Source organism: Dyadobacter sp., assembly GCF_017744695.1.
Lineage (GTDB): Bacteria > Bacteroidota > Bacteroidia > Cytophagales > Spirosomataceae > Dyadobacter.
The window spans coordinates 173015-288357 of record NZ_JAGIAS010000010.1 but is presented as its reverse complement, the minus strand read 5'-3'; the positions used below and the strand labels follow the sequence as shown (position 1 = coordinate 288357).

Below are 115343 nucleotides of genomic sequence, written 5' to 3'. Positions count from 1 at the left end.
ACGCCCACAATGCAGGAGCCTCCGGCGACGGGTTATGGTGTAAAAGCAAAGCGCATTCCCGGCGAACCTGCGGCTCAGCGTCTTTCGACAATGTTTTGATATAAGGAATCACATCCAGATGCTTCGACTCAGAAGCCGCACGAAGGCCTGCGATACGGATATCCGCATTGGCATCTTTGGTCGCCAGATCGACAGTTTTCTTCGCGGTAAATGGCCATTTGCTGAGCAGCCACAGTGCACGCGCCCGCATACGAGCCTCCGCATTCTTATTGGCAAACAGTTTTTCCAGTGCCGGCGCCGCCTTGGCACCCATTCCATTTAATGTATTCCATGCATGATAGCGGATCGAAAGATTGGGACTTTGCAGCGCTTCGACCGCCCCGCCCACCGTCGTAAAATCCGACTTCGGAATGCGGTATGGCGTGTTTACGGGGGCAATCCGGTAAATGCGGCCCTTGCCCTGATCACCCGCCTGGTGCCCGCCTACGCCCGGATCGTACCAGTCGGCAACGAGCAGTGAACCGTCCGGCGCTACGCAAACATCCGATGGACGGAACCACTGGTCGCGCTTGCCGTCCACAATGTTTACAATTTTGGCCGAATAACCGGCACCCACCTTTTCAACGGGATAGGAACGAACCACATTATGCCCGGGCTCGCAGTGGATCATCTGGCCCCAGAATTCTTTGGGAAGCAATTTTCCCTCATAAACGACCATACCAGTCGGCGAACCCGAACCGGTTTGCAGCAGGTTGGGCACTACGCCCGGATCATTCAAATGCCAGTGACGATAAGGAATCGAGTCCTCCATATTGGTGCGGTTCGCGCGCCAGCCGGCGCCGGTCATTTCGTCGGTATAACCGTAGTTGCCGTATTGCATCACGTAGTTGATGCGTACACCTTTGTTACCGTCATCGTCGTTGTCCGACTGCCACATGGTACCGTAGCTATCCACCGCCACTTCAAAATTGTTACGGAAGTTATTCCCGAGTACTTCTATATTGGTAAAATCAGGATCGCAGCGGAAAACCATTCCTTGTCTCAACTTCGAAAAATCGATCGGTTTGCCGTCTTTTCCCACCACTGGATTGCCCTTGCCGTCGAGCAGGTGGGCGCCTTCATTTCCGAAATTGAAATATAGCTTACCGTCCGGCCCGAATACGAATGCGTGCATGCCGTGGTCGTGCTGGTCTCCGCCGATGCCTTCGAAAATGACTTCTTTCTTATCGGCTTTCAAATCGCCATCCTCATCGGTGAAGAGCCACACATACGGACTTTGAGAAACAATCACCTTGTTGCCCATTACCCAAATACCCAGCGGGGCATTGATTTCCGACCCCTGATAAAAGACTGTGGATTTATCGGACTTGCCATCGCCATTGGTATCTTCCAGCACCATAATGCGGTCGCCTTCATTTTTGGTGGGATTGCCGTTAATCGCCGGGCGATAGTTATACGCTTCACAAACCCAGACCCTCCCCAAATGGTCTACATCGATATTCGTCGGGTTCGTGATCGTCGGCTCCGACGTAAAAAGGGTTGCTTCCAGGCCATTTGCCGTCGTCAGACCTGCTACGGCGTATCTCGACGAACGCTTTTGGGCATCCGTCAGATCTTTGTAAAGCGTGTCGGCCGAAGCGGCGTCAATCGTACTAGGGTTCGAACGCTGATAAGAGGCGACCATCAGACCGGCCAGCAAACAACCGGCTGGAAAGAGGATAAGCGATTTTTTGAAGTTCATAGGTAAATCGAGCGCTTTTCAGCCTTGAATCAGAAAGCGTTAGCCTGACCAAAACCTAAACGTGTCATTTTTACAATAATAATTTTAATTACGTGTATAAGGGACCACCTACTTATATTTACTATCATGAAAACGACTTTTTTTTCCTGCCTGGCGCTGTGCGTCGCTGCTGAGATTTCAGCACAAAATATCCTTCCTGCCGACGTGCAAATCAGGACGGCCGTCATGGCTGCACCGTCGGATAAGCAAGCGGGGGCAAAAGTGTACGGCTACGCGGCTGACGGCACATTTAAAATCCTGCGCGAGGGCAGCAACGACTTCGTTTGCCTGGCCGATGATCCTAAGAAAGAGGATATCAGCGTCTCATGCTACCTGGCCGATCTCGATCCATTCATGGAACGCGGGCGGGCTCTCGCGAAAGAGGGCAAAAATCAAAAGGAAATTTTCGACATCCGTGAAAAGGAAGTGAAGGAAGGGAAACTGAAAATGCCGAAGCAATCATCTACATTATACGTTCTATCCGGCTCCAAAGATAACTACGACGCCACCACGGGTGCTCTCAAAAATAGCTACCTGCGTTACGTGGTCTACATTCCGTTTGCAACTGCCGAAAGTACCGGCCTGCCGTTGAAACCGGACGTTCCCGGAATGCCCTGGATCATGGACCCGGGCACGCACCGGGCGCATATTATGATCAATCCGCCGAAACCTTGAAACCAGTCGGCAATGCGCCGTTTAATAACCGATTTTCAACAATTTTAAATTAATGAGGCAACAAATGTTGACTATGTCGATTTTACAATTTTACTTTGAAATACAAAGTACTTTTAAGTATCGACATTATGGAAGAATTTACCGTACATAATCCGTTAGAACCGGATCTATCCGGAACGACCGGGATGACAGAATCGGAAATTGCGCCCCGATTTGATTTCGACTACGGGGTTGGGTTGGGTTGCCTGCTATTCAGCTTCTCGATTTTCTATTACACAAGTTTGGGAGCTTTAATGAATGGCATCTTTGTCCTTCCATGGAGCCTGGCGGCGATCTATTCCGTCTGGCTCATGAATGCTGGCAAGCTACGCTGGTTCTGGAAAAAACAGCACCCGGAATACCTCCACCACCGTTTGCTGCTGGGCTATGTATGGCTGGTGAGTTGTTTTACATTGAACCGGAGTATGCCTGTATTTGATCCGTCGGCGCCGTGGCTGATGTTTGCCATTGTCATCGCTGGGGTTTCGGCCATCGCATTCACCTGGAATGAATATCTGCCGCGTTGGCTCCAATCCATTCTGTTCACACTGATGGGCTGCTCGGTCGTGATCTGGATCTACTATGCACTCTGCCTCATTCCCTATTATATCCTGAGTGTGCCGGCGCTGCTTCTTCTGGGGGTGTCGGTACACAGTTTTGTGCCATTGCTGCTCTCTATCACCTACCTGCGCGTGCTTGCTCTTTGGTGGCACGAGTTCAGACCGGCGATACTGACTGGCGTCATCATCCCAATCGCCATAACAGTTTACTTCTCTATGGCCTGGCGACGGATCAGCAATACGATTCGGCATCAGACCAATGCCATAGCCACACAACCAACCGATGACCTGCCCAACTGGGTCATGCTAGCCCGGCAAATAGAGGACAACTGGATTACCCGCAGGGTGTTAATGGGTCCAAAAGTATACCAGGTTGCCCATTCGGACGGCACCATCTTCTCCAGACGAAACACCACCGATATTGTCGTCAGGCATGACCCGCTCGTTCTGATTGCCTCCTTATTTACCCCGAAACTCGATTTAGCGGACGCAGAGCAGATCAATATCCTGAACGTGCTTTACGACACCCGGCATGAAACCCAGGAACGCCTATGGTCGGGGAGCGATTTACGCACGGCCAATGTGCTCACGCAGGCGCGCATTTACCCGCACATGCGGATCGCCTACACGGAAAAAACCATCAGCATAGCCAATCATTCCGGCTCACCGCGTTGGCAGGAAGAAGCACTATATACTTTCTTTCTCCCGGAAGGCTCGGTGGTAAGCGCCCTTTCATTGTGGATCGACGGTATAGAACAAAAAAGTCTGCTGACGTCGCAAAGCAAGGCCGATTCGTCCTATAAAACGATCGTCGGTGTGGAATCACGCGACCCTTCGGTGGTCCATTGGCAGGAAGGCAATATGGTAAAAGTGAAGGTATTCCCCTGTACGGCACGTGAAAACCGGAAATTTAAGCTCGGCATAACCACTCCTCTGAAAGCCGACGGGCCGCAGCTGACTTATGAAAACATCTCGTTTAAAGGTCCGGGAGCTGAAAAAGCTACCGAAACCATCCGGCTTGAATTTCCACAGGAATTGCAGGCCCCGCATCTTCCGTTCGAGCCAACCAATGCTTCTCCGGGCGTTATCATCCATGAGGGGGCCTACCAGTCGGCGTGGAAGGTAGGTTTCAAAATCACACCAGTCAGCCGGGAAAGTTTTGCATTTGACGGCAAAACCTACACAGTGGAGCCACGTCACAAAACACTTGAAAACTTTAAAGCCAAAGCCTTTTACCTCGACATCAACCAGGCGTGGAGTAAACGCGAACTCGATGCATTGTGGCCCGTTGTCAGAAAACGTCCGGTATTCGTAGCGAATGGGCGGCTGATCAGGCTTACAGAAGCGAATAAAGATGAGCAGTTCAAGGCATTATCCGCGTTCAATTTCTCCCTATTCCCGGTTCAATACATTCCCGACCCGGAAAATGCATTGCTGATCACCAAGTCAACGGCGGTATCGCCTACGCTTCACGATCTCGCAAATGCGCCATTTTCCAAAACGCTGAGCAGGCATGCGCCACAGGGCTTGCGTACCTTCCTAGTCGGTGACGGCGCATCTTCCTATATTAAATCATTGAATGAGCTGAGCATAGTCCGTGCCGAACAAACGGATTGGAAAGCATTACTGGAAATGATTCCACAAAACCAATTCCCCTCCGATCCCGAAGCAGACCCGTCGGTCGTCAGCATTGAAAGCGCAGATATCCAGATCCGTGAAAGCGAAGGCCCGGCTTCCGGACGCGCGCCCGACCATCTGCTCAGACTTTTTGCCTATAACCACATTATGAAGCAGCTAGGCGGCCGTTTTCTCAATCACTCGTTCCAAACCGATTCTGTTTTTAATGCCAAACTGATCCGGGAAGCTGAAATAGCACATATTGTAACACCCGTTTCCAGCATGGTAGTCCTTGAAAACCAGGAGGATTACGATCGATTCGACATTCGGAAAAGCAAGAACAGCCTTGAAAATGCGACCCTGAAAGTGGCAGGAGCCGTACCCGAACCGCACGAATGGCTGCTCATCGCCCTGTTTTCCCTGCTCATCGGCTACTTCACTTTTCGCCATTATGTTCAATGAAAAACATGCCGGGATAGCCTTAGTCATGGGCTATCTCGTTATCTCAACCCTCTTTTTCTTTCGTGGGTATGTCCACGGCGATGCTACACTCTGGATGGGCATTGTGCTGATCCCCTTACTTCTGCGGTGTTTTGGCATTGGTCAAAAGAGCTGGCGACTTGCACCGGTGGTGGCGTTGGCTGTTGGCATTTGCTGTCTTCGTCCGGAGCTTTCGTGGCGTTTCATTCTGCTGATAAGTGCACTGCTGTTCACTACCGAGACTATTTTCGGGCGATTGAATGCGGCAATCTTTATGGTATTGCTCATCGTATCCCCCATTTTCAAATACTTTTCCGAGGTTTTCACATTCCCGATCCGCCTGCAACTCTCCGCGGTTGCCGGGTCGATGCTGAAAATGGCAGGACTTCCGGTTGCCATCGAAGGAAACAACATTCTGCTTAACGGCTCAGAATTTTCCGTTGACCCTGCCTGTATAGGACTGCAAATGACAGGATTCGCATTGCTATCGGTTATTTTTCTGATGGCTCATTTCCGTATGCTGAACCAGAAATCGCTGCCGATACGGTATCAGACGATCCTGGTGGTGCTTGCCTTTGCGTTGAACATCCTCGGGAACCTCATGCGCATTGTTTCGCTGGTCGTGCTACGCATTACGCCGGACAATACCTTACACGATGTGATAGGTGTTGTATGCCTTGTCGCTTATGTAATTGCTCCGCTGATTCTCGTGGTCCGTTACGCACACCAGCGTTGGGGAGCTGCCCTCATCACAACGCAACCATCGGTTCTTCGTCACCCGCCACGTTTTTTGATAACCGGGCATATCATACTTCTCTCGGTATGCGCATTCTTTTGCTTTCAAAAACCGACCATTAATATCAGCTCACCGCAAAACACGCTTCCCCTATCCCTTCAAACATATCACGTAAAGAAACTTCAAAACGGCGTCACCCAGGCCAGAAACGGCCATGCGCTTATTTATATTAAACCAATCCCGGCATTTTACTCCTCGGAGCACAGCCCCCTTACCTGCTGGACGGGTTCGGGCTACCATTTAAGCCGCATTTCGAGCAAACACCTCGCCGGAGTCACTGTTTATACGGGCAGTCTTCGGAAAGAGAATGACGAATTGCATACTGCCTGGTGGTTCTCTGACGGACGGCATGTTACAATCAGCCAGTTCGACTGGCGCTGGAAGGTCCTCGCGGAGAAAAGCCATTTTCAACTCATCAATGTGACCGTGGAAGATCCGGCGCGCCTGGATGCTGAAGTAAAACGATGGCTGAAAGCGTTTTGAGGGTATATTGCCAACAAAGGCGTCTTTTCGATGAAAAGCAACGGGAAATCAATGAAAAAAACAGCACGTATCCTTACCGTTTTGAGCCTGCTCGCATTATCAGTTCCATCTATGGCGCAAACAGAAACCATTAATCTTTGGCCGGAAGGCAAAGTCCCCAATTTTAAAAAAAGTGATGTGGAGGAGAAATCGGTTACCGATGCGCAGGGAATCCTGCGGATCAGCGGCGTGACCGTCCCTACGATTGCGGCTTACATTGCGCCGAAGGAGAAAGCAACCGGGGCCGCAGTGATGATCTGCCCGGGCGGCGGATATGGCATCCTGGCGGCTTCGCATGAAGGCAGCGATTTTGCCAAATGGTTTAATGAACGCGGCATTTCTGCATTTGTACTCAAATATCGCCTGCCTAATGAAAAAGCCATGACGCACCAGCACGAAGTACCTCTGATGGACGCCATGCAAGGCATGAAACTGATCCGCCAGAATGCTGCCAAATGGGGCATCGATGTGAACAAAATCGGCGTTATGGGTTTCTCGGCAGGCGGCCACCTGGCCGCCACGCTCTCGACGCATCATAATATGGGTGAAAAGGCTTCCGCAGACGGCAAACCGAACTTCTCGATATTGATTTACCCGGTGATCTCGCTTACGCCCGCTCTCGCACACGGAGGTTCGCGCGATAACCTGCTCGGGCCTGAAAAATCGGACGAGCTGATTAAATATTACTCCAACGAATTGCAGGTTTCGGATCAGACACCGCCGGCATTCCTCGTTCATGCCATGGACGATACCGGTGTGCCGGTCGAGAACAGTATCGAATATTACCTCGCATTGAAAAAGAAAAAAATCCCGGCCGAAATGCATTTGTACCCGAAAGGCGGCCACGGCTACGGTATGCGGACGGAAGGTAAAGGATCATTGGCTAATTGGCCTGAAGCAATGGAAGGATGGCTTGAATCATCGGGCTATATGAAAAAATAAACGGTTACGGAGTGAATTTATCTCTTAGCTTTGACGAAAAATCAACGTTCGGAATAAGTTCACTCTATGACTGCCTTTCAACGCCTGGTGATCAGCAAAAGGTCACTGCTGTTTATCGTATTGGCCATTGCCGCCTTTGCTACGCTCCAATCGGTATTCTCCCACCCCAAAACTTTCGCGAATCAGCCGCAACTTTACACTACTTATAACAACTACGTCATTTTCAAGCAGTCCTTCTTCCATTTGATAGAGGGGAAAAACCTGTATCGGTGGCATGTCGACGAGCATTGGGACCTGTTCAAATACAGCCCGGCATTCGCACTCGTTTTTGGGATACTTGCCATTATGCCCACATTTGTAGGCCTGTTTTTCTGGAACCTGATCAATGTGGCGGTGCTGTTCTTTTCGGTTTATTTTCTTCCAAGAATCGATTTGCGGACAAAAGGACTGATGGTCTCTTTTATGCTGGTAGAACTCCTTACCGCCACGCAAAACGAACAAAGTAACGCCCTGATTGCCGGTTTGCTGCTGTTTGGATTCGGCTTTCTGGAAAGGGACAAGTACTGGATGGCATCACTATGCATCGTGTCCACGATCTTCATTAAACTCTTCGGGATTGTTGCGCTGGCATTGTACCTGCTCTATCCCAACAAGCTGAAACTGGCCTACACGACCGCCACGTGGGTTATTTTACTGACTATCCTTCCGATCGTCGCCGTCACGCCCGAACAATTTGTGGTTCTGTATAAAACCTGGTGGAAGCTCCTGGCCGCAGACCGCGACTTTTCCGACGGCCTCTCCGTAATAGGCTGGCTGAAAATATGGTTCTCGCTGGATGTGAATAAAACTTACGTCAATCTGGCCGGAATGGCATTGTTCTGCCTGCCGTTGCTAAAAATCAAATCGTACGGCAATTTTGTCTTCCGGGCATTGATGCTCGCTTCGGTGCTGGTGTGGGTAGTGATTTTCAACCACCGCGCCGAATCGCCGACATTTATCATTGCTATTGCAGGCGTGGCGGTGTGGTACTATATACAGGCGCCAACGCGGCTAAATTACGTGCTGCTTGTGCTGGCATTTATATTTACCACGTTGTCCCCAACCGATATATTTCCTCCCTTCATCCGCAACGAGTATTTCTGGCCTTATGTCGTGAAAGCGGTGCCTTGTATCCTTATCTGGGGAAAAATCATTTACGACCTGCTCTTTACGGAATTGCTTCCCCGCCCGACAGAAATGGAAACGGCGCAGTGAAGTTTTGAAACAAAAAGCGTTACAGGAACGCTGCGGCGGCATCCTGTAACGCATAAAAATGCAACATGAATTAGTTCACCCCTAAAAGTGTACGGTTCACTTCACGTACTTCTTTGGTAGACAGGTAAATGCTTTTAACGATCTTCTCGTTGTCATTGGAGATTTCAAGCGTGTAAACGCCATCACCCATTTCGTCGAACTTTATTTTCCGGCCGGTTTTCGTAATATACTTTGGCACAAATTCTTCGTGAAGCAGGTTTCCCTTGCTGTCCAGCAGACGAATCGCCACCTTTTCGCCTTTCTCTTTCTCCATCATCACATTCATCGACATCGTGTCTCGTACACGGTACATGCCTACGCGAAACTTTTCACAAGTGTTGTTTTTACATTCTGCTTTCGGCGAAACAATCGGATCGGCCTGCACTTGGGCAGCGACTGTAAATAATGCAAATGCAGCGGCAACGGCGGTTTTTAAGATGTTTGGCATGGCTCTTGAAGGTTAAACTGATTGGTAAACTGAATTTGATTTCGAACCAATGAGGTAACCGATCAGGCCATTGTTGCATACAAAGTTTGGACGGTAAAATAGGAGGTTGAGTGGTGCCGAAGGATCATTCGTACTCCGTTTGCGCATTCTCCCTTTCTGCCTGCGTTGTTTTTTGTATATTTGATTATGCCAAAATTCCGATATCATGTCAGTAACCTATCATATCAAGATCAAAAAAGACTACGCTGCATCCCTGATCGAGGAATTGCGGAAAGCCGACGCCATTGACCTGATTAAAGAAACGGACAGTGAGATAGTACCGGATTGGCATGTTGTGGAAGTGCAGCAGCGTATTAACAAATACAAAGATGCTCCTGAACTGTTGATCAATGAAGACGACGTCTTCAAAATGCTCGATGCAGAATAGTGGGAGTATACAAGCTAAAATTTACTCCCGAAGCTGTTGAAGATATTACCGAAGCAGCGGCTTACTATGAAGATCAGAAGCAAGGGCTGGGAAAGCGCTTCCGGTCTTTCGTAAAAGGTAAGTTAGTTCTGATCAAAGAATCTCCACTCATATACGAGTTAAGGTACGGTGATGTCAGGTTCGCCCCGGTCGATTTCTTTCCGTACAGTGTCCACTTCACAGTCGACAAATCTGAACGAATTATTCAGATCCATGCGGTATTATGTCAGTACCGCAATCCCGTCAAATTTTGGAAGGGTTTTGAAGATTAACCCCCAATCGCAATCATCTCCCGATTCTGCTCGTACTCCGACTTGGCTTTTTGTTCGGAGAAGCTGGTGTGGCCACCGTGAGCGAAGTGCTTTTTCTCAAAATGGGCGTAAATGAGCTGACGAACGTCGTCGCCTTTGCGCAGGGGGGTGAGCAGGTCAACCTCGGACGTATCAAAAAGGCAATTTTTAAGCTTGCCGTCGGCGGTGAGACGAATGCGGTTACAGCCTTCGCAGAAAGGGTGTGTTACCGTACCAATAATGCCGAAAGTGCCCGCACCGCCATTTACCTGAAATCGTCGCGCGGTGTCGTGCAACTCACCCGCGACGGGTTGAAACTCATACTCCTGACCAATCGCAGTCAACAAATCGGCATAGGAAACGATTTTGGACATATCCCATTGGTTCCCTTTGAAAGGCATGAATTCGATAAAGCGGACGTGAAGATTAGGCTCAGTGAGTGTCATCCGCACAAAATCATTGACTTCATCGTCGTTTGTCCCCCGCATCACCACCATATTCACTTTCACTACAAAGCCTTCATCGAGCAGCATGCGAATGTGGTCCAGCGTCTTGCCGAAATGATCGCGCTTGGTAATCGACCGGAATCGCTCTTCCCGGAGCGTATCCAGGCTGACATTCAAAGAGGCAACCCCTGCGGATTTCAATTCCGGGATAAACTGATCTATATAAACGGCATTCGTAGTCAGTGTTAGGGATGCGGGAAGTTTCCCGAGATCGGAAATGATTTCGCCGGCATCCTTGCGGACGAGTGGCTCACCACCGGTAAGCCTGATTTTTTCAACACCCATTTCCACAAACAGGCCGGCCAGATAAGAAATCTCATCTGCCTGCATCAGCCATTTGGAAGGCATAAACTGCATATCTTCCTGCGGCATACAATAGGTACAACGAAGATTGCACTTATCCGTCAGCGAAATGCGCAGATAAGTGTGCTTGCGACCAAATGTATCTACAATAGGCAATGCCATTGGTGTTTGCTAATCGTGTTTTTTCCCTTCTAAAACATTAAAAACATGTAAAACATGCGGAAACAGGGCATCAATATATTCAGTAACGCCCCCAGTGCTGCCTGGCATGGTAATCACCAGCATTTCCCCGATAACACCTGCCGCAGATCGCGACAACATCGAAGTAGGGACGCGTTCCTGGCCGTATTGACGCGCTGTTTCGGCAATGCCCGGGATTTCCCGGTCGAGCAGCTCCGAAACCGCCTCGGGCGTTACGTCGCGGGGCGACAACCCGGTACCGCCGGTAATGAGTACCATATCGTATCCTTCCGCTTGCAACGACCGCAATTTGCCTTGAATGCCCGGCTTGTCGTCTGGAATAATGCTGTAATCGCTTACTTCCAGCCGAAACGCTTTCAGTTTTTCGACGATTTTCTTGCCAGATTTATCCTCTCCAATACCTTTCGAAATACTATCCGAGCAGACCACCACCGCCGTTTTCAAGCCTTCCGGCGCGGCGTTCCGATCGCTTTTCCCTCCCTTTTTCTCTAACAACCGGATATTCCGTATTTCAACACCTTTGTCGATCGGTTTGAGCATGTCGTACATCGTCAACGCTACCACTGACGCCCCGTGCATGGCTTCTACCTCGACACCCGTTTTGTATATAGTTTTAACTGTCAATTCAATGACAATAGTCAAATCTTCTATCCTGTATTGAACACCCGTATACTCCACTGGAATAGGGTGGCAGTCAGGCAGCAAATCGGGCGTTTTCTTGACGGCCAGAAAACCAGCGGCCTTTGCCATTTCAAAAACATCACCTTTCGGTACAGTCCGGTTTTGAATCGCCTCCACGGTCTCCGGCTTGCTCACTTGTACGATAGCTTGTGCAGTGGCAATGCGAAGTGTGTTGGTTTTATGGGTAATGTCGACCATTTTAAATTTTGAATGAGTGAATGAGTGAATGAGTGAATGAGCAAAATCTATTCACTCATTCACTCATTGACTCATTCAAAATTACTAGGTATTCTGCTTCCAAACGTGCCCCTCACCCACCAGCTCTTTGCCGAAGATGGGCACATTGGCTTTAATTTCTTCTACAATAAATTCGGAAGCCTCGAATGCCGCTCTCCGATGCGGGGATGATACGAACACAAAGAGGCTGATCTCACCTGTCGGGACGAGGCCCAGGCTGTGGTAGATATGCATGCATGTCAGCTCGAACCGGGCAAAGGCAGCCTCCCGAATGTCGTGGAATGCCTGCTCGGCCATTTCTTCATAGGCCGTGTAGTCGATCCCTGTTACGGCACCGCCTTCCTTTTGATCCGCGCGGATCTGCCCGAGAAAGATCGCGTGGGCACCAATGCCGGTTTTGGATTGGTGGCTCGCTATCGACTTCGCAACAAAATCGGGGCTGATCGGCCCCTGAACAAATACCTTTTTAGGCTTATGTGCTTTTTCCATGTCTCCTGTTATCCTCCTGCAAACGGTGGAAGCAATGCGATTTCGGCCGGAGTTTCGATTAATACAAAATCCTCCGAAATCTTCTGATTGACCGCTATTTTGAATTTTTTATCGCGCATAGCCGGGTATTTGTCCAGCATCTGCGCACGGAACTGACCTACCGTCAGACCGCCGGCTGCATTCCAGACTTCGTCCGACAGCCCGGCAATTTCCGCCAGCATCCCGAAATATTTGACTTGAAAACTCATTCGTACCTGATATTCGTTCAACCCAATAACCCGCATCCGGCCCGTCGGGTTCAGAGCGGGAGCAAATGTACCTCCACCAATTCGCCTGCTTCGACCCGATTTTGCGCTACCGGTAAATAGATGATCGCATTCGCGATCGCAAACGAACCTATCACGAACGACTCCTGCCCGTCCAGCGAAACCACTTCCGCCCCTTCCACCCGCGCTTTCAGGAACTCGTCGCGCTCGCCATCAAAGCGGTAAGCATGCCGCAAGGGAAGCCTCACCGATCTGAGAAATGGCTCTTTGCTGCCCATTATTCTCTTCAACGCAGGCAATACATACTCATAATAGCAAACCAGCGACGAGGCCGGGTTTCCCGGCAATGCAAAAATCAGTTTTTCACCTTTCTTACCAAAAAGAAGCGGCTTCCCGGGCTTTTGCCGCACCTTGTAAAAGATCGTCTCGGCGCCCAACACCTCCAATGCTTTACCTACAAAATCGTAATCTCCTACCGAGATCCCCCCCGACGCCAAAATGACGTCACATTGTTCCAGCAATACGCATAAAGCGTCAACCGTAGCGTCCAGGTCATCGGAAGCATAGCTAATTGAAACATCCGTCATACCCGCCAGCGCCAGTGCTGCTTGCAGCATCGCCGAATTGGATTCATATATTTTGCCAGGCTCCAATGCTTCGCCTGCTTTCAGCAACTCGTCGCCAGTGACCAGCAAACCGATCCGAGGTTTGGAATGAACCGTCACTTCATTCACATTGATTCCCTTCAAAAAACCGACGGCGCCCGGTGATATGAGGGTTCCGGCGCGTAATGCGATTGCCCCCTGAGCGATCTGCTGCCCTGCCCGGCGAACATTTTTACCCTCCAAAACCGGAAATTCATGAATTTGTACGGAGCCGTTAGCCACTGACGTATTTTCCTGCATTACCACCGCGGTAGCGCCCTCGGGTACAGGCGCGCCCGTAAATATGCGTACGGCAGTGCCCGCGCTCACAACCGGTAGATCCGCCTGGCCGGCTTTCGACTCCCCCGCGAGGCACAGCGATTTACCCGCTTCGGTCACGTCGGAATGCACGATCGCGTACCCGTCCATCGACGACTGCCTGAATGGCGGAAGCGCTATCGGCGAAACCACATCTTCGGCAAGAAATCCTCCGACAGCTGCCGCTAACGGCATTGTTACCGCGGGCAGTGTTACGGTATTTGCTATAATTCGCCCTTTTGCCTCGTTGACTGTGACCATATTCCAAAAAATGCCATACGAAAAGTGCAAGTTAACACATTCGCGAACGCAAATGGCACAGGTCGAAAATGTCGTCGAAAAATCGATTTCGGCTTGCAATTGACGACATTTTCCACAATAATACCATTATCCCCACAAAATACTTGTTTGTAACCAGCTGACCATCAATGGGTAAAACTTATACTAAAAAGCCGTTCTCTTACTATAATTACATTTATTAAAAGAGTTTGCATTTGGTGCTAAGCGGTTTTTACCAATTAAAATTTCACGTTCGGTCTGGCTGGCGCAGTTTTTATTCAGGATCATTTGCCGGAAGCCAAATGTAGCGTTCTTATTTTTGTCCTAGAATTACTTTTAACAAACCCCTAAAAATCAGTTTTTTACCTCATATTGAAATTTTATTTATTCAATCGCGTTATCTTTGCACTTCGGCCCGGTGCCTGAAATGATGTTTCACGAAATACAAAATGCATGATTAGACTTATCTTTATGGCCTTCTCAATCGCAATATTCGGAAAGAGTCCGATGAGCGAGGTGGAGGTGGAAAAGAAGGAGCTGAAAGAAACAACCATTATTGATTCAGATCTTCTTGCTATTGACTTCTGTGGCGAAGCCGTTCCTTTATCAGAGCTTCGAATCGCCGAGCGATATCAAAACATGATCAGAAATTACGACAATCCCACTTTTCGTAAGCTGATGACCACAACCAAAAAGAGAATGCGGATCATTGAACCCATTCTCCAGAAGTACGGAGTACCAGCCGATTTTAAGTATATTCCTTTGATAGAGAGCGCTATGAAAGATGAGGTCACTTCTCATCGCGGCGCGGCCGGATACTGGCAATTGATGCCATCTACGGCAAAATCTCTCGGGCTGGTTGTAAACGAAACCAGGGACGACCGCAAACATTTGGTCAAATCGACCCACGCCGCAGGCAAGTACCTCCGCGACCTGTATAAACAGCTGGGTTCCTGGACATTGGTAGCTGCTGCTTACAACGCAGGCCCTACGCACATCCAAAACCGGATGGATTCGCAGAATAAAGATGATTTTTTCAAACTCCGCCTCAACTCGGAAACCGCGAGGTACCTCTATAAAATTCTCGCTGTAAAAGAATGGTTCTCCAACCCCGAAAGAAGCCGCGAATGGGGCAGCGGCGACGTAGTCGACCGCCTTTCCGCATTCAAGATCGAACAGAAAAAAGCCGCAGCACTGGCCAAGGCTGAAACGGGGTCGTAACCTCCACTATTTTATTTGAAAGTTCATGAGAAGAAAAGGATACATTATCCTTTTCTTTGTGTTATCATAGCATGGGCACTCTGCTGCCCTGCTTATCTTTCGTACCTCTTTAATACTCACTTTTGACATGACAAAAGCGGAAATGATCACTGACAAGGGCACAATGCTCATCGAATTCTACGATGAAGATGCTCCCAACACAGTGAAAAACTTTGTTGATCTCTCTAAAAAGGGCTTTTACGACGGTGTTATTTTCCACCGTGTAATCCCTGATTTCGTGATCCAGGGCGGCGACCCTACCGGCACCGGCCGTGGAGGTCCCGGCTACAAAATCGATTGCGAGCTCACAGGCGGTAACCAGTACCACGATCGCGGCGTGCTTTCGATGGCGCATGCAGGCCGCAACACAGGTGGCTCACAGTTCTTCATCTGCCACAGCCGCAATAACACTGCGCACTTGGACAGAAACCACACCTGCTTCGGCCGCGTGGTAGAAGGCATCGAAACGGTAGACGCGATCCGTCAGGGCGACAAGATCCAGAAGATCACGATCATCGAAGAAGCGTAAGAATCTCGATCGATTACCAACAAAAAGGGGCCGGAATCAACTTCCGGCCCCTTTTTGTTGGTATATGACGGCAATCTCACCAGAAATGGCCGTACAAGTAGGAAATAATCGCAATCACCACGATAGCACCGGTAACGAAAGTACGGTGCGGCATAAACATCGACGCATCGATGGCAAGGCCTTTTTTCTCGTCAGGCATCAAAATACCCAGGATGAACATCACCGCAACGCATATCAGGAACACAAGGCCCATACGATCGAGGAACGGCACCTGGGTCCAGTCGGCAAACGGGAAGTAATTGTTATGCATCGCGAGCGCGATCAGGAACCCGCCCACGATCGCGAACAATGCGCCCGCCGAGTTGGTCCGTTTCCAGAAGAAGCCCATGATGAACGACGCGAAAATACCCGGCGACAACAAACCCGTCATTTCCTGAATGAACTGGAAACCTCCTTTTTTATCGATACCCATGTAAGGCGACACGATAATGGCGAGAATCATCGAAATCACCACCACAGCACGACCAATGCGTACGAGCGTCTTTTCGTCGGCGTTCTTGCCAATGTAGTTTTTGAAAATATCCAGTGTAAAAATCGTCGAAATACTGTTTGCTTTACCGGCCAGGGACGCCACTACGGCGGCCGTCAGCGCGGCGAATGAGAGACCTTTCAAGCCTGTCGGAAGCAGGTTAAGCAGTACGGGGTATGCCTTATCAGCATTGATCACGCCGTCATCACCCAGCATTTCAGCCTGAAACATTCCCTTGCTGTACAGCGCGTAAGCCGCAATACCTGGCAATACCACGATCACCGGCATCAACAATTTCAGAAATGCCGCGAAAAGGATACCGTTACGGGCAGTCTTCAAATCCGCTCCCAATGCGCGCTGGGTAATGTATTGGTTACAACCCCAGTAGTTCAGGTTTACGATCCACATACCACCCAGCAATACAGCCAGACCCGGCAGCTGCATATAGAATGGGCTCGATTTAGGGAAAATCATATGGAAGTGATCGTCGTGATTTTCACGCATTACTTTGAAACCCTGCGCGATACCTTCCACGCCTGCATTGTCGGATACGAGGTTAATCGCCAGATAGGTAGTGGCCAAACCGCCGATTACCAGGAAAAACACCTGGATTACGTCGGTAAAACCGATCACCTTCATTCCACCGATTGTTATAATAATGGCAAAAACCGCCAGGGCGATCATACAAAACTGAAAATCAAGCCCCGAAATCCCCGAGACAGCCAACGCTCCCAGATACAGGATCGACGTGAGGTTCACGAGAATATACAATGCCAGCCAGAATACCGCCATGATCAAGCTCACCGATTGGTTATATCGCTGGCTGAGAAACTGGGGCATGGTGTAAATTTTGTTTTTGAGATAAATGGGCATAAAAAAAACGGCCACTATAATGAGTGTTGCCGCCGCCATCCATTCATAGGTCGAGATCCCGAGGCCCATCGAAAAACCGTTCCCCGACATCCCGATAAACTGCTCAGCCGAAATGTTCGAAGCGATCAACGACGCACCGATTGCCCACCAGGTGAGGGAGCCTTCCGCGAGGAAGAAGTCCTTTGTTGACTCAACTTTTGATTTTTTCCGCTGATAAATCCAATAACCGTAACCGGAGACTACAATGAAGTAAAAGAAGAAAACGACATAATCCAGGGTTTGTAATTGTTGCATTTCAAATAATAAAATAGATGAATGAATGAGATTGATCAGCTTAGATTGAAACGTACACTATTTTCCGAAAAAAGTACAAAATCTGAACGAGCATGCCAATATTCGATCCCGTTTTAAAAAGGAGCGCATAAATATAGCCTACAAGACCATATTCATAATGCTTTACTCTGATATTTTCTTCGAATCTTTAAAATGGTGAGGACTCATCGGCCCGTATGCCTCCTCGAAGGCAGCCCCCGTTTGCATCTTCGAAATAAAGCGTTGCAAACCAGCCTCCCGGCGAAGCAGCAGCCAATAAGACACCTCCATTCCGGCAGTCATATAGGCTGTCATAACATGCTTTTGGTCGCCACGAAAGAACTCTCGCATGGTCGAAATATCTTTGAGCAAGAGCAGGTCGCGGCCATTACGCGTATAGAAGCGCCACTCGTACCTATACGCGCGGTAACGATCACGCGGAGCAGTTTCGCTTACAAACCGGCGGTCGAGCATCAATGCCAGGCCTTCGTTGAACCACTGGGGAACGTCGTTGGTAGTGCGCCACCAGCCGATGCGTTTCAGCAGTTCGATATGGCTCATTTCGTGGGCAATCACATCGGTATTCATCCCCTGCGCATTCAGGATTACGTAAGAACTCCCCCACGGCGTTCCGATACTGCATCCCGCGCCCTCGGTGCTGCTGCAATATTTCTGGTATTGCTGAGGCGTCTGGCAGATGATGATCTTGGGATTGGATTTTTTGCCCTGGTAAAAGGAATCCACCCGCGCCTCGGCGAGCGCGATAGTGCTTTTGAGGATTTTGTATTTGTTTGATTTGATATCGGGACTAAAATAGACCTTTTTATCCGTCGACTTGAAATTGGATAATGCGATGAGTTCGCAGTAGAAGATTTGCGGGTAGAGAAAAAATAGGCTGCCCGCCAGGACGATTAATCCGGTCAGAAGGAATCTGATGAGTTTCCGGAGTGGGTTCAAAGTTTATATTTTTTGCCACGAAGACACGAATGTCTTCGTGCATATTCGTGTTCTTCGTGGCAAGATAAAATTAATGCTTAAAGTGACGAACCCCGGTAGTTACCATCGCAAGCCCGTTCGCATTGCAATAATCCACCGAATCCTTGTCACGGATAGAACCTCCCGGCTGAACCACGGCGGTAATGCCCGCCTGGTGGGCGATTTCGACGCAATCAGCAAATGGGAAGAACGCGTCTGAAGCCATTACCGCACCATTCAGGTCGAAACCGAATGATTTCGCTTTCTCGATCGCCTGGCGCAATGCATCCACGCGTGAAGTCTGTCCGGTACCGCTCGCCAGCAACTGGTTTTCCCTAGCCAATACAATGGTGTTCGATTTGGTATGCTTGCAAACCTTCAATGCAAATTCCAATGCTGAAACTTCGTCGGCAGTAGGAGCCTTGTCGGTAACGGTCGTAAACTGCGCCGCAACTTCGGTTGCAAGATCCTTATCCTGCACCAAAACCCCATTCAGGATAGTTTTGAACATGATCTGTGGCAACTCCACCGCATTGCGTTTCAACAGAATGCGGTTCTTTTTGGATTTCAAAAGTGCCAATGCCTCTTCATCATAAGCAGGCGCGATGAGGATTTCCATGAAAAGCTTATTTAGCTCCTCTGCCGTTGCCAGATCAACTTTTGTATTGGTAATCACAACACCACCAAACGCAGAAACCGGATCGCATGCCAATGCATTGTCATAGGCCTCTTTCGCAGTCGGTGCAGTAGCGATACCGCACGCATTCGTATGCTTGATGATCGCGAATGTAGGCGCTGCACCGGCGAACTCGTCGATCAGGCTCACGCACGCATCCACATCCACGAGGTTGTTATAAGAAAGTTCTTTTCCGTGTAGTTTATCAAAAATACCTTCCAGGTCACCGTAATAGGTCGCATTCTGATGCGGGTTTTCGCCGTAACGCAGCGTTTGCGAAGCCAGGTTGGTGAAATCGAAAAGTTCTTTATCAGTTATTTCTTTTCCGGATGTAAAGAAGCTGTTGATCGCGCCGTCGTAATGCGAAGAAACTCCGAATGCCAGACCCGCGTAGTAGCGACGATCTTCGATATCCGTAGCACCTGCTTTTGCATTCAACAACTCCACAACCTCCGCGTATTGGCTGCGAGAAGAGACGATCAATGTATCTTTGAAATTTTTCGCCGTTGCGCGGATCAGGGAAATGCCGCCAATGTCTATTTTCTCGATAATATCCTCCTCGCTCGCACCGGATGCCACTGTCTCCTCGAAAGGATAAAGATCCACCACCACCATGTCGATGGCAGGAATATTGTACTGCGCTGCCTGCGCTACATCACCCTCGTCGTCGCGACGGTACAAAATACCACCCATGATGGCAGGGTGAAGCGTTTTCACACGCCCGCCGAAAATCGAAGGATAACCGGTCAGCTCTTCGGCAGCGGTTACGGGAATGTTGAGATTTTCAATGAAAGTCTGAGTTCCTCCGGTGGAGTACAGCTTTACGCCGTTGTTGTGCAGGAGGCGGACCAAAGGCTCAAGACCGTCTTTGTAATAAACAGAAATAAGCGCGGATTGGATTTTTTTAGACATTGTGCAACGTTTGCTCTAAGATTACAAATGCGGGATTTTGCTTACATTCGGCATTTCGGCTTGTCCCATGTTGAAAAATAAACCGCAAAGATAGCCGAAAAATCAACGAAACCGGCAGCAGAACAGACGAAAATCAAAACGTTATCATTCTGAAACCAAGTTAAAAAAAGCCAATACCATGAACCTCGACCTGACCGGAAAAACAGCGCTGGTATGCGGAAGCACACAAGGCATCGGGCTCGCCGCCGCCGTTGAACTCGCATTGCTGGGTGCAAATGTGACCCTCGTGGCCCGAAATGAAGAAAAACTGTGTGAGGCGATCGAAGATCTGGACACCTCGCTCGGCCAGCTTCACCGGTACGTCGTAGCCGATTTCGCCGATCATGGAGCCGTAAAATCCGCCATCGAAAACTACCTCCGGCTCTGCCCGGACGTCCATATTCTCGTGAACAACACCGGCGGTCCCTCCGGCGGCCCGATCATCGAAGCAGAACCCGACCAATTCCTGAAGACCTTTCAGATGCATTTGATCAACAACCAGTTCCTGGCGCAGTCAGTGGTACCTTCGATGAAAAAGGAGGGCTTTGGTCGCATTATCAATATCATCAGCACTTCGGTCAAACAGCCGATCATCGGCCTCGGCGTTTCCAACACCATTCGCGGTGCGGTGGCGAGTTGGGCCAAAACGCTGTCACTCGAACTCGGGCAGTACGGCATTACCGTCAACAATGTCCTGCCCGGCTACACCGAAACGGCACGACTCCACGCCGTGCTCGAAATGCGGAGTAAAAATCAGGGCAAAACCAAAGAACAGGTTGCCGAAGAGCTGAAAGCTGGCATTCCTATCCGCCGATTCAGCGAAGCGAAAGAAGTGGCTGCCGCCGTGGCTTTTCTGGCCAGTCCGGCTGCGGGAAGCATCAGCGGTGTGAGCCTGGCTGTGGATGGCGGCAGAACAGAAAGCTTGTAATCGAATCAGGGAATAGTCTGTTAATTGATTTTAAACAGAACGGGCGGCGCATTATTGATCAGATTCACCAGATAATGCCCGCCTTGAATATTAATAGGGCTGATCTGCTTCACCTCTCCATCCAATGCAAAACCGCTTTGGTTGGCGCGCAGCACATCGAACTGCATATTTCCCTTGTTGATCAGGACATTGCCGGGGCAAGCGTCCAGGCTCCCGAGCTGCGGAATAAAGTGGCTGAAATTCCCGGCCACGATGATATCCGGCTTACCGTCATGATTCACGTCCTGGCTCTGGATCGCATTCAGGCACGAAAACTGTACCATGTAAGGCAGCGGCACCAGTTTAAACCGCCCTTTGCCGTCATTCACCGCAATGCCCGATTGCAGGTGGTTAACCGTCTTTTCCACTGCCGATTTCAGTAACTCCTCCGGGAACAAATCCTGGACAGTCAGCACCGCATATTCGGAATGCTTGATACTTTTCTTTTTCAGGAAAGGGAACTGCGTAGTCATTTCGCGTTTCAGCAACACAGGCAGGTCTTTCGAATCCACCGTTTTTGAAATGACTTTGTCTATCGTCCCATTTTTGTTGAAATCATTGATCCAGATTTTCAGCGGCGCATTCGCAGTCGCCTTCAAAGTAAAATTCTCTCCGGTATTCCCCAGCACAATGTCCTGGTCGCCGTCGCCATCCAGATCCTCCGCCTTCAACGATCCCCAAAAACCGGTAAAGCCTTCGAGTCCCGTTTCCGCTTGCGTGAATTTCCCCCCTGAAAACCGGAACGCCAATGGCGCCATCCAGTCGCCTACCACAAGCAGTTCCTTGTTCCCATCGCCGTCAATATCCGTCCAGCCGGCATCCCTCACCATTCCCGCCTTGCCCAACGCGGGTGCTATCGCCTGGGTCACGTCTTTAAAAATACCCTTCCCGTCATTTTCGTAAATGTAGCTCGCCGGTGTGGACCCGTATTCCCGTGGGACGCTCCTGCTGCCGACGAAGAGGTCGGGGTCGCCATCCCGATCATAGTCGTCGGCCACGATAACCGCAGTATTCATCGCATTGGGGGGGAGCGCCCGGTTATTCAGCGTAAAACCGCCCTTGCCGTCGTTCAGGTACAAACGCGTCGGTAAATCAGGGCTCTTTGGGAGACTTTCATTTCCTCCGCTGCCTACAACAAGATCAATATCACCATCGCCATCGGCATCGAAAAACAATGCAGCCGTATCCTCGAAACCAGCCTGATCGGAGAAAGCTGTTTGTGGTGATTTGATGAATTGTCCGCCTTTTTGCAAATACAATTGTCCCCCCTGCCCTTTGGCACCACCTATATAGATGTCGTCCTGACCATCTCCGTTGACATCACCGATGGCCGCTTTCGGCCCTTCCCGCGAAAGCATAACCGGGATGTTCCGCTCGTTATAAAAATCTTCGTATTTGTTTTCCTGATGCGGGTCGAAACCTTTGGCCGGAACGCGGGCCAGCATTAACACTGGTTTATCGGCAGGCGCAATATAAGTACTGGCGGCCTCACGGATTTTTAATGTCAGCAGCGTATCCGGTTTTACACTGTGCATGCTGGTCACTTTTCGGGAGGGCCAAAGCACCCGTACCGAGTCGATTTTCGCAATTTTCCCTAATCCGATCGTCACAGGATATTCCGTGCTCGACTGAAATCCGCGGGAAGGGTTCACCTGTTTGCTGAAAACCTGCCCATCCGCATAAATCTCCACCTTCGAACCGATTGCGTGCGTATTCATGCCGTCGCCTTTCAGGTCCAGCTTGATGTAATGATTTTTATCCTTAACTCCTTCCGATTTGTTCCTGTAAACAAAACAAGGCTCGTTGACATTATTCACAACCAGATCCAGATCTCCGTCGTTATCCAGGTCGGCATAAGCAGCCCCATTTGAAAAAGAGGCCTTCCCAAATCCGAATTCCTTCGCTTTTTCACTGAATTGCAGATTTCCCTCATTGTGGAAAAAGTTATTGGCGATCGGCGTCGAGGGCATGTGGTCGATGATATTCTGCATATTCTCCTTTTCCCCCGACATGACCATCCTTTGGGTTACCTCATTGGCAAAAAAATCGATGAAATCCTGATTCAGAATATCGTGATAAATGCCGTTGCAGACATAAATATCGGTTTTCGAATCGTTGTCGGCATCAAAAAGCAATGCGCCCCAACTCCAGTCGCTTGCCGCAACACCCGCGTAATTGGCGATCTCACTGAATGTCCCGTCCTGATTGTTAAACTGCAAGCTATTTTGCATGTACTGGTTGAAAAAACCCTTTTCCTTTTTCAGGTTGAACAGGTAATGGTTTTCAAAGGAAGTCGTGGTCTTGTAGCGGTACTCATCGCGTGGCAGCATATCCGTCACGAATATTTCCGGGAAGCCGTCGTTGTTAATATCGGCCATATCGGCACCCATTGATGCCAGACTGGTGTGCTTCCCCCGCTTTTCAAGCTCTTCCGAGAAGGTTCCGTCTTTTTGATTGATATAGAAGTAATCGTGCTCGTAAAAGTCATTACACACATACATGTCAGGATAGAGATCACCGTTGATGTCTCCTACCGTCACGCCGAGGCCGAAGCCGATCAGACTGCCGTAAATACCGGCTTCTTCGCTCACATCCGTAAATTTCCCGCCGTCATTACGCAGCAGCTTTGCGCCGCCGCCCTTCAGAAAGTCCTTCACCGGCCAATCTTTCGCCCGCAAATTGCGGTCATTGGCATAGTTGAGGGTATTTACCGGAATAAAACTGTTGTTGAGAATATAGGCGTCGAGGTCGCCGTCGAGGTCGTAATCGAAAAATGCAGCCTGGGTAGTGTAGCCGGTCTCATCCAAGCCATATTTTTTGGCCGATTCCGTGAAAGTCAGATCTCCGTTGTTAATATAAAGCGAATTACCCTGCTTGTTGACAAACTTCTGATAGCCCGCATTGCATACGTAAATATCCAGCAAGTTATCGCCATTCACGTCGACCATGACCACCCCGGTACTCCATCTATCCGGCTCGGCTACCCCTGCCGTGGCGGTAATATCTTCGAATTTCCAGTTGCCTTTGTTCAGATAAAGCTTGTTTTCACCCATGTTTGCGGTGAAATAGATGTCCGGCAAACCATCATTATTAATGTCGCCGACCGACACGCCACCGCCGTTGTAAAAGTTCCGGTAGTTGAATATGTTGACATCCTCCTTGTCTTCGACTTTATTGACGAAGTCAATGCCCGTTTCGGACGCGTCCATTTCTTCAAACAGGGCGTTCGCATTTTTTTCAGAATCACTACAAGAAAAGAAGGCGCAAAGGCAACCGAGCAAAATGAATGTCCGCGAAGCGATAAAACAGTTAATCGTCATTAGTTTAAACCCTTGGAATCAAACACTTCCCTTTCAGACGGAGGTGTAACCTCACAAAAAAGAAGCAAAGATGTCATTCTACCGGACATCTTTGCTAATCCGGCGATCAATAATTAAATATCTACCCGTTTTTGACACCAACCAAGGTTCCGGGCAATGCCCATCGGCAGCGGGCGATGTAACGGCTATTAACGGGCGTCCCGCACTTTACCGAACATTTTGCTGGACTTCCTTCCCGGTTGTGCGTAACTTTGAATCCTTATTTTTCCAGTTAATTGCATTTATGACATCCCTGTCTCCAGTATCAGATGCAGATCTGAGTTTGCTTGCACAACGCCTTGAGGGTGACCTCTTCTACGACAATACCATGCGGACGTTATATGCAACAGACGCGTCTGCCTATCGCGAAATGCCGCTTGCCGTCGCGATTCCCAAATCGATCGGCGATCTCAAAGCGCTCATCTCGTATGCCACGGAAAAGAAAGTTTCGCTGGTTCCCCGCACCGCAGGCACCTCGCTCGCGGGCCAGGTGGTAGGTAACGGCATAATAGTAGACGTTTCGAAAAATTTCAATAAAATCCTCGAAATAAACGCGGAAGAACGATGGGTACGTGTGCAGCCGGGCGTCGTGCGCGACGAGCTGAACATGGCCCTGAAACCTTACGGACTATATTTCGGCCCCGAAACTTCCACTGCCAACCGTGCGATGATCGGCGGGATGGTCGGGAATAATTCGTGCGGCTCCAACTCGATCGTATACGGAAGCACGCGGGAGCATTTGCTGGAAGTAAAGGCAATCCTGGCCGACGGCAGCGACGCAGAGTTCAAAAATGTGAGCAGGAACGAATTACAGTCACTTCTGACTAATGCCCGCCAGAAAAACGGCAGTGCATCGCTTCTGGATAAAATATACCTAAAAACGGACTCTATTCTGAACTCGCCCGAAAACCAGGCGGAGATCCGGAAAAACTTCCCGAAACCTTCGGTGGAGCGCCGTAATACGGGTTATGCGCTCGATATGCTCCTGAATATGGAGCCTTACACCACGGGCACTGGTACCGACAAGCCATTTAATATGTGCAGCCTGATCGCCGGATCGGAAGGTACGCTGTGTTTTCTGACGGAGATCAAGGTGAACCTGGTGCCGCTGCCGCCCAAAACCCAGGGCCTCGTATGCGTGCATTGCGATACGATCGACGAAGCACTCCGGGCAACGATCCTGACACTCAAATACGGTCCGCACGCGGTAGAACTTATCGACGAGTACGTCCTGGAATGTGCCGCTACGAATGTGGAGCAGCGGAAAAATGCATTCTTTGTCAAGAATAAACCCGACGGCAAGTTTCCTGCGATCCTGGTTGTGGACCTTTCCCGCGAAACGAAAGAGGAAGTCGAACAGCTGGCTGCCGATATGGAAAAGGAGTTCAGACAAGCAGGCATTGGTTTCCACTATCCGCTGCTTTTCGGAGACGATACCAAAAAGATATGGACGCTGCGGAAAGCCGGGCTGGGTTTGCTGGGTAATATCCCCGGTGATGAAAAAGCAGTTGCCGTAATCGAAGACACGGCGATCGACGTTTACGATCAGCCGGAATATATCCGCGAATTCAACGAGATCCTGAAAAAACACGGGATGTCGGCCGTGCATTATGCGCACGCAGGCTCGGGAGAGCTGCATTTGAGGCCGATTATCAACCTCAAAACCAGCGAAGGGCACCGCCAGTTCAGAATGATCGCGGAGGAAATTGCCGATCTGGTTAAAAAATACGACGGCTCGCTTTCCGGCGAGCACGGCGATGGCCGTCTGCGCGGGGAGTTTATCCCGAAAATGGTCGGCCAGCATAACTACCAGCTTTTCAAGGATATCAAAAAGGCGTGGGACCCAAATAACATTTTCAATCCGGGTAAAATTGTCGACACGGCGCCGATGGACACGTTCCTGCGTTACGAAGCCGACCAAAAAACGCCCGCATTCAAAACAAATTTCCGTTTTTACGACCAGGATATCCTGCAACATGCCGAGCAATGTAACGGCTCAGGCGACTGCCGGAAAACGCACCTGAGTGGTGGTACCATGTGCCCGAGCTTCATGGCTACGCGCAACGAAAAGGACACCACCCGCGCCCGTGCCAACATCCTGCGTGAAATGCTGACGCGTTCGCCCAAGGAAAACCGTTTCGACAACAAGGAGATCAAAGAAGTGTACGACCTCTGCCTCGCCTGCAAAGGCTGCAAGGGTGAATGTCCTTCTAATGTGGACGTTGCGAAACTGAAAATGGAGTTTTTGCAGCAATACCACGACGCCAACGGTATCCCGGTACGTTCATGGCTCATTGGTAATTTCTCCAAAATGACCGGCCTCGCCAGCTACGTTCCCTGGGCGTATAACCTGATTTTCAAGAATGCACCGCTCCGTAAAATCGCGAACACGGTAGTAGGCTTCCACCCCGAACGCACCATGCCGTTGCTGCACAGCACGACATTGAAAAAATGGTATGATCAGCGGAAAAACAGTGCCCCGAAATCAGAGCGGAAAGTGTACCTGTTCTGCGATGAGTTCACCAATTACAATGATGTAGAAATTGGCAAAACTGCCATTCTCGCGTTGGAAAAGTTGGGTTATGAGGTGATTATTCCAAACCATGGACCTTCGGGGCGACCGCAGCTGTCCAAAGGCTTGCTGAGAGATGCGAAGAAAATTGCAGAAGAGAATATTCGTCTGCTGAAAGATATTATCTCGCACGACACGCCACTGGTGGGCATTGAACCGTCGGCGATCCTCACATTCCGCGACGAATACCCCGATCTCGTCAGTGATGAATTGGTAGAAGACACCAAGAAAGTCGCGCAGAATGCATTGCAGTTCGACGAGTTCATTGCGCGCGAAATCGAGCTGAAAAACATTTCGAAAAACCAGTTCACAAAAGAAAAACGGCTCATCAAATTGCACGGACATTGTCAGCAAAAAGCCATTTCGAGCGTGATACCGACGAAAAAGATGCTTTCACTGCCCGAAAACTACACGGTACAACTCATTCCGTCGGGGTGCTGTGGTATGGCGGGTTCATTCGGGTATGAGAAAGAGCATTTCGATATTTCTATGCAAATAGGAGAACTCGTTCTCTTCCCGACCGTGCGCCAGCAGCCGGAGGAAGTGATCATCGCCGCTCCCGGTACCAGCTGCCGCCATCAGATCCACGACGGAACAGGCCGTAAGGCGCTGCACCCCGCAGAAATCCTTTGGAATGCATTGGTTTAAACACATTTGATTCAATATAGAAAATGGCCGGCAAACGAAATTTGCCGGCCATTGCTTTTAGTTGGAGATAAACGGCGCCTTATGCAGCCAGGTATCATCCGTAAGCTGATCTATCATAAAACCGGCGATATCCGCCGCGTCGATCTTGGCGCCCGGCGAATCTGTAGCACTCACCTTCACTTCTGCCCGGTTCCCATTGAATTCGATGTACGGCACCCGCACCATGATCCATTCCGCATTGCTTTCCGCCAGCACCGAATAGGATTTCTGGCGGTCGTTGTGAATGGCCGGAAAGGTCGCACGCATCCATTCCGTTGCCTTCGCCGTCTCCTCGCTCTTCCGGTCCGTCGGCGTATCGACATTCAATCCTGCCAATACCACGTACCGCACCGGCCGGTCACCAATCGCATTCAGAATATTGATACTGGCCTGGCTCGCTACCAGCGGCTCGTCCTGCCGCTGCCCCGCCGTGCTCAAAACGGCGTCGCACCCTTCCAGCAATGCACCGACAGCCTCCGGATTGAGGACATCGCCATGCACGATCTCGATCAAATCGCTCTGAATTGTAAACTGTTCGGGATGCCTGAGCAGCAATTTTAGCGAAAAACCTTTCTCAATAAGTTGACTGACAAGATACTGGCCTGTACGCCCTCCGCCGCCAATCACGGCTATTTTTTGGATTCTTTTCATTTCTCTCTGATAAAATTTTGGATGTAGTAAACTGTCCTGGTCGAAGATCCCGGGAGATTACAGAAGAGCTGCGCTCGATTCTGTGGAGATGGTATTTTATCAGGAGATTTTAATGAGGGTAAAGATAAGCCACCAGAGAGACAAATATGGGATGTTTGCAAAAAAGTTTATTCTACAAACAGTTACCAAATGGGAGTCCATACGTCAAAAGGTCGGAACCTAACTGATCTTACATATGAATCCGGAAATCTCAGAGAGACAGTTTATTGCTGAAATCAAAGAAAAAGTGCGCTCAGCACAGTACGAGGCATTGAAGACCGTCAATATCAAACTAATCCAACTATACTGGGAAATCGGTAAATCGATTGCTGAAAAACAAAGCGAAAGCTGGGGCAAATCAATCGTTGCTTCACTGTCGAAAGAACTGCAAGCAGAGTTCCCGAAATCGAGTGGTTTCTCGACGACAAACATTTGGTATATGGTACAGTTTTATACTGATTACCAGTCAGATATAAATCTCCAACCACTGGTTGGAGAAATTAGCTGGAGCAAGCATTTGGTCATATTATCCAAATGTAAACTGAGTCAGGAAAGGCAATTTTACATCCTCTCCACTAGCAAGTACAGCTGGTCGAAAAATACGCTGATCCACCAGATCGAAAACAAGGCATTTGAACGATATCTGCTCAATCAAACCAATTTTAACTATGCGTTGCCTGAACCAACGAGCAAGCAGGCTCTTTTAGCAGTCAAGGACAACTACACATTCGATTTTCTTGACCTCGCTGAACTGCATTCCGAATCAGAGTTGGAACAGCAACTCGTGAAAAACATCAGGAAATTTTTGCTGGAAATGGGAAACAACTACACTTTCGTAGGAAATCAATACCGAATCGAAGTCGGAGAAAGGGATTATTGGGTCGATCTGCTCCTCTACCATCGAAAACTACAATGCCTGATCGCAATTGACCTTAAAATTGGTGAGTTTGAACCCGAGCATAAGGGCAAAATGGAGTTCTATCTATCAGTGTTGAATGACAAGGTGCGGCTGCCCCACGAGAACGAGTCGATTGGAATTATCATTTGTAAAAACAAGGATAGGACTGTTGTTGAATATTCTTTGAAGAATACTGCATTGCCTATCGGTGTTGCCACCTACAACACCACCAACCAGTTGCCCAAGCAATATCGAAAACTATTGCCCAGCGAAGAAGAGATCACGGCCAAGCTTAGAGATTTTTACTAACAAAAGTGGGAAATTTAGCAAGCCTTAATTCCTCCCCCAATTCACATTCATCGTAGTCCCTATGCGAAATGCAGTACTCTTATACTTAAACCCTTCAAAATTGTTGACCACCTCCACGCGGAGCGGGAAGCGGATACCGATATCAAGCCCATAACCCAACTCGGTATAGTTGTTGGAATCCGGTGTAGCCAGGTAATGCAGCAGGAAATTCTCTTTCACGCCCGGGATACGAAACCAGGGGATCTGGGTAAGCAGGAACTGACGGAGTTCGGTGAGGACGTGGGCCTCGAAAAACTGTTGAGAAGTGCTGTATTTGTAATAGTCCAGCATGCGGAATGTGCCCACCGGGTCGCCGAACTGGAAGAAAAAGCGGTTGCCGGTGAAATGCTGGAAATCCGGGAATTGCAGGCTATCGCGGTTGAGGAAACTCCCGGCGGCGAGTTTGTAGCGCAAACGACTTCGGATGCCTATATCGAAACCATGCTGAATGCTGATCTGCACAAAGTCAAAATCGACGTCACTGCCAAACACCTTATGGATTCCCTTGCGGTAATTGACGGAAAGTTTGGGCGAATCATCGTCATAGTACGATGTTTTGCCACCGCGGGTGCGGTACTTTTGCCAGGGTTTGTAGGAAGCCGTAATACCGACGGTCAATGCCTGATGAGGACGCATTGGCGGAGGTAAGGTTTTCGCATCCGTCCCGGTCTCCACATTGTAGGGAACGTTGGAAGTATACTCCCGCCGTTTCCAGTCGATCCATCGATAGGGCGACGTTTTTTCGAGATTCGGCAATGCTGTACGGTCCGCGTATTCGACGCTCGCTCTTATGTCGAAATGCTCGTTTTCCCGACTGTTTTTGAAATCGACGCGCAGGAAATCCTTTTGGTATTCTTTGATAAAATTCTGTTCTAAAAACAGCGTCGTAAATGTATTCAGCAGCGGGTGCATCGGGTTTTCGCCATTAAACTGGGCAATACCCCTTCCACCGGAAACACTGAGCGTGTTGCGAGCCCAACTGTAATCGCCTACGCCGGTCAAGAGCAATTTGTTACGACCGAACGAATACCTTGTCAATCCTCCCAATGACCACTCCTGACTATTCCTGACAACCTCTGACTTCCCACCTGCGTCACCCGTATTTGCGCGCTTCCGCCCACCCGAATGCCGCAATTTCATTCCCGCTCCATTCAGGACCAACCCTTCTACCGTATTCACCTGCACACCCGGCAACGGTCCGATGTAATCCAGCCGGTAAGGGCTTTCTTTCCCTAGCCGGAAATTATGCCCGGTAAGCAAGTCCCCCAAACCGAATTTGCTCCCCTTCTTCGATTTAAGCGTATCAGACTTGCTCGTTTTCAAACTATCCCGCTGTTTTTCTGAGCCTGCATTCACAATCACCAGACTATCCAGCCGTGTATAACTCTTTACCTCAGCCACGGTTAGCGGTACAGTCCGCAGGGAATCCCAGAACGCCATACTCCGTTTGGTAGCCATCGAATCCACCTGCGTCGAATCCTCCCGGCTCATTTTCAGGTCTACATCCTCGCCCTTCTTCTCCTTTTCTTTACGTTCCTGCTTTTCGTATTCCTTCATCATTTTGCGCAGGTTTTTGGCCGAAAACTCTTTCTGCTTACTCACCACCTGCTCCATATTCTGCGCCTTGATCTCCCGTCCGGTCAGCCGCACCTTTTTTGCTTCCTCGGCATATTTCTTGTCGTCGATTACAACGATATCCGGCTTGAATGTGGGATTGATTTTCACATTCGTAAACGATTGCGAAATCACGAAATCGCCTTTCCCCTTAAAACCATAAATACCACCCTGTACATGAAACTGCTGGTTAACCGGCATCCAGACACCTTGGACAGGACTGTATACCTGTTTGATATCCAGCCGGAAACCGGTATTCACCGTCTGCAAATCCAGACTGTAAATACTCCATTCACCTTCAATGATCTGGATCGTGCCCCGGTACACGCCCTCGCCCCAGTTGCGCGGCGTTACCTTTATTTTATTGACTTCAATACCATTCTCTCTGAATGCCCCGACGTATTCGAATTTATAATACGCAAATGCACGCGGCGAGAGCGGCGAAACGGCTTTCACGACTTCCGGCTGATAGAAGCTGGCCAGCAGGTACATATTCGGGTCCGCCATGTTCTTATCCATGCTGCTCCGCGTAGCGATCACCCGCTGCTTGTACACGCTGGGTTGGCGAAACGTAACCTCAGAAACCGTCTCATTCAGCATCGGAACGCCCTTTTTGAAGTTCGCTTCCTTCTCCATTTCCTTCAATTCCTTTTTATAGAGGAATTCCATCGGCAGATCGGTTACCACTACGGAAGATTTGGAATACACTTTGGCCGTGTAACTATCCACTTGCAGGAAATGGTAACGGCTTTTGGCAATAGCGCTCCGCATAATGGTATACGCCGGGTCCTCGTCCCGGGCGCCAATACGGACTTCACCAAGGCTCAGCGCCTGCTCTTCCATGGTAAGGTCGAAGGTTTGCATTTTATCCTCCACCGTGAAGCCTTTCTGCCCGGTCTTGTAGCCCAGATACTGAAAGATTACCTCGTAATATCCCGGTTTCAGGTCAAGCTGATAACGGCCTTCTTCATTGGAAATCGTACTGACGCTCGTGCCCTTAACAATGATTGCGGCAAATGGCAGCGGTTCTCCTTTTTTGGTTTTAATAATGCCCCTCACCCCGCCGCCGGGCGCTTGCGCGAGGGCTGCAAGAGATGTTGCAATAATCAGACAAAACGTGAGCAGGTACTGTTTGAGCATACGGTTTTCAGCAAGTCGGATGAATGTCTTTGTTTCAGCTAGATGCTTTTAAAGATAATCCGGTTGCTTTGAAAAGAAAATCCGCTCATCACATAGTTACAAATCCGAAAACTCCCAGGCACTTTGGTAGGCATTCAAACCCTCGGCATAGGCGATGAAATTTTCATAAAAAGGCAATACAGAAAGCGTCGCGCTGTCGCCAATCACAACGAGTTTCTTACGTGCGCGGGTCATAGCCACGTTCATGCGCCGAATGTCCGCGAGGAAGCCGATCTGCCCTTCGGTATTGCTGCGGGTCATGCTGATGTACACCACATCCCGCTCCTGCCCCTGGAAGCTGTCAATGGTATTCACGGCTATTTTGTCGAGAAATGGTGTCAAATCCGCCGCGTGCGCAAGCTGGTCTTTGAGAATATTGATCTGCTCTTTGTAGGGAGAAATAATGGCAATACTGGGAAAATCCTCCAAGTTGGCATTGCGTTGCACAAATTCCACGGCCAGCTGCGACAAATGCCTGAACAGGAATGCGGCCTCTTCCGGGTTCGTCGAGCTGGTACCTTCCAGTTTTTCGTCAAAGCCACACCCGGCGGTGTCGATAAATGCCAGTGGCGCCTCGCCCGGAAACAGCACGTGGCCCGCTACCGACTCATGCGCTTTCAGCTTATTATGATAAAATACTTTGGAAGAATAACCCATAATCGCCTCGTTCATCCGGTACTGTTCTTCCAGCAACACCACGGATTCGGGGTGTAATGCCACGCATTTTTCGAGCAAAGTGGTGCTTAGCCCGCCTTTTGCAGCCTCGTCCGACTTGATGGTGGGAGGTAACTGCAAATGATCCCCGGCAAAAACCACTTTTTCCGCTTTCAGGATGGGTATCCAGCAGGCCGGTTCCAATGCCTGCCCAGCCTCGTCGATCACGACGGTCCGGTACTTCATATTCCGGACCGTGAAATGATTGGAACCAACGAGCGTCGCCGTCACTACCTGCGTTTTGGTGAGCAAATCATCAATGATGTATTGTTCCATATTCGCAACATCCTTCATAATTCGGTGCGCTTCATCGAACAATGCTTTCCGCTGGTCGCGCTCGGCTTTGCCGAAATGGCGCTTGTATTTATGCGCCATGTTTTTGAATTCGTTGGCCTGCTTTTTCAATGCCTTAATGTCCTTCACACTCGCATGCGACGACATTTTGCTATCCAAAGTCAGCCCCGACAGCCGCTCCGAAACACGTACCGGGTTTCCCACGCGAAGCACATTCAAACCTTCTTCGCTCAGCTTCTCGCTTAGCAAATCCACCGCGGTATTACTCGGCGCCACTACGAGGACAGGCCTGTTATCTTTTTTAACCAATGCTTTGATAGCCTGTACCAAAGTAGTCGTCTTACCCGTACCGGGAGGCCCGTGCACGATCGCGAGCTCCTGCGCGGAAAGGATATTCTGCACCGCGCGCTGCTGCGACGGATTCAACTTAGAAATGGTAACAGGGTAAATGTCTTTATCAAATGAAGGAGCCTTATCCCCTGTCAGAACCTTGATCAAATGCCCCTCTTTCTCCGACGAAGCGAGCGAATCCGCCGTTTTCAATGCGGATTGCATTTCATCGTAACTATTATCGTCAAAAAGGAGGTCAATCCCCAGCTTGCCGTCGCGCGACCATTCGGGCAGCTCGTCGGTACGCAGTGTGATTTTCAACCGGTTGCCCCCCTGATGGGAAATTACGCCTTCAACCCGGTCTTTTTTAGGCTCGTGGTTGCTGAACAGCACGGCAGGCATTCCAAACCGCAGCTGATGCGGCAAATCCTGGTGCGTGGTACGCTCCACTTCAACGGTGAGGTAATCGCCGCGGCTCATTTCCTGGCCCCGGATCGCAATCGGGTACCAGGCCAATCCGCTCGCTCGGCGTTCGGAAACGGAAGACCGTTCGATCAATCGCTGGTACGATTGCTTGTCTTCCTCCCTTTCTATTTTAAGTAATTCGAGTAGTCGCTTGAAGTAATCCATTCACAAATTAAATAAACCCGCCGCTTAATGCATCACGCCGGCATCCGCACCCTGCTGTACTTCTACTTTGTTGGTGATAAAGCGCCTGCCCACCACCAGTACAATCAGCGCCAGTGTAGCCGAACCGGCCATCGCTGCCACCATCGGAACGATCGAAGGCTCTTCGAACAGGCTGATAGCGATGGAAATCAACGTCCCGGCACCCATTTGAAACGCGCCCATGAGCGCCGACGCGCTACCCGCATTACGCGTGAACGGCGCGAGCGAAAGCGCGGCGGCGTTCGGATACGTGTAGCCTACACAGCAGAGAAAAAGGAACAAAAATACGAGTGTGGAAGTGAGCGTCAATGCACCGCTTAATGCCGCAGCCAGGAAGGTAATTCCAATGACCGCCTGGCAGATCAACGCTACATTGATAATCTGTTCGCTGGAAAATCGCCTCAGCATCAATGTATTAATCTGCCCCGAACCTATGAAACCAACCGAAAGAAAGGCAAAAATCCAGCCATAGACCTTTCCATCCACATGAAATACCTCCATAAAAACGATCGGTGAGCCCGAAACATAGGCAAACAGGCCCGCGAATGCGATGGCGCCGGTGATAGAATAGGTGTAAAACTGAGGTTCCCGGAACACTTCCAGGAAGTTCGTAATGATCGGCCTAGGTTTAAGCGAAAGCGTTTTGTCGGGCTTGTAGCTGTCGGGCAGCCACAATGCGGTGGCCGCAAAAATGGCAACACCCATGACAGTCAATATCATAAACACGGCATGCCAGCCAAATGCATCGGTAACATAGCCACCCACAGTCGGTGCGATCATCGGCGAAAAGCCCACGACCAGCAGCAACAGCGAAAACACCTTGGCGTTCTCGCTGACAGGAAAAAGGTCGCGCACCATCGCCACCGAAGCCACAGTTGCTGCGCAACTACCGACGGCCTGAATAATGCGCAAAATGATGAGTTGCTCGACGCTCGTAGCCACGGCACACCCGGCCGAAGCCAGAATATACACTGCCAAACCGATAAACAGCGGCTTCTTCCGGCCGAAACGATCGAGTAGCGGCCCGTAGAGCAGCTGCCCCAGCGATATTCCCACGAAGTACCCCGACAATGTCTGCGAAACTTTGGCAGCGGTGGTATTCAGGTCACGCGCAATAGCCGGAAACCCCGGCAGGTACATATCGATTGAAAAAGGGCCAAGCGCAGTCAGGCTCCCCAGAATGAGGATCAGAAAAAAGTAAGTCTTTTTGGACATGGAATTTTGTGGTGTGGGAGATTTCGGTGTTTGGGTAACACGGAACGGCGCGGGAGGGTTCGACGCGGGGGGGATTTTAGCGGGAGGAAATTTGACCATGGACCGCCGACGATGGACCATGGTGCGTGATGGGGTGGCATGGTCTATGGTCCATCGTCGGCGGTCGGCGGCTGAGCCGCTGCACAAAAAAGGCCCCGACATATGCCGGAGCCCTGCTTTTATTTTCATGGCAACAGACCGGAGATCATGCTGCAACCCAATTGAGCTTCTTCTGCACTTCCTTTTCGCTTTCACTTACCGTGTAGGGAACCTTGTTTTTAAGGTAAATGACGCAACCCTGCCCTTTCTTATTGGGGGTAATCTTCAAAACGTCTTCTCTGTGAATGATAATATTAATGAGCTTTTGCCCAAGCAATTTGAATGTACCTTTCTGTACCATGTCCTTTTCTGATGAAAAAAGTTAATGCTTATGCAATTCCACTAATCGAATTTCCCGATTTCAGGTAGAGCAGGAAATAATCCTTTGAAATAAGGAAATAGCCAAGGTCGGTCCGGTTACTCAATTGTAGAAAATCAGCCACTTCTCTCTGGGCTTCCGATTCAGATCTGGCACCTGTGACGGTAAGCACTGCGCCGGGTTTCAAACTTTTCGCTGGGTTGTTACCTAGTGTCGCTACCATAGTTATATCCGAATTAAGAGTTAGTCTTGTTGTGAAATTGTTTTCGGGGAGCACATATTAAAGAAACATGCCAGATTCCGGGAGCACAACTAACGTATAAGGATAATTTGGGGAGGCTTACGTAGTAACTTTCAAGGAATATAGAAATACAAACAGTTGATTACAAGCATTTTGTGAATTTTTACAAAAAATTTATACCCACTATCGAAATAGTCCCATTCAAAACCCGCCGGTTGTCCGTTTTTGAGGAAATGTTATCAATTTGATCGTGTATATCTAAAATCTCCCCAACACACCTCTTGCCCGGCTTCGGAGAGGCCACCTGTTTATAGAATCGTTGCGGGTCGCTAGTACCAGGCTCCATCGGAGCCCCCCACACATGCGACCACAACATTGCAAGCACAGAAGGAGGCTCCGATGGAGCCGAACAAATATATTAATCCAAATTTGCTATAAACTGGAAGTTTCACCGAAGCTCGCCACTGCTGTGTAGAAATGGTTTCGATGCTGCGAAGGCACGGATTTTGCTTACGCTTCATTATTCAACTACAAAGATTATGAGAGCAATATGGTCCGGGGCGATCGGGTTCGGCCTGGTGAATATCCCCGTCAAACTTTTCAGCGCCGTCCAGGCCAGCGAGCTCGATCTCGATATGCTCGACAAAAAAGACCACGCGAATATCCATTTCCAGCGCGTCAACGCCAATACGGGCCGCGAGGTGAAATGGGAGAACATCGTCCGGGGCTATAAAGTCGAAGACAATTATGTAGTGCTGGACGAATCGGATTTTGAAAAGGCTAGCCCCGAAAAATCCAAGATCATCGAAATCGCCGAGTTCGTAGAGGAAAAGGAGATCGATAGCATTTACTATGAAACCCCCTATTACCTCCAACCCGAAAAATCGGGCGCGAAACCCTACGCGTTGCTCCGCGACGCGCTGAAAAAAACCGGTAAATGCGGACTGGGCACGTACGTCCTGCGCAACCGCGAAAGCCTGGTGCTCATCAAACCCCAGGATAATTTGCTGATCCTCAACAAAATCCGCTTCGCCGAAGAAATCCGTGACACCGACGAGCTGAATATCCCAGATGTGAAGATCAAACCTGCCGAAATGAATATGGCCGTACAGCTCATCGAACAGCTCACGACCGAGTTCGACATCACGCGTTACAAGGACACCTACAATGAGAAGTTGCTCAAACTGATTATGGCCAAAGCCAAAGGCAAGAAACCGGTCGCTACCAAAATGAAGATCGTACATTCGAAAAGCCGCGATCTGATGGCCCAGTTGAAAGAAAGCCTGAGCGCACCTAAAAGGAAAGCATCATGAAAAAGAAAGCGGAGATCACCCACCCGGAGAAAATCTACTGGCCCGACGAGCGCATTACCAAGGGTGAGCTGATCGACTATTACCGGAATATTGCGCCGTATATTTTACCTTATATGAAAAACAGGCCGCTCTCATTACGACGACAGCCTAACGGTATAAAAGATGAGGGCTTTTTCCAGAAAGACGCCGGCGATTCCACACCCGAATGGATCAAAACCGTTGAAATACTGGCCGAATCGACTGGAAAAATGGTACATTATCACGTGGCCAACGATGTCGAAAGCCTGCTGTATATCGCCAATCTGGGCTGCATAGAAATGAATCCGTGGAACTCGACCATTAATAAGCTCGATAATCCCGATTACGTGGTGATGGACATCGACCCGTCGGACAAAAATACATTCGACGAGGTGATCGACGTCGCACTGACGATCAAGCAAATCCTCGATGAAATGCAGATAGAAGGCTTTTGCAAAACCTCCGGTGCCAGCGGAATGCACGTTTACATTCCATTCGGTAAGAAATACGATTACGACCAGGCGCGCGACTTTGCTGAAATGCTCGCCCATTTAGTTACCGAGCACCTGCCCGGCCTTACGACCCTCGAACGCTCGCTCTCGAAACGCAAGAAAAACCAGATTTACGTCGATTACCTGCAAAACCGCATCGGGCAGACGCTCGCCTGTGCGTACAGCGCCCGCCCGAAGCCAGGCGCGACGGTTTCGGCGCCGCTGGAATGGAGCGAGGTGCAGCACGGATTGAGCCCGAAGGATTTTACCATCAAAAACATCTTCGACCGGCTCGAACAAAAAGGCGACCTATTCAAAGGAGTGCTCGGCAAGGGCATCAATCTCCATAAAGTATTGCAAAAATTATCCGTGCCGGCACAGGATTAGGAGATGATTTGAAGGTGTGCTTATTTTAACCCTTCAAACCAAATCCAATACCATGCGCCTAATCCCTACTCAAAAAAACATTGGTACGGCATTGCTGATCGTACTGATGTTTGCCCCCCTGTTCTTCCTGAATGGCTGCTCATCGGAAAAGAAAGACGAAGACAGCGCCGATTCCACCAAAAAGCCTGTTGTGATCGGCTACGTGGGCGGCTTCCATGGCTTGCTCAACACGGGTAATATCGAAGCCAAAATGCTGACGCATATCAACTATGCATTCATCGATATCAAAGACGGCAAGGCGTTCCTGAGCAATGAGAAAACGGATACGACCAATTTCCGCCAGCTTAACCTGCTCAAAGCCGACAACCCGGAGCTGAAAATCCTGATTTCGATCGGCGGATGGGCCTGGAGCGAGCATTTTTCCGACGCCGTTTTGACCGATTCTTCGCGTAAGGTGTTTGCAAAAAGCAGCGTAGCTATCATCAAAAAATACAATCTCGACGGTGTGGATATCGACTGGGAATATCCCGGCCTGCCCGGCGAAGACGGCAACGTTTTCCGTCCCGAAGACAAACAGAACTACACCGAAATGTTCCACGCGATCCGCAATGAACTGGATTTGCTGGAAGAAGAAACAGGCAAGAAAAAACTGCTCACCACCGCCGTTGCGGGCTGGGTCGAATTCCTGAATGCGACGGAAATGGGCAAAGCCCAGCGTTACCTGGATTATGTGAACCTGATGACCTACGACCTGTTCCAGGGCGACACCGCCGTTCACCACGCCAGTTTATACCCTTCCAAGATTTACAAAACAGCGAAATCGGTGGATAATGCAGTAAAAGGCTTCCACGCTGCCGGTGTCCCGATGGAAAAACTCGTGGTAGGTCTTCCGTTCTACGGCCGTATGTTCACCGTCGCCAAACTCGAAAAAGGATTGGGACAGAAGCAGATCAAACAACAATACATCGATGGGTATTCCTATATCAAGGATAGCCTGATCAACAAAAAAGGCTACAAAGAATACCGCGACACTGTGGCGAAAGCGCCCTACCTGCTGAATGCCGAAACAGGCGACGTACTGAGCTATGACGACGAGGAGTCGGTAAGGGAAAAATGCAAGTACGTACTGGCCAACAAACTGGCGGGAGTGATGTTCTGGGAATATGATTCCGATCCCAAAAAATATTTGCTCAACGAGATTGACAAGTCGCTAAAATAGCGTCCAGCTGTTTACCTCGTGATAACCTTCGGTGAGCGCGCCTATCCGGAACCTGTTCACGTACTCGTGCGCGTGGCGCGTGGGTTCGGGTAGGCGATGCTTTAGCGTGCATTTAAGCGCAAGTGCGAGGCTGTCCTCGAGACTCATTTGATGGCCGGGTGAAATAAACACGGGCTTTACATTGTCCTTCGTCCTCACCGCATAGCCGATCACCTCGCCCTTGTCGGTTACCGGCATGTACTCACCTTTAAAATTGCCCGGCTCGTCGTATTTTCCGGCGAGCTTCTTCTTGGCACAACCCATGGTCACGGCGCCGGTAAGTACCCCGAAATGGGAAGCGATGCCCATGCGGCGTGCGTGCAGAATGCCGTTCCCGTCAAACATGACCACATCGGGCTTCACCGGAAGCTGTTCATAGGCTTTCAGAATGGATGGAATTTCCCGGAATGCGAGGTAACCGGGCACATAGGGAAATATGGTGCTGCTTTTTACCAGCGAACAGGAAACAGGGCGCAGTTCGGGGTAGCTGAGCACCACCAGCCCGGCGTAAACGGTTTCACTGTAAAGCGCAAGGGAAATATCAGCGCCCGCAATGGTTTTAATCTCTTTATGAAATGGCCTCAGATCCAAATGCGTTCGCAATTGCTGCTGAATGAGCGTTGCTTCGGCAATCGTCAGTTGGTCGTAGTTAAGCTCTGGCGTGATCACCATGCGGTTCAATGAGTCTGACATGATATTCCTGATTGTTTCCGAAAATGTATTTTCCCCGGGGTATTCAAAAAACCACGCCACCTTTTACTGGAATAGAACAATCCGCTATCGCGCCGACTTTTTGCTCACGCTAGTCAGCATCAGGTACCCCAGTACACCCGAAAGGATGGAACCGGTCAGGATCGAGAATTTCGCCTCCGACAGGATCAGGTGCTCGCCCGGAAACGACAGCAATGCGATAAACACCGACATCGTAAAACCGATGCCGCCCAGCATTCCCACACCGATAATGTGCGCCCAGCCCGCGCGACTCGGCATGCTGCTGATACCCAACTTCACCGTCAGCCACGAAAGCAAGCTGATACCCAATGGCTTGCCTACGACCAAACCAAGTATTATACCCAGCCCAAGTTGAGTGGTAAGCCCTTCCAGCATGCCTGGTTCGAAGGTAATGTTGGTATTGGCTAATGCAAAAACCGGCATGATCAGGTAGTTCACCGGCTTCACGAGCATATGTTCGAGTTTCTCGAGGGGCGACTCCTCAGCGTCGGGGGTGGTCGGGATGGCGAATGCCGTGAGCACGCCCGCGATGGTAGCGTGTACGCCCGAGTGATGCACAAAATACCAGATGAACGCACCCGGAATGAGGTATGCGGCCAGGTGCTTGATGCCCGCGCGGTTCATCACCATCAGCACCGCGAAAATCCCTCCCGCGTAAAGCAGGTAATTGTAATGCAGCTCCGAAGAATAGAAAATGGCGATCACCAGAATGGCCATCAGGTCGTCGACGATAGCAAGGGCCGCAAGGAAGATTTTGAGCGAAGGCGGTACTTTGTTACCCAACATCGTGATGATCGCGATGGCGAAGGCAATATCAGTCGCCATGGGAATGCCCCAGCCGGCAGCTGTGGTGGTTCCCTGGTTCAACAGAAAATAAATCGCCGCCGGAGCCAGCACCCCGCCTAATGCAGCGAAGATGGGTAACGCAGCCTTTTTAAACGAAGATAATTCACCCTCTACCAGCTCCCGCTTGATTTCCAGACCTACCAACAGGAAGAAAATGGCCATCAGCCCGTCGTTGATCCACAAAAGCGCGGGATAACGCAAATGGATGCTTTCGGTATGGAAACCCAATTCGGTATTGAGCAGATTTTCGAGCGCACCTGCAAGGGGCGAATTGGCGATCATAAGCGCGATGACCACGCAAATGATCAGTATTATGCCACCCAGCGACTCCGATTGAACAAATTCCTTGAAAGGTTTGAGGTTGATGATCTTAGCCATACCGGCAATATAGCAAATAGCACGAAAACGCAATCAGGCCACATATTGTACTTTTCAAATAAAAACCATCTCATTAACACGTTATACCATATTCGAATATTTCAAAACAAAAACAGGTCGCCAAAACCATTAAATCACTCATCACCAATAAAAACCATTCAAATAGCCGTTTGATCACTCATTGAATAAATATATAGCCATTCATAAAATCCCATTTATATTTGCATCATCAAATAAGACAAAGACAAGAAACAAAAATAAATAGAGCTATGAAAACTTTGATCACAACCCTCGTTAGCGTTATCGCATTGACCAGTTCAGTTGCATTTGCAAACGACAATAAATCAGCCAATACAATCAAAAATACGTTGCCGGCATCGACCCCAGTGGTAGAAACGCCAGCACCGCCGAAAGCGACAAAAGTGAACCCATATAATACACAGACGCCGGCTCAGAAAGCCGCCATCGTGGAGCTTAAAACGACTAAATAGGTTTAGTAAAAATTGAAAGGTGAAATTGAGATGTTAAAAAGGAGAGCATTTGCATCTCCTTTTTTTATGCCTTTTCCCCAAGGAAACTAGGCCGCAGCAAATGGCGTACTACTTTTTTGTGCCGACCGCCCGGTGCGGTACTTGTCGAAGAAGATATGGCTGGCCGCGAGCAACAACAGCCCGAGGCAGAATTGCAGGTAAGAGAATTGCATCAACACGCGCGACCAGCTCAGGTCTTTCATGAAAAACTCCTTGTAGAGCAACAGCCCCACGCTGCCCATATAGCCGATACTTTCGCAGATATACACGAAATACCCCGCATTGGCTTTGATGCGGAACAATGCGATCATACGTTCAAAAATGACTGTTTGCAGCACGGTGTAGGCCAAAAATAGCCCCAACCCTACCATCAGCATCCAGTAAAAGCCACTGATCGCGGACCTCTCAAACAGCAACGTACCAATGCCGATGAGAAGAATGCCGCCCAAAAGGATCATGTAAGCAAGCCTGAAACCGGCGGGATTATCTTTAACAAAAGCCAATGCGCCAATAATGACCAGCACCACGATACCCGTGATCATTTCGGTGGTGGTAAGTACGCCACTGGCCCAATGCGAATCAATTTCATTCCAGATTTCGATGGTAAAATTGTCGCGAAAATCGCGTACGACCACAAGTGTGGCATAGAAAATAACGAGGCACACGATCGGGAAACCGAATTGCCGCATCACCAGCCGCTTGTCTGCGCTCGTCATGGGCACACGCTCCGTACGCAAGGCGATATCCTCCGCCGTTGGTGTCGGGATCACCGAAAGCATCCATACGAACGCCAGGAACAGCGGCAGAAAAAGCAAGCCCATAAAAAACGGCATCCAGAACTCCGAGATGCCGGGAAATATGCCGTGTATTTCAATGTAAATCGTTTTAAGGACGCCCGATGCGATAACCACGCTGATATTGAGGCCCATCGAAAGCATTTCGGTAAATCGCCTTCCTTCCAGAAAGCTGAACACGACGCCCCACACCATCCCCAACGGCAGGCCGTTCATAAAAAGGAATACAAAATTGTAAGGATAAGGCACTAATCCGAAGAAAAGCAATGCCAGCTCCGCTACCAGGATGAGCCCGATCACCAGTTTGACACGTGCATTATGCTTTAATTCCGAAATCACTTTAATGCCCGCAAACTTCGACAGCGTGTAACCGGCCACTTGCGAAATGATCAGGATCGCCTTGTAGCTCACCTCGCCGAGTTCGAGCCCCTGGTAAAGCCCGGCATTAAACGGCTTGCGAAAAGCATACATGCAGAAATAGGCCCCGAATGAAGCGATGACAGCCCAGGCAATAAAAAACGTATTCGATCGCGAAAGTGCTTCTTTCAGGCGCATATGGTGAAATGTTGAGTTTTCTATACCAAAACCGAAGCCGTCTCAATGGCTTTTTCCAGAATCTGCAATGCTTCTGCCAGTTGCTCGCGGGTAATGATAAGCGGCGGCGAAAGCTGCACCACATTCCCTTGCGATACCTTGAAGCTCAAACCGTTTTTGAGGCATTCGTACATCACCGTTTCAGCTTCCTGAACGGCTTTCTCCTTCGTTTCGCGGTTTTTCACAAGCTCCACACCCCATAGTAGCCCAATCCCGCGCACCTCGCCGATGAGGGGATATTTGTTTTGCAGTCTTTCCAGCTCCACGCGCATGAACTCCGCATCGGCATTCACTTTGGTGAGGATGTCGTTTTGTTCGATAAAATCCAGCATGGCTAATGCAGCCACACTGCCCAACGGACTTTTTTCATGCGTAAAATGGCCCAGGGAAACACTCTGCGCCACATTATAGCTGTCCCGCGCAACGATCGCCGCCATCGGCATCACACCGCCGCCAAGCCCCTTGCCCAGACAGACGATATCCGGCTCGAAGCCGTAATGCTCGAAGGCAAACATTTTCCCCGTCCGCCCGAATGCGATGGGAATTTCATCCAGGATGAGGAGCACTTTATGCCTGGTACAAATCTCCCGTACGCGCTTCCAATAAGCCTGCGACGGGATCTGCACGTCGGTATTACGAATGGTTTCGATCACAAAAGCGCCGATATCACCTTCCTTTTCAATCACATATTCCAGGTAATCGGCATAAGGCACGTCGCCGTTTCCGACTGCCGCAAACGGCCCCCGGTAGGTCATTGGCGGCGGAATGCGCTCCACACCCGGCATCAGCGGCCCCATATCTTTCCGGAAATCCAGCTCGCCGCCCGCGGAAATAGCGTCCAGCGAAGCGCCATGAAACGAATCCCAAAGCGACACTACTTTATGCCTGCCCGTCACAATGCGGGCCAGCTTCAATGCCATACTGATCGCCGACGTGCCGCCGGGCGCAAAAAGCACTCGGTTGAGGTCGCCAGGCATGAGGTTACCAAGCTTTTTGGCGAGCTCAATGGCCGGCACATTGGTATACCTGCGGGGCGAAAACGGCAGGATATCCATTTGCTCTTTCAGCTTCTCGATCACGTAAGGGTGCCGATAACCAAGCTGATGGACATTGTTGCCATGAAAATCCATGTAGCGCTTGCCTTGCACGTCCGTCAGGTAAATGCCCTCACATGAGGCGAGCACATCCAGGCAAGGCGTAGAAAGCGACTGGTGCAGGAAATATTCCGCATCTTCATGCAGATAACCGGATGTTTCCGGGTCGCTGATGACCGCATACCAATCCTGACGCGCGGATGATAAATTGATGTCGCCTTCCGTTCGGTTGTGTACAGCTGCCATGTGCAGGGTTCAGGATTAAGTGCTTTAAGCCAATTTACGGCTTTTCGCCGAGCCAGAGGTTTTTAGGTTCGCCAAACCCATTGAAAACCGGTTTCACCGGGCGACCGATCCATGCGTAAGGCTGCTCTACGCCCAATGCAAACGCGATCGTCGAAGCGAGGTCATAGGTATAAACTTGCTGTTGTATGGAATACCCTTTCTTCACACCCGCACCATAAAATACGCCCGCTATCTCCGCTTCCTGCGGTGTGGCACCGCCGTGGCCTTTGCCAATTCCTCCGTGATCGGCCCAAAGGATTACCAGCGTCTTCTCGGCAATGCCGGCATCTTTGAGGCCCGCCAAAATTTGACCGATCAACGAATCCGCCTTCGCAACGGACTCATAGTACAGCTTCGAGCCATGCCCGTCGTGATGACCGGCGTGATCGACGTGGTCGAAATGCACGAAGCCGAGTACCGGCTTTTTGGTTTTGACATATTGAATAAAGTCAGCAGCCGTAGAGTCTTCGGTTGAGAAGTGCTTATCGTAATTCACCGCATTCTTTTGGAACAATCTCCCAAAACCGCCCCAATGATACACCGTGCCAATTTCTGCCTGGGGTTTTGCTCTGTGTAAAATGCTGAAAATAGTCGGGAAGCGACCGTCGGCCTCCTGTGTAATGGGCGGGAGCGTATGTTTGTTCAACTCCCAATCGTTGTTGATAATGCCATGCTGCTCCGGCCCGGCACCCATGATCATCGATGCCCAGTTCTGGCTGCTTGCAGAAGTGAGCACCGTCCGCACATTCCATTTCACAGCGCCACTCGCAACCATCCGGTCGATATTCGGCGTTTCGGCCATTTTGATACCGTCGGGGCTCAGCCCGTCGACGCCGATCACGATCACATGCTCGATACCCTTCGGTTTATCATCGGTAAGGGTTTGTCCGGGTCGCCTCTCGCCGGCCAGGGCCTCGCCAAGGGGCGAATGAAATGCAGTCAGTAACAGCGAAGCCGCCGCCAGCGCGCAGGAAATTTTTGCAAGCATATATCAGAATTTAGGATCTGTAAGTTCCACCAACTACTTCATCACAAAGCCCGAACGAAAGGGTCATACCGTTTCCACCGAGTCCATTGATGATCGTCACGCCGCTTTCAGGCTTTAAAACAATCTCAGTGGCCCCATTCGTCATCTTAGGATAGATCCCGTGCCAGCTCTGGAATACTTTCGGCGATTTGAACTGCGCGAATGTGCCCAGGTAATCGAGGATCATGGTATTGATAAACTCCCGGTCGAACGGATCGAATGTGAGCGCATATTCATGCGAATCACCTACCGTAATCTCGCCCAGGCCATTTTGCGACGCCATGACGTGAATGCCCCATTTGAGGTATTCGGCATATTCGTGTTCGTATCGTGCTTTCAGACCAGGCAACGACGCGGCCGCTTTGAATCCGTGGTAGTGAATAAAAGACAATCCTCCGCATAGCGCAGGCCCGATCCGCCAGTCGTCCGGCTGCGCTTCAAGGCGCATCATCTGCAACTTGCATTTGGTTAGCGGCGCTGCCGAAAACCGTTCGGGATAAAGTGTTTCAAAATCCTGGCCGCTGCAAACGAAGATCTCGTCCGCCGACCAGCTTTTCGAGCCCGAAAAAACAGCCGGATAGGTAACCTTTGAAATTGCGGTATTCCAGATGAATGTGACACCCAATGCGGCAGTGAGGTAACCCGGGATAGCCGCAATGGCTTCACGCGGATCGACGATCATTTCATCGGCCGAATACAGCGAGCCCAATAACCCCGCGGGATTCACTGCCGGCGATTTCGCCAGCGTTTGTGCTACATTCAGGAAGCTGACAGGGCGATAAGGACTCACTTCCACAAATTGCCGGATCACCTCCAGCTCATCCTGTTGGTAGGCCATATGCAGGCTTCCCGCCTCTTGCGACCAGCATTTCGCCCCTGCCAGCACCTCTTTCCAGATACTTTTGGCATGCAATGCCCTTTCATATAACACACCCTCCGGCTGACCGATCGGCCATACCATCCCGAAATTACGGATGGATGCCCCTACGGCTTGCGAAGAACGCTCGATAACCGTTACCTGATAACCTCTTGTGGCCAAAGCCCTTGCCGTCGCCAACCCTACTATTCCCGCCCCGATGACAATCGCAGATTTGCTCATGCTTTTCAATCTGATATGAATGTGAGTGAATTAACCCTTGACAGCCATTTCGTGGCTGGCTGAAATGATGCCCCGCACCTCGGCAATATCGTCGATGATATGCGTCGGTTTGTAAGGCAGCAGTTCCTCACGGGTAAATGCGCCGGTCGTAATCCCGATCACATACTTGCACCCCGCATTAATTCCTTCATTGATATCCACTTCGGTATCACCGACTTTGGCGATGCGATCAGCCGATCCGATCCCCAGCTCGGCCATGATCTTGCGGATCATGTCGGGATAAGGGCGTCCGTAAGGCACTTCATCGCTGGCCACGAGGCAGTCGATCTTATCCTCCCAGCCCAGCCGGCTTACGATTACATCTGCAATATCGCGGGAGAAACCGGTGTTCAATGCTATTTGGATACCCTCCTCACGCAGCGCATCGAAAGTTTCCTCCACATGCGGCAGCGGGGCAATTTCGGTGGTCGTTTGATAGAATTCGATCATCCCGTTCACAAAGTGCGTGTGAATGGCATCCACCAGCTCTTCCGTAATCTTCGATTTATCAGACTCGCGTACTTCGAGCATCATTTTAATGGCCAGCGGCTTCTCGTAACCCATCAGCGGGTTCACATTCTCGATCGCGATCTCATATCCCTGCGACCGCATAGCCTGCTGAAATGCAATCCCTACAAAATTCTTATCCTTGACAGTCGTACCTGCCATATCGAAAACTACCAGTTCTATCGACATCTCACTTGGTATAATTGGTGAACTAATACTAAACTTTTCGCAAGCAACGTCTGCTTCTCGGCTGAAAGACTTCCTAGGTTAAAATGTTAAGTAAAATTTAACCTAAATAACCTATCGACTCTAATCCTACGTTGATTTACAGCTGAAAAATATCGTATATTCTCGTAAACCACAAGAAAAAGTTAACTAATATTAAAAATCAAGCTTAACAAAACGTTGATCACCGCAAAACTAGTGCACATACCCCAGCCGAAGGTTAAGCAAATGTTAATTAATATTTAACAAAAAAGATTTCCTGAAAAGCCCCTACTGAGCCTCGTTGAAGAAGTAAATAACCAGCAATACCGCTTCGTCACAGTGATTGCATTTGAGGTTATGCAGCTCATTGGCATCGAAAAACATGGAATCCCCCTGGTTGAGGATATACTTATTTTTCCCCACGGTATATTCGACCGCACCTGAAAGCACATATTTAAATTCAAATGCATTGGTACGCACCATCGGCCGCTTCGCGTCCTTTTCGAGCCGAAGCAGTACGACGTCGATGTGGTTATCCTTGAATTGCTTGCTGAATATGCGCTGATAGAAGTACCCTTTCGCGTTTTCCTTCGTAAAAGGCTGATATTCCTCCTTCCGCCGGACCAGCACACTTTCGCCCGGTGTGGTGGAAATGATATCCTTGAAAAACACGTTCAGGTCGATATCCAATGCCTTGATTAACCCTAGCATCACCGGCAACGAAGGGATCGTCCGGCTGTTTTCGATCTGGGACACAAGGCTTTTCGTCACACCCGCCTCGTCGGCAATCTCCTGGAGGGTAACCCCTTTGCTTTTTCTGACTTCTTTTAACTTGTTGCTGATCTGAAAAAGAATGTCTTCCTGCATAGCGCTGAGCGTGGTAACGGGTTAAGTTCGTTGGATACGGGTACAAAGTAAATCTAATTTTGAACTAAAAATAGAAAATCTCCCGGTTGCGGCCTCCGGGAGATTTCAATACTATACGCAAAAATAATCCGTTGGTTACATGAGCAGGTCGGTAACCGGTCGATGACTGAGGTTTTCCTTTACATCTTTCAGTAGCGCTTCCATCGACAACAACGCCGCGCGATGCAGGTTCGGCCCGAAGCTCACACGCGCCACGCCCAGCCTTTGAAGCACATCCAGGTCCGGCGAACCGCTTTTGGCAATCACATTAACGGGCACTTTCAATGCATTCACCAGCGTTTTGAGCGTTTCTTCCCCCGTCGCGAAGATCGGGTAAATACCGTCGGCACCCGCCTCCACGTATGCGCGCCCCCGCTCGATCGCCAGCGCAAGCTTTTGTTCTTCCGGCAGTTCGGGATTGAGGAGAAAAATGTCCGTACGGGCATTGGTAAACAGCCGCGTATTTTCCCTTTCCGCCACCCGCCCGATCACTTTCAGCCTCTCCACCTGGTCGCCAACGGGCAGCAGCTCATGCGTACGCACATCGGAATCCTCGATATTCACACCTGCCACACCCGCTGCGATCAAACGACGGATATTCGACTTCAAAGTCTCGTTATCGGCAGCATAGCCCGTTTCGATATCCACCGTAACCGGCACATTCACCGCTTTTACGATTTGCGCCACAATGCCCAGCAGAAAATCGAATGGAATCCGCTCGCCGTCCTCATAGCCCTGGGCACGCGCAATAGCGGCACTGGCCGTCGCCACGGCCGGATAGCCCAGGCTCTCGAGCAACACCGCGCCCGCAGCGTCCCAAATATTAGGCAGGACGAGCATTTTACCGCTATGGTGCAGCTTTTTAAGCAAATCGGCTTTTTCCGACTGGCTGTTCATCTGAATAGGGCGACTGTTAAACATAGCTCTCCACCGCTGTGGCGGCCACCGTATTGACGGCCACCGCATTGACGGCCACCGCATTGACGGCCACCTGGTCGGTAATCATAATGCGATTCCAGGCGCTGATCGCCACCACGCCCATCACCACGGCCTTGGTATATTCCTCCCCAAGCAGTGCCACCGCCCGGTTGTACACCTCATCACTTACGCCACCCTGACTGATGAGCGTCACCTGCTCGGTGAGCGCCAGGATCGCCTTTTCTTCTTCCGTGTAGATATTCGCCTCGCGCCAGGCGCTCAACATATAAATACGTTGCTCGCTCACGCCCATTTCCCGGGCCTGCCGTGCGTGCATATCCAGGCAAAACCCACATCCGTTAATCTGCGAGGCGCGGATTTTGATCAGTTTATAATGCACTTTATCGAGACCCGTCGAGGCGACGTACTTTTCAAGCTCCCGCACAGCCGCGAAGGCCTTCGGGGTTAATTCACTGGTTGGTTTGCGGTGGGACATAGTTAATGGGTTAATGATTGAATGACTGAATGAGTGAATGAGTGAATAGCAGGATAAAATATTCACTCATTCACTCATTCAGTCATTCAAAATTAAAAACCTCCGGACCACCCATATGATCCACTATGAGATATTTCAAATAGTCCAATCTACCTCCTACGTCGTTTACTTCGAAATTAAAAAGCAATTAATTCGGGCTTCCCGGAAACTTTCAGCGTCGCTTCTGCTATTTGAATTTTATAATCCTATCCTATGAGCCATACCGAATCCATCCAGGAATTTTACCGTCGGGTACCGCAGGCGAATCCGTCGGAATTGCCGCTGAACAATGCCGGAATGGGGCATTTCAATGTATTCGAAAGAAATTCGTGCTATAAAAAGACGCCATACAGCCGCCGCGACTTTTATAAAGTATCGTTTATCATCGGTACCGGCCGCCTGCATTATGCCGACAAATGGATTGAGATAGACCGTCCCGCATTGCTTTTTTCGAACCCGATGGTACCCTATTCCTGGGAAGCCATTTCGGAGTCGCAGCTAGGGTGGTTCACTTTATTTACCGAAACTTTCGTCCATCCTACTGAGCGCAAGGACTTTTTACAGGATTCGCCGCTGTTCAAAATCGGGGCAAATCCGGTGTATTTTGTGAATGAGCAGCAGCAAAAAGAGCTATCTGTCATCTTCCAAAAGATGATGGCGGAAATCGAATCGGACTATCCGCACAAATATGGCATGCTCCGCAACTACCTGCACCTGGTCATCCATGAAGCCATGAAAATGCAGCCCGCCGAGACATTTGAGCGGCAGACCAACGCTTCGGCCAGGATCACTTCATTATTTATGGAACTTTTGGAAAGGCAATTCCCGATTGACACACCTGAAAATGCCTTGCGCCTGAAAACGGCCAATGATTATGCCCAGAGCCTTTCGGTGCATGCCAACCATTTGAACCGTTCGGTAAAGGAAATCACCGGAAAAACGACTACGGAGCATATTTCAGCGCGCATTACCAAGGAAGCACAGGCATTGCTCAATCATACCAACTGGAACGTATCGGAGATCGCTTACAGCCTCGGCTTCGAATACCCTGCTTATTTCAATATTTTCTTCAAAAAACAGACTGGCCTCACGCCCGGAAATGTACGCGCAAAGGCTGTGTGATTTTTATAAAGATCTGTTTGAAAACTATAAAGCGACGCCCGCCGCTCAAGAGTAGCTTTGTATCATCAGAATTGTCCTGAAAACTGCATTATCCACCCGGCCAGGCGCCCGCGCCAGAAGCCGATAACCAACAAACAAATGCAATACAGAAGCCTTGGAAAAACAGAAGAAAAATTATCCGCCATCGGATTGGGCTGCATGGGCATGAGCTTCGCCTACGGCCCCACCGACGACACCGAAAGCATTGCCACGCTGCACCGCGCCCTCGACCTGGGGATCAATTTCTGGGACACCGCCGACATGTACGCCGATGGCGAAAACGAAAAATTGATATCGCAAGTCCTGGTACCGAACCGCGACAAGATTTTCATAGCCACCAAATTCGGTTTTCGCTACGGTGAAAGAGCCGGCACACCCCGCAACTCGGCCGGTGCCTATTTCGATGGTTCGCCCGCGTGGATGAAGGTCGCTGTTGAAAACAGCCTGAAAAGGTTGAAAATCGACACCATTGACCTCTATTACGCCCACCGTATCGACCCGAACGTGCCCGTGGAAGAAATGGTTGGCGCCATGGCCGAGTTGGTAAAGGAAGGCAAAGTGCGGTACCTTGGCCTGAGCGAAGCTTCCGCGGCATCTATCCGCAAAGCCCACGCCGTACACCCGATCGCCGCATTGCAAAGCGAATATTCGGTCATTACCCGCGATGTGGAGGGGACGATCCTTGACACCGCTCGCGAACTGGGCATTTCACTGGTGCCTTACTCGCCATTGGCCAGGGGATTGGTCACCAACACATTGAACACCGAAACCCTGGCAGAAAGCGACTTCCGCCGCACGTTGCCGCGGTACCAGGGAGATGTTGCCGATAATAACGCCAGACTCGTAAGCGGCTTTGCCGAAATCGCAGCGAACAAGCAATGTACGCCCGCACAGCTCGCACTGGCGTGGGTACTCGCGCAAGGCGACGACATTATCCCGATCCCCGGCACCAAAAAACGCAAATACCTTGAAGAGAATGCCGGTGCACTCGAAGTAAGCCTTTCGGCAGAAGACCTGAAAACCATCGACGCCCTCATTGCCCGCTATCCCGACACCGGGGCGCGGTACAGTGAAGGCGCCATGAAAATGGTTAATCACTAAGCGCGGGAGTTCAACCCCGCGGTCAGATAGTTTTTAAGGAAGGATCATAAAATGTCCTCCAAAGCGCTACGGCTTCCCCGACCGTCTCCGGCGGGGAAGCCAGGTAGCTTTTAATTTTAGCCAGGTTCTCGGAGTGAACCTCTTTGGCTGAATATTTGACCAGATTCACCAGCAACTTATCGATCTCCGAGGTATCGTTGCGCCAGTTTTTGCTGTATTTCCCGAACCATTCTTCGTTCAGAAAAACCACTCCCGAGTACCTGTACACATCCGAAAACCCGAATGCATCGATCACGATCGGTTCGGTGGGCCACTCTGCATTCAATTCTTTGTCGCTATATCGCTCGCGACCATCGCCGAGGAGGGCGATAAACCTGTATGTTTTTACCATGGTGACTATTATTTCCGCTCAATATATTCCGCGGGATTTACTGCTACAAGTGATTGTTTAAAAATTGTTGCGCCCACTCCATGCCCCCTTTCGGGGATGATTGTGACAACAGGAATGTTAGCTAATTTTACGCCCATAACAAGGAATAGTTGTTCATGATCCGAATTTCCCAACTCCCGCTTATCCAGAACCCCGGACAGTTTTATGCCACGGAACATATTCTGCTCGTCGATGTACTCCTGGTAGGCGACGCGCCGCGACAAATGCGGGAATATATCAAAAACACCCACGGAGGATTTATTTACGATAAGAAGACCTACATCCCGATCACGCTCACGGGTACACCCGAAAGCCTGCTCGCCAACGCGGGCAAACCGATCGTTTTCAAATTCGACCGCGGCTTTGAAAATCACTACCACTTCGATGGTAACCTCAATGCGCTACTTTGGCATAAAAAGCTGTACAACATCTCATCGCTCATCGACCAGCCCTCCGTCCAGTTCGAACGGGAAGAAGATTTCATCATAGAACGTTACCTGACGGGCTACCGCGAGTACACCGAGCCCGAAACCGAGGAAAAATTACTATCCATTCCGGTGCAAAGCCCGGTCATTGGACTGAAAGCGATGAGGGGTTTGAAGCCGGTCAGGAAGGATTGATTTGCATCCCGAGAATACAATGCGGAGAATAGCCCCAATATTCCCCGCACATTTGCGGAGAATATTCACTATATTCACCGTAAATATGAACTATGCCTCGCTACATTCATCAACATTACAACTGGCCTTCCTTTACCTGGGACGATGCAGCGCTCCTTCCGGCATTGAGCCAGGTGCGATACCTTCAGGGCAAGATATCGGGTACAATGGAAGCCCTCGGCTTTTCGGCGCGCACTGACGCCGCGCTAAAAGCCTTGACGGAAGACGTGGTAAAGTCGTCGGAAATCGAAGGAGAAATACTGAACACTGACCAAGTCCGCTCTTCGATCGCCCGGCGCCTGGGATTGGAAATCGCTGGCCTGGTTCCCTCCGACAGAAATGTAGACGGAGTGGTCGAAATGGTACTGGATGCGACTCAAAACTACCATATGCCACTCTCGGACGAACGATTATTTGGCTGGCAATCGTCGCTGTTTCCCAGCGGAAGGAGCGGGATGTTCAAAATTCTTACAAACCAGTGGCGAGACAACGAGAAGGGCCCGATGCAGGTTGTCTCCGGAGCGATCGGAAGAGAAATCGTCCACTTCGAAGCGCCCGATGCCTCACGTCTTGAAACAGAAATGAAATTGTTCCTGGAATGGTTTAACCACAACCAGCCCCTGGATCCGGTCCTCAAATCCGGCATAGCGCATCTTTGGTTTGTCACGATACACCCTTTTGACGATGGAAACGGGCGCATTGCACGTGCAATAGCGGATATGCAGCTGGCAAGAGCTGATAGCAGCGCTCAGCGCTATTATAGCATGTCTTCGCAGATACGCAAACGGCGAAAAGAATACTACCACATTCTGGAAACCACTCAAAAAGGTGATTTGGACATTACAAACTGGCTCGAATGGTATTTATCATGCCTAAAAGATGCCGTCACAGCAACGGAGGAAACGCTCATAGCTATCCTCAAACGGGTAGATTTCTGGGACAAGCATGCATCCACTGCTTTGAACACAAGACAGAGAACTATGGTAAACCGGATGCAAGAAGCGTTCTTCGGTAGTCTGTCTTCTTCCAAATGGGCCAAAATGACAAAATGCTCACAGGACACGGCGACCAGGGATATCAACGATTTGATAGAAAAAGGGATACTCCAAAAATCCAATTCCGGCGGTCGGAGTACTCATTACGAATTGATTTGGTGACGCTATTTCCTTTCGATACATCAAATTCCCGCAAGCACCCTCTTTTTGATCGCTTTCCCCCAAAACTCACCCAGAACTGCGACGCCTTCTACATTGGGGTGCAGGTAAAACACGCCCTGCTGTCCGTTTTCGGGCTTGAAGAGTTTGAGGTAATGCTTTTTGAAGTATTTGAATGCTTTGGTATCCCCTTTAAAAACCCGCCCCGGCTCAGCGGTTTTGTATTCATCAATCAGCGCATCGAGCTCAGGTACGTAAGTTTGAAGCCGTTCCAGGCCTTCTGCCAGATATTTGGAACGGTTGTAGGTGTTGGTACTATACCAAATCGGATGGTGAATGATGACTTTGCTCCCCGGATACCGTTTCAGTAGTTCGGAAACGATCGTCTGCACATTCTTTTTGTAGTTTTCCTTTGAAACGGGCGATCCGTTAGGGCCTTGTATGGCACTATCATTGGTCCCCAGTTTCATCGAAAACAGCAATTGATGGTCCTTTTTGAGATACAAACTATCGGCCGCCGTAGTGGCCAGCGTGAAATATTTGCCTGTTTCAGGCAGCCAATCAACCGTGGTGGAGCCGCTCCGCCCTACGTTCGCATACAAGACATCTTCGACCCCCTTTTGGGCTTTCAAATAGTTAACGGCGTGTGTAGGTGGCGGAAAGCCATTGTCGCCGCCCTTGCCCTGCGTAATACTGTTACCGATAAAGACAATGCTCAGTTTGGCCTGGGAGAAAGCGTTGAAGGAAATCAGCAGCAATACAACTGCCAGTGTTTTAATTCTCATTGAATATGCGGGATTGGAAGCGATAAACATTTTCAGATAATGTCTATGAAAAGACCGGCACCGCAAATACTACCGGAAAAACGGCTATCATTTTACCAACACTTTCATCAGTTCCGTCAGTGTAACGGAAAACGGCAAGCCGGATGCACGATTGGCGCGGTAGCCCGGAAGCCGCGTTACATCCCAACGCATACCTGTAAACTCCGGCTCTACTTCCGGGTCCGTGGTATACACCAGATACAACTCCCGGGAAGGGTCCGGATATTCTTTTTGTATTAGATCCTGCCTGGAAAACAACCTCGGGGCCCTGTTATGCAGCTTGAACAACATGCCCGATTGTGTCTGCGCCGGCCCGTGCAGCAGCAAATACCGCGCATTCACTTCCGCAATGCCGAGCGACAGCGACCCACTTCGGGCACCGGTACGAAAGTTGTACAGATTATGCTTCCGTATCCAGTTGAGATGCAAGTCGTTTTTATAATAACCGACCAGCACAAAAGTATCGTCAGGGATCAGGTCACGGTTTTTACCAAATGCTTCGGGCAACAACTCCCGCATATCCGCCGACGACCGGCTATTGTAAATATCGAAACTGCGGAAGGCTACCTTTTCGCGCTGCGAAGCCCGGTTCTGAAAATGCGCTACCACATCGAGCAGAAAGCGTTTCAGTTCTTCACGGCCGTTATCGGTTTTAGCGGGACGTATCGCGAACGCCCCCAGGCCGGGAATCAGCTCGTGGAATCCTTTTCTTTTGTAGACCTTCCCATCCGCGCCCGGATAGAGCACATACGCCCCCGCGGTCCGGCGTATGGCGTCCTTGTAGCTGTGCATTTTCAACAGATCGTCACGGTTGTGGTCAGTCTGAATCTGGCCGAGTGCTGTCTCGTCCTCTCCGAAGACGCCCGCAACCGATTCAACCTTGTATTTGGCATCGAAATGAATGTGTACGATCAATTCTTCTGTTTCGGCCTGGGCCTGTGAAACGCCGGCGGGCCAGATCGACAATGTAAAATCCGGCCGCATACCGGTCGTCCAGCTACCGGCCTGCGGATAGTCATTCTGCCCGGAAAACGACCTGTTGAAACTGAACTCGACATTCAGTTTCCGCGAGCCCGCGTCGAAAACACCACTAATGGGTAAATGGCGGCCTTGTTTGAGTTGTAGTCCCAATCCATTCTTCGTTGGCTTCACCAGGTTGCCAATATGCGTCGGTTCAATGGCAAATACGCTTTTTACGACGTCAAGCAATTCGAAAAACAACCAGTATTCGTACAGGACGGCAACATCCTTTTTGCCGGCATGATACACATCGTCACCACCCCGCCAGACCAACCGCGCAGCCAGATCGAACATCAGCCAAACCCGCAGGATTTGCTTGTACCCTTCTTTCCGCACCAGACCGGGGCCATTCAATGCAAGCCGCACTGGCTTCCCCACCTCTTTGAACAAGGGGGCGGAAAGCATCTGGTTCAGGTGATTTTCCAATACGCCCGCCTCGTGGCCGAATCGGCTGCGTTCCGGGGCAATGCTTTTAATATGGCTGACAAAACCCGCAAAAACCTCCAATGCATGCTTTACGAAACGATTTTCGGCGGTATCGACGGAGTCTGTTTTCGAACCGACCATTATCCGCGCGGGTACCGAAGCCAGTTGCTTTTTAAGAATATGATGATCGGGAAGGACCATACGGTTGCCTCGCTTTTTCAGCTGAACGACCGTATTCCGGTCGGGGCGCCCGGCGTTGCGGATGTCCCTTTCCGCTGCTTCTCCTTGCCATTTCGTGATCGGGTTGCGGATTATCTTCTGGAATGCGATCTCAAACCCGCGGCTGGTGAGTACCGCATTCACAAAAGCAAACCGCTGATAAAGCGTCTTCGGATCCGTCAGGTAGTCGGGTGCAAAAGGATGGGTAACCGGTGCATTATAGTAAAACAGCAGATCGGTGCAGTGCTCGGTGATACCTTCCAGCATCAGGCGGTAATCGGTTCGGTAACTGGCCTTTTTTGAACGAATCTCCACTCTTAACTCACCACAACTGGCATTATCCGCCAACCGCAGCACTTCAATCGTAAGCGTACCGACGTAAACGTGCGGTGTGAGTCGCCCCATCGACGGGTTAATACGGGAAGGCACCACCGCAGGGGATGGCCGGAGCAGGTAATCGCCCAATACCTCGTATTCATAAAAGCAGCCTTCCAGCAGCTGAATACGGGCTTCGCCATGCTCAAATGCCTCCCATTCGTCCAGTTGAAAAATGGTTGGTTCCCCGCGTTCCTCCGCGATAATGCGTATGGAAACGGCACCGTCGCCCGTTTCGGTAGTTATCAGAAGCTCATTCCCTTCCATCAGGCTTCGGCGAAACTAGCAAACCCATGATCGATCAGGTTCAGGTAAATGCGCCTTATTTTCTCCAATGCAGCGGGGTAATGTACTGCTTGCGGTCCGGACAAATCCTTCTTGCCCGCCAGGTAGTCGTCGAGCAAGTCTGGATCAGCGATACAACGCCTGCCCAATGCTTTCAATACGGGTTCCAACTTCCTGCGCGAACCGTAAATTTTAGGCAGGAGCTTTTGCATCAAAGCCGCGTCCATCACCTTCTGCACCGGCCATTTGGCCCCAAGCTCGCTGATCACCGCCGCAAACCGCAGGATTTCCGCTGCACTCCGGTAGCCGAATTCCGCCCCCGCCGGTTTTAATATTTCAAATAATGCAAGCAATTCATCGGAGAGCTGCGCCCGGATCGGGCTTTCCGGCATACTGTTACGCGCCATTTCCACAAACGCTTCCGCCCCATTCGCGCCATTCGCAAGAAGGGTACCTGCCTCCGTTTTCCGCACCGATAGCAGGTATGCCTGCATTTCTTCCTTCGAAATGCTGAACTCTATCACACTCGCCCGATCGAGCACCTTGGGGCTGAACATATAAGTAGTTTCATCGATATTGACGGTCCCGATCATGAACAGATTAGGCGATACCCGGACACGCGGCGGCACTACCCCGGCAGGTTCGTTATGCAGCCGTATCGACTCCCCCGACTCCATTCCGCTCAGAAAGTCGGCAAAATACCGCTCCACATGGCTCAGGTTCATTTCGTCGAGGATCAGGAAATACGGCTTGTCGGTATTAGTTTCCGCCGATACCAGCAAATCGACAACGCCACTTTCCGGCTTTACATATTGCCCTGCTTCCAGCGCATTCGGGAACCCCAGAAGCGGCTCACGATTGGTCCAGTCGGCCCCTACCGGCACCAGACAGATCTGATCTTCCGTTTCGCAAATCCATTGGGCAAATGCATGCGCCAGGCGTGTTTTTCCGGCACCTGAAAGCCCTGTCAGGATCACAAATGGCTTTGCGATCAGTGCCGCCGCGAAGCGTAGCACGAGATCCGGATCGATTTGCAGGCCGTTTTCCAGGGCATTCTGATGGAACGCCCGATAGTCGAAAAGTGGCGCTGCCGCAGTGCTCCCTCCAAGGGTAGCCTTATAAATACCCAGTATTTCCTGCAAATCGGCCTCAACTTGCTCTTTACTAAGACTATCAACTTCATAAACCCGGAATACAAACGAGCCGCCGTACCTCGCCGGCCTGCCTAGTCCGTGCCGTTTAAAGTAACTGTTGATCGTTTCTGCCTCGGGTTGCTGCCAGGGTATTTCCGGAGAAAGCGTCTCGCTTATACCGAACGCCAGCACGAGTAGCCGCTGATTTTTGTAAAAAAGGTAAAATGGATAAATACCATTGCTGATATGCTGCCCTGGGGCCAGCAACGCGATCCATGGCACCCGCGCAGGGTTGCCTTTCCCGAAACTGATTTTGACTTTAAGCCCTTCCAGCTTGCCTGCGAAATGGGAGGTTTTGAGGTTTTCGGTCTGGCATTGGGCCAGAAAGCGGGTGAGCTGCTCGAAAAATTCCATGAAATAGTGTGTTAGAAAACATATCATTCAAGTGGCTTAAAGATGAATGATATTTTGTTCTCTCCCAAGCTAAACCGCCTCTTCGGACAAATTTATAACCCTGGTTATTAAGCTGATAGAAATACAGCCGCACTAATGCATGAATTTCCGGAAGAGCCAGATCAGCAGGTTGAGCAACCCGCTGAGGAGTAACATGGTGGTAATCGGGAAATAGAACCGGAAATTCTCTCTTTCGACGCGAATATCTCCGGGAAGGCGGCCCAGCCAATGCAGCTTGTCGCTGAGGAAGTACACGACAACGCCGACCAGTACCACCAGCAGACCAATGACAATGAGGTATTTGCCTGTCGCCTGAGACATCGCTATCCGATATTACCCAATGCGAGATCAATGTGCGCCAGATGATGACGCACATGCCATACCGACATCGCCAGCGCTTGTCTCTGATCGAGCCAGACCCCCCGGGGCGAGTGGAAGTAACGACGGGCAAACTGCTCGTCGCTGAGCGTTCCGGCCAGGTAGGCATAACGTGCGTGTGTCCCTTCGAGAATGGCCAGTGAGGCCCCGACAGGCACATTCAGCGAATCGGGCGTACCAGCCCAGGCATTCATATCAATGAGCGTTACCTCGTTGTAATCCGGTTCGGTAATAGCCTTTTTCATCCGCAGGTAATGCACAAATTGCAGGTCGGCCACATGGTGAATGAGCTGCCGGATATTCCAGCTTCCCTCTCTGTATGTTTTCAGCAAATCCTCGTCCGAAAGGTTTTCGACCCGCTTCCGGTACTCGGCGGGGATTTCGGCGATGACGCGTATAAACTCATGGATTTCGTCGTCGGAATAAGTCTCCTTCAACGCGATAGGGCCAATAGGATAGCGACGATCGGTCATGCGCTCTTCTTTCTTTTGGATTCAACAAAAAGAGCGCCGGCTATTAGTCCTACCAGCAGCAACGAGCTTACAAGGTCGATTTTACTACCCGCAGCCACCGAAACCGGCTCGAAACGGAACTTGATCGTGTGCTTGCCCGCAGGTACGCGCAGCGCACGCAACACGTAATTGGCGCGCAGCATATCGGCAGGTTTGTCGTCGATCGTCACCTGCCATTCATTGCGGACATTGTAATAAATCTCCGAAAACACGGCCAGTCCTTCCGCATTGGCATTGGTCTCATACACCAGCTCATTCGGCTTATAGGAAATCAGGCTGATTTTGGCCGTTGAATCCGCGCCTGCTTTCAGTCCTTCCAGTTTAGACGCAAAACGCTGATCAACCACCGCTTCCGTGCGCAGATTCACTGTGCCCAACGCAGCCATTTCGGCGTCCGCATTCGGCACAACTTTAAAGGACTTCACAAACCAAGCGTGGCCGTAAGCCTGCGGGTTGGGCTGTGCTACTTTGTTACCCTGCTGATCCGGCGTAATGAAATACTTGGCGTTCAGCATATTCAGCACTTCCATATTCGGCTTCTCAGTAAAAAACTGATTTTCGAAAAGCTCCTGGTAGCGACGCATTTTGGCAGCGTGATACCCGCCCAGCGATTTGTGGAAATAGGATGCCTGTGCGCTATTGAAAGGCCCTCCTTGCGACGCCACATCATATACCCGGTAATCCGGATCGGTATCGCGCAGGATCTGCTCGTCGGCCGGTGACGGCGTTGTCACCCCCTGGGCCACGTAAGCGCTTACAAAATCATCGTTGTTGAGGTATCTTTTATCAACACCAAACAAATCAAAAATAACCAGTACGAGGAGTACGGCATAAAATACCGTCGATTTCAGCTTGTCCTGGGCATAGAACCATACCAACGCAGCCGCCAATGCAATGAATACGAGTCCCCGGATCGCATCGCCCTTCATGAGGCCTTCACGATCCTGAACCACTGAATTCAGGAGCAACTGGCCAAACTCAGGACTTTGCGCCTGTTGTCCATACTGCTGCGCAAGCTCGGCCATCGGATCGTTTGCGCTCTTGAAGCTGAAAAATAATCCGGGCAACAATGCCATAATCAGCATGAGCCCGCCGGTAATGCCTACGGAAATCAGGAATGGCTTCTGCAAATCCTTCGCGGTGACCTTCTTTTGCGCAATCGCCGACAGGGCCATAATGCCCACCATGACCATCAACAGCTGCGCCAACGAGATCACCATCGTCATGGCCCGGAACTTGTTGAACATCGGGAAATAGTCGAAAAACAGGTAGTTTATCCCGGCCAGACTCTTCCCGAGCGCCCATATTACGTAGAGCACGATCACACCCGCGGCCCAATATTTCAATGGATTTTTAACAATAAATAACCCGAGCACAAACAGGAAAAATACAATGGCACCGATGTAGTTGGGACCACCCATAATCGGCTGGTCACCCCAGTAAAGCGGCAGTTGCTGAATGATATTCTGGGCCGTGGAAGCGTCGATGCCACGGCTTGTAATTGCTTTGAAGGTTTCCGAATTATTCGAAAGCGGGCCGGAAGAGGCGCCGCCATATGCATTGGGGATTACCAGGGTAAGCAACTCACCCAAGCCATAGCTGTACGTAAATGCATATTCCTTATCCAGTCCGTTGCCTTTTTTGGCAGCTGCGTCTTTGCCTGTCGTGGTCAGCTCCGATTTCCCGCGGATCGTTTCCTTGGTATAGTCATAAGCGTTCCAAAGGCGCGTAGTATGCGTCCCGACGGCTACCACTGCCGCCAGGGCAAGTCCGCCAAGTATTATTACCAGGTCTTTTCCAAGGCCCTTTTTAATCAATGCAACACTTTCGATGATTACCAGAATGACGATCCCGATCCCAAGGTAATAGGTGATCTGTACGTGGTTCGCATACAATTCCAATGAGAGGAAGAATGCGGTAAGCGCCGCTCCCACCAGCCAGTTACGACGGAAAGCGAGTATCACGCCCGCAAGCACGCCCGGCGCATACATGATCGCAATCACCTGCGAAATATGCCCGGCTTCCAGGTTGATGACGTTGAAACAGGAGAATGAAAAAGCCACAGCGCCTATTGCTGCAAGCCAGCCGCCGGCCCCGAGCACGAGAAACAACACATAAGCGCTCACCATGCCAATCAGGAAATAATTGGCTGGCGCCGGAAGTAATTTGTTCACCGCCTGCCCTATTTTGGTTGGAATGCTGGTCGGATAGTCGGCCGAGACAAGATACGCCGGCATCCCCGCGAACATGCCGTTGGTCCACCACGACCGCTCACCGGTTTGCTTGTAATAATCCATTACCTCCCGCGCACCGCCCAGTGCCTGGATCTCGTCGGTAGCGCTGAGTTTCTTGCCTTGCAGCACGGGTGAAACGTAAGCGACGGACAAGATCATAAAACCGATGACAGCTACCAGGTGAGGCCAGAGACGTTGCCAGGAGAACAGATTTTTCATTTTGGTAATATTAAGCTACGGGTTGATTTCGGATGAAAGCGGTACCGCACACGGTCCGCTCTAAATATGACTTTTCAAACAGTAATAGTAGCAACGAACGTCGGTTGAGGGATATTAAATTTCCATTAACCGGCGCAAATATAGGAGTATTGGTATATGTTTGAGATGCTAAAAACGAATCTTGTTCCGGCATTTTTTTAACATAATTAAGAATCAAGGCATATATTTTAAGAAAATACCGGATAAATTTGCGGAAATTGTGCCTTTAAGGTTCAATATGGAGCTGTACATAGAAAGATTAGAAGTAACCCGAAATTATTAAATGAAACGAATTGGAGTTTTTACCTCAGGAGGAGATGCCCCTGGTATGAACGCCTGCATCCGGGCGGTAGTACGCGGAGCATGCTACCATGGTATTGAAGTATTTGGAATCAGAAGAGGATATAGCGGAATGATCGCGGGCGACGTCTATAAGATGGAGTCGCACTCGGTCAGCAATATAGTTCAAAGAGGAGGTACCATCCTCAAATCGGCAAGAAGCAAGGAATTTATGACTCCCGAAGGCCGCAAGAAGGCATACGACAACTTGCAGGCACTCGGCATCGAAGGACTGATCGCCATTGGCGGTAACGGTACTTTCACCGGCGCGATGATCTTTGGTAACGAATACGGTATCCCAACCGTAGGTGCTCCCGGAACGATCGACAACGATTTGTACGGAACCGACTATACCATTGGCTTCGACACTGCCGTGAACACCGCGTTGGACGCGATTGACCGCATCCGCGACACCGCCAGCTCGCACGACCGTATCTTCTTCATCGAAGTAATGGGCCGTGACTCAGGCTATATCGCTATTCAGTCAGGTATCGCAGGCGGTGCCGAGCTCGTCATGGTTCCCGAAGTCCTGACCCCGATCTCGCAGGTAGTCGAAACCCTGAAACAGGGATGGAGCCGCTCCAAATCATCTTCCATCATTATCGTGGCGGAAGGCGACGAAGAAGGCAGCGCGCAGGAAGTAGCTGACAAAATCAAGGTACAGGTGGATGAGAACGCGGATATCCGTGTAACCACACTGGGCCACACCCAACGGGGAGGAACACCATCTGCTTACGACCGTATCCTGGCGAGCCGCCTCGGATTGGGCGCATTGGAAGGCCTCATCGCAGGTCAAAAGAATGTAATGGCCGGTATCATCAACAATGAGCTGGTTTATACGCCTTTCGAAGATACCATCAGACTTCCGAAGCCAATCAACGAAGATTTGTTGAGAATGGTGAAGATCCTGAGTGTGTAACGCAGGCAAGATTTAGCAGTAACCCACTGCTTTGTAGGCTACATATCCTATGAATTCATGCCATAGCATGCAAAAGTAGGCAAAGGCCTCGGGGTCCGGCACCAGTTTATGGATGAAGAGCCGGTTATATCCCCCACGAAAGTCGGCCGGGAAGGGGTCTGTTTTGATCCCCATTTTTTCGAAACACCCGGCCGACCGGCGCATGTGAAATGCGGAGGTAATCAGCAGGTATTTTCCGGAAGGGAACATTTTTTTCAGGATTCGGCCCGAGTACACGGCATTTTCACGCGTATTGCGAGCTTTTTCCTCAAACACGATGTCTTTTGCCGGCACGCCCCAACTGGCGAGCAACGACGCCGCCTGGCGCGTCTCACCCCGCTTTTGGGCCATCATCAGCTCACCACTCGTCCCTGTAATCAATATCTTTCTGATTTTACCGTGCTTATAAAGCAGGTAAGTTTGCAGGATTCTGTCGCCATGATTACCCATGGCCGGGTGGTCCTGCCTTGGCGTACTCATCGTGATCAACCCGCCCGACAGCAGAATCCCGACGTCATAAGTTCTTTTCACTTCGGCCAGATTGACAAATTTGGGTTCCCATGCATTGATTGCCTTCGTAACAAGGTATGAGTTGGATGCTAATGCGAGCGCCACGATCACAAAACCCAACGCCAGCTTCCGGCGCCGGTCGCTTTTGGTTAAAAATGAATAGATAAGTATAAAAAACACAATGCTGAGCGGCATTATGAGAAAGTCGATCGCTTTGGAGAGAAAATAAAACATTTGAATAAGAACCCTGTTGATGTTAGCGTTTTGAAGTTAATTTTACAGACTTCAAACTTTGAAATAATCCAATAAACAGCTTTAAAGCAAACTTTCGATTGCCTGATGAGAGATTATACCCGCACTTCCCTTTTACTACTGCTGGCTGTTTTCGGCCTTTTTTCCTCCGCTTACTCCCAGGGCTATCACATCGAGGCCACCATTAAGGGATTCCGCGACTCGTCGTTCGTGATCGGGCATTACAACCGGAATGCCTCCCAATTCGTCCCCAAAGACACTGCGAAAGCGGATGCCAACGGGAAGATCGTATTCGAAGGTAAAACGGCGCTTCCGGGTGGTCTTTATGTGATCCTCTTCCCCGGCAACCAGAAGATGATCGAGCTCATCTATTCCGGCAAGGAAAACAATATTGCTCTCGAGGCCGACACTGCCGATGTGAATACGTCCATTAAGATAACCGGATCCAAAGAAAACGAGCTTTTCTACGATTATCGAAAAGAATTAGCCAAAGGCAGCAAGGAGATCGAGGCGCTCAGTAAACAAACGACACCGGAGGCGCAGGCGCGTATCCGGACCATTCAGGAAGGGTTTGGCACCTATCGTAAGAAGCTGCTTTCAGAAAACGCCGGAACTTTCACGTCGCAGCTGCTCAAAATGTCGGCCGACCCTGAAATCCCCGCAGCACCCAAATTAGCCAACGGCAAAACCGACTCGATGTGGGTCTTCAATTACTACAAGGCACATTACTGGGACGCATTCGATTTTTCCGATCCACGGATCGTGAATACGCCCTTCTTCGAGCCCAAGATAGAGCGTTACTTCAAGAATCTGGTGGTCCAGGTACCCGATTCGATCATCAAAGACGCCGATCTGATCGTAAAGAAGGTTTCGCCTAACAAGGACCTGAAAGCGTGGACGGTATTTTACATTACCAACCAATATGAAAACCCTAAAACCGTAGGAACAGAGGCGGTTTGGGTGTATATGGCCAACAAATACTACCTCTCCGGCGAAATGGGCGTTAGTGATGATGTCAAAAAACGCATTGCTGAAAAAGTCGCAACGATGAAGGATTTGCTGGTCAATAAAACTTTCCCGGCCCTGACCCTGACCGACCCCGCCGGCAAAAAAGTAAGCGTTCAGGCTATTGATGCCAACTATACCGTGCTATTCTTCTTCGCCCCTACCTGCGGGCATTGCAAGGAGGCATCTCCCGTATTGAAAGCGTTCTACGACAAAAACAAGGCCAACGGTATCAAGGTCATGGCCATTTCGACCGAGCATAACATCGAAGAATGGAAATCCTTCGTAAAAACCTATCACCTGGAAGAGTTGATCAACGGCTACGATTCCCTCAATCAGATCGATTTCAACCGGAAATTCGATGTGGTTACTACGCCGACGATCTACGTTCTGGACAAAAACAAAAAGATCATCGCCCGCAAAATGCCTGTCGAGCAGTTGGAAGACTTTTTGAATTACTACCAAAACAAAATGGCCAGAAAACTCTGACCATTCTATTAAGCTGCTATTTTAAAATTCCTTAGAGGAATGCTACGCAAATGGGCAATTTCACGGCAATGCTTTCGTGCTTGAACGTGAATTTGCCCGTTGCTGCATCTACGTCATACACCACGAGGTTGTCTGATGCCTGATTGGCCACGATCAGGTATTTGCCCGTCGGATCAATATTGAAATCACGCGGCGTGGCGATGGATTTCGTTTGTTGGTCTACCATTTCCAGCTCGCCATTGCCCAATATCCTGAATGCCGTTATCGAGTTATGTCCGCGATTGGAAACATAGACAAACTTGCCGTTTGGGTGTAAATGCACGGCGGCACTTGTGTTCGTAGGGCCCGAATAATCCGCGGGAATTGTAGGATAAGTTTTGATAGCCGTTATCACCCCCTTTTTATCGATCGAGCAGGCCGTTACGGTAGCATCAAGCTCGTTGAGCAGGAACAATCGCTTGCCCGAAGGGTGAATAATCAAATGGCGCGGGCCGGCACCGGGCTTTCCCGAGAAAAACGGCTGTGCGGCATTAGGTGTCAACTTTCCTGCATTGGCATCGACGCTGTAATTCATCACTTTATCGCTTCCCAAATCGGTCACATACACATATTTGCCATCCGGGCTCGCCGTGGCGAAATGGGCATGCGCCTTTTCCTGCCGTTTGGCGTTCGGGCCTGTGCCGGTATATTGCTCCTTATAAACGGGCGCACTCAGTTTCCCATCGTCGCCAATGTTGTAAGCCGAAAAACTTCCGCCGCCATAGTTTGACACGAATGCCATTTTGCCTGCCGGATGCACCGATACATGGCAGGGTCCCATGCCCTCCGAAGGCTGACTATTCAGAAAAGTAAGCTTGCGGTCGGGCTCGATCGCGTAGGCCGAAACTTTGTTGTCCGATCCGATCGCGTAAAGGTTCCGCTTGTTGGGCGAAATGGCTACATAACCCGGCGCGAGAGACTTGTTGATGGTATCGATGAGCGTAATCTGGCCCGAGGCGAGGTTCAGTTCACAGCGGGTGATCGAAGAATTCGCTCCCTTGTCCTGCGTACCTACGTAAAAAGTAATGTTTCTGTCCTGTGCGAAGGCTTTCAGGCCCGCCGAAAGCAGTATAACGGAAAACAGCAGTTTTTTCATCGTTTGAGTTTTAAATGAATCCCTTCAATGCTTGGGAAAGGGTGGCAAAAGGCTTTTTTAATGTTACTTTGCCGGATAAGTATCATTAAAATCAAACCAGAAACCCATGAACACGATTACCTGGCAGGAATTTGAGCAGGTCGACCTGCGCGCCGGAACGATCATCCGGGTCGACGATTTCCCGAAAGCGAGAAAGCCGGCTTACAAACTCCTCATCGACCTCGGCCCTGAAATTGGTATCAAACCCAGTTCCGCCCAAATCACGAAACGGTACACTAAAGAGCAGCTCCTCGGCAAACAAGTGCTTTGCGTAGTCAATTTTCCTCCGAAACAAATCGCCGATTTCCGTTCCGAAGTCCTCACAACCGGCTACGTGCTGCCCGACGGTGAAGTAATCCTCACCAGCCCCGATTTCCCTGTCCCAAATGGCTCGCGCCTGGCGTAGAAGCCTGTTTCCATGAATCTTGTAAACCACAGCCAGAATTGTGTAATGCCGCCGGCTACGTCGGATTTTATTTTTGCATACCAATTCTGAAAGACTATGGAAACGACAACAGATATAAAAAAAATGACACTCCCGGTCACAGGTATGTCGTGTGCGGCATGCGCGGTGAGCGTGGAATCCATGCTGAGCCACACGAAGGGGATCACGAATGCCGCGGTGAATTACGCCAATCAGTCGGTATCCGTATCCTACGATCCCGACCTCGTCGATCTCCCCGACATGGACCGTGTGCTGCAAAGTATCGGCTATGGGCTCATTATCGAAGAGAATGAGGAAGACGCAATCGCCGAACAGGAGAAGATCCAGCAGGAGCATTACCAGAAGCTGAAAAATAATGCTATTTATACCGGCATGCTCACAGTACCGGTGGTGGTGTTGGGTATGTTTCTCATGGATTGGGAATATGCCAACTACATCATGCTGGCCCTGACGATCCCTGTCCTGTTCATTTTCGGGCGGGATTTCTTCGTGAATGCCTGGAAGCAGGCGCAGCACGGCAAAGCCAACATGGACACGCTTGTCGCGCTCAGTACCGGGGTTGCATTTCTTTTCAGCACATTCAACACCTTCTTTCCTGCTTTCTGGCACGCGCGCGGCCTGCACCCGCATGTGTATTTTGAAGCAGCGGCCGTAATTATTTTCTTCATTTTGCTGGGTAAGCTCATGGAAGAACGCGCCAAGTCGAACACTTCCGACGCATTGAAGAAACTGATCGGCTTGCAGCCCAAGACCGTCAGAGTGTATCGCGACGGTGCCGAAATAGAAATTCCGGCGCGTGAGGTAATCCTGGGCGACGAAGTCATTATCCGGTCGGGCGAGAAAATACCCGTCGACGGCAAGGTTTCCAGCGGCAGCTCGTTCGTTGACGAAAGCCTCATGACCGGCGAACCGATCCCGGCCGAGAAGAAACCCGGCGACAGCGTGTTTGCCGGAACGCTCAACCAAACCGGCAGCTTCACATTCATTGCCGAAAAAGTAGGGAAACAAACGATCCTGGCGCAGATCATTAAAACCGTTCAGGCCGCCCAGGGCAGCAAAGCGCCTGTTCAGCGTCTCGCCGACCGCATCGCCGGGATATTCGTCCCCGTCGTGATCGGCATTGCCATCCTCACTTTCATTGTATGGATGTTGCTAGGAGGTGAAAATGCGATTACCCAGGCCATGCTTACAGCGGTTTCTGTGCTTGTCATAGCTTGCCCATGTGCGCTCGGTCTCGCAACTCCTACGGCTATGATGGTTGGGGTTGGTAAAGGCGCTGAAAACAATATCCTGATCCGGGATGCCGAAAGTCTGGAAAAAGCCTATAAAGTGGACGCAGTGATCCTTGATAAAACAGGTACGCTCACCGAAGGACGTCCTCAGGTGACCGACTGGCAGTGGGTAAGCACGCTCGGTGATCAAGCCACACATCTCGCGGCGGTGAAGGCTCTCGAAGCACGCTCCGAGCATCCCCTCGCACAGGCTATCGTGCAATACATTGAGAACGATACAAAAATCGAGGTATCCGACTTCCAATCCATGACAGGCAGTGGGATACGTGGCATAGCGGGCGGGAGCGAATACATTATCGGCACATTGAAATTTCTCGAAAAAGAACGCGTCCGCATTGCCTCCGAACTCCAACCTGCCTATGAAGTACTCACAGCGCAGGCCAAAACCGTCATCGGAATCGCGATCAACGGCCAGCATGCAGGGCTCGTCGCTATTGCAGACCAATTGAAACCGACTTCACGCGAAGCTGTTGAAAAACTGCACGCACAGGGCATCGAAGTACATATGCTCACAGGTGACAATGCGCAGACGGCCGCCGCCGTCGCGGCACAAGTCGGGATCGACAGCTATCAGGCGGAAGTGAAGCCGGATGATAAAATGCAGTTTGTCAAAAAGTTGCAAACCCAGGGCAAGACAGTTGCGATGGTAGGCGACGGCATTAACGACTCTCAGGCCCTCGCACAAGCGGATGTGAGCGTGGCCATGGGCAAAGGCTCTGATATTGCCATGGACGTTGCCAAGATGACCCTTATCACATCGGACTTGCTGGCATTGCCCAAAGCCCTGAGATTATCCCACAAGACCGTGGTGACCATCAAACAAAACCTCTTCTGGGCATTTATCTATAATGTGGTAGGCATTCCTATTGCCGCTGGCGTCCTCTACCCTATCAACGGTTTCCTGCTCGATCCGATGATCGCCGGGGGCGCTATGGCGCTCAGCTCGGTTTCCGTTGTGATGAACAGTTTGCGCTTGAAGGGCGCGCGGTTGTAAGGTTTTGTGGTGGTAAGGCTAGTTGTTTTGATTGATCAGGCTTACCACCACTTTTACCATCATATCCTTTTCCAGCGGACTACTTTCGGCAATCATCAACGTAAGCGCTACCAATGCATTGTCCGCAAGCCGTTTAGACCCATCCGGTTTGTAGAGAATGCTGTTTCGTTCCAGAAACCATACAAAAATCAGTGCTGCGATTCTCTTATTGCCATCCGTAAACGAATGGTTTTTGATGATAAAATAGAGCAAATGTGCGGCTTTCTCCTCGATGCTCGGATACAGTTCCGCGCCATCAAACGTCTGGTAAATTGTGTTGATCGAGCTTTTGAATGAATCGTCCTTTTCGGTGCCAAAAAAACTATGGGTTTCAAATTTGCTCCGTAGCCCCCGGATAGCCGAGATTGCCTCCTCATAAGTGATGATAAAAAGCTGCCTTTCCGATACGCTCTCAATGCCAAGCGCCCGGTGGTCGTATCTGTCGAGAATATCAAGAGCATACGCATAATCCGTCACTACCTGAATGAGCCCCGTCGCCTCACCGGCAGTCAACTCCTTATTGTGAATAACATTCGCAAGCAGCGCGACTGTTTTTTTCAGGTTTTCCAGCTGGTCCAGCTTCAATTTTTCCTGCATGGTAAAGCCTTTGATCAGGTAATCCTTCAAAATCCGGTTGGCCCAGATTCGAAATTGCGTCCCCTGCCTTGACTTGACCCGATAACCGACAGAAATAATAACATCGAGATTATAATAAGTGGTGACATATCCCTTTCCGTCAGCAGCAGTATGTCGGAAATTCCGACATACTGAATTCTTATTTAACTCCCTCTCTTTAAATACGTTTCGAACATGTTCAGTAATAGTCGATCTACCTTTCCCAAACAGCTCCGCCATTTGAGCCTGCGTCAGCCAGACGGTATCATTTTGAAGTTGTACCTGAAGAGTCATCTTTCCCTCCTCAGATTCATAAAGAAAGATTTCACCGTGCGATGAACGGGGCGTTACATTCATATCGTATCTATGGTTTAAGTTCACCATTGATACGTTATCTCATGAAATTGGTAACGGCTTGTAGAAGTCATCACGCCGACCCAAAAACTCTGTAACGCCTCCCCACAATTCTGTAATACTTAGCGACCCGTTGCTGCCGATATTTGTAAAACAATTAAAACATAACCTGCCCCGCGATAAACGGGGAGATTTTAGTAACCATGGAAACCTTGCAATTCAAAACCAATATCAAATGCGGCGGATGTATCGCCGCCGTTACCCCCTTTCTGAATGCGGATGAAAATGTGGAAACCTGGGCCGTTGACCTGGAAAGTCCGGACCGTGTGCTGAAAGTCGAAACGAGCCATTCGCCGGAAGAAATTGAGCTGTTGATCAAAAAGGCCGGGTATGTAGCCGAAGAAATCGCCTGATAATTAGTATTTTTGGCCTGGGATCTGTTTCCCAGGCCAATTCGATAGCCTGAAACCTTTGCCAGCATTCAAATGAAAAACAAACTGCATCAATCGATCACCATCCTGATAGCCCTCCTGGTCCTGCTGAGCAGCACCGGATTTGTGCTGACAGAGCGCCAGTGCGCGGTGATGGGGAGCAAATCGATGCAGCTGATAGGCAAGTCCAAAGAAAATTTCTCCAAACCCAAAGTCACTTCCTCCTGCTGTGCTAAACGCGCCGCGGCATTGAAAATGGCCAAGGGTACATTCTTCGAAAAAGCGGCTTGCTGCAAGGAAAGCAAAAAGCTTGAAAAACTGGAAGTGGCGTCGGTTCACTCTCAACTGCTCGCCAAGTTGCTTAAATCCGTAGCAACGGCCGTCACCTGGTCGGTGACACGTTACCAGTTCATTCAGGCTGAATGGACGCTCCCTTCCGCTCCATTTTCACCCGACATATCCTTTTCTTCCCGCCTTCATGGGAGAAGTATGCTCGCATTTATCCAGTCGTTCCTGATTTGATATCATTGAATAACAGCCATTTAATGCAAAACCGCCTACATGCTTGCCGACGGTCCATGCATGAATCTCTTATTCCAATGAATCTACGCAATCATGAACAAATACCTTCTGGGAGGGTTACTTTTACTGATAACTTCCTCCATTTACGCACAACGTATAACCGGGTCGGTCAACGAACAGGAACCGCAAACTAAAAACCTGAAACCCATCACCGGGGCCAATGTGTACTGGGCCGGAACCACACAAGCTACGGCTACCGACGAAAACGGGCGGTTCAGCATTCCCCGGTCGGCGCAATCGGCTTTGCTCGTCGTGAGCTTCGTCGGGTTTCGGAACGACACCATTAAAATCGGGCAGGAGAGTGATTTGCAGGTGGTATTGCAGAGCGACCAGACACTCGACGAGGTGGTGATCAGAGCCGGAAATACGTCCATCGACCGGCTTTCGCCGCACCAAACCGAAATCATTACGACCCGCGCACTGGCGAAGGCAGCCTGCTGCAACCTCTCTGAAAGCTTTGAAACCAATGCTTCTGTATCCGTTTCATACAGCGATGCGGTGACAGGCTCCAAACAAATCCAGATGCTCGGCCTGAACGGTACGTACATTCAAACCAACGTCGAGAACATTCCTTCCATCCGCGGATTGGCATCTACATTCGGGCTCAATTTCGTTCCCGGAACCTGGATCCAGTCAATCGACGTCGGCAAAGGTGCCGGGTCGGTCGTGAATGGCTACGAGTCGATGACCGGGCAGATCAATGTGGAGCTTCAAAAGCCGGATAGCCAGGAAAAATTATACCTGAATACCTACATCAACAATTTCGGTCGTGGGGAAGTGAACCTGAACCTTGCCCACCAGTTGAACAAAAAGTGGAGCACGGGATTGCTCACGCACGGTAGCACGCTACGCAACCGCGTCGACAAAAACGGTGACGGCTTCCTGGACCTGCCTCTTTACACCCAGTACAATGCTGTGAACCGCTGGAAATACCAGGGCGACAAGTTAATGGCCCAATTTGGGGTAAAAGCGCTTTACGAAGACCGCCTGGGTGGTCAGAAAAACTTCGAACGCGCCATGAAAGGCACTATGCAAGCCTATGGTTTCGGGGCCAAAGTGAACCGCTACGAGTTTTTCTCCAAGATCGCACGGCTGTTCCCCGAGCAGCCCTACAAAGGCCTGGGTTTGATCCTGAATGCCTCCATACATGATTCGAAATCGTATTTTGGCCTGAACAACTACGACGGTACGCAAAAGACGCTTTACGGAAACCTCATTTACCAATCCATTATCGGTAACACCAATCACTCTTACAAAGCCGGTATCAGCTATATGCTCGATAACTATGACGAGCTTTACAAGGATATTCGTTTGAAACGAAATGAATCGGTACCTGGCGCATTTTTTGAATATACCTATAATCACCTCGACAAATTCGTGATGGTAGCCGGCGGACGTGTGGATTTCCACAATCTTTACGGTACGCAATGGACACCGCGCCTGCATTTGAAATACAATCTTACTGACCAGACCACGCTGCGCGCATCCGCCGGCCGCGGGTTCCGGGTCTCTAATCCGCTGGCGGAATACTATGGAAATCTCGTGAGCTCGCGTAATGTGATTTTCCGCGAAGCCGTCCGTCCTGAAGTCTCGTGGAATTACGGAGCCAGCGTTACGCAGGAGTTTAAAATCGGCGAAATGAGCGGAAACTTCATTGTGGATTTCTACCGGACGGATTTCGAGAACCAACTCGTGGCGGATATGGAAGATCCTCGTTACATTCGCTTTTACAACCTCGAAGGAAAAGCCTATGCCAACAGTTTCCAGGCCGAAGCAAACCTGACGCCCATCAAGCGGCTCGAACTGAAACTCGCATACCGCCTCTTCGACGTAAAACAAACGATCCGCAACGTGTACGATGAGAATACTTTGCAACCGAGAATGATGGTAAGCCGCGACAGGGTTCTCTTCAATGCCGGGTATGCCCTGCCTTACGACAAATGGAAGTTCGATGCGACGGTACAATGGAACGGCAAACGGCGCCTTCCATACATGGGCCACATTCCTGACCATCACGTTCCGACGGACCTGACATCCACCTGGGCACCGTCATTTTACAACCTAAATGCACAAATCACGCGGACATTCCCCAAATGGGATTTTTACCTCGGCGGCGAAAACCTGGCTAATTTCCGCCAGAAAGACCCAATAATGGGGGCCAGCGAACCATTCGGACAGCATTTCGACGCTGGAATGGCCTGGGGCCCGGTAGTTGGGCGAATGATTTATGCCGGAATGCGTTATAAGATTATCCGTTAATATGGGGGAAAGGAGAAGGGAGGAAGGAAAAGGCAATTAAGTGGCTTATACAACTTTAGTTATGAAATTATATATCAAAAATATGGTGTGTGACCGCTGCAAGCGGGTGGTGCGGGAGGAACTGAACGGTCTGGGGATCGACTTGACTTTCGTCGAACTTGGCGAGGTGGAAACGGTGGCCGAGGTGAATGCCGATAAATTGCAGGAAGTGAAGGCTGTGCTGGAATCCAACGGTTTCGAATTGCTCGATGACCGCCGTCTGGCACTGGTGGAGCATATCAAAACGCTCGTGATCGACGAAGTACAGAACCTGAAAGGCAACAAGCCGGCGCAGATGAATTTTTCGGATTATCTTTCGGAAAAGATCGGCTATGAATACTCGTACCTGAGCAACTTGTTTTCTTCTGAAACCGGGCAGACGATCGAGCAATATATCATCGCCCAGAAAGTGGAAAAAGTGAAGGAATGGCTTTCCTACAACGAGCTCACATTAAGCGAAATAGCATGGAGACTTTCGTACAGCAGCACGGCGCATTTGAGTAACCAGTTCAAAAAAGTGACTGGCATGACACCCGGAGAGTTCAAAAAAAGCGCATTACAGCGAACAGCGCTCGACCAGGTCGGGCATTGACAATCGATACTCCGTTACCATAAAACATACGTTATCAAGAACTTATCAAATTTTCATTGTATGAACAAAATCATTGTTGCTTCCCTGTTGTTTTTGTCCGTTGCCTGTTCGGGAAACAAATCTGAAAAAGAGGCCGCAACCACTGAAACACACGCCGTAAGCGAGAAGAAGTACACCTGCCCGATGAAATGCGAAGGGGAAAAAACCTACGCGGAGGCTGGCAAATGCCCGGTATGCAAAATGGAATTGCAGGAAGTAGCGATGGCGGAAACCGATTCAACAGGACACCAGCATTGATTTTAAATTGACCAGATTATGAAAACAACCATTTTGAGCATCGTAACCGCCCTGTTTCTGGGCCTGAATATCGCCTTCGCCGACGGCACCAAAGAAGTAAAAATCAAAACGTCAGCCATCTGCGAAATGTGTAAGGCGCGCATCGAGCGCAACCTGGGACTTTCGAAGGGGGTAAAAGAATCGAATCTCGACCTCTCCAACAAGGTAATTACCGTGAAATATAACCCGGATAAAACCACTGCCGAGGCTATCAAAGCGACGATCAATAAAACCGGCTATGACGCCGACGAGTTGCCCGCCAACGAGAAGGCGCACGATAAGCTGCCTAGCTGCTGCCGTAAAACCGCTGCGGCGCATTAACCACGGCCTGCTGCATTACGCTTCTCAACAAACCACGCCTGCTTCCCTATGCACTACCTCAGGGCAAATGTGTAGGGAAGCAGGCCTTTTTTACTAGTTTTGGATTTTAATTAAACCAAAATACTGCCGTGGCCTGGTACCATACCTATTTCAAAGGACTTCCGCAACGCGCCTGGAAACTGAACCAGGACGAAGAATACACCGACTACGAGGTCGACTTCCTGCGGGATGTACTTGAAATAAAGTCGGATAGCAAAGTACTGGACGTACTTGCCGGCTACGGCCGACATGCCATTCCACTGGCCGAACAAGGCACTGCATTGACTTGTATTGATATTTCGCAGGAGTATTGCGAAGAATTACAGAGCATCAGCAGCAAGCAGCAATTGCCGGTGGAGGTCATTTGTGCGGACTTTCTGAATTACCAACTCCCTGACGCTTCATTTGATGCCGCATATTGTTTCGGGAATAGTTTCAGCTTCTTCCCGCGCGGGGAAATGCAGCAGTTTATCAACCAGATTGCAGCGACATTGAAACCGGGCGCTCATGTGGCGATCCACACTGAAAATCTCGCCGAAAGTATTCTGCCTAACTTCCAGACGCGAAACTGGATGCCTGTGCAGGACGACATTATTTACCTCGCAGAAAACGAATACTGCGCCGAAGGCGGCTACATCGAAGCCGAGCAAACCTTTATTTCCGGTTCCGAAAAGGTAAGCCATAGCGTGCGCCAGCATATTTACACGCTCGGCGAACTTACGTACATGTTCGAACTGGCCGGGCTGCTCGTGGTAGGCACATTCAGCAACCTTGAAGCCGATCCTTTCATGCTGGGCGACGAGCAACTGTACCTCGTAGCACGCAAACAATGATCAATGCGGGAGCCGCGCACGCACGAAGCCATAAACCCACGTGCCTGCGATAGCACTGAGCAACGTAACGGCCACAGCCAGGTAGCCCGCACCAATTTGTGCAAACAATGGTCCCGGACAAGCGCCCGTAATGGCCCAGCCTATTCCGAACAGCAACCCGCCGTAAATCTGGCCTTTATCAAAAGTCTTGTCTGAAATGCTCACCGTTTCACCGGATATCGTCTTGATATTAAACCGCTTGATCAGCCAAATGGACAGCAACCCCACGACTACGGCCGAACCAATCACGCCGTACATGTGAAACGAATCGAGCCGGAACATTTCCTGAATGCGGAACCATGAAACAATTTCGGCTTTCACAAAAACGATCCCGAATAGGACGCCTACGATCAGGTATTTGAGATTTGCAGTAAAACCTTCCGTCGATTGCTGCCGGTTTGCACCGTCACAGCCATCAATCCTGATATTATCAAACTCCGTGTCGGCAGGTTCTGCAAGCGGGGAATGCTGATGTATCTTTTCCATTATGAATAGAGATTTAGCGAACGAGGTGGAGCAAGAAAGGCAGTAGCAAATGCGTGCAGGCAAACCCGCCGATCATAAAACTGACCGTGGCGACCAGGGAAGGCCATTGCAGATTGGACAATCCCATAATCGCATGTCCCGATGTACACCCTCCCGCATACCGGGTCCCAAATCCGACCAGGAATCCACCCAGCACAAAGAATATCAGACCTTTCAGGGTAAACACATTACTGAGCGCAAAGATATCCGCCGGCATCAGCCCCGAAAAATCGGTTATGCCCAGAGCGGCCAGCTTCTGCCGGGTATCACCCGCCACCACAATGGCATCTGGATTTCCCAGCCAAAAGTTACCGGCAAAGCCACCGACCATAATCCCGGCTACAAAAAACAAGTTCCACGCCTCCTTCCGCCAATTATATTTAAAAAACGGCAACCCGGCCGGTATCACCGCCGCACAGATATGCCTCAGCGACGACGATATACCAAACGATTTGTTCCCCAGCAAGAGCAGCACCGGCACAGTCAGCCCAATCAACGGCCCAGCCACGTACCACGGCCAGGGCTTTTTGAGAAGTTCGATGATATTCATTGTAAGTATATCGGATTAATATATTATTTATTTTTTATAAAAACGTTAGATGACTAACGTTTTTATATTCCCTTCGGGATTTCCCCTAAACTACAAATAATCAACCAAATAATCACGCCTCGGTCAAAACCGGCACGTTGGTCTTTGCAACTGCACCGTAGCCTCCTTCGATATTCACTACATCGTCGACGCCGCGGGATTTCAGGATCGAGGCGGCGACCATGGAGCGGTAGCCTCCGGCGCAGTGAATGTGCAATTTCCGGTCTTTGGGGAATTCTGGCATGAGGTCGTTGATGTAATCCAAAGGCAGGTTTCGCGCTCCTTCGATGTGCCCGAAAGCAAATTCATCCGGCTTGCGAACGTCAATTACTTCCAGATTGCCCGATTCGAAACGCCGCGCAAATTCCTCGGCACTGACCGATTCGACGGTATCGAATTCTTTACCGGCCTCTTTCCAGCTTTCAAAACCGCCGTTGAGGTAGCCGATCGTGTAGTCGTACCCTACCCGTGCTAGGCGTGTCACCACCTCTTCCTCCCTACCCGGCTCCGTTACGATAAGCAGCAATTGCTTCAAATCGGGGATCAATGCGCCTACCCAGGGAGCAAAACTGCCATCGATGCCGATATTGATGGAATTAGGGATAAAACCTTTTGCAAAATCACCCGGTTTACGCGTGTCGAGGATCAATGCGCCTGTATTATTGGCCTTTGCTTCAAATGCTTCCGGCGACAACGCCTGATGCCCTCGTTCGAGCACGTCGTCGATACTTTCGTAACCGTCGCGGTTCATTTTGACGTTTTCGGGAAAATACTGAGGCGGTTCCGTGAGGCCTGCGGTAACTTCCCTGATAAATTCGTCTTTGGTCATATCCGCCCGCAGGGCGTAGTTGAACCGCTTCTGGTTGCCGAGCGTGTCCGACGTTTCCTTGCTCATATTCTTGCCGCAAGCTGAGCCCGCGCCATGAGCCGGATACACGATTATATCATCCGGCAGCGGCATGATTTTCGAACGGAGGCTGTCGTAAAGGGTTCCGGCGAGGTCGTCCATTGTCAGATCTCCTTTTTGGGCCAGATCAGGACGGCCCACATCCCCTATAAATAAGGTATCCCCGCTAAACAGCGCCACCGGCCTAGCGGATTCATCAGACAACAAATAGCTCGTCGACTCCATCGTGTGCCCGGGCGTGTGCAATGCACGGATAACGACATTGCCCAGCCTGAACTCCTCACCGTCTTCGGCAATGTTGGCCTTAAAACCCGTTTGAGCGCCGGGACCATAAACAATTTCGGCCCCCGTCTTTTCGGCCAGATCAATATGTCCGGAAACGAAGTCCGCATGAAAATGGGTTTCAAATACATACCGGATTTTAGCCCCGATTTTCTCAGCTTTCTGAATATAGGGAGCTACTTCGCGCAGCGGATCAATGACCGCGGCTTCGCCATTTGAAACAATGAAATAGGCGCCCTGCGCAAGGCATCCGGTATATATCTGTTCTATTTTCATTTCGTTGATGCGGTTATATTTACCTTATTGTCGACGTCAGTTGTAGTTAGGAGTAGCCAAGTGTAGTCAGACATTGCCAGGTGTAGTCAGGTATTGTCAATGTTTTTACCATAACTCTCCAAACCTCCTGACAGTTCCTGACGATAAGTGCCCATTCCTGACAAGACTTGATAATTTCTCAACAACACTTGACCACACCTGACTACTTCTGACTACTCCTGACTACTTTTCATCACACCTGACCACCCATGACAATACCTGACCACTCCTGACCACTTCCCTATCGCCGCCGTACAACCACAAGACAATACCGCACCACGATCAGAAAACTCCTGACCAAACCCAACACTATATGACTTCCCCGAATAATTCCAGGCATATTTACACTTTAATGACCTTCCATCCCCCGAGACGGAACCGCCATATGCCCAGCATCGCCAGGACGGATTCCGCAATGGGTACCGCAGCAAAAACTCCGACCGGCCCGAAATTCAGGATAACGGCCAGTACATACGCAGTAGGGATCTGTACAGCCCAGAACGCGATCAGGTTCAGGACCGTCGGCGTTTTGGTATCACCAGCGCCATTCAGCGACTGGATTACCACCATCCCGTAAGCGTAAAACCCATAGCCCATACACAGCACACGCAATGCCAGCTCCCCCGTTTCGACGACATGCGGCTGCGTGCTAAAAAGGTTGATAATATTCCCTGCCCCGACAAACATCACAACCGCCAGCACGCCCAGGAATATGAGGTTAAATGAAGCACATTTCCATACCGACGCTTCGGCTCGCTCGGGCTTCTCGGCACCAAGGTTCTGCCCTACCAGCGTCGCCGCAGCATTGGCCAATCCCCACGCCGGCAGCAATGTGAACATGACCACGCGGATAGCGATGGTATAACCCGCTACCACGTCGCTACCGAATTCGGAGAGAATGCGTGTCAGGAAAATCCAGCTTGCGGAGCCTATCAGGAACTGTACAGTACCACCGGTTGCAATTTTGACAATCGCCCTGATCGTTTCAGGATTAGGTTTAAGATCTTCCCAAAGCAAGCCCAAAGCCCTTTTACCTTTCGTAAGCGAAAACAACTGGTAACCAACGCCGATGGTACGTCCCGTGGCTGTCGCCAAAGCCGCGCCTGTCACGCCAAGCTCAGGGAAGGGGCCGATGCCAAAAATCAGGATCGGTCCCAGCAGCATATTGAACCCATTCGCTATCATCAGCGAACGCATGGCCGTCGCCGCCGCACCCGCTCCGCGCAATGCGCCACTCAGCGAATAGAGCAATACCACCACCGGGCTGCTGAGAAACTGGATCCGGGCAAAATTGGTACCCGTTTCGATCACCTTATGGTCGGCGCCCATCATGCGGAGAATGTCGCCCGCGAGCAGGTAACCTGCCACCGCCGTTACGGAAGAAATCGCCAATGAAATGAATATTACCTGTCCCACCGCATGACGCGCCTGGCCCAGGTTTCCTTCACCCGTCCGCCGGGCAATGGTAGCCGTGGCCGCCGTGCTCAGACCAATCGCCAGCGAATATACCAGCGTAATCACGGATTCGGTAAGGCCGACCGTCGCGACGGCCTCCGTACTTACTTTTGAAACAAAGAAAATGTCGACAACCGCGAACAGCGACTCCATGACCATTTCGAGGATCATGGGTACTGACAGCAAGAAAATGGCACGGTTGATGCTTCCTTCGGTAAAACTTTCTTCGGAGCCACGAATAGCCTCACGAAGCAGTGTAAACCACTTTTTCATGGATAATAAAAATTTGCAATAATGGATAAATAGAAATTGTGCGACCGGCAATGGGTCGTAAAAAAGTGCCTGTTAAAAGGCGGAGACTGAGTTGTGGCTAGGCATTAGCCGAAGATGAGCACCAACATAGGCGTTAAGAATTTCGGCAAAGATACAAAAGACTTTTTTGAATAATCAAACCAAAAAATGGATTTGTTAAATGCTAAATGTAATTTCACAAATTCCTGCGGTGAACTTTTGCCGCTGGCAAACCGTTGCAACTCTGCCCCTTTTCCGGCATGTGGGTATGCTATCGCAGGATTTTGAGCCGGAACAAAGACATAAAACACCAGTGCATGATTGATAAGAAAAAGTTATATTCGACAGCTGCCAAAAAGGAAACAGCCGTTCTGGTTGCTGTAAGCACCCAAAAACAAAACACAGAAAAGACGAAGGAATACCTGGAAGAACTTGCGTTCCTGGCGACTACGCTGGGCGTGGAAACAGTCCAGACTTTCACCCAAAACCTCGAACGGACCGACATCCGGACTTATACCGGAAAGGGGAAACTCGAAGAAATCCTGATTTATGTCACTGCTAATCCGGTGGACATGATCATTTACGATGACGACCTTACGCCGTCACAGGTCCGGAACCTCGAAGCCGTTTTCAAGGACATTAAAGTGATCGACCGCAGCTTGCTGATCCTCGCCATTTTTGCCATGCGCGCACAGACCGCCCAGGCGAAATTGCAGGTGGAGCTCGCGCAGTACCAATATATGTACCCGCGTTTGACACGCATGTGGACGCACCTTAGCCGCCAGTCGGGCGCCGGTGTGGGTATGCGTGGGCCCGGCGAAACCGAGCTCGAAACCGACCGTCGGATCGTGAAAGACCGGATTGCATTCCTGAAAGAAAAGCTGGAAAAGGTCGACAAACAGAGCGTTACACGACGCAAAGAGCGCGACCGCCTCGTCCGCGTCGCCATTGTGGGCTACACCAACGTAGGTAAATCGACCTTGATGCGTAACCTTTCGAAAGCCGACGTTTTTGCCGAGAACAAGCTCTTCGCCACCGTCGACTCCACGGTACGGAAAGTGAATATGGAAAATATCCCTTTCCTGCTTACGGACACCGTCGGTTTTATCCGCAAGCTGCCTACAACACTCATCGAATCGTTCAAATCGACCCTCGACGAGGTACGCGAGGCGGACATTCTGATGCACGTCGTAGATATATCGCACGCTTCTTTTGAAGAGCACCTGGATGTAGTCAACAAAACGCTGGAGGAAATCGGTGCTGCTAACAAGCCTTCGATATTGGTTTTCAACAAAATAGATTTGTACAAACCATCCTACAACGACGAGGACGAAGAGGAAAACACCGCGCCATCGACGCAGGACGTGCTCAACCAGCTGAAAAGAAGCTACATTTCGGAAAAAGCCGACCATGTCGTTTTCATCTCGGCCCAGCAAAAGGAAAACATCGACGAATTGAAACGCACGTTATTCTCATTGGTGAAAGAAAAACATTTCTCCATTTACCCCAACTGGTTGGATCTCGGTTACACACCGGTGGAAGCAGAGGAATAATCATTTGTAATTCAAACGAATTTTTCTCAGTTTTGCACCCCGAAACCCAATTCCAGGGCGCTAGTTTCGACTGCGTAGTTCAACGGATAGAATAGGAGTTTCCTAAACTCTAGATATGGGTTCGATTCCCGTCGCGGTCACGAAAGCCAGGCACTTTGTCTGGCTTTTCTTGTGTAGGATAGAATAGGAGTTTCATAACTCTAGATATGGCCGGGCGGCCGGTGCCGTTCGATTCCCGTCGCGGTCACGAAAGCCAGGCACTTTGTCTGGCTTTTTTCTTGCGTAAGATAGAATAGGAGTTTCCTAAAATCTAGATACGGCCGGGCGGACGGTGCCGTTCGATTTCCAAGCTGCATAACCGTCCCGGTAACCAACATTTAACATACAGGGACTTGCTTCTTTAAAATTTATCTCTATCATTGCATAGCGTTGACTGTCAGTCACAAACCAACGTTCACAGCCCGGCATTTTCATACATCTACCCATAACCAACAACAGAACTATGATGAATCTTCTCACGTCGATTTTAGTTGGAGCGCTGGCGGGCTGGCTCGCCGACAAGGTATTCAGCCGGTTTTCATTCTCCCTGTGGATGCAACTTGTTTTAGGTATCATCGGTGGATTTGTCGGAGGATGGGTGTTTGGCGACGATCTGGAGGTCGAATTGGGGCTGCCGCCACTGGTTTCCAGAATTATTACGGCTTTCCTCGGGGCAGTTATCATACTTGGCATCGCCGCACTCATAAAAGGGAAAAAGGCTTCCAATACGCAGTAGGTTCTCCTGCGCTCGCCCAAATCCCGCTGACTGCATTACCGTTAAATAAATTGCCTTTATTTTCTAATTAGGCGGTTTTTGTAGAATTAGTTACTAATTATCTAAAAATTAGGCAACTATAAAATCAGCCATTGTAATACCCAATCCACAGAAAATAGCCCTGTTTGCCCTGTAAAGCGTAAAAAGATACATTTACAGTCAATAGGTTATGCTATTTCAAATCCAACCCTCCATTCATGAAACACTCTAACATTTTTGCTTACGTTGAGCTTTCGAAATTCGTCGAAGGTCTGACGCTTGACCCTAACCGGTGCCGGACCGACCTGTTGTCCTTGCACGCGTACTTCAAGATTATCCCATCCAGGATGTTTTCGGACGAACTGGCCCCTGAATGGGACGATCTCTGCAATACGGTAACCCGGTCGGGTGTCGCCTACGACGATGAAGGAAGGGTTATGATGAACGCGGTAAAAAACACCATTGGCCAGATGTCCAAAGGCGAATGCCTGGAAATTGCCGAGCGCATAGTTCTCCTTAAGCAAAAAGTTGATGACGAATTTTGAATGCTGAAAGGCATCATTTCTCACCCAGGCCAGGCATGATACCTGGCCTCTTTGCTATTAATTCGCCTTTACAGTATTCCCAAATCAATAGGTACATTTTCACGGTGTCGACCAGGGCCATGAAATAGCATTACGACGTCGTCACTACGATCGCTTCACTCTCCCTCGTCTTCTTATTATCCTTCACTGGTACTTGAACGTTCACTGGGCATATTGGCGAACGGGCGGACATACGGTTTTGATGCCACGAAGGCACAAATTTACACGAAGACGCTTTGTGTAAATTTGTGCCTTCGTGGCATTAAAACTTAAATAAGATCAAATCATAAAGTTAATGCAAACGTTTGCATTAACTTGCATTTACAGTTGCATATCAAGATTTAAATATTTTATTTTGACTCAAATTCAATCATTTTATATTTATTAAAATATTTTAAAATATATTTTTCATCATAAACTTAGATTATTGGAAATGTCAAATATTGATCAAAAGATAAAAGTAGCGATTGTGGGCGTGGGAAACTGCGCCAGCTCGCTCGTGCAGGGCGTCGAATATTACACCCGCTATTCAGAAAAAACTTCGGGGCTCATGGCAGACGATATAGGTGGCTACCGCGCCGCGAACATTGAATTTGTATGTGGATTCGACGTGGACGACCGCAAGATTGGCCTGGCATTGAAAGATGCCATTTTCACGAAACCCAACTGCGCGATTGAGCTGTACACCGACATTACCAGCGAGGCACCGGTTTATCGTTCCCCGGTACTCGACGGCGTCTCCCCGCAAATGCTCGCCTACCCGGCAGATAACCGTTTCGTAGTAAAAGAAGAGCTAAAAGGAACCGACCTGCTAACGAGCGGCGAAGAATATAGTGAAGCATTGACGGCTACCATTCGCCAGGAAATCATCGCACACCTGCAAGCGCACGAGGCCGAAGTGCTGATTAATTACCTACCGGTAGGATCGCAACTTGCAACGGAATTTTACGCCGAAATCTGCCTCGAGCTCGGCATTTCACTCGTGAACTGCATTCCGGTATTCATCGCGTCCGACCCGGAATGGGAGCAGAAGTTCATCGACGCAGGCATCCCACTGATCGGCGACGACATGCGGAGCCAGTTTGGGGCAAGCATATTGTCGCAAATGTTGCAGGAACTCGCCTTCGAGCGCGGTCACCACGTAAAAGCGCACATCCAGCGCAACGTAGGCGGCAACACCGATTTCCTGAATATGGAAGACAAAAACCGCCTGAAATCGAAGAAAATTTCGAAAGAGAATGTGATCCGCGCCCAAAACGACATCCGGGGCATTTCCACCACCGACAGCTTTCTGCACGCGGGACCATCCGAATACATTGCGTTTTACGGCGACAATAAAGTAGCCAATTTCCGCCTGGAACTCGAAGGTTTCATGGGCTCACCCGTGACGCTCGACGCGCAACTTTCAGTACAGGATTCACCCAACTCTGCAGGCGTGGTGATAGACGCCGTGCGTTATGTATACGTAGCGCGGGAGATGGGGCTTGTAGGCGCATTGCGCGGACCTTCGGCAGCTACGCAAAAGACACCACCGCAACAAATGATGTTCGCCGATGCCACTTACGAGTGCCACGCGTTGGCTAAACGCGAACTTACCGCATCGACCAGGAAGCAACTGAAACTAAACTTCGAGCTGGCCGATAAAATGGATTAAAAAGCAGACTTACCTAAACCCTTACCTTCCTGCGACCAGCACCTTCACGCCACGGTCTTCCAGGGATTTGACGGCCTCGTCCGGCACGCCGGCATCGGTTACGATGTACTGCACCTGGTCGAGGTCGCAAATTTTTCCAATCCCCCGTTTACCGAACTTCGTATGGTCGGCAAGCACCACCACAACCTGCGCAGTACTGATCATCTTCTGGTTCAGCCCCGCCTCGGTCAGGTTGCTGATCGACAGCCCGAAATCGAAATCGATCCCATCCACACCAATAAAAAGAACGCCGCAGGAAATGTGCTCGAGAATATACTCGGCATAGGAGCCCGCGACCGACGATGAGTTCTGGCGAATCAGCCCGCCTAGCTGCAACACTTCCACATTCGGCCGGTTGCTAAGCTCCAGCGTCACCTTCACAGCCGGCGTGATCACCGTGATCTGCTTGGTCGGATGCAGGCAGCGCGCCAGCTCAAATACCGTCGTCCCGGAGCCAATCATGATCGAATCCGTTTGCCTGATCAGCGTCAACGCCTCGCGGGCAATGCTTTGCTTTTCGTCAGAGTTGATAAATTCCTTCTCATTGATAGGCCGCTCCACGGCATAGGGATTGTTAAGCGAACCTCCGCCGTGCGTCCTGAATAGTAAGTTTTTGTCTTCGAGGAGTTTAAGATCCTTCCGGATCGTCACGCCGGAAACCTGCATTTGCTCCGAAAGCTGCACGATACTCACCGTGCCCGCCCTTTTCAGCTCCTGCAAAATAAATTGATGCCTTTCCGTAATAGTCATTTCGATACACTTTGAAAGCAAGTATAACCATAGTTTCCCGAACACGGAAACCCGCCCGCACACTCCGCTGTACCCATACAGCCGGAATTATTTTTCAAATACAAATAATACAAAACAAAGGATGAAAACCGCCGGGATTACTACCCTGTGACGGTATTATGATATTGTTAACATTGCAAATTACAAGTTTCACTTACTTTAATAAACTTTAATTTTGTTTAAATAATTTAATTTCACTTTGTTTGTATTGCTTCTTGACTATAATATTTCATGCTTTTTATGTCAATTATACCAAAAAGCATCTCGAAAAGCATCCAAGGCGCCGGATGCCGATCGGAAAGTGAAATAAATTTTAACACATCATTATGAAAATGTAAAATTTAGATCTACTCAAACTACCATGAAATCATTTAACATTTACCTCACAGCGTTTGTATGGATGCTGGCGCTGCTTTCGGGTGTGCAAAGCGCGCGTGCACAGGCCACCGATGCCTCCATTACGGGCACAGTGAGAGACGCCACGAACAATGAACTGCTACCTGGCGCCACGATTACGATACGCAACGACGCCACCGGCTTCGAGACGCATACCATTACCAATGCCAAAGGCGAGTACACGCTGCAACAGCTGCCGTTGGGTAAGCCCTACTCGATCAGCGCATCGTTTGTAGGACTCCAAACCGTGAAACAGACCGGTTACTCCCTCAATTACGGCGATAAACTGAATGTAGACATTGTCCTTTCGACGTCGGAAACCGCTTTGAAAGAGGTAGTTATTTCCGAAAAAGGATTTACCAAAGAAGTGCAGCAAGCCGGGGCATCCACCTCCATTACCGCCGCGCAAATCAAAAGCCTGCCTAATGAAGGCCGCAATTTTACACGGCTTAATAACCTTTCCCCTTTACAAGGCGGCGACAATTTCAGTTTCGGCGGCCAGCGCGCGACGGGCGCAAACGTGACAATCGACGGAATGAATGCCAAGAACCAATGGACCAACGGTACCGTTGCGGAGGGGCCTTACGCCATTTCCCTCGAAGCGATCCGTGAATACAAGGTCATTACCAATGATTATGACGTAACCCAGGGCCGGCAGTCCGGCGGGGCGATCAGTGCGGTAACCAAAAGCGGCACCAACAAGCTGGAAGGCTCCGCATTTCTTTATTTCAGGAACAATACATTATCCAGCGGCTATGACATCCGCGGCGTGAAGCGCGAGCAGGATTTTAGCAACTATCAGTCGGGGTTCAGCCTCGGCGGGCCTTTGATCAAGGATAAACTGCATTTCTTCGTAGCCTACGACCGCCAGGATGCCAGCCAGCCGCTCGTGATCGCAGATATCAAAAGCGCCGATGACGAGCAACGTTACGGTATCCGGAAGGACACGCTCGACAAGCTGATCCGTATCGCCTCCGAGCTGTATGGACTGAAAGGGCAACAATACGGCCAGTTTCCCCGCAAAACGACTACCAATACGGCATTCGTGCGACTCGACTGGCAGATCAACCAGAAACACAAACTGACGCTCCGGAGCAATACCACACGCTACGTATCTCCCTTCAATGAGGGCGATAACTCGAATATCAACTTGCTGGAATCCTATAATAATTTCAAGGACGTTTCGACCACCGCAATGGCCGCCTTGCGCTCGTCGCTCAATCCGAAGCTGACCAACGAGTTCAAGGTACAATACATGTACTCCTACAAACCGAAGACGCCCCAGAGTTACCTGCCGTTTTCGAACATCCCGCGCGCGATCGTGAACGTAACCTCCCCTTTCCCGACCGAAGCGAACCCGAATGCTACGCAAACCAAGTCGGTACAGTTCGGCGGGCAGCGTTTCAGCCCCGAATCCAACCGCATGAAACAGGTGCATTTGAGCAATACCGCCTACTGGAATACCGATAAAGTCAATTTCACCTTCGGTACCGATAATATGCTCACGTACATGGAAACCTACCTTTCCAGCGAGCAGAACGGCCGGTTTTTCTTCAACAGCCTCAACGATCTGGCCGCATTGCGTCCCTACCGCTACGCACGTGAGGTGCCTCTGAAAGGCGCGCCGATCGTGGAGCAAACCGTGCTCGACATTTCCGCATTTGCACAGGCCGAGTACAACCCGACCCGTGACTTGAACCTCGTGCTTGGCGTGCGCTACGATGCGACCGCATTCCTTACCAACGGCGACTACAACGCGACCGTAGACCAGACGCTAGGCGTGCGCACCGACATCAAACCGCAGGATTGGAACAATATCCAGCCACGCTTCCAAGTGACGTGGGACATGGGCGGCCGCAAGAAGGACATCCTTAAAATCGGTGGCGGGATGTTCTCCTCGCAGCCGCATTACTACGCGCAGGTGAACAATATCCAGAACAGCGGAACCATGGTAGGCGCCATCGATGTCACCGGCGCGTCCGTGCCAAAGCCCGATTTCAATGCTTACCGCAACGACCCGTCCACCATCCCAGGCATTCCGCAAGGCGTAAACTACATTTCGACGATCAATGCGGTGAACAAGGATTTTCAGGTACCGACCACCTACAAAGCCAATATCAATTACAACCACTTCTTCGGCGACCGCATTCGCGTGGGCCTGAATGCGATCGTGGGCCGCACGGTGCATAACTATGTGTACGTAGACCGCAACCTGGCCGATAACCCGGCTTTCAGGCTTGCCAATGAGGATAACCGCGGGGTATTCGTGCCGGCGTCGACCATCTCGGCCAAAGGCGTGACCGACTGGCTGCAATCGCGCAAGACTGCGGACGTAGGTCGCGTGCTGGAACTGATTTCCACCGGCGAGTCCAACCAGCTGACATTTGTGGCTGACGCGAGTATTCGTATTGGAAATGATGGTTATGTCAATGCGAGCTACACCATTAACTCCGCAAAGGATAATTCATCCTATAACTGCTGCGTAGCGAATACCTCAACGTTCCTGCCTGTAAAAGACGATCCGCGCAACCTCAACTACGGCTATTCCGACCAGCAGTTCCGCAACAAGCTCGTCATCAACGGCGCGGCACCGTCGTGGAAAGGTTTCCAGCTCGGTGCCACGCTCATCGGCATCGGCGGCAGCCGGTATAGCTTCCTGGTGGGCGGTAATACGAGTTTGAATGGCGATTTTGTCTTAACCAATGACCTGGCCTACATTTTTGATCCGAACAATCCGAACACACCCGAGAACATCCGCAAGGGCATCAGCGACCTGCTGAGCAATCCCGAAACCGACCAGAGTGTGAAGGATTATATTAAGTCCAACATCGGGCATGTAGCGAAGCGAAACGGAGGCTCCAACCCGTTCTATACCACAGTTGACCTGCGCCTGACTAAGGCATTCAGCATTGCCAAAGGTCATAACCTCGAATTTTCGGCCGATGCATTCAACTTCCTGAACATCCTGAACAAGGAATGGGGACGCAACTACAACCGCGGCAATACCAACCTGCTCAACATTACCGGATTCGATCAGGCGAAGCAGCAGTACAACTACTCCGTGCAGAATATCGCCACCCGCCCGATTGGCGGAACGCCGTGGCGCATTCAGCTGGGTGTGAGATATTCGTTCAACTGACCTTTTTATTTTCCTAAACCAATCCAACAATGGCACCAACAACACCCTTTGACCGCATCGGATTACCCCGGCACCTCGCCTGGGGCTATCTGGGCATCCTGATCTTCATGATGGGCGACGGTGTGGAGCAAGGCTGGCTCAGCCCCTACCTCCTCGACCGCGGCATGACCATCCAGCAATCCGCATCGCTTTTCACGGTGTACGGCATTACGATCGCCATTTCGTCCTGGTTTTCGGGCGTGCTGGCCGAAGGGTACGGCCCGCGCAAGGCCATGCTAATGGGCATTTTGCTCTACGTGATCGGTACTGTCGGCTTTGTTGGGTTGGGCATGGAATCGCTGAACTTCCCGGTCATGCTGCTCACTTATGCGGTCAGAGGGTTCGGGTACCCGTTGTTTGCCTATTCGTTCCTGGTATGGATCACCTACCGCACTCCCGAACACGCGCTCGGGCGCGCGGTAGGCTGGTTCTGGTTTGTGTTTACAGGCGGCCTCAATGTGTTCGGAGCCTACTATTCCAGCTGGGCCATTGAGCGGATCGGCTATCAGAACACCCTTTGGAGCTCTATTTTCTGGGTTTCCGTCGGGGCATTTTTTGCATTGGTTTTAAACAAAGATCAATTCCATTCGACCGGCGAAGCTGCCGGCAAAACCAAAGAGCTTTTGAAAGGCTTTACGATAATCAAAGAAGAACCAAAAGTGCTGATCGGCGGTATTGTACGCATTATCAACACCACGGCACAGTTCGCATTCCCGGTGTTCCTGCCTACTTACATGGCCGAGCACGGGCTGTCCACGCAGGAATGGCTGTGGATATGGGGGACTATTTTTACCAGTAACATCATTTTCAACCTCATTTTCGGATTCGTAGGCGACCGCCTGGGCTGGCAGAACACCATTATGTGGTTCGGCGGCTTTGGCTGCGGAGTGAGCACCCTACTCTTTTACTATTCACCGGCGCTTTTCGACGGCAACTTCTGGCTCATCCTCATTCCCGGCATTCTATGGGGCGGACTGCTCGCCGGTTATGTGCCGCTCTCCGCGTTGGTGCCTTCATTGGTGAAAGAGGAAAAAGGCGCCGCTATGGCCATCCTGAACCTAGGCGCAGGCCTCCCCGTGTTCATCGGCCCGGCCATCGTAGGACTCTTCATCGGCTCGATTGGTAGCGAAGGAGTAGCCTGGACGCTGGCGATTTTGTACTTCGTCAGTGCCGTGCTCACGAGGTTCATTACGTTGCCGCAGGCTAGTAGCGTTGCGGCGGAAATGGTCAGCGATGGTCAAGGATAGTCAGGTGTTGTCAGGAATGGTCATTTGTTGTCAAGAATGGTCAAGTATTGTCAGAAATGGTCACTACCGCCAAAACATCTTGATTCTCGCCAAATTCTCTCGCTACATCTGACCACTAATGACAACAAATGACCATTTCTGACTACGAATGACAATACCTGGCTACTTCTGACAACATAAATTAATTATCGATAACCATTCAAGAACCGTATCGACACCAGACATGAAAATCCTTATCACCGCCCCCTACCACGACAAGGCACAGCAAGCTTTGAAAGAACAATTCGGAGAGATCATCTATAAGCCATGGAAATTGCAGGAGCGCGCCTATAACGAGGACGAACTTATTGCATTACTGACTGAAACTAGGGCCGACGCGCTCATTACCGAGCACGATCATGTCACATCCGCGGTAATCGAAGCATTTCCCGATTTGCAATTTATCGGCGTGTGCCGCGGGACACCCTCCAATGTGGCCGTGGCCACCGCTACGGCCAAAGGCATCCCGGTTTTCAATACTCCCGCGCGGAATGCCCAGGCGGTGGCGGAGATGTTTATTGCCAACCTGATCAACCTCATGCGCAACACGCTTGAAGGCATTGCCTGGCTCGAAGGCGAGCATTGGGAAGCCGGAGCCCATACTTCTTATTTGCAGTTCAAAGGGAATGAAATTGCCGGAAAAACGATCGGTATGGTCGGCTTTGGGGCTGTGGGGCAAACTATCGCGAACTTAGTAAAACACTTTCCTGCCGAAATTCTCTACTATGATCCATTTTACACTTCGGATGATCCTGATTATAAAAAGGTAAGCCTGGAAGATGTTTTCCGCCTCAGCGACGTAGTATCGATCCATCTTCCTGTGACCAGGGATACCGAGGGCATGATCGGGGAAGAGCTGATCGGATTAATGAAAAAGGACGCAATTTTCGTGAACACAGCGCGGGCCGTTGTCGTGAAACGGGAGGCTTTACTTTCCGCCATTGAAGACAATGCGATCCGCGGCGCGATCCTCGATGTTTTCGACCACGAACCACCTGACGAACTGGATTATAGGTTAATCCACCACAAGAATGTACTGGCCACACCGCACATCGCCGGAGCTACTTTTGAAGTGGAAGATCATCACGCCGACATTATGAACAAGGCCCTGCGCAGCTTTTATGCGGAAGGCAACCGGAACGTCCGCCAATTGGTGAACCGCGAAGTATTGTCTGTAAAAACCCATTAATCCAAAACCAATGACCTTGAAACAGGCATACCTCGTGGCCGACATCGGTACAGGCAATGTACGCGTCGCCATTGCCGACACCACCGGCGCGATCCTTGGCGTGGCGAGTGGCGATATGCTTTACCAGAAAGACGAGCGTTACCCCGAGTCCATCTTTTTTGATCCCGACACGCTTTGGGAACAAATAAAAAGTCTCGCCAAAACCGCATTAGAACAAGCCGGGCAGGTAACCATCACAGCCATTACTGCCACCAGCCAGCGTGAAGGCATTGTAGCGCTCGATAAAACCGGCGGCTCGCTCATCGGCATGCCCAATATCGACCACCGCGGTCGCGAATGGGAGGACATTCCCCCCGACAAACACGAAGTTTACATGCTAACCGGCCGTTACCCTACCTCGCTTTTTTCGGCTTTGAAACTCGTAGGCGTGCGCAACCGCCGGCCCGGGCTCTGGCAGCAAGTGTCGACGTTCCTCAGCATCAGCGATTGGGCGCAATATATGTTCAGCGGAGTGAAGGGCTACGAGCATTCGCAGGCATCCGAAACGTTATTATACGATGTCTCGAAAGGGCAATGGTCGCAACAGCTTTGTGAAAAATACCAGCTCGACGCCTCACTCCTGCCGCCACTGGTGCATTCGGGGACTGTCTTAGGCAAAATACAACCGGGAGTTGCCGCAGAACTCGGCATTTCGGAATCGGCCGTAGTTGTAGTCGGAGGCTCGGATACGCAGTTGGCGATTATGAGCATCGAACCGTCCGTTGAGGACATTGTGATCGTTTCGGGCACCACTACGCCGATCATTAAAATAGCGAACCATTACATTACCGACGACCAGGAACGCACGTGGACCAACCGGCATACCGACCATGCGAATTTCCTGCTCGAAGCCAATGCGGGCGTCACCGGACTGAATTACCAACGCCTGAAAGAAATTTTCTATCCCAATGAACCCTACGAGTTGATCGAAACCGAGGTGGCGGCCATCCGCGACACGCATTGCGTGGGTGCGCTGGGCTCGCTGCTCGCGGGGGAGAAATCGCCGCTGATCCGCGGTGGATTCATTTTCAACACGCCTGTCTCCCACCAGCTCAGCCGGGCACATTTCGTGTGGGCCACGCTCTGGGACATTGCATGCAGCATTTCCGAAAACTATCACGTGCTCCGCGAAGTAGCACGCCATGAGCAGGATTATGTATGGATGTGCGGCGGCGGCGTGCAAAGCAAGCTGTTACGGCAGTTTATCGCCAATTTGTTGGGTAAAAAAGTGATCATACGTACCAACTACCGTCAGGCATCGGTCTCGGGCGGGATAGTCATTTGCAACAATGCACTGGGCATTGCGAACCATTCGCCAGAAACGCTCGAGATTACGGAGCCAGATGGTGACGATACCTGCCAGGAATGGTACAATGATTGGCAAATTGCACGGAACACATTGAAATCATTTGCGCACCAATAATTTCATTCAACAGCCACAAATATTGGGGTGCTCTGCGCCTCGACGCGAACGCTTGATGTTTATCTACAGATGCCGGCGAAACGCCAGGGTGCAAAGCACCCTAATACGTGTAAACCGATGGCGAAATGCGAGATCGCAAGGTGCAGCGCACCGCAATATTTGTAGTAGCCACGTAGCAATAATTAATTGTCAATTGAAACATTGATTAATCAAATGCATTCATATTTTTTAGGAATCGACGTCGGGACGCAGGGTGTGCGGGTGGTAATGCTCGACGATACCGGCCACACGGTCGGCAGCAACGAGAAAGTGTTCCCGCTCACGCCGCATTCGCGCGAGGAGCAATCGCCGGCATTGTGGTGGGAATCGGTATTCGCCTGTCTGCAAAATCTGATGGTTTCTGTACGCGAAGCGATCGATTTAAAGGCTATCAAAGCAGTTTCGGTCACTTCCACATCCGGCACGGTCATTCCCCTGGGCGCGGATAAGGAGCCGCTGCACAATGCGTTGATGTACTCCGACACCCGCCCCGCTGCCGAAGGGAAGTATTGCAGGGAAATCGCCGAACGTCTCCACCCGGAAGGCTACACCGGTTTCAATGCATCCAGCGGGCTGTCGAAAATGGTGTGGTATTCCAACCATTTCACCGAAAAAGCAGCGCAAATCCATAAGTGGGTCCACGCGACGGATTTTATCATCGGCAAACTCTGCGGCGATTTTTCGGTGACTGACTACACCAATGCATTAAAATCGGGCTTTGACGTGAGTACCGGCGAATGGCCGGCTTATCTCACGGAACATCTGCCGCTACGGAAAGAATGGCTTCAAAAAGTTGTCCCGTCGGGCACGCAAATAGGCCGGTTGCTTCCGGAACTGAGCGAACAACTCGGGTTGGAGCAGATTCAGGTCATAGCCGGTATGACGGACGGCTGCGCGTCGCAAGTGGCCTCCGGTGCTGTGCAACCCGGAGACTGGAATACCACCATCGGCACCACCCTGGTCGTGAAGGGTGTTACCACGCGGGAAGTTCGCGACCCGGAAGGCCGGTTATACAGCCATCGCCACCCCGAAGGCTACTGGATGCCCGGCGGCGCGGGGAATATCGGCGCAGATTGGGTTTCGGCAGGTTTCGCTGATGATCTTCCGGCATTGACCTCAGCTGCCGCAAACCTCATCCCCACCGGCCTGATCGCCTATCCTTTACTGCAACAAGGCGAACGCTTTCCGTTCATAGCTCCACAAGCGCGGGGTTTCGCGCCCGAAAACGCCAGCCGGGAAGCTTTATTCGCCGCGAATATGGAAGGCGTCGCATTCGTGGAACGTTATGCCTACGAGATGATCGAAGATCTCTCAGACGAGCAGGTGCACACGGTTTACACAGCCGGCGGCGGCAGCAACAGCGACGTCTGGCTGACCATCCGCGCGAATGTCCTCAACCGCCCCGTACACAAATGCGGTAATGTGACCGGCGCTGCGGGTGCCGCGATCGTGGCGGCAGCCGGCTCCCATTTCGGGACGCTCACGAAGGCAGCCCGGGCCATGACACGCATCGAGAAGACTATCCGCCCGGAACCAGCGCTCGCAGCAGCCTATACACTGCAATACCGGAATTTTATCCAAACTTTGACCCAAAAAGGTTTTATAGCAGGGCCTGTGCCCGTAACCCATTGACCATGCTTCACGTATATCTGCTCCGCCACGGAGAAACTTTCTGGAATGCCGACGGCAACCGCTACTGCGGCGCAACGGACATCGGACTGACCGAAAAGGGATTTTCACAGGCACATTTGGCCGCCACATTGTTGAAAGATATTCGATTCGACGCGGTTTATACCTCTCCACTTCAGCGCGCCCACCATACGGCGACCATTGCGTCGGGCAACTACCCGGGCATCGTGATCGACCAGCGGCTGATTGAAGCCTCCTTCGGCGAATGGGAAGGAAAAACACGGGCAGAATTCATCGCCGAAAATCCCGCGCTCTGGGACGCATGGGCGCACGAGCCCGATTACGCACGCGCAGGAGGCACGGGCGAGACGGCCATCGAGATTGTAACGCGTGTCGATGATTTTTTCAATGATATTTTACAAAAACATCCCAACGGGGCCGTGCTCGTGGTGGCGCACAATGCTGTGAACCGGTTTTACATGGCCCGGAAGCTGGGGATGCCCCTTAAAAACTACCGCCAGATCGTCCAGGAGAACTCTTCGGTAACATTGTTCAGCCTCGATCCGCAAGGTGAATTCAGCCTTTTAAAACTCAATTGCCGCTCTTAACTTTTGGTATTATCATGAAAAAGAAATTTCTTAACCCGTTCATATTAACTGCATTGCTGGCTATTGGCAGCCAGTTTGCCGGGCACGCGCAAGGCAAACTCAATGTGCTGAAAATCAAGACTGCGAAAGGTTTGCATGCCTACTTTCAATTCACCGGCAACGACCCGATACTGATCACCGGGCACCGTGGCGGCATGGTAAAGGGTTTTCCCGAAAACTCGATTGCTACTTTTGCAAATACCTTGAAACACACGCCCGCGTTCTTCGAAATCGATCCCCGGCTGACCAAGGACAGTGTGATAGTGCTCATGCACGACGCCACCCTCGACCGAACCACTACCGGTAAGGGGAAACTCTCGGACTACACTTATGAAGAGCTCAAAAAATTGCGTCTGAAAGACGCCGAAGGCAACATCACCGACTTCCCTATTCCCACACTTTCGGAGGTAATCGAATGGGCCCGCGGTAAAACCGTCCTCAACCTCGACCATAAGGACGTTCCGCTCGCCATGACCGAGGCATTGATCCGAAAACACAAAGCCGACGCATTTGTGATGCTCACCGTCCACAGCGCTGCCGAAATGACCTGGTATTTGTCCCAAAACAAAAACCACACCTTTTCGGCATTCATCCGGAACATGAAGGAGTACGAGGATTACGAAAAAGCCAACGTACCTTTCACCCAGCTGATCGCCTACATAGGCCCACACGTGAAGCCCGAGAATAAGGAACTCTATGCATTGCTGAACAAAAAAGGCACTATGTGCATGATCTCGGCGGCATCCTCCTACGACAAACTCAAAACAGCCAAAGAGCGCAAGGCGGCCTACATTGCCATCGCCAAAGACGGCGCGTCCATTCTCGAATCCGACTATCCCATCGAAGCAGCCGAGGCAGTGAAAGAATATGCCCAGAAGAGCAGTCCGAAGCAGCGGTTTTTTGGGAAGAAATAGGCAGTGCTGACTTAACTACTTACTGGGCTTCTTGCTTTCAAAATCCATAAACGAAGTTTCATTTTCCTTTTTTATTGATTTTAGAATGTCTAGCTGCTCCAATGTTTTGCGCTGGTCGTTACAGGTTTCGTCCAATATCTTGAAACGCTCACGCTTGCCCAGCCCCGCTTTGATTAGCACGGAGTTGAGATTTTCGAGGTTAGAGAGGATGGTCAGTTCATTGATACTGGCCATATCCCGGATATTTTCTCCTGCCAGATGGCGCTGTGGATTGGCTTCCCGCCAGTGCTTGGCCGTGCAGCGAAATAGGACAAGATTGAGCAAATCAGCCTCGTCCGCATAAAGCAGCCATTCTTTGGCTTGGGCGTAACCGGCTTTCGGGACAAGGTAATCTCTTACCGCTGTGGTATGTATTTGATAATTGGCTTTCGACAGAACGCGTTTGACATTCCACTCCAAACCATATTGATTGTTTTCCAGCTCTTTAAGCCTTTGGTACTCCCGGATGATATAAAGCTTGAATATCGGACTGATAGCCGATCCGAATTCAAAAGCTATGTCCTTGTGCGCATAAGTACCCCCGTATCTACCTGACCGGGAGAAGATTCCGATCGCATTGGTATTCTCAATCCAGTTTGAAACGCTCATGGTAAAAGTGGGCACGCCCGCTTCGCGTTTAAAGTGGTCGAATTCGACCACTTTAAAATCGGGGTTGTATATCGTCTCCCAAGTTCCTAAAAATTCAATCGTAGCGCGGTTCCTGATCCAATTCTTGATGACATCCGCCGCCCTGCCTGCATCCTCTTTCCGCTTCACCATGTCGGTCAGGCAGAAGTAATCATGGTCATTGATGCTACTAATAGAAATGTCAACGTTATCTACGGTGATTTTGCTCAGCTTTGCCATTAGTGTGATGATTTTGATGTGACGAATACTTCCCGTTTGACAAAGAAAAGCGATTGTCGATTTTATCTGATGATTTTTAAGGGAACTCACGTAGTTCCTGAACCAAGGGTTAGTGACCCCGCGCAGGCCATCTGGAATTAATCGTGCCACCAGAGGCCTTGTTTCAGGAATTTATGTGCAAGGCCGGACAAACAACGTCCGCTTTTGAACAGGGCCTTTTCATAAAATCCCCTCATATTCAACGCAAATAGCATTTCATAAACCTGGCAAGATATTTTACATACAGAAATAGATCATATAACTCCGGACATATCTATGAGACGAAGCGATTTGGGCGAATTTGAAGAAATCGTATTGCTGGCCGTGGCAGCGCTGGCGCCGGGCGCCTATTCGGTGAGCATTGCCGAAGAGCTCGAAAACGAAACGGGCCAGACAGTAAGCACCGGTGCCGTACATGCGGCATTGCAACGGCTCGAACAAAAGGGTTATCTGACCTCATACCTGGGTGAAGCCACGCAGGAACGCGGCGGGCGTCGCAAGCGGCTGTTTACAGTCACCACTTACGGGGGCAAAATCCTCCACGAAGCCCGTTCCGTACGCAACAGTCTCTGGAACCGCATCGCTCCTGCCGAGTTATCTAAAATGGGCCTCGATTTTTCAAACAGCTGAACCATGCAACCACTTCCTCCCCGCTGGCTCGATAAGCTGGCCACCCGCATTTGTGCGCCCCACCTGCGCGAGGAACTCCTCGGAGACCTGCACGAGCGTTACGCGCTGCGCCACCGACGCGCGGGCGCGCCCAAGGCCAATTTCTTCTTCCTACGCGAAGTAGCCGCATTGCTCCGCCCTTCCATTATGAGGCGGAAACCGGCGCCGTACGGCTCACCATCGGTATTCAGCCGTGACATGCTGCGCAATTATTTCAAAATCGGCTCGCGGGTTTTATTGAAAAACAGCAGCTATTCATTGATCCACCTGACGGGGCTGTCCATTGGTTTGTGGGCCTGTATGATGGTGGCAACTGTGGTGATCGACAGCCTTTCGTACGACCGGCAGTGGAGCCGGAAAGATGATATTTACAGGATTGTTACCAAAAGCAGAATGGGAACGGACATATCCGAACGCAGTTCCTCATCTCCTCTTGGCCTCGCGCCGGAACTACAAAAAAGCTACCCAGAAGTTGAATCCTGGTCCACGCTTGACGCACACGAGCAGCATTTCAAAATACGTCCTGGAGACGGTGAAGGTGTAAATACAAACTTACTAACTGCCGACACTTCCATTAATAAAATTCTTGACTTGAAGTTGCTTGCAGGAAATTTTAAACATAGTACACAAAGTCAATGGAGCTTACTCGTGACACGTTCGTATGCCGCCAAAATTTTCCCTGGCCAGGACCCAATCGGGAAGATTATTCACGACATCCCTACGTTCAGTTCCGAGCCGACGCCGTATCAAATTACCGGCCTGATCGAAGATCTGCCTTATAACAGCCATCTTCGGGCGGAGGCGATCAGATTTAGGACAACAAAGCCAGAAGCTCTTTCAAATACAGGATTTATGACGTTTGCCCGGAACTATATATTATTGAAACCCGGCACGGATATCGGAGCATTCACCCGCAAAGTTAATTCATGGTATACACAGTTTATGAACAACAATGGCCGGGAGCAGTTCGAATTCCAGCCCTTAAAGGACATATATCTCCATTCTGATTTCGCGGAAGGGCAAAATGTCAAAGCGAGTATTCGGACGATCTATATTTTTGCGGGTGTGGCATTGCTACTGCTATTCATTGCCTGTGTCAATTTTGTGAATCTCAGTACGGCCAAAGCATTCGCCCGCGTAAAGGAGGCCGGCGTCCGAAAAGTTCTCAGTGGATCGAGGACACAGCTTGTAGTGCAGCTTCTCACTGAAACATTGCTGTTATTCGGGTTTTCCATCGTTGTGGCCATAATTGCCTATTTTTTCACTTTGAACTCGGTCGAAAACTTCCTTGGAAACCGCCTGATACTGACATTTACTTCCAACATAGTGATGGCCGGAGGGGCCCTGATGATGTTCCTTCTGACTGCCTTGCTGACAGGTCTCTATCCGGCCTGGGTTATTTCAGGTTTTAAACCCGCCAACACGTTGCGCGGCATATTCACAGCGTCACTCGGACAAACCGGCCTTCGCAAAACACTGGTAGTAGCGCAATTCTCTATCTCAATCATTGTATTGCTCGCCACAATTGTCGTCTGGCAACAGTTCGACTTAATGAAAAACAAGGAGCTAGGTTACGATAAAAGAGACCTTATCGGTATTGAGCAAATTTCTTGGAATGGCAAGGGTGAGGCATTTAAAAATGAACTACAAAGAATACCAGGTGTTATCCGAAGCAGCCTGAGCATATGGATGCCCACGAAAGGCGGGGGCTATATGCAGCGCGAAGTCGATGATCCTGCTCATGCCGGCCGCCGCCTGCGCGTCTGGTACATCGGCGGCGATGTGGACTTGCCTGCGACGTTGGGACTGAAATTGGTGAAGGGCCGCATGTTCAGCAATCGTTTCGCGGATGCGCTCAATGCCGATTCGCTGCGGGAAAAGGATTTCGTAAAATTCGAAAAAGCGCAAATGAATCAAAACTCCCTGATCACTGCCTCTGCCGCGAAAATGCTCGGGATCAAACAGCTGGACGTACAAACAAAAAATGCGAACTCGGTGCCGGTAGGTGTTGTGGGCGACTTTCACAACGAATCGCTTTATGAGCCGATGAAGCCGACGCTCATTCTCGCGCAAAAAGCACCCGAATATGCCGGGATGCTCATCCGCATTCAGCCGGGGACGGAAATGCAGGTCGCGGCGGGCATACGCAAGCTTTGGAAACAGTTTTTCCCGGAAAAATTACTCCGTATCAACAACGTGGAAGAACAGCTCACAAAGCAGTACGAAGCCGAATCCAAACTCCATCAACTCTTCCTGTTTTTCAGCGGACTTACTATGTTCCTTTCCGCATTGGGCATTTTCGGACTGGTCGTGCAGGCGGCGGAGCAACGAGCGAAGGAAGTAGGTATCCGCAAGGTGCTGGGCGCATCGGTAGCCGGTATTGTGGGGTTAATTTCAAAAGATTTTGTCAAACTGGTCGTCATTGCCATTGTGGTAGCATCGCCGCTTGCCTGGTACGCGCTGCAAAAATGGCTGGAAAACTATCCCTACCGGACCACAATTCACTGGTGGTTATTTGCTGCGACCGGCATAGCGGCATTGGTTGTGACGATCGGCACCGTGAGTTTCCAGGCTATCCGCGCCGCCACAGCCGACCCGGTCCGCAGCCTTCGTAACGAATAATCGATTTAGGGAATTAAAGTACAGCGATGCCACTTTAATTCCCCATTTTTGAGCTGCGGGCTGGTCATCTATGCCCTTTTTCCGATAGCATGACAATTGCATACTATCTTGCAGCACCAAATCAACGTTCGTAATGCAAATGCTGTCCGGTCTGGGCAAAGCCCGATATGTACCCCTCCTGATACTCTTTACCCTCGCCGTCATGCAGTCGTGCCGGAAGAACCCGAAGGACATGACCGACCAGGAACTGGCAGAGGCTATCAGCAGCAAGGATATTTATCAGGATCTCCTCTCGCAGGCAACCGAAGCGGGAATCGACACCCGAAAATTTGAAGCAAAAGATAGCATCCCACCTGTTTTTGCGCTCCTGGAGGAAATCGCATTCGGCCACAAGCCTACCATTCGTTTTACCCAAAAGAAAGTAAAGGCTGATACCGCGTTGATCCGCAACGCAGCGGAAGAACTGGCCAAGGGGCAATCGGCAGAAAAAGTAATGGAGCAGCTGGAACCTGTTTTCCCGGTTTACCATAACCTGAAAATCCACTACGACCGGTTGATCAAGTCAAATAAGCAGGATAGCGCGGCTTATGTCGCGCAAACATTGAATGCTTACCGGTGGATCCACCGGCAAATCCAGGGCGCACCGCGTTTTGTGATGGTCAATATCCGGGGCGCTTACCTGACCGCCATGGATTCGGCAGGCAAGAATGTGCTCACCATGCGCACCGTCGTTGGCAAGCGCGACACCCCTACGCCCACGATCGACACCTACGCGACGAGCATTGTCACGCACCCGTACTGGAACGTACCCAAAAGCATTGCGATCAAAGAAATTTTCCCGAAGGCCGCCGCTGATCCGGAATATCTGACCCGGAACCGCATTCAGGTGATTGGCAAAGACGGGCAGGCCATCAACCCCGAAGAATTGGAATGGGGCGACCTCACCGCCGATAAATTTCCCTACCGCTTCCGCCAGGAAACCGGCGAAGACAATTCATTAGGCCTGTTAAAAGTGGAGATCAAAAATCCGCTGGCCATTTACCTGCACGACACCAATGCGCGGTATCTCTTCAAAAGCGACAAGCGCTGGCGCAGCCATGGATGCATACGCGTGCAGCACCCGACCGATCTGGCCAATTACATGGCCGGCACCAAGCTCCTCGACAGCGATTTCATGACCGAGCCCGATAGCGTATCACACCCGCCGAAATGGCACAAGCTGAAAGTGCGCGTGCCCGTGTTTCTGCTGTATTTGCCGGCAGACTGTAATGAGAAGGGAGATTTAATGTATTTCCCCGATGTTTACAAGCGGGAGGCCCCTAATGCCTGAACTTGGGCAACAGCCTCCATTCCGGCCAGCAACGAGGACTTTTCGAGATAATGCGGGTCGCCGGAATAGATAAACAATCCTGCACCATTGTAGAGCATATTGATCAGCTTTTTCGAATCGGCGATCGAAACTGCCGGGCAACCGAGGCTGCGGCCAAGGCGGCCGGTATTTTTGATGAATGCTTCGCTTACGTAATCCGCGCCATGCATCACAATCGCACGCTCTAATGCACGGTCGTTGATCCCTTTTTCGAGGCCTTCGAGTTTCAACGAAAGCCCGTGTTTGCCCTGGTAGGTGCCTAATGTTTTGTAAAAACCCAGACTCGACTGGAAGGAGGAATTCGCATTCGAAAAATGCTCGGCAAACTCGTTACCCGAGTTGCGCCCATGGGCCACGTAAGTATTAAAAAGTAGCTTCTTTTTGAGCAAATCGATCACATACAATCGTTTGTTACGCGACGACTGCGTAAAATCGCAGATCGCCATGATCGGGTTATCGAGTTTGATTTTCTGGAAACCAAACCATGCACAATAGAATGCTCGTTCCGACAAGCCTTGCTTTTTAAGGCCAAGCGAGTCATACAGTGAAATCCATTCCGGGCGGGTAACTGCCGAGTCCGTTTTCGTGACCGACAAGTTTTTAGTAGTAGAAATATCGGAGACTGAGTCGGCCCGGTGCACACCCAATGAAATGCCTGCTGCTATCAACACCGCTGCCCAAACCCCATGCGCTTTTGTCATTTCCTATTGTTTTGTTGAGACTATATGCTTCAAAATCAATCAAGAAGGGCGCCGTTAAACGACCCCAACTTAACAGCCCTGAAAACGCAAATGGTTCCGAAAAATTTCAGAACCATTTACAATATACTAATAATCAAACAATTATGAAATACAATTCTTGACTATACCTGACCAAACATCCACCATTCCACTACGGTCCATTCACTCATTCACTCATTCAATCATTCAGTCATTCAATCATTCACTTCTTCTCAATCCCCGCTAAAACCCGCCCGATATCATTTGCCCGGGCCATATAGGAAAGGCTGGCGTCAAGATCGCGTTCGTCGATCGCGTCCTTGAATTTTTTCAGCAACTCGATGTAGTCACCCAGTGCCTTGGAAACATTCTTTTTGTTCTGATCGAAAATAGGCGCCCACATCGCAGGAGAACTTTTCGCCAGGCGCACTGTGGACGAGAAACCGGTACTCGCCATGTCGAAGATCGCACGTTCGTCGCGCTCTTTGTCCAGCACAGTCATACCTAATGCAAAAGAGCTGATATGGCTCAAATGCGATACGTAAGCGAGGTGCAAATCGTGCTCCACGGGTTTCATGTAATGTATTTTCATGCCCACATCCCGCAGGAATGTTTCCACAAGGCCCCACGAGTCGGGATTACTTTTTTCCTTGTCGCAAATGATCACGTTTTTGTCGATCAAAAGCTCTTTGAATGCGGCTCCCGGGCCCGAGTTTTCGGTACCGGCCATCGGGTGTGCAGCCACGAACTGGCCGCGTTTCGGATGCTTGTCGGCGAGTTTGCAGATCAGCTCCTTGGTCGAACCCAGGTCCATAATCGTCCGGCCGTCGGGCAGGTGGTCGAGCATGTAGGGCAGCAATTTGGTAATGGCATCCACGGGCGTCGCGAGCACGTTCAGCTCCGATACCTGCAATGCTTCGTCGAGCGTCAGGATCTCGTCCACGATCCCTTTCGCCAATGCTATTTTCTGATTGACCGCCGAGTTGTCTACGCCCACGAATTTCACGTGCGGGTATTTCTCACGCAGTCCCAGGGCAAACGACCCGCCCAGCAGGCCTACCCCTATGATACTGATTATCATTATTTTGAATTTAAATACCTTATAACATTACCCTTTAATCCGCTCCACCGCCTGCCAGATTCTTTCTTTGGGCAGGCACAATGACAACCGGATATAACGCTGGCCTTTCGGACCAAAAATGAAGCCGGGCGCGATGAACACGTGCTTTTCAACCAGGATGCTATTCACCAGCGCTTCCGCCGACTCCGTAGAATCGGGTAGCTTGCCCCAGAGGAACATGCCTTCCTGCTTGTCGTCCCATGTGCAGCCTAGCGTGCGCAAAAGCGCTTCCGAAGCTTCCAGGCGGCCCTGGTACACTGCATTGCGCTCCGCGTGCCATTCGGCCGGGTTGCTCAATGCCTTCGCACCAGCCTCCTGCATTGCCCAGAACATACCCGAATCGACATTGCTTTTAATCGTCAGTACCGCGCTGATGTATTCTTTCGCGCCCGAAAGCCAGCCCATACGCCAGCCCGCCATGTTGTGCGACTTGCTCATCGAGTTCAGCTCGATGGCCACCTCTTTGGCACCTTCCACCGAAAGCAGGCTTATCGGCGCTTTCTTGTTCAGGATCAGGCTGTACGGATTATCATGGCAAAGCAATATGCGGTGCTTTTTCGCAAATGCAACCGCCTCTTCGAACAGCTCCTGCGTCGCAGGCGCGCCCGTCGGCATGTGCGGGTAATTGAGCCACATGATCTTCGTTTTCGGCGTCACGAGGCCTTCCATCGCATTCCAGTCGGGCTGCCAGCCGTGGTCTTCGCGCAGCGGATATTCCTTCACCACCGCACCGACCATCTGGCTCACGGCGCGGTAGGCCGGGTAGCCCAGCTCGGGTACCAGCACCTCGTCGCCCGGATCGAGGAACGTCAGCGATATGTGGGTAATGCCCTCTTTGGAACCAATGAGGGGTAAAATTTCGGTATTCGGATCGAGTGTTACGCCATAGGTACGATAATAGAAATCTGCCACTGATTTTCTGAAAGCGGGGGTGCCTGTATAAGGCTGATAACCATGCGCCTGCGGTTGATAGGCAGCGGTTGTCAATGCTTCCAGCGTTTCTACTGAGGGCATCATATCCGGGTTTCCGATCCCGAGATTGATGACGTCATGCCCTTCGGCAATCAGTTTGCGCACTTCGGCCAGCTTCACCGAAAAATAGTATTCCGATGTCTGCCTGGTGCGCTGTGCAGTTTCTATGATCATTATAATAATTAAATTGTGCTTTTAGCCATTGGCTATCAGCGGTTCAAACGCCCGTCCGGAACAGCCCGGCGAAACGGGGCGCAATTTACGACAATTTCGCGAGGGGACGCTCCATAGAGGCTGCAAGCGGTTATTATTGCAAAACAATATTTTAAATTGCGGCATGAACAAACTACGTATCCTAACCCTTTTTACTGCATTTCTGGCCGGTTGCTCCAAACCGTCGGAAAAAATCGTCGTCGCGACGGCTGCCAATGTGCAATATGTGATGAAGGAAATCCAGCAGGAATTCGAGAAGGAATCGGGCAAAAAGATCGAGATCGTAGTCGCATCATCCGGCAAGCTGACCACACAAATCCGCGAGGGAGCGCCTTTCGATGTATTCGTTTCAGCCGACACGAAATACCCCCAAGAAATTTTCAAAAACGGCGGCTCCGACGTGAAACCGGAAGTTTACGCCACCGGCGCATTGGTACTATGGTCCAGGGATATCCCCGAAACGGACCTCAAACCGGAAATACTAGCCACCGACAAGGTCAAAAAAATTGCCATCCCGAACCCCAAAACGGCACCCTACGGCGAAGCGGCCGTCCAGGCATTGAATGCATTGAAACTCTACCCGCAAACCGGGCAAAAGCTGGTCTACGGCGAAAGCATTGCCCAAACGGCTCAATACATTATAACAGGATCGGTAGAAGCAGGTTTCAATGCATTATCGATAGTATTGTCACCGGAAATGAAAGACAAGGGGCATTATGTGATCGTGGATTCAACCCTCTACAAACCCATTCAGCAAGCCGCTATTTTATTAAAACACAGCGAAGCATCCCCCAAAAAGGCATCCAGCGAACAGTTTTATAAATTCCTCTATTCAGCCAAGGCAAAAGCGATTTTCAAGCTGTACGGGTATAAATAAATAGTCAGGTGCTGTCAAAAATAGTCGTTAGTAGTCAGGTAGGCCAAGAATAGTCATTGGTAGTCAGGTATAGTCACGAGTAGTCATTGAAATGGGCGAACAACAACACCTGACAACACTTTACCACATCTGACCATTCCTGACAACACCCGACTATTCACTCATTCACTCATTCACTCATTCAATCATTCAAAATTAACTTGAACGCCCAACCCATTCTCCTGACGTTAAAACTGGCCGGCATTACCTCCGTATTGCTGCTCGTGATCGCTCTGCCGATCGCCTATTGGCTGGTTTTCGGGAAGTTTAAGGGGCGGGGCGTGATAGAGGCGCTGATCGGCATGCCGCTGGTGCTGCCGCCTTCGGTAATAGGCTTTTACCTGCTACTGGCATTCAGTCCATCGCATTGGTTCGGGGCCTGGGTTGAAGAGCTATTCGGTTTGAGGCTGGTGTTCTCGTTTCCCGGGCTCGTGATCGCCTCCATTCTATACAGCCTTCCGTTCATGGTTTACCCGATCCGCGCGGGCCTACAATCGCTGCCGGCATCGTTGCGGGAAGCATCGTACACGCTGGGCAAAAGCGAGTGGCAAACATTCGTGCAAGTGCTCTTGCCCAATTGTAAACCGGCCATTCTCACCGCCTTTGTACTCACATTTGCCCATACCGTCGGCGAATTTGGTGTGGTGCTGATGATCGGCGGCAATATCCCCGGCGTCACCAAAGTAGCCTCCGTAGCCATTTATAATGAGGTGGAAGCGCTGAACTACCCCGCCGCCAACGCCTATGCGATAGTGCTTTTTGCGATCACTTTCGTTATTTTGCTGCTGGTTTATTCCATTAACAACCGTCTGCTCCGTGTCCGACAACCTGCTTGAAGTCCATATCCGGCATACATTGCACACCGCAGACGGGATCTTACCGATGGAAGTGGATTTCGCACTGACCGGTAACAGCATTCTCGCACTCACCGGACCTTCTGGCGCCGGAAAAACGACATTATTAAGGCAAATCGCAGGGCTTGCAATGCCCGAATCCGGTCGGATCACTTTTGGCAAAAACCCATGGCTGGACACCGCAAGCCGCATTCACGTTCCGGCCCAGCAACGTCATATCGGGTTTGTTTTTCAAGACTATGCATTGTTCCCGAATATGACCGTCATGCAAAATCTGGAATTTGCCCTTCCCAAAATCCATAACAAGGAATTGGTCAGCCATTTACTCGAAATGGCCGGCCTCACGCAGCTCACCAGCCGGAAACCGAACCAGCTCTCGGGCGGGCAACAGCAGCGCGTCGCACTCGCCCGCGCGCTGGTACGCGAGCCGGAACTGCTTTTAATGGACGAACCTTTCGCCGCCCTGGATCCCGAAATGCAGCTGCAATTGCAGGATTTATTGCTCAAACTGCGCCGCGAACGGGAATTTGCCGTTATCCTGGTGACACACGATATGGGGGAAATTTTCCGCCTGGCCGACCAGGTGGCAGTCATGGAAAACGGCAAGTTGGCCCGCCCCGGAACACCCGCGGAAGTGTATTTGGGTGATCAAACGGAAGAACTATTCGTTTACGGAGAAGTACTGGCCTGCGAGCGCCGCAATGAAACGCTTTCCGTGCAAGCCTGGATTGACGGAAAAGTTCGCCAATTCAATCTTCCGACCCATTGGGAAGCGCAATTGCGGCCCGGAGCAACATTCACCTTGTATTACAACCCGGATAAGGCGGATATTCGGGTGATAAACTCGAATGACCGCTGACCGCTTCATCGCAAACAATCATGAGATCGGCCGTCGGTGGTCGGCCGTCAGCGGTCCAAAAAGGGTATTTCCAGCCCATACTTGTCTTTTTCCCAAAATCCATACTTAACACTAATCCATGAAAGTACTTTTCAAACTGCTGCAAATTGCCGTTATCGCGCTTCCATTACTTGCCATGCGTGCCGACAAGCCTCTTCGCGTCGTATTCTTCGGCGATTCCATCACCCAGGCGGGCGTGAGCCCCACCGGCTATATCACCAAAGTAGGTGAAATGCTGAAAGCGAAAGGCCAGGACAGCCAATATGAGTTGATTGGTGCCGGCATCGGTGGCAACAAGGTATATGACCTCTATTTAAGACTGGAAGACGACGTACTAGCCAAAAAGCCGGATGTCGTATTTATCTATGTGGGTATCAACGATGTATGGCATAAAGCATCGTCCGGCACCGGTACCGACCCCGACAAATATGTGAAGTTCTACGAGGCATTGATCAAAAAGCTGAAAGCACAGAATATCCGCCTGATCGTGTGTACGCCTACCGTCATCGGCGAGCGCAATGATAATTCCAACCAGCAGGATGGCGACTTGAACCAGTATTCCAAACTGATCCGCGAAATCGCGACGCGCAACAATCTGCAATTGCTCGATCTGCGTAAGCATTTCCAGGATTATTTGACCAAAAACAACCCTGAGAACAAGGAAAAAGGCATTCTTACCACCGATCGCGTACATTTGACCGAAGCAGGCAACCAGTTCCTGGCAGAAAGAATGCTGGAAGCATTGGAGCAGAAATAAATACTGCATTTCAATCGGTGAGAAAAATCCCGGGCGTTCAGCTCCCGGGATTTTCTTTTTTGAGCCGTTTGATAACCACTAGCGTCACCTGAACATTGCTTTCGGAAAGAGTTTGAGATAAGTACAAAATTGAAAACCGGGTCGGCCGCCCTGTTTTACACTTCACCTTATCCAAATTTTTCCCATGAGAAAACACCTCCTGCCGCTATCCATTGCGGCGTCCGTTATCGCGCTTCTCACATACGCGGGTTGCGTTAGCTTCTTTCCCATCTTTTTAAAACAACCAATACCCGGTGACGGTCTGCTAAAACCCGCCAAAAGCAACGATACAGGTATTCCACCCGGGATCGCCGAAACCATTGCCGCCCGCGAGTACCGCATTTCCTACGACCGCACCCGGCACGTTTTCCAAAGCCCCAATCGAAAACATAACCTCCGCGCCTGTTACAAGCCGGGAAATCTCACGATTCAAAACCGCGTCGATTCATCCGGCCAGGGCTTTTCAGTTGTATTAAAAAATGAAGGCATTCTCGCCGACGGCCTCCTGATCCACCGCCCCGACCCCACTGCGAAACCCGAACTGCTTGAAAACAGGTTGCTGATCCGCCATTCAAAGTTCAAGGAGGAGTTTATCAATAATGAAAATGGGGTAAGACAAAACTTCATGATCGAATGGGCACCGGAAGGAACGAACGAACTGACTGTCAAGCTGCATGTTAATGGAATGAGCGTTCAGAATAGCGATACCCCCAATGAGCTGCTTTTCTTTTCAAAAGGCGACAAGGCTCATCCCCAACTTATTTACCGGGACCTCGAATGCTGGGATGCTGAAAACCAGCCGCTCACCGCCCGGCTAACGGCTAAGGATCAGGAAATTCGGATCACCGTCAATGTGCGTGGTGCCGCCTATCCGGTGACGATCGATCCGATTGTCGTGAATGGCCATCCGGGCAACGCCAACGCATTATTCACGTCCGCACAAGCCGATGCCTTGCTGGGCTTTTCAGTAGCTTCCGCCGGGGATGTCAACGCGGATGGGTATAGCGATGTGCTGGCCGGTGCCCCACATTACGACAACGGCGAGGATAATGAGGGTGCCGCATTTCTCTATTATGGTTCTGCCAACGGGCTCAATCCAATACCTGCGCTTTTGGAAAGTAACCAGGCTCACGCCGAAATGGGTTATTCCGTTTCAAGTGCAGGCGATATCAACGCGGATGGTTTCAGCGACATCGCGCTGGGTGCGCCATTTTTTGACAATGGACAACCGAATGAAGGCGTGGTGTTTATTCACCTCGGATCTCCCAAAGGAGTAAAACCCAACCCTGTGGTAATGCTGGAAGGGAATCAGTTTGAAGCGCAATTCGGCATAGCTGTTGCACTGGCCGGCGATGTCAACAACGACAACCACAGCGATCTGATCGTTGGCGCCCGTGAATTCGATAATGGGCAATTAAATGAAGGCGCCGCATTTGTTTATTATGGTGATAAAGGAGGTATCGCCCCTAACAAAGTCACTATTCTGGAAGTGAACCAGTCTGTCTCCGGAATGGGCACTTCGGTGGCCGGAGCCGGGGATGTTAATGCCGATGGTTTTAGTGATGTGCTTGTCGGAGCGCCGTTCTACGATCAGGGAGAAGCCAACGAAGGAGCCGCATTTGTTTACCTGGGCAGCGTACAGGGCATATCATTGGTCCCAACCATCATACAAAGTGACCAGGCCGACGCGCACCTGGGTGCCTCGCTGGCATCCGCCGGCGATCTCAACGGCGACGGTTTTTCCGATATCATCCTCGGAGCCCCGCATTACGACAAGCTATATCCCGACCAGGGTTTGGTCAAAATTCATCTCGGTTCCGCAAACGGGATCAATGCCAACACTTCAATCGCTCTCACAGGACAGCAAATGGAAGAGGAATTCGGTCGCGCGGTCGCCTGCGCGGGGGATGTAGAAAGTGATGGTTATGCCGATATTCTGATTGCGGGCCGAATGCAAGGCAAGAATATCCTCAATGAAGGCACAGTAATGCTTTTCTGTGGAATACAGGCAGTTGTTAATAAAAAACCCGCATCTATCTTCAAAAGCAACCAGGCTAATGCATATCTGGGCCAGTCGCTCGGAAGTGCCGGCGATGTGAACGGCGATGGGTTCAGTGACATCATCATTGGTTCGCATCTTTACGACCAGGCGCAAAACAACGAGGGAGCAGTGATGATCTGGCACGGAAGCCCGTCCGGTCCTAACGCGGCGGTCAATACCATGTTAACCTCCGGCCAACCGGAATCCGCATTGGGCTATTCCGTTTCGGGAGCGTGCGATATCGATGGGGACGGTTATGACGACGTGATCGTCGGTGCGCCGCATTATGACAATGGCCAACCGGACGAGGGTGTAGCATTCGTATTCAGAGGAACACCGGACGGTATTGGCAAAGTCCCGGCCCATATGCTCGAAGCCGATCAGGCGGACGCCGGCTTTGGTACATCCGTTTCCGCAGCCGGGGATATCGACGGGGATGGTTACGGCGACATCGTCATTGGTGCCATGCATTATGACAACGGTGAAGATGAAGAAGGTGCCGCATTTGTTTACTTCGGCTCACCGGCAGGCATCCATGCTATCCCCACGAAGCTGGAAAGTAATAAAACCGGCGCGTGGTTCGGATGCGCCGTAGCCCACGCCGGCGACCTCGATGATGACGGTTTTTCCGAAATAGTGATTGGCGCGATGAATTATTCCAATGGCCAGTCCGAAGAAGGCGCACTTTACATATTTCCTGGCTCATCCGCCGGCCCGAACACCGCCGGGCTACGGATCATCGAAAGTGACCAGGAAGACGCGCGCCTTGGTAATGCCGTATCTTCTGCCAGCGATTTGAACGGCGACGGGCTCGACGACATCGTTGCGGGGGCGTACAGCCTTGGAGATTACGATGCAGGAGCGGCCTTTATAGGTTATGGGAAAGCAAAATCGTTGGATTCACTTACACTGGATTGCATCAAAGGCACGCAAGACCAGGCGCATTTCGGCTGGGATGTAGCTGGTGCGGGCGACGTAAATGGCGACGGCTTTCACGATCTGGTCATCGGGGCGCACGGTTATGATAACGGCGACGGCGCGGTGGATGTTTACTACGGCTCGGCAACAGGTATAACGCAGGCCAATGTCACGCATCTGTACGCGCATGAGACAGGCATGGCCGCGGCCATGGGCGAGTCAGTAGCGGGCGCCGGCGACCTCAATGGCGACGGCTTTAGTGATGTGGTAGTTGGTGAGCCTTGGTTTATCGATGAAAACATCTCGGTACTTACCGGGCTTACGCTCATTTACTATGGGTCACCCACAGGAATCGCCCCGAGTCCGCAACGGATCACCGGTAATCCCAACGATGCCTATGATTTCTTCGGATGGGCGGTGGCGGCCGCCGGAGACGTGAATGCGGACGGGTATGGTGATATGATCATAGGATCTCCCAATTTTAGTTCCGGACAGACTGACGCGGATGCAGCATTTGTTTATTACGGGAATAATGGCAGAGGATTGCGCAACAACATCCGTCTTTATAACTCGGATCTTGCCACATTGCTGAATTACCAGCAGCACAGCAAAAGTGATTTCGGAATTGGATTATTTTCGAGGTCCTTTCTGGGAGTAAACGAAGGAAGATTAGTCTGGGAAGCGCTTCCGGCCGGACAAGGATTTTCGACGGGTGCCAATGGCCTGCTTTTCAACAGCACTTTCTACAACGGTTCTCAAAAAGGATACTATAACCTCACCGGCTCCGAACTCAAAAGCAAGGTCCTTAAACAAGGCCCGGCGACAAACCTGAGGGTTAGAATCAAATACAGCCCCGCTCTTGCTTTGACGGGGCAGGTCTACGGCCCGTGGCGATACATTTCCGGGTCAATGACAGGAGCAACCAGCGCACCTGCCCCACGTATTTCCAGCAGCAAGTCCACAGAAGACACTGCCGGAACTACCTACGTATATCCCAATCCGGCGGCATCGGTATTGAACATTAAAAGTAAAAGGAACACGACAATCTCGGAATCCGCATTGATAACAACCGACGGTTTGGTAATCCGGAATTGGAAAGGCGTTCTGGAAAAACTGGATTTAAAAGAAATCCGTCCCGGTCGTTACATCCTGCGCATCCGTTACGCCGACGCCAGCGAAAGCAGCCACGCCATTGTGCTGCACTAATTATCCGGCGGCTACTTTCTGAATATCAACGAACCACGAGCTAAGCGATTTTCACCAGAGAATAATCGCTTAGCTCTTTTAATGGACGCTCTCACAAAATTTGGGCGCGGGAATATTCCCAAAATCCAAAACATTCAATACACACGAGTATGAAAAAGATTTATCAACGGGCCATGGCGGTTGCCCTGGCCGGGACATCTCTCCTCGGGTTGGGGCTCTGGCACAAAAGCCACCGCGTCGCTCCAACTCACCCCAAAGCGGTCGCACAAACCGCAGACGCATTGCCGACCGGCGTTTCCGAAGCCACTTTGGCAGACATTCGCAGTTCACTGGAAAAACAGGAGTACCACATCTCCTACGACGAACAAAAGAAAAAGCTGCAAAGTCCCAACCGCAGGAACAACATCCGGGCCTACTATGAACCCGGTAAGCTGACCGTCCAGACGCGCGTCGACACGACCGGCCAGGGTTTCAAAATGGAACTGGTGAATGAAGGCGTATTCGCCGACGGGAAGTTACTCTATGCCCCTGAAATCACCGCGAAAGCCGAGCACCATGAAAACAAAGTGCAGATCAGTCACAGTGCATTCACCGAGGAGTTTGTCAACAACGAAGACGGTGTTCGCCAGAACTTCATTGTCGAAAATGCCCCCGAAGGCACTCGCCAGTTGCAGGTAAAAATGACTGCCAAAGGGCTTAAAGTGGAACAGGGCACCGGCAATGAACTACGCTTCTACTCCAAAACAGCGGACGGACAAACCCGCAACGAACTGGTATACAGCGACCTGAAATGCTGGGACGCGAACAAAAAGCCGCTGAATGCGGTGCTCGCTCACGTGGATAATCAAATCCAGATTAGCGTGGACGTGGCTAATGCCGCCTATCCGGTCACCATTGACCCGATTATTTCGAATGGTACACCGCAGAATGCGAATAAGGTTCTCGAGATCAACCAGAGCTATATGTGGCTGGGCTTCTCGGTTTCAAGTGCCGGGGATGTGAACGGGGACGGTTACAGTGACGTGATCGTCGGCGCTCCGCAGTACGACCTGGGCCAGGATAACGAAGGTGGGGCATTTGTGTACATGGGCCATGCGAGCGGATTAACCGCAACCGCAGTAACCCTTCAATCCAATCAGATTGGTGCCCAAATGGGACGCGCTGTCGCAAGTGCGGGGGACTTCAACGGGGATGGATTTAGCGACGTACTGGTTGGGATACCCTATTACGATGAGGATAAAGTCGACGCTGGAAGGGTAAACCTCTATCTCGGTTCCGGTACATTCTTTAATCCGCAAGCGGCAATTACCAGTTACAATTTTAGCAACGGCCATGCCGGTGCTCTAATGGGAGTCTCCGTAGCGACTGCGGGTGATATCGACGGTGACGGATTCAGTGATGTACTCATCGGTGCAATTCACGATGCGCAGGGACAAACCAAGGAGGGAACTGTGGCCGTGTGTTACGGCAGTGCCAATGGGAATATGTTTTCTGATTTCGCATATCTCCAAATTGATCAGCCTAATGCCAAATTCGGCTATTCTGTTGCTTCTGCGGGGGATATTGATGCGGATGGATACAGCGATATCATCGTCGGTGCCCGGTTTTACACCAACGGCCAGGGCCAGGAACAGGAAGGTGCGGCTTTTATTTACCGGGGAGGCAGCGGCGGCTTGCAAGGCAGTCCGACGATCATAGAAGGCAACCAATACGACGCCGCCATGGGTAACAAAGTAAGCTCGGCAGGGGACGTGAATGGGGATGGGTATAGCGATGTGCTTATCAGCGCCTATCTATTTGACGATCCGGGCAATAAAGACAACGGCAGGGTAAGCCTGTACCTCGGCTCTTCAACCGGTATTAGCTCACAACAACAACCAG

General features: G+C 50.6%; 97 protein-coding genes and 1 tRNA gene (2 of these 98 running past the window's edge). 52 read left to right on the top strand and 46 right to left on the bottom strand.

Translation table 11 applies throughout. The features are described 5' to 3' along the window. Positions 1–1741, bottom strand: the 5' portion of a protein-coding gene (locus J7619_RS29185; RefSeq protein ID WP_291207650.1) for a PVC-type heme-binding CxxCH protein. The gene continues 1343 nt to the left of window position 1, outside the view; 1741 of the gene's 3084 nt are visible here — the first part of the coding sequence; it begins with the start codon at positions 1739–1741; its stop codon lies beyond the left edge, outside the window. A gap of 126 nt (positions 1742–1867) precedes the next feature. On the opposite strand from J7619_RS29185, the gene J7619_RS29180 reads away from it, so the two are divergent. From J7619_RS29180 to J7619_RS29160, 5 genes are all read left to right on the top strand, one after another. Further along, the gene (locus J7619_RS29180; RefSeq protein ID WP_291207648.1) at positions 1868–2455 is read left to right on the top strand and encodes a hypothetical protein; all 588 of its coding nucleotides are present in this window, start codon (positions 1868–1870) and stop codon (positions 2453–2455) included. Positions 2456–2550: 95 nt separating this feature from the next. After that, a complete protein-coding gene (locus tag J7619_RS29175; RefSeq protein WP_291207646.1) occupies positions 2551–5133 on the top strand; it encodes an XrtN system VIT domain-containing protein in 2583 nt (860 codons plus the stop codon). Positions 5134–5158: 25 nt separating this feature from the next. Continuing rightward, entirely contained in the window at positions 5159–6430 is a 1272-nt protein-coding gene (xrtN, locus tag J7619_RS29170; RefSeq protein ID WP_291207644.1) for an exosortase N, read from the top strand. Between the two features lie 51 nt (positions 6431–6481). Continuing rightward, positions 6482–7411 carry an alpha/beta hydrolase gene (locus J7619_RS29165; RefSeq protein ID WP_291207642.1) on the top strand — a complete coding sequence of 310 codons (930 nt, stop codon included), beginning with the start codon at positions 6482–6484 and terminating at the stop codon, positions 7409–7411. A gap of 66 nt (positions 7412–7477) precedes the next feature. After that, a complete protein-coding gene (locus J7619_RS29160; protein ID WP_291207640.1) occupies positions 7478–8665 on the top strand; it encodes a glycosyltransferase family 87 protein in 1188 nt (395 codons plus the stop codon). Between the two features lie 70 nt (positions 8666–8735). Here the strand turns inward: J7619_RS29160 and J7619_RS29155 are convergent, their stop codons facing one another. After that, positions 8736–9152 carry a hypothetical protein gene (locus tag J7619_RS29155; protein ID WP_291207638.1) on the bottom strand — a complete coding sequence of 139 codons (417 nt, stop codon included), beginning with the start codon at positions 9150–9152 and terminating at the stop codon, positions 8736–8738. A gap of 205 nt (positions 9153–9357) precedes the next feature. On the opposite strand from J7619_RS29155, the gene J7619_RS29150 reads away from it, so the two are divergent. Both J7619_RS29150 and J7619_RS32330 read left to right on the top strand, forming a co-directional pair. Further along, a complete protein-coding gene (locus J7619_RS29150; protein WP_291207636.1) occupies positions 9358–9579 on the top strand; it encodes a hypothetical protein in 222 nt (73 codons plus the stop codon). Continuing rightward, positions 9579–9890: a type II toxin-antitoxin system RelE/ParE family toxin gene (locus J7619_RS32330; protein ID WP_409012776.1), complete on the top strand. Its 312-nt coding sequence runs from the start codon at positions 9579–9581 to the stop codon at positions 9888–9890. Before J7619_RS29150 ends, J7619_RS32330 begins: the two co-directional genes overlap by 1 nt. On the opposite strand, the gene moaA is transcribed toward J7619_RS32330, so the two are convergent. From moaA to glp, 5 genes are read right to left on the bottom strand one after another with little or no spacing between them, the layout of a single operon-like run. Then, the gene (gene moaA / locus J7619_RS29145) at positions 9887–10879 is read right to left on the bottom strand and encodes a GTP 3',8-cyclase MoaA (protein ID WP_291207634.1); all 993 of its coding nucleotides are present in this window, start codon (positions 10877–10879) and stop codon (positions 9887–9889) included. The two genes, J7619_RS32330 and moaA, sit on opposite strands and share 4 nt — an antisense overlap. Before the next feature lie 9 nt (positions 10880–10888). Next, positions 10889–11827 (bottom strand): bifunctional molybdenum cofactor biosynthesis protein MoaC/MoaB, encoded by a 939-nt coding sequence (gene moaCB / locus J7619_RS29140; RefSeq protein WP_291207733.1) that lies wholly within the window; start codon positions 11825–11827, stop codon positions 10889–10891. A gap of 54 nt (positions 11828–11881) precedes the next feature. Beyond that, entirely contained in the window at positions 11882–12325 is a 444-nt protein-coding gene (locus J7619_RS29135) for a molybdenum cofactor biosynthesis protein MoaE (protein ID WP_291207633.1), read from the bottom strand. An 8-nt stretch (positions 12326–12333) separates the two neighbouring features. Then, positions 12334–12573 (bottom strand): MoaD/ThiS family protein, encoded by a 240-nt coding sequence (locus tag J7619_RS29130; RefSeq protein ID WP_090148288.1) that lies wholly within the window; start codon positions 12571–12573, stop codon positions 12334–12336. 50 nt (positions 12574–12623) lie between these two features. Beyond that, the gene (gene glp / locus J7619_RS29125; protein WP_291207630.1) at positions 12624–13814 is read right to left on the bottom strand and encodes a gephyrin-like molybdotransferase Glp; all 1191 of its coding nucleotides are present in this window, start codon (positions 13812–13814) and stop codon (positions 12624–12626) included. Positions 13815–14285: 471 nt separating this feature from the next. Between glp and J7619_RS29120 the strand changes: the two genes are divergently transcribed. Both J7619_RS29120 and J7619_RS29115 read left to right on the top strand, forming a co-directional pair. Further along, positions 14286–15053 (top strand): lytic transglycosylase domain-containing protein, encoded by a 768-nt coding sequence (locus tag J7619_RS29120; protein WP_291207628.1) that lies wholly within the window; start codon positions 14286–14288, stop codon positions 15051–15053. Between the two features lie 127 nt (positions 15054–15180). After that, positions 15181–15621 (top strand): peptidylprolyl isomerase, encoded by a 441-nt coding sequence (locus J7619_RS29115; protein WP_291207626.1) that lies wholly within the window; start codon positions 15181–15183, stop codon positions 15619–15621. A gap of 76 nt (positions 15622–15697) precedes the next feature. Here the strand turns inward: J7619_RS29115 and J7619_RS29110 are convergent, their stop codons facing one another. The 3 genes from J7619_RS29110 to purH all read right to left on the bottom strand — a co-directional run bounded on the left by J7619_RS29110 (position 15698) and on the right by purH (position 19898). Next, on the bottom strand, positions 15698–17317 hold the full coding sequence (locus J7619_RS29110) for a sodium:solute symporter family transporter (RefSeq protein ID WP_291207624.1): 1620 nt from the start codon (positions 17315–17317) through the stop codon (positions 15698–15700). A gap of 162 nt (positions 17318–17479) precedes the next feature. Beyond that, on the bottom strand, positions 17480–18292 hold the full coding sequence (locus J7619_RS29105; RefSeq protein WP_291207622.1) for a hypothetical protein: 813 nt from the start codon (positions 18290–18292) through the stop codon (positions 17480–17482). Positions 18293–18362: 70 nt separating this feature from the next. Continuing rightward, positions 18363–19898, bottom strand: coding sequence for a bifunctional phosphoribosylaminoimidazolecarboxamide formyltransferase/IMP cyclohydrolase (gene purH, locus J7619_RS29100; RefSeq protein WP_291207620.1), 1536 nt, complete (start codon positions 19896–19898; stop codon positions 18363–18365). 178 nt (positions 19899–20076) lie between these two features. Between purH and J7619_RS29095 the strand changes: the two genes are divergently transcribed. Continuing rightward, positions 20077–20865 (top strand): SDR family oxidoreductase, encoded by a 789-nt coding sequence (locus tag J7619_RS29095; RefSeq protein WP_291207618.1) that lies wholly within the window; start codon positions 20077–20079, stop codon positions 20863–20865. A 20-nt stretch (positions 20866–20885) separates the two neighbouring features. On the opposite strand, the gene J7619_RS29090 is transcribed toward J7619_RS29095, so the two are convergent. Further along, on the bottom strand, positions 20886–24224 hold the full coding sequence (locus J7619_RS29090) for a VCBS repeat-containing protein (RefSeq protein ID WP_291207617.1): 3339 nt from the start codon (positions 24222–24224) through the stop codon (positions 20886–20888). Positions 24225–24507: 283 nt separating this feature from the next. Between J7619_RS29090 and J7619_RS29085 the strand changes: the two genes are divergently transcribed. Further along, positions 24508–27483, top strand: coding sequence for an FAD-binding and (Fe-S)-binding domain-containing protein (locus J7619_RS29085; protein ID WP_291207615.1), 2976 nt, complete (start codon positions 24508–24510; stop codon positions 27481–27483). A 57-nt stretch (positions 27484–27540) separates the two neighbouring features. Here the strand turns inward: J7619_RS29085 and J7619_RS29080 are convergent, their stop codons facing one another. Continuing rightward, on the bottom strand, positions 27541–28173 hold the full coding sequence (locus J7619_RS29080) for an NAD(P)-dependent oxidoreductase (RefSeq protein ID WP_291207613.1): 633 nt from the start codon (positions 28171–28173) through the stop codon (positions 27541–27543). A gap of 235 nt (positions 28174–28408) precedes the next feature. On the opposite strand from J7619_RS29080, the gene J7619_RS29075 reads away from it, so the two are divergent. Continuing rightward, on the top strand, positions 28409–29419 hold the full coding sequence (locus J7619_RS29075) for a YhcG family protein (protein WP_291207612.1): 1011 nt from the start codon (positions 28409–28411) through the stop codon (positions 29417–29419). A 24-nt stretch (positions 29420–29443) separates the two neighbouring features. On the opposite strand, the gene J7619_RS29070 is transcribed toward J7619_RS29075, so the two are convergent. The 5 genes from J7619_RS29070 to J7619_RS29050 form a co-directional block, all read right to left on the bottom strand. After that, the gene (locus tag J7619_RS29070; RefSeq protein ID WP_291207610.1) at positions 29444–32212 is read right to left on the bottom strand and encodes a DUF5686 and carboxypeptidase regulatory-like domain-containing protein; all 2769 of its coding nucleotides are present in this window, start codon (positions 32210–32212) and stop codon (positions 29444–29446) included. Positions 32213–32308: 96 nt separating this feature from the next. Further along, on the bottom strand, positions 32309–34219 hold the full coding sequence (locus tag J7619_RS29065) for an AAA domain-containing protein (protein WP_291207608.1): 1911 nt from the start codon (positions 34217–34219) through the stop codon (positions 32309–32311). A gap of 24 nt (positions 34220–34243) precedes the next feature. Beyond that, entirely contained in the window at positions 34244–35473 is a 1230-nt protein-coding gene (locus J7619_RS29060; protein ID WP_291207606.1) for a multidrug effflux MFS transporter, read from the bottom strand. A gap of 244 nt (positions 35474–35717) precedes the next feature. Then, positions 35718–35912 carry a hypothetical protein gene (locus tag J7619_RS29055; protein ID WP_291207604.1) on the bottom strand — a complete coding sequence of 65 codons (195 nt, stop codon included), beginning with the start codon at positions 35910–35912 and terminating at the stop codon, positions 35718–35720. 28 nt (positions 35913–35940) lie between these two features. Then, positions 35941–36153, bottom strand: a complete 213-nt coding sequence (locus J7619_RS29050; protein WP_291207601.1) for a hypothetical protein — start codon at positions 36151–36153, stop codon at positions 35941–35943. A 557-nt stretch (positions 36154–36710) separates the two neighbouring features. Between J7619_RS29050 and J7619_RS29045 the strand changes: the two genes are divergently transcribed. From J7619_RS29045 to J7619_RS29035, 3 genes are read left to right on the top strand one after another with little or no spacing between them, the layout of a single operon-like run. Then, positions 36711–37484, top strand: a complete 774-nt coding sequence (locus J7619_RS29045; protein ID WP_291207598.1) for a Ku protein — start codon at positions 36711–36713, stop codon at positions 37482–37484. After that, on the top strand, positions 37481–38380 hold the full coding sequence (gene ligD / locus J7619_RS29040; RefSeq protein WP_291207595.1) for a non-homologous end-joining DNA ligase: 900 nt from the start codon (positions 37481–37483) through the stop codon (positions 38378–38380). The genes J7619_RS29045 and ligD overlap by 4 nt, the downstream gene beginning before the upstream one ends. A gap of 52 nt (positions 38381–38432) precedes the next feature. After that, positions 38433–39599 carry a glycoside hydrolase family 18 protein gene (locus J7619_RS29035; RefSeq protein ID WP_291207592.1) on the top strand — a complete coding sequence of 389 codons (1167 nt, stop codon included), beginning with the start codon at positions 38433–38435 and terminating at the stop codon, positions 39597–39599. Here the strand turns inward: J7619_RS29035 and nfi are convergent. Then, a complete protein-coding gene (gene nfi, locus J7619_RS29030) occupies positions 39591–40331 on the bottom strand; it encodes a deoxyribonuclease V (RefSeq protein ID WP_291207589.1) in 741 nt (246 codons plus the stop codon). The genes J7619_RS29035 and nfi overlap by 9 nt on opposite strands. Before the next feature lie 84 nt (positions 40332–40415). After that, entirely contained in the window at positions 40416–41594 is a 1179-nt protein-coding gene (nhaA, locus tag J7619_RS29025; protein WP_291207586.1) for a Na+/H+ antiporter NhaA, read from the bottom strand. A 269-nt stretch (positions 41595–41863) separates the two neighbouring features. On the opposite strand from nhaA, the gene J7619_RS29020 reads away from it, so the two are divergent. Beyond that, entirely contained in the window at positions 41864–42085 is a 222-nt protein-coding gene (locus tag J7619_RS29020; protein WP_291207583.1) for a hypothetical protein, read from the top strand. Positions 42086–42171: 86 nt separating this feature from the next. Here J7619_RS29020 and J7619_RS29015 read toward each other — a convergent pair whose 3' ends face one another. From J7619_RS29015 to J7619_RS28980, 8 genes are all read right to left on the bottom strand, one after another. Further along, a complete protein-coding gene (locus J7619_RS29015) occupies positions 42172–43473 on the bottom strand; it encodes a DUF5690 family protein (RefSeq protein WP_291207580.1) in 1302 nt (433 codons plus the stop codon). Between the two features lie 20 nt (positions 43474–43493). Beyond that, a complete protein-coding gene (locus tag J7619_RS29010; RefSeq protein WP_291207577.1) occupies positions 43494–44852 on the bottom strand; it encodes an aspartate aminotransferase family protein in 1359 nt (452 codons plus the stop codon). A gap of 34 nt (positions 44853–44886) precedes the next feature. Continuing rightward, positions 44887–45879 carry an alkaline phosphatase gene (locus J7619_RS29005; RefSeq protein ID WP_291207574.1) on the bottom strand — a complete coding sequence of 331 codons (993 nt, stop codon included), beginning with the start codon at positions 45877–45879 and terminating at the stop codon, positions 44887–44889. A gap of 10 nt (positions 45880–45889) precedes the next feature. Beyond that, on the bottom strand, positions 45890–47032 hold the full coding sequence (locus J7619_RS29000; protein WP_409012778.1) for a TIGR03364 family FAD-dependent oxidoreductase: 1143 nt from the start codon (positions 47030–47032) through the stop codon (positions 45890–45892). A gap of 15 nt (positions 47033–47047) precedes the next feature. Further along, complete coding sequence (locus J7619_RS28995) at positions 47048–47752, bottom strand: HAD-IA family hydrolase (RefSeq protein ID WP_291207568.1); 705 nt, start codon at positions 47750–47752, stop codon at positions 47048–47050. Positions 47753–48058: 306 nt separating this feature from the next. Then, positions 48059–48637, bottom strand: a complete 579-nt coding sequence (locus tag J7619_RS28990) for a helix-turn-helix domain-containing protein (protein WP_291207565.1) — start codon at positions 48635–48637, stop codon at positions 48059–48061. A 135-nt stretch (positions 48638–48772) separates the two neighbouring features. Then, on the bottom strand, positions 48773–49597 hold the full coding sequence (locus J7619_RS28985; protein ID WP_291207562.1) for an isocitrate lyase/phosphoenolpyruvate mutase family protein: 825 nt from the start codon (positions 49595–49597) through the stop codon (positions 48773–48775). Further along, on the bottom strand, positions 49590–50090 hold the full coding sequence (locus tag J7619_RS28980) for a carboxymuconolactone decarboxylase family protein (RefSeq protein WP_291207559.1): 501 nt from the start codon (positions 50088–50090) through the stop codon (positions 49590–49592). Before J7619_RS28980 ends, J7619_RS28985 begins: the two co-directional genes overlap by 8 nt. Positions 50091–50342: 252 nt before the next feature. On the opposite strand from J7619_RS28980, the gene J7619_RS28975 reads away from it, so the two are divergent. Together J7619_RS28975 and J7619_RS28970 are read left to right on the top strand one after the other, a co-directional pair. Then, entirely contained in the window at positions 50343–51251 is a 909-nt protein-coding gene (locus J7619_RS28975) for an AraC family transcriptional regulator (RefSeq protein WP_291207556.1), read from the top strand. Between the two features lie 138 nt (positions 51252–51389). Beyond that, positions 51390–52391 carry an aldo/keto reductase gene (locus tag J7619_RS28970; protein ID WP_291207553.1) on the top strand — a complete coding sequence of 334 codons (1002 nt, stop codon included), beginning with the start codon at positions 51390–51392 and terminating at the stop codon, positions 52389–52391. 22 nt (positions 52392–52413) lie between these two features. Here J7619_RS28970 and J7619_RS28965 read toward each other — a convergent pair whose 3' ends face one another. After that, positions 52414–52782, bottom strand: a complete 369-nt coding sequence (locus J7619_RS28965) for a hypothetical protein (RefSeq protein ID WP_291207550.1) — start codon at positions 52780–52782, stop codon at positions 52414–52416. Positions 52783–52937: 155 nt separating this feature from the next. On the opposite strand from J7619_RS28965, the gene J7619_RS28960 reads away from it, so the two are divergent. Both J7619_RS28960 and J7619_RS28955 read left to right on the top strand, forming a co-directional pair. Then, a complete protein-coding gene (locus tag J7619_RS28960) occupies positions 52938–53441 on the top strand; it encodes a hypothetical protein (protein WP_291207547.1) in 504 nt (167 codons plus the stop codon). A 92-nt stretch (positions 53442–53533) separates the two neighbouring features. Beyond that, the gene (locus tag J7619_RS28955; RefSeq protein ID WP_291207545.1) at positions 53534–54637 is read left to right on the top strand and encodes a Fic family protein; all 1104 of its coding nucleotides are present in this window, start codon (positions 53534–53536) and stop codon (positions 54635–54637) included. A 20-nt stretch (positions 54638–54657) separates the two neighbouring features. Here J7619_RS28955 and J7619_RS28950 read toward each other — a convergent pair whose 3' ends face one another. The 6 genes from J7619_RS28950 to J7619_RS28925 all read right to left on the bottom strand — a co-directional run bounded on the left by J7619_RS28950 (position 54658) and on the right by J7619_RS28925 (position 62712). Next, a complete protein-coding gene (locus J7619_RS28950; protein WP_291207543.1) occupies positions 54658–55419 on the bottom strand; it encodes a GDSL-type esterase/lipase family protein in 762 nt (253 codons plus the stop codon). A gap of 87 nt (positions 55420–55506) precedes the next feature. Next, positions 55507–57765, bottom strand: a complete 2259-nt coding sequence (locus J7619_RS28945; protein ID WP_291207540.1) for a DUF2357 domain-containing protein — start codon at positions 57763–57765, stop codon at positions 55507–55509. Beyond that, positions 57765–59330 carry an MrcB family domain-containing protein gene (locus J7619_RS28940; RefSeq protein WP_291207537.1) on the bottom strand — a complete coding sequence of 522 codons (1566 nt, stop codon included), beginning with the start codon at positions 59328–59330 and terminating at the stop codon, positions 57765–57767. The genes J7619_RS28945 and J7619_RS28940 overlap by 1 nt, the downstream gene beginning before the upstream one ends. A 132-nt stretch (positions 59331–59462) precedes the next feature. Further along, positions 59463–59690 (bottom strand): DUF2905 domain-containing protein, encoded by a 228-nt coding sequence (locus J7619_RS28935; protein WP_291207534.1) that lies wholly within the window; start codon positions 59688–59690, stop codon positions 59463–59465. A gap of 2 nt (positions 59691–59692) precedes the next feature. Continuing rightward, a complete protein-coding gene (locus tag J7619_RS28930) occupies positions 59693–60220 on the bottom strand; it encodes a YfiT family bacillithiol transferase (protein WP_291207531.1) in 528 nt (175 codons plus the stop codon). Beyond that, the gene (locus tag J7619_RS28925; protein ID WP_291207528.1) at positions 60217–62712 is read right to left on the bottom strand and encodes a hypothetical protein; all 2496 of its coding nucleotides are present in this window, start codon (positions 62710–62712) and stop codon (positions 60217–60219) included. The genes J7619_RS28930 and J7619_RS28925 overlap by 4 nt, the downstream gene beginning before the upstream one ends. A gap of 322 nt (positions 62713–63034) precedes the next feature. Between J7619_RS28925 and pfkA the strand changes: the two genes are divergently transcribed. After that, positions 63035–64009, top strand: coding sequence for a 6-phosphofructokinase (gene pfkA / locus J7619_RS28920; protein WP_106597640.1), 975 nt, complete (start codon positions 63035–63037; stop codon positions 64007–64009). 12 nt (positions 64010–64021) lie between these two features. On the opposite strand, the gene J7619_RS28915 is transcribed toward pfkA, so the two are convergent. After that, the gene (locus J7619_RS28915) at positions 64022–64792 is read right to left on the bottom strand and encodes a YdcF family protein (protein WP_291207525.1); all 771 of its coding nucleotides are present in this window, start codon (positions 64790–64792) and stop codon (positions 64022–64024) included. A 105-nt stretch (positions 64793–64897) separates the two neighbouring features. On the opposite strand from J7619_RS28915, the gene J7619_RS28910 reads away from it, so the two are divergent. Further along, the gene (locus J7619_RS28910; RefSeq protein ID WP_291207522.1) at positions 64898–66304 is read left to right on the top strand and encodes a TlpA family protein disulfide reductase; all 1407 of its coding nucleotides are present in this window, start codon (positions 64898–64900) and stop codon (positions 66302–66304) included. 31 nt (positions 66305–66335) lie between these two features. Here J7619_RS28910 and J7619_RS28905 read toward each other — a convergent pair whose 3' ends face one another. Further along, the gene (locus tag J7619_RS28905) at positions 66336–67439 is read right to left on the bottom strand and encodes a lactonase family protein (protein ID WP_291207519.1); all 1104 of its coding nucleotides are present in this window, start codon (positions 67437–67439) and stop codon (positions 66336–66338) included. Positions 67440–67545: 106 nt separating this feature from the next. On the opposite strand from J7619_RS28905, the gene J7619_RS28900 reads away from it, so the two are divergent. Both J7619_RS28900 and J7619_RS28895 read left to right on the top strand, forming a co-directional pair. Next, positions 67546–67884, top strand: a complete 339-nt coding sequence (locus J7619_RS28900; RefSeq protein ID WP_291207516.1) for a tRNA-binding protein — start codon at positions 67546–67548, stop codon at positions 67882–67884. Between the two features lie 96 nt (positions 67885–67980). Next, a complete protein-coding gene (locus J7619_RS28895) occupies positions 67981–70209 on the top strand; it encodes a cation-translocating P-type ATPase (protein ID WP_291207513.1) in 2229 nt (742 codons plus the stop codon). A gap of 18 nt (positions 70210–70227) precedes the next feature. Here J7619_RS28895 and rhuM read toward each other — a convergent pair whose 3' ends face one another. Then, the gene (gene rhuM / locus J7619_RS28890) at positions 70228–71103 is read right to left on the bottom strand and encodes a RhuM family protein (RefSeq protein WP_291207731.1); all 876 of its coding nucleotides are present in this window, start codon (positions 71101–71103) and stop codon (positions 70228–70230) included. Positions 71104–71420: 317 nt separating this feature from the next. On the opposite strand from rhuM, the gene J7619_RS28885 reads away from it, so the two are divergent. The 7 genes from J7619_RS28885 (at position 71421) to J7619_RS28855 (ending at position 76649) form a co-directional block, all read left to right on the top strand. Next, positions 71421–71630 (top strand): heavy-metal-associated domain-containing protein, encoded by a 210-nt coding sequence (locus J7619_RS28885; protein WP_291207510.1) that lies wholly within the window; start codon positions 71421–71423, stop codon positions 71628–71630. Positions 71631–71702: 72 nt separating this feature from the next. After that, a complete protein-coding gene (locus J7619_RS28880) occupies positions 71703–72170 on the top strand; it encodes a hypothetical protein (protein WP_291207507.1) in 468 nt (155 codons plus the stop codon). A gap of 93 nt (positions 72171–72263) precedes the next feature. Beyond that, on the top strand, positions 72264–74489 hold the full coding sequence (locus J7619_RS28875; RefSeq protein ID WP_291207504.1) for a TonB-dependent receptor: 2226 nt from the start codon (positions 72264–72266) through the stop codon (positions 74487–74489). Between the two features lie 61 nt (positions 74490–74550). Beyond that, positions 74551–75120, top strand: a complete 570-nt coding sequence (locus J7619_RS28870) for an AraC family transcriptional regulator (protein WP_291207501.1) — start codon at positions 74551–74553, stop codon at positions 75118–75120. 60 nt (positions 75121–75180) lie between these two features. After that, complete coding sequence (locus J7619_RS28865) at positions 75181–75417, top strand: heavy metal-binding domain-containing protein (RefSeq protein WP_291207498.1); 237 nt, start codon at positions 75181–75183, stop codon at positions 75415–75417. A gap of 18 nt (positions 75418–75435) precedes the next feature. Next, on the top strand, positions 75436–75777 hold the full coding sequence (locus tag J7619_RS28860) for a heavy-metal-associated domain-containing protein (protein WP_291207495.1): 342 nt from the start codon (positions 75436–75438) through the stop codon (positions 75775–75777). A gap of 128 nt (positions 75778–75905) precedes the next feature. Beyond that, on the top strand, positions 75906–76649 hold the full coding sequence (locus J7619_RS28855; protein WP_291207492.1) for a class I SAM-dependent methyltransferase: 744 nt from the start codon (positions 75906–75908) through the stop codon (positions 76647–76649). On the opposite strand, the gene J7619_RS28850 is transcribed toward J7619_RS28855, so the two are convergent. The 4 genes from J7619_RS28850 to J7619_RS28835 all read right to left on the bottom strand — a co-directional run bounded on the left by J7619_RS28850 (position 76650) and on the right by J7619_RS28835 (position 81034). Beyond that, the gene (locus J7619_RS28850) at positions 76650–77174 is read right to left on the bottom strand and encodes a YeeE/YedE family protein (RefSeq protein WP_291207489.1); all 525 of its coding nucleotides are present in this window, start codon (positions 77172–77174) and stop codon (positions 76650–76652) included. A gap of 13 nt (positions 77175–77187) precedes the next feature. Beyond that, positions 77188–77763: a YeeE/YedE family protein gene (locus J7619_RS28845; protein ID WP_291207486.1), complete on the bottom strand. Its 576-nt coding sequence runs from the start codon at positions 77761–77763 to the stop codon at positions 77188–77190. 112 nt (positions 77764–77875) lie between these two features. Then, positions 77876–79267 (bottom strand): rhodanese-like domain-containing protein, encoded by a 1392-nt coding sequence (locus J7619_RS28840; RefSeq protein ID WP_291207483.1) that lies wholly within the window; start codon positions 79265–79267, stop codon positions 77876–77878. A 381-nt stretch (positions 79268–79648) separates the two neighbouring features. Beyond that, positions 79649–81034, bottom strand: a complete 1386-nt coding sequence (locus J7619_RS28835; RefSeq protein WP_291207480.1) for an MATE family efflux transporter — start codon at positions 81032–81034, stop codon at positions 79649–79651. 335 nt (positions 81035–81369) lie between these two features. Here J7619_RS28835 and hflX point away from each other — a divergent pair, with 335 nt between their 5' ends. From hflX to J7619_RS28810, 5 genes are all read left to right on the top strand, one after another. Then, entirely contained in the window at positions 81370–82605 is a 1236-nt protein-coding gene (gene hflX / locus J7619_RS28830) for a GTPase HflX (protein WP_291207477.1), read from the top strand. 68 nt (positions 82606–82673) lie between these two features. Next, positions 82674–82745 (top strand) — tRNA-Arg (locus tag J7619_RS28825). Positions 82746–83107: 362 nt separating this feature from the next. Then, positions 83108–83380, top strand: a complete 273-nt coding sequence (locus J7619_RS28820; RefSeq protein WP_310589830.1) for a GlsB/YeaQ/YmgE family stress response membrane protein — start codon at positions 83108–83110, stop codon at positions 83378–83380. Positions 83381–83616: 236 nt separating this feature from the next. After that, on the top strand, positions 83617–83943 hold the full coding sequence (locus J7619_RS28815; protein WP_291207475.1) for a hypothetical protein: 327 nt from the start codon (positions 83617–83619) through the stop codon (positions 83941–83943). 472 nt (positions 83944–84415) lie between these two features. Next, complete coding sequence (locus tag J7619_RS28810) at positions 84416–85636, top strand: inositol-3-phosphate synthase (protein WP_291207473.1); 1221 nt, start codon at positions 84416–84418, stop codon at positions 85634–85636. A gap of 21 nt (positions 85637–85657) precedes the next feature. On the opposite strand, the gene J7619_RS28805 is transcribed toward J7619_RS28810, so the two are convergent. Next, on the bottom strand, positions 85658–86425 hold the full coding sequence (locus tag J7619_RS28805) for a DeoR/GlpR family DNA-binding transcription regulator (protein WP_291207470.1): 768 nt from the start codon (positions 86423–86425) through the stop codon (positions 85658–85660). 400 nt (positions 86426–86825) lie between these two features. Between J7619_RS28805 and J7619_RS28800 the strand changes: the two genes are divergently transcribed. The 7 genes from J7619_RS28800 to J7619_RS28770 all read left to right on the top strand — a co-directional run bounded on the left by J7619_RS28800 (position 86826) and on the right by J7619_RS28770 (position 97204). Then, positions 86826–89999 carry a TonB-dependent receptor gene (locus J7619_RS28800; RefSeq protein ID WP_291207467.1) on the top strand — a complete coding sequence of 1058 codons (3174 nt, stop codon included), beginning with the start codon at positions 86826–86828 and terminating at the stop codon, positions 89997–89999. A gap of 29 nt (positions 90000–90028) precedes the next feature. Continuing rightward, positions 90029–91285: an MFS transporter gene (locus J7619_RS28795; RefSeq protein ID WP_291207465.1), complete on the top strand. Its 1257-nt coding sequence runs from the start codon at positions 90029–90031 to the stop codon at positions 91283–91285. A gap of 223 nt (positions 91286–91508) precedes the next feature. After that, on the top strand, positions 91509–92513 hold the full coding sequence (locus J7619_RS28790; RefSeq protein ID WP_291207462.1) for a 2-hydroxyacid dehydrogenase: 1005 nt from the start codon (positions 91509–91511) through the stop codon (positions 92511–92513). A gap of 10 nt (positions 92514–92523) precedes the next feature. Continuing rightward, positions 92524–93975, top strand: a complete 1452-nt coding sequence (locus tag J7619_RS28785) for an FGGY-family carbohydrate kinase (protein WP_291207459.1) — start codon at positions 92524–92526, stop codon at positions 93973–93975. 213 nt (positions 93976–94188) lie between these two features. After that, positions 94189–95646: an FGGY-family carbohydrate kinase gene (locus J7619_RS28780; RefSeq protein WP_291207456.1), complete on the top strand. Its 1458-nt coding sequence runs from the start codon at positions 94189–94191 to the stop codon at positions 95644–95646. Positions 95647–95648: 2 nt separating this feature from the next. Then, complete coding sequence (locus J7619_RS28775; protein WP_291207453.1) at positions 95649–96251, top strand: histidine phosphatase family protein; 603 nt, start codon at positions 95649–95651, stop codon at positions 96249–96251. A 14-nt stretch (positions 96252–96265) separates the two neighbouring features. Continuing rightward, positions 96266–97204 carry a glycerophosphodiester phosphodiesterase family protein gene (locus J7619_RS28770; RefSeq protein ID WP_291207451.1) on the top strand — a complete coding sequence of 313 codons (939 nt, stop codon included), beginning with the start codon at positions 96266–96268 and terminating at the stop codon, positions 97202–97204. 15 nt (positions 97205–97219) lie between these two features. Here J7619_RS28770 and J7619_RS28765 read toward each other — a convergent pair whose 3' ends face one another. Next, positions 97220–98110 carry a KilA-N domain-containing protein gene (locus J7619_RS28765; protein ID WP_409012775.1) on the bottom strand — a complete coding sequence of 297 codons (891 nt, stop codon included), beginning with the start codon at positions 98108–98110 and terminating at the stop codon, positions 97220–97222. Positions 98111–98425: 315 nt separating this feature from the next. Here J7619_RS28765 and J7619_RS28760 point away from each other — a divergent pair, with 315 nt between their 5' ends. The 3 genes from J7619_RS28760 to J7619_RS28750 all read left to right on the top strand — a co-directional run bounded on the left by J7619_RS28760 (position 98426) and on the right by J7619_RS28750 (position 102770). Then, positions 98426–98779 carry a PadR family transcriptional regulator gene (locus J7619_RS28760; protein WP_291207449.1) on the top strand — a complete coding sequence of 118 codons (354 nt, stop codon included), beginning with the start codon at positions 98426–98428 and terminating at the stop codon, positions 98777–98779. 3 nt (positions 98780–98782) lie between these two features. Beyond that, positions 98783–101440 (top strand): permease prefix domain 2-containing transporter, encoded by a 2658-nt coding sequence (locus J7619_RS28755; protein WP_291207446.1) that lies wholly within the window; start codon positions 98783–98785, stop codon positions 101438–101440. Between the two features lie 133 nt (positions 101441–101573). Then, positions 101574–102770, top strand: coding sequence for a L,D-transpeptidase family protein (locus tag J7619_RS28750; protein ID WP_291207443.1), 1197 nt, complete (start codon positions 101574–101576; stop codon positions 102768–102770). Here J7619_RS28750 and J7619_RS28745 read toward each other — a convergent pair. The 3 genes from J7619_RS28745 to J7619_RS28735 form a co-directional block, all read right to left on the bottom strand. Continuing rightward, positions 102743–103510 carry a murein L,D-transpeptidase catalytic domain family protein gene (locus J7619_RS28745; protein ID WP_291207440.1) on the bottom strand — a complete coding sequence of 256 codons (768 nt, stop codon included), beginning with the start codon at positions 103508–103510 and terminating at the stop codon, positions 102743–102745. The two genes, J7619_RS28750 and J7619_RS28745, sit on opposite strands and share 28 nt — an antisense overlap. 241 nt (positions 103511–103751) lie before the next feature. After that, positions 103752–104609, bottom strand: a complete 858-nt coding sequence (locus tag J7619_RS28740; protein WP_291207437.1) for a prephenate dehydrogenase — start codon at positions 104607–104609, stop codon at positions 103752–103754. A 27-nt stretch (positions 104610–104636) separates the two neighbouring features. Continuing rightward, on the bottom strand, positions 104637–105794 hold the full coding sequence (locus J7619_RS28735) for a pyridoxal phosphate-dependent aminotransferase (protein ID WP_291207434.1): 1158 nt from the start codon (positions 105792–105794) through the stop codon (positions 104637–104639). Positions 105795–105957: 163 nt separating this feature from the next. Between J7619_RS28735 and modA the strand changes: the two genes are divergently transcribed. The 6 genes from modA to J7619_RS28705 all read left to right on the top strand — a co-directional run. Next, on the top strand, positions 105958–106710 hold the full coding sequence (gene modA / locus J7619_RS28730) for a molybdate ABC transporter substrate-binding protein (RefSeq protein WP_291207432.1): 753 nt from the start codon (positions 105958–105960) through the stop codon (positions 106708–106710). A gap of 200 nt (positions 106711–106910) precedes the next feature. After that, positions 106911–107585 carry a molybdate ABC transporter permease subunit gene (gene modB / locus J7619_RS28725; RefSeq protein ID WP_291207429.1) on the top strand — a complete coding sequence of 225 codons (675 nt, stop codon included), beginning with the start codon at positions 106911–106913 and terminating at the stop codon, positions 107583–107585. Beyond that, positions 107566–108462 carry a sulfate/molybdate ABC transporter ATP-binding protein gene (locus tag J7619_RS28720; RefSeq protein WP_291207426.1) on the top strand — a complete coding sequence of 299 codons (897 nt, stop codon included), beginning with the start codon at positions 107566–107568 and terminating at the stop codon, positions 108460–108462. Before modB ends, J7619_RS28720 begins: the two co-directional genes overlap by 20 nt. 118 nt (positions 108463–108580) lie before the next feature. Then, complete coding sequence (locus J7619_RS28715; RefSeq protein WP_291207423.1) at positions 108581–109258, top strand: SGNH/GDSL hydrolase family protein; 678 nt, start codon at positions 108581–108583, stop codon at positions 109256–109258. Positions 109259–109442: 184 nt separating this feature from the next. After that, positions 109443–113462 (top strand): FG-GAP-like repeat-containing protein, encoded by a 4020-nt coding sequence (locus tag J7619_RS28710; RefSeq protein ID WP_291207420.1) that lies wholly within the window; start codon positions 109443–109445, stop codon positions 113460–113462. Positions 113463–113611: 149 nt separating this feature from the next. Then, a protein-coding gene (locus J7619_RS28705; RefSeq protein WP_291207417.1) for an FG-GAP-like repeat-containing protein crosses the window boundary here: on the top strand, positions 113612–115343 show its start. 2336 nt of this gene lie beyond the right edge of the window; only the first 1732 of its 4068 coding nucleotides appear in the window; it begins with the start codon at positions 113612–113614; its stop codon lies off the right edge, out of view.

Excerpts from the sequence above, each read along its gene's own strand:
- J7619_RS29180 (WP_291207648.1), top strand. The coding sequence starts at position 1,868 with ATGAAAACGACTTTTTTTTCCTGCCTGGCGCTGTGCGTCGCTGCTGAG.
- xrtN (WP_291207644.1), top strand. The coding sequence starts at position 5,159 with ATGGGCTATCTCGTTATCTCAACCCTCTTTTTCTTTCGTGGGTATGTC.
- J7619_RS29165 (WP_291207642.1), top strand. The coding sequence starts at position 6,482 with ATGAAAAAAACAGCACGTATCCTTACCGTTTTGAGCCTGCTCGCATTA.
- J7619_RS29160 (WP_291207640.1), top strand. The coding sequence starts at position 7,478 with ATGACTGCCTTTCAACGCCTGGTGATCAGCAAAAGGTCACTGCTGTTT.
- J7619_RS29155 (WP_291207638.1), bottom strand. The coding sequence starts at position 9,152 with ATGCCAAACATCTTAAAAACCGCCGTTGCCGCTGCATTTGCATTATTT.
- J7619_RS29150 (WP_291207636.1), top strand. The coding sequence starts at position 9,358 with ATGTCAGTAACCTATCATATCAAGATCAAAAAAGACTACGCTGCATCC.
- moaA (WP_291207634.1), bottom strand. The coding sequence starts at position 10,879 with ATGGCATTGCCTATTGTAGATACATTTGGTCGCAAGCACACTTATCTG.
- J7619_RS29135 (WP_291207633.1), bottom strand. The coding sequence starts at position 12,325 with ATGGAAAAAGCACATAAGCCTAAAAAGGTATTTGTTCAGGGGCCGATC.
- J7619_RS29130 (WP_090148288.1), bottom strand. The coding sequence starts at position 12,573 with ATGAGTTTTCAAGTCAAATATTTCGGGATGCTGGCGGAAATTGCCGGG.
- glp (WP_291207630.1), bottom strand. The coding sequence starts at position 13,814 with ATGGTCACAGTCAACGAGGCAAAAGGGCGAATTATAGCAAATACCGTA.
- J7619_RS29120 (WP_291207628.1), top strand. The coding sequence starts at position 14,286 with ATGATTAGACTTATCTTTATGGCCTTCTCAATCGCAATATTCGGAAAG.
- J7619_RS29115 (WP_291207626.1), top strand. The coding sequence starts at position 15,181 with ATGACAAAAGCGGAAATGATCACTGACAAGGGCACAATGCTCATCGAA.
- J7619_RS29110 (WP_291207624.1), bottom strand. The coding sequence starts at position 17,317 with ATGCAACAATTACAAACCCTGGATTATGTCGTTTTCTTCTTTTACTTC.
- purH (WP_291207620.1), bottom strand. The coding sequence starts at position 19,898 with ATGTCTAAAAAAATCCAATCCGCGCTTATTTCTGTTTATTACAAAGAC.
- J7619_RS29095 (WP_291207618.1), top strand. The coding sequence starts at position 20,077 with ATGAACCTCGACCTGACCGGAAAAACAGCGCTGGTATGCGGAAGCACA.
- J7619_RS29090 (WP_291207617.1), bottom strand. The coding sequence starts at position 24,224 with ATGACGATTAACTGTTTTATCGCTTCGCGGACATTCATTTTGCTCGGT.
- J7619_RS29085 (WP_291207615.1), top strand. The coding sequence starts at position 24,508 with ATGACATCCCTGTCTCCAGTATCAGATGCAGATCTGAGTTTGCTTGCA.
- J7619_RS29080 (WP_291207613.1), bottom strand. The coding sequence starts at position 28,173 with ATGAAAAGAATCCAAAAAATAGCCGTGATTGGCGGCGGAGGGCGTACA.
- J7619_RS29075 (WP_291207612.1), top strand. The coding sequence starts at position 28,409 with ATGAATCCGGAAATCTCAGAGAGACAGTTTATTGCTGAAATCAAAGAA.
- J7619_RS29070 (WP_291207610.1), bottom strand. The coding sequence starts at position 32,212 with ATGCTCAAACAGTACCTGCTCACGTTTTGTCTGATTATTGCAACATCT.
- J7619_RS29065 (WP_291207608.1), bottom strand. The coding sequence starts at position 34,219 with ATGGATTACTTCAAGCGACTACTCGAATTACTTAAAATAGAAAGGGAG.
- J7619_RS29060 (WP_291207606.1), bottom strand. The coding sequence starts at position 35,473 with ATGTCCAAAAAGACTTACTTTTTTCTGATCCTCATTCTGGGGAGCCTG.
- J7619_RS29055 (WP_291207604.1), bottom strand. The coding sequence starts at position 35,912 with ATGGTACAGAAAGGTACATTCAAATTGCTTGGGCAAAAGCTCATTAAT.
- J7619_RS29050 (WP_291207601.1), bottom strand. The coding sequence starts at position 36,153 with ATGGTAGCGACACTAGGTAACAACCCAGCGAAAAGTTTGAAACCCGGC.
- J7619_RS29045 (WP_291207598.1), top strand. The coding sequence starts at position 36,711 with ATGAGAGCAATATGGTCCGGGGCGATCGGGTTCGGCCTGGTGAATATC.
- ligD (WP_291207595.1), top strand. The coding sequence starts at position 37,481 with ATGAAAAAGAAAGCGGAGATCACCCACCCGGAGAAAATCTACTGGCCC.
- J7619_RS29035 (WP_291207592.1), top strand. The coding sequence starts at position 38,433 with ATGCGCCTAATCCCTACTCAAAAAAACATTGGTACGGCATTGCTGATC.
- nfi (WP_291207589.1), bottom strand. The coding sequence starts at position 40,331 with ATGTCAGACTCATTGAACCGCATGGTGATCACGCCAGAGCTTAACTAC.
- nhaA (WP_291207586.1), bottom strand. The coding sequence starts at position 41,594 with ATGGCTAAGATCATCAACCTCAAACCTTTCAAGGAATTTGTTCAATCG.
- J7619_RS29020 (WP_291207583.1), top strand. The coding sequence starts at position 41,864 with ATGAAAACTTTGATCACAACCCTCGTTAGCGTTATCGCATTGACCAGT.
- J7619_RS29015 (WP_291207580.1), bottom strand. The coding sequence starts at position 43,473 with ATGCGCCTGAAAGAAGCACTTTCGCGATCGAATACGTTTTTTATTGCC.
- J7619_RS29010 (WP_291207577.1), bottom strand. The coding sequence starts at position 44,852 with ATGGCAGCTGTACACAACCGAACGGAAGGCGACATCAATTTATCATCC.
- J7619_RS29005 (WP_291207574.1), bottom strand. The coding sequence starts at position 45,879 with ATGCTTGCAAAAATTTCCTGCGCGCTGGCGGCGGCTTCGCTGTTACTG.
- J7619_RS28995 (WP_291207568.1), bottom strand. The coding sequence starts at position 47,752 with ATGTCGATAGAACTGGTAGTTTTCGATATGGCAGGTACGACTGTCAAG.
- J7619_RS28990 (WP_291207565.1), bottom strand. The coding sequence starts at position 48,637 with ATGCAGGAAGACATTCTTTTTCAGATCAGCAACAAGTTAAAAGAAGTC.
- J7619_RS28985 (WP_291207562.1), bottom strand. The coding sequence starts at position 49,597 with ATGTTTAACAGTCGCCCTATTCAGATGAACAGCCAGTCGGAAAAAGCC.
- J7619_RS28980 (WP_291207559.1), bottom strand. The coding sequence starts at position 50,090 with ATGTCCCACCGCAAACCAACCAGTGAATTAACCCCGAAGGCCTTCGCG.
- J7619_RS28975 (WP_291207556.1), top strand. The coding sequence starts at position 50,343 with ATGAGCCATACCGAATCCATCCAGGAATTTTACCGTCGGGTACCGCAG.
- J7619_RS28970 (WP_291207553.1), top strand. The coding sequence starts at position 51,390 with ATGCAATACAGAAGCCTTGGAAAAACAGAAGAAAAATTATCCGCCATC.
- J7619_RS28965 (WP_291207550.1), bottom strand. The coding sequence starts at position 52,782 with ATGGTAAAAACATACAGGTTTATCGCCCTCCTCGGCGATGGTCGCGAG.
- J7619_RS28960 (WP_291207547.1), top strand. The coding sequence starts at position 52,938 with ATGATCCGAATTTCCCAACTCCCGCTTATCCAGAACCCCGGACAGTTT.
- J7619_RS28955 (WP_291207545.1), top strand. The coding sequence starts at position 53,534 with ATGCCTCGCTACATTCATCAACATTACAACTGGCCTTCCTTTACCTGG.
- J7619_RS28950 (WP_291207543.1), bottom strand. The coding sequence starts at position 55,419 with ATGAGAATTAAAACACTGGCAGTTGTATTGCTGCTGATTTCCTTCAAC.
- J7619_RS28945 (WP_291207540.1), bottom strand. The coding sequence starts at position 57,765 with ATGGAAGGGAATGAGCTTCTGATAACTACCGAAACGGGCGACGGTGCC.
- J7619_RS28940 (WP_291207537.1), bottom strand. The coding sequence starts at position 59,330 with ATGGAATTTTTCGAGCAGCTCACCCGCTTTCTGGCCCAATGCCAGACC.
- J7619_RS28935 (WP_291207534.1), bottom strand. The coding sequence starts at position 59,690 with ATGTCTCAGGCGACAGGCAAATACCTCATTGTCATTGGTCTGCTGGTG.
- J7619_RS28930 (WP_291207531.1), bottom strand. The coding sequence starts at position 60,220 with ATGACCGATCGTCGCTATCCTATTGGCCCTATCGCGTTGAAGGAGACT.
- J7619_RS28925 (WP_291207528.1), bottom strand. The coding sequence starts at position 62,712 with ATGAAAAATCTGTTCTCCTGGCAACGTCTCTGGCCTCACCTGGTAGCT.
- pfkA (WP_106597640.1), top strand. The coding sequence starts at position 63,035 with ATGAAACGAATTGGAGTTTTTACCTCAGGAGGAGATGCCCCTGGTATG.
- J7619_RS28915 (WP_291207525.1), bottom strand. The coding sequence starts at position 64,792 with ATGTTTTATTTTCTCTCCAAAGCGATCGACTTTCTCATAATGCCGCTC.
- J7619_RS28910 (WP_291207522.1), top strand. The coding sequence starts at position 64,898 with ATGAGAGATTATACCCGCACTTCCCTTTTACTACTGCTGGCTGTTTTC.
- J7619_RS28905 (WP_291207519.1), bottom strand. The coding sequence starts at position 67,439 with ATGAAAAAACTGCTGTTTTCCGTTATACTGCTTTCGGCGGGCCTGAAA.
- J7619_RS28900 (WP_291207516.1), top strand. The coding sequence starts at position 67,546 with ATGAACACGATTACCTGGCAGGAATTTGAGCAGGTCGACCTGCGCGCC.
- J7619_RS28895 (WP_291207513.1), top strand. The coding sequence starts at position 67,981 with ATGGAAACGACAACAGATATAAAAAAAATGACACTCCCGGTCACAGGT.
- rhuM (WP_291207731.1), bottom strand. The coding sequence starts at position 71,103 with ATGGCGGAGCTGTTTGGGAAAGGTAGATCGACTATTACTGAACATGTT.
- J7619_RS28885 (WP_291207510.1), top strand. The coding sequence starts at position 71,421 with ATGGAAACCTTGCAATTCAAAACCAATATCAAATGCGGCGGATGTATC.
- J7619_RS28880 (WP_291207507.1), top strand. The coding sequence starts at position 71,703 with ATGAAAAACAAACTGCATCAATCGATCACCATCCTGATAGCCCTCCTG.
- J7619_RS28875 (WP_291207504.1), top strand. The coding sequence starts at position 72,264 with ATGAACAAATACCTTCTGGGAGGGTTACTTTTACTGATAACTTCCTCC.
- J7619_RS28870 (WP_291207501.1), top strand. The coding sequence starts at position 74,551 with ATGAAATTATATATCAAAAATATGGTGTGTGACCGCTGCAAGCGGGTG.
- J7619_RS28865 (WP_291207498.1), top strand. The coding sequence starts at position 75,181 with ATGAACAAAATCATTGTTGCTTCCCTGTTGTTTTTGTCCGTTGCCTGT.
- J7619_RS28860 (WP_291207495.1), top strand. The coding sequence starts at position 75,436 with ATGAAAACAACCATTTTGAGCATCGTAACCGCCCTGTTTCTGGGCCTG.
- J7619_RS28850 (WP_291207489.1), bottom strand. The coding sequence starts at position 77,174 with ATGGAAAAGATACATCAGCATTCCCCGCTTGCAGAACCTGCCGACACG.
- J7619_RS28845 (WP_291207486.1), bottom strand. The coding sequence starts at position 77,763 with ATGAATATCATCGAACTTCTCAAAAAGCCCTGGCCGTGGTACGTGGCT.
- J7619_RS28840 (WP_291207483.1), bottom strand. The coding sequence starts at position 79,267 with ATGAAAATAGAACAGATATATACCGGATGCCTTGCGCAGGGCGCCTAT.
- J7619_RS28835 (WP_291207480.1), bottom strand. The coding sequence starts at position 81,034 with ATGAAAAAGTGGTTTACACTGCTTCGTGAGGCTATTCGTGGCTCCGAA.
- hflX (WP_291207477.1), top strand. The coding sequence starts at position 81,370 with ATGATTGATAAGAAAAAGTTATATTCGACAGCTGCCAAAAAGGAAACA.
- J7619_RS28820 (WP_310589830.1), top strand. The coding sequence starts at position 83,108 with ATGATGAATCTTCTCACGTCGATTTTAGTTGGAGCGCTGGCGGGCTGG.
- J7619_RS28815 (WP_291207475.1), top strand. The coding sequence starts at position 83,617 with ATGAAACACTCTAACATTTTTGCTTACGTTGAGCTTTCGAAATTCGTC.
- J7619_RS28810 (WP_291207473.1), top strand. The coding sequence starts at position 84,416 with ATGTCAAATATTGATCAAAAGATAAAAGTAGCGATTGTGGGCGTGGGA.
- J7619_RS28805 (WP_291207470.1), bottom strand. The coding sequence starts at position 86,425 with ATGACTATTACGGAAAGGCATCAATTTATTTTGCAGGAGCTGAAAAGG.
- J7619_RS28800 (WP_291207467.1), top strand. The coding sequence starts at position 86,826 with ATGAAATCATTTAACATTTACCTCACAGCGTTTGTATGGATGCTGGCG.
- J7619_RS28795 (WP_291207465.1), top strand. The coding sequence starts at position 90,029 with ATGGCACCAACAACACCCTTTGACCGCATCGGATTACCCCGGCACCTC.
- J7619_RS28790 (WP_291207462.1), top strand. The coding sequence starts at position 91,509 with ATGAAAATCCTTATCACCGCCCCCTACCACGACAAGGCACAGCAAGCT.
- J7619_RS28785 (WP_291207459.1), top strand. The coding sequence starts at position 92,524 with ATGACCTTGAAACAGGCATACCTCGTGGCCGACATCGGTACAGGCAAT.
- J7619_RS28780 (WP_291207456.1), top strand. The coding sequence starts at position 94,189 with ATGCATTCATATTTTTTAGGAATCGACGTCGGGACGCAGGGTGTGCGG.
- J7619_RS28775 (WP_291207453.1), top strand. The coding sequence starts at position 95,649 with ATGCTTCACGTATATCTGCTCCGCCACGGAGAAACTTTCTGGAATGCC.
- J7619_RS28770 (WP_291207451.1), top strand. The coding sequence starts at position 96,266 with ATGAAAAAGAAATTTCTTAACCCGTTCATATTAACTGCATTGCTGGCT.
- J7619_RS28765 (WP_409012775.1), bottom strand. The coding sequence starts at position 98,110 with ATGGCAAAGCTGAGCAAAATCACCGTAGATAACGTTGACATTTCTATT.
- J7619_RS28760 (WP_291207449.1), top strand. The coding sequence starts at position 98,426 with ATGAGACGAAGCGATTTGGGCGAATTTGAAGAAATCGTATTGCTGGCC.
- J7619_RS28755 (WP_291207446.1), top strand. The coding sequence starts at position 98,783 with ATGCAACCACTTCCTCCCCGCTGGCTCGATAAGCTGGCCACCCGCATT.
- J7619_RS28750 (WP_291207443.1), top strand. The coding sequence starts at position 101,574 with ATGCAAATGCTGTCCGGTCTGGGCAAAGCCCGATATGTACCCCTCCTG.
- J7619_RS28745 (WP_291207440.1), bottom strand. The coding sequence starts at position 103,510 with ATGACAAAAGCGCATGGGGTTTGGGCAGCGGTGTTGATAGCAGCAGGC.
- J7619_RS28740 (WP_291207437.1), bottom strand. The coding sequence starts at position 104,609 with ATGATAATCAGTATCATAGGGGTAGGCCTGCTGGGCGGGTCGTTTGCC.
- J7619_RS28735 (WP_291207434.1), bottom strand. The coding sequence starts at position 105,794 with ATGATCATAGAAACTGCACAGCGCACCAGGCAGACATCGGAATACTAT.
- modA (WP_291207432.1), top strand. The coding sequence starts at position 105,958 with ATGAACAAACTACGTATCCTAACCCTTTTTACTGCATTTCTGGCCGGT.
- J7619_RS28715 (WP_291207423.1), top strand. The coding sequence starts at position 108,581 with ATGAAAGTACTTTTCAAACTGCTGCAAATTGCCGTTATCGCGCTTCCA.
- J7619_RS28710 (WP_291207420.1), top strand. The coding sequence starts at position 109,443 with ATGAGAAAACACCTCCTGCCGCTATCCATTGCGGCGTCCGTTATCGCG.